The organism is Roseibium sp. 10G30-5 (genome assembly GCF_055809635.1).
Map to the genome: position 1 here is coordinate 111945 of NZ_JBVVUH010000001.1, position 115343 is coordinate 227287.

General features: G+C 57.6%; 95 protein-coding genes and 27 pseudogenes (2 of these 122 cut by a window edge). 70 read left to right on the top strand and 52 right to left on the bottom strand.

Annotated elements, in window-relative coordinates; all coding sequences use genetic code 11:
• From AC0L7U_RS19470 to AC0L7U_RS19495, 6 genes are all read right to left on the bottom strand, one after another.
• A protein-coding gene (locus AC0L7U_RS19470) for an HPP family protein (protein WP_473696138.1) crosses the window boundary here: on the bottom strand, positions 1–472 show its 5' portion. It extends 677 nt beyond the left edge of the window; the window shows 472 of its 1149 coding nt (coding positions 1–472); its start codon is at positions 470–472; its stop codon lies off the left edge, out of view.
• Positions 473–587: 115 nt separating this feature from the next.
• Positions 588–797 carry a hypothetical protein gene (locus AC0L7U_RS19475; RefSeq protein ID WP_473696513.1) on the bottom strand — a complete coding sequence of 70 codons (210 nt, stop codon included), beginning with the start codon at positions 795–797 and terminating at the stop codon, positions 588–590.
• Positions 749–1015, bottom strand: coding sequence for a transposase (locus AC0L7U_RS19480; protein ID WP_473696140.1), 267 nt, complete (start codon positions 1013–1015; stop codon positions 749–751). Before AC0L7U_RS19480 ends, AC0L7U_RS19475 begins: the two co-directional genes overlap by 49 nt.
• Before the next feature lie 314 nt (positions 1016–1329).
• A complete protein-coding gene (locus tag AC0L7U_RS19485; RefSeq protein ID WP_473696142.1) occupies positions 1330–1950 on the bottom strand; it encodes an NADPH-dependent F420 reductase in 621 nt (206 codons plus the stop codon).
• A 42-nt stretch (positions 1951–1992) separates the two neighbouring features.
• On the bottom strand, positions 1993–2934 hold the full coding sequence (locus AC0L7U_RS19490; protein WP_473696144.1) for an SDR family oxidoreductase: 942 nt from the start codon (positions 2932–2934) through the stop codon (positions 1993–1995).
• A gap of 39 nt (positions 2935–2973) precedes the next feature.
• Positions 2974–3609, bottom strand: a complete 636-nt coding sequence (locus AC0L7U_RS19495) for an NADPH-dependent F420 reductase (RefSeq protein WP_473696146.1) — start codon at positions 3607–3609, stop codon at positions 2974–2976.
• Positions 3610–3673: 64 nt separating this feature from the next.
• Here AC0L7U_RS19495 and AC0L7U_RS19500 point away from each other — a divergent pair, with 64 nt between their 5' ends.
• Positions 3674–4297, top strand: a complete 624-nt coding sequence (locus tag AC0L7U_RS19500; RefSeq protein ID WP_473696148.1) for a TetR/AcrR family transcriptional regulator — start codon at positions 3674–3676, stop codon at positions 4295–4297.
• 25 nt (positions 4298–4322) lie between these two features.
• Here the strand turns inward: AC0L7U_RS19500 and AC0L7U_RS19505 are convergent, their stop codons facing one another.
• The 5 genes and pseudogenes from AC0L7U_RS19505 to AC0L7U_RS19525 all read right to left on the bottom strand — a co-directional run bounded on the left by AC0L7U_RS19505 (position 4323) and on the right by AC0L7U_RS19525 (position 7563).
• A complete protein-coding gene (locus AC0L7U_RS19505; protein ID WP_473696150.1) occupies positions 4323–4892 on the bottom strand; it encodes an NADPH-dependent F420 reductase in 570 nt (189 codons plus the stop codon).
• Between the two features lie 97 nt (positions 4893–4989).
• Positions 4990–5622 (bottom strand): class I SAM-dependent methyltransferase, encoded by a 633-nt coding sequence (locus tag AC0L7U_RS19510; RefSeq protein ID WP_473696152.1) that lies wholly within the window; start codon positions 5620–5622, stop codon positions 4990–4992.
• A gap of 39 nt (positions 5623–5661) precedes the next feature.
• A pseudogene (locus AC0L7U_RS19515) lies at positions 5662–6079 on the bottom strand (nuclear transport factor 2 family protein).
• A 102-nt stretch (positions 6080–6181) separates the two neighbouring features.
• The gene (locus AC0L7U_RS19520; protein ID WP_473696154.1) at positions 6182–6916 is read right to left on the bottom strand and encodes an SDR family NAD(P)-dependent oxidoreductase; all 735 of its coding nucleotides are present in this window, start codon (positions 6914–6916) and stop codon (positions 6182–6184) included.
• Positions 6917–7004: 88 nt separating this feature from the next.
• Positions 7005–7563: pseudogene (locus tag AC0L7U_RS19525) on the bottom strand (NADPH-dependent F420 reductase).
• A gap of 206 nt (positions 7564–7769) precedes the next feature.
• On the opposite strand from AC0L7U_RS19525, the pseudogene AC0L7U_RS19530 reads away from it, so the two are divergent.
• Positions 7770–8668, top strand: a pseudogene (locus tag AC0L7U_RS19530) (LysR family transcriptional regulator).
• A 72-nt stretch (positions 8669–8740) separates the two neighbouring features.
• Positions 8741–8851, top strand: a pseudogene (locus AC0L7U_RS19535) (helix-turn-helix domain-containing protein); the annotation flags it as partial.
• A 70-nt stretch (positions 8852–8921) separates the two neighbouring features.
• Here AC0L7U_RS19535 and AC0L7U_RS19540 read toward each other — a convergent pair.
• Both AC0L7U_RS19540 and AC0L7U_RS19545 read right to left on the bottom strand, forming a co-directional pair.
• A complete protein-coding gene (locus tag AC0L7U_RS19540; RefSeq protein ID WP_473696515.1) occupies positions 8922–10031 on the bottom strand; it encodes an aminotransferase-like domain-containing protein in 1110 nt (369 codons plus the stop codon).
• Positions 10032–10034: 3 nt separating this feature from the next.
• A pseudogene (locus AC0L7U_RS19545) lies at positions 10035–10199 on the bottom strand (GntR family transcriptional regulator); the annotation flags it as partial.
• Positions 10200–10357: 158 nt separating this feature from the next.
• Between AC0L7U_RS19545 and AC0L7U_RS19550 the strand changes: the two are divergent.
• From AC0L7U_RS19550 to AC0L7U_RS19570, 5 genes are all read left to right on the top strand, one after another.
• Positions 10358–11245, top strand: a complete 888-nt coding sequence (locus AC0L7U_RS19550) for a PhzF family phenazine biosynthesis protein (protein ID WP_473696156.1) — start codon at positions 10358–10360, stop codon at positions 11243–11245.
• A 5-nt stretch (positions 11246–11250) separates the two neighbouring features.
• Positions 11251–11559, top strand: coding sequence for a LysE family translocator (locus tag AC0L7U_RS19555; protein WP_473696158.1), 309 nt, complete (start codon positions 11251–11253; stop codon positions 11557–11559).
• Positions 11546–11887 (top strand): LysE family translocator, encoded by a 342-nt coding sequence (locus tag AC0L7U_RS19560; RefSeq protein WP_473696160.1) that lies wholly within the window; start codon positions 11546–11548, stop codon positions 11885–11887. The genes AC0L7U_RS19555 and AC0L7U_RS19560 overlap by 14 nt, the downstream gene beginning before the upstream one ends.
• Positions 11888–12260: 373 nt before the next feature.
• Entirely contained in the window at positions 12261–12695 is a 435-nt protein-coding gene (locus tag AC0L7U_RS19565) for a recombinase family protein (RefSeq protein WP_473696162.1), read from the top strand.
• Positions 12613–12864, top strand: a complete 252-nt coding sequence (locus AC0L7U_RS19570) for a helix-turn-helix domain-containing protein (RefSeq protein WP_473696164.1) — start codon at positions 12613–12615, stop codon at positions 12862–12864. The genes AC0L7U_RS19565 and AC0L7U_RS19570 overlap by 83 nt, the downstream gene beginning before the upstream one ends.
• Here the strand turns inward: AC0L7U_RS19570 and AC0L7U_RS19575 are convergent, their stop codons facing one another.
• Complete coding sequence (locus tag AC0L7U_RS19575; RefSeq protein WP_473696166.1) at positions 12865–13050, bottom strand: integrase core domain-containing protein; 186 nt, start codon at positions 13048–13050, stop codon at positions 12865–12867.
• Positions 13051–13092: 42 nt separating this feature from the next.
• Positions 13093–13805, bottom strand: a pseudogene (locus AC0L7U_RS19580) (IS6 family transposase).
• A 329-nt stretch (positions 13806–14134) separates the two neighbouring features.
• Here AC0L7U_RS19580 and AC0L7U_RS19585 point away from each other — a divergent pair.
• A complete protein-coding gene (locus AC0L7U_RS19585) occupies positions 14135–14371 on the top strand; it encodes a hypothetical protein (protein ID WP_473696168.1) in 237 nt (78 codons plus the stop codon).
• Positions 14372–14460: 89 nt separating this feature from the next.
• Complete coding sequence (locus AC0L7U_RS19590) at positions 14461–14757, top strand: type II toxin-antitoxin system RelE/ParE family toxin (RefSeq protein ID WP_473696170.1); 297 nt, start codon at positions 14461–14463, stop codon at positions 14755–14757.
• A gap of 254 nt (positions 14758–15011) precedes the next feature.
• Here the strand turns inward: AC0L7U_RS19590 and AC0L7U_RS19595 are convergent.
• A pseudogene (locus tag AC0L7U_RS19595) lies at positions 15012–15191 on the bottom strand (IS6 family transposase); the annotation flags it as partial.
• Between the two features lie 192 nt (positions 15192–15383).
• Positions 15384–16416: pseudogene (locus tag AC0L7U_RS19600) on the bottom strand (SDR family oxidoreductase).
• Positions 16417–16475: 59 nt separating this feature from the next.
• Here AC0L7U_RS19600 and AC0L7U_RS19605 point away from each other — a divergent pair.
• Complete coding sequence (locus AC0L7U_RS19605) at positions 16476–16838, top strand: MerR family transcriptional regulator (RefSeq protein ID WP_473696172.1); 363 nt, start codon at positions 16476–16478, stop codon at positions 16836–16838.
• A 249-nt stretch (positions 16839–17087) separates the two neighbouring features.
• Here the strand turns inward: AC0L7U_RS19605 and AC0L7U_RS19610 are convergent.
• Positions 17088–17801: pseudogene (locus tag AC0L7U_RS19610) on the bottom strand (IS6 family transposase).
• Between the two features lie 108 nt (positions 17802–17909).
• Entirely contained in the window at positions 17910–19448 is a 1539-nt protein-coding gene (locus AC0L7U_RS19615; protein WP_473696174.1) for an FAD-dependent monooxygenase, read from the bottom strand.
• Positions 19449–19835: 387 nt separating this feature from the next.
• On the opposite strand from AC0L7U_RS19615, the gene AC0L7U_RS19620 reads away from it, so the two are divergent.
• From AC0L7U_RS19620 to AC0L7U_RS19630, 3 genes are all read left to right on the top strand, one after another.
• Positions 19836–19967, top strand: coding sequence for a division plane positioning ATPase MipZ (locus AC0L7U_RS19620; RefSeq protein ID WP_473696176.1), 132 nt, complete (start codon positions 19836–19838; stop codon positions 19965–19967).
• A gap of 110 nt (positions 19968–20077) precedes the next feature.
• Entirely contained in the window at positions 20078–20509 is a 432-nt protein-coding gene (locus AC0L7U_RS19625; protein WP_473696178.1) for a P-loop NTPase family protein, read from the top strand.
• Positions 20502–20783: a hypothetical protein gene (locus AC0L7U_RS19630; RefSeq protein WP_473696180.1), complete on the top strand. Its 282-nt coding sequence runs from the start codon at positions 20502–20504 to the stop codon at positions 20781–20783. The genes AC0L7U_RS19625 and AC0L7U_RS19630 overlap by 8 nt, the downstream gene beginning before the upstream one ends.
• A 206-nt stretch (positions 20784–20989) precedes the next feature.
• Here AC0L7U_RS19630 and AC0L7U_RS19635 read toward each other — a convergent pair.
• Both AC0L7U_RS19635 and AC0L7U_RS19640 read right to left on the bottom strand, forming a co-directional pair.
• Positions 20990–22118, bottom strand: a pseudogene (locus AC0L7U_RS19635) (DUF4172 domain-containing protein).
• A gap of 103 nt (positions 22119–22221) precedes the next feature.
• Positions 22222–22663 (bottom strand): annotated as a pseudogene (locus AC0L7U_RS19640) (IS6 family transposase); the annotation flags it as partial.
• Positions 22664–22706: 43 nt separating this feature from the next.
• On the opposite strand from AC0L7U_RS19640, the pseudogene AC0L7U_RS19645 reads away from it, so the two are divergent.
• Positions 22707–28645 (top strand): annotated as a pseudogene (locus AC0L7U_RS19645) (DUF3320 domain-containing protein).
• Between the two features lie 318 nt (positions 28646–28963).
• On the opposite strand, the gene AC0L7U_RS19650 reads toward AC0L7U_RS19645, so the two are convergent.
• Both AC0L7U_RS19650 and AC0L7U_RS19655 read right to left on the bottom strand, forming a co-directional pair.
• Positions 28964–29263 (bottom strand): SbtR family transcriptional regulator, encoded by a 300-nt coding sequence (locus AC0L7U_RS19650; protein WP_473696182.1) that lies wholly within the window; start codon positions 29261–29263, stop codon positions 28964–28966.
• 165 nt (positions 29264–29428) lie between these two features.
• Positions 29429–29497: pseudogene (locus AC0L7U_RS19655) on the bottom strand (TetR/AcrR family transcriptional regulator); the annotation flags it as partial.
• A gap of 188 nt (positions 29498–29685) precedes the next feature.
• Between AC0L7U_RS19655 and AC0L7U_RS19660 the strand changes: the two are divergent.
• Positions 29686–30739: pseudogene (locus AC0L7U_RS19660) on the top strand (aldo/keto reductase).
• A gap of 539 nt (positions 30740–31278) precedes the next feature.
• Here AC0L7U_RS19660 and AC0L7U_RS19665 read toward each other — a convergent pair.
• Complete coding sequence (locus AC0L7U_RS19665) at positions 31279–32196, bottom strand: AraC family transcriptional regulator (RefSeq protein WP_473696184.1); 918 nt, start codon at positions 32194–32196, stop codon at positions 31279–31281.
• Positions 32197–32423: 227 nt separating this feature from the next.
• Here AC0L7U_RS19665 and AC0L7U_RS19670 point away from each other — a divergent pair, with 227 nt between their 5' ends.
• Genes AC0L7U_RS19670 through AC0L7U_RS19685 form a run of 4 tightly spaced genes read left to right on the top strand, consistent with a single transcriptional unit; the run spans position 32424 to position 34447 of the window.
• Positions 32424–32711: a hypothetical protein gene (locus tag AC0L7U_RS19670; RefSeq protein ID WP_473696186.1), complete on the top strand. Its 288-nt coding sequence runs from the start codon at positions 32424–32426 to the stop codon at positions 32709–32711.
• Positions 32708–33220 carry a hypothetical protein gene (locus AC0L7U_RS19675; RefSeq protein ID WP_473696188.1) on the top strand — a complete coding sequence of 171 codons (513 nt, stop codon included), beginning with the start codon at positions 32708–32710 and terminating at the stop codon, positions 33218–33220. The genes AC0L7U_RS19670 and AC0L7U_RS19675 overlap by 4 nt, the downstream gene beginning before the upstream one ends.
• A complete protein-coding gene (locus tag AC0L7U_RS19680; RefSeq protein WP_473696190.1) occupies positions 33217–34179 on the top strand; it encodes an SDR family NAD(P)-dependent oxidoreductase in 963 nt (320 codons plus the stop codon). The genes AC0L7U_RS19675 and AC0L7U_RS19680 overlap by 4 nt, the downstream gene beginning before the upstream one ends.
• Positions 34180–34201: 22 nt before the next feature.
• Positions 34202–34447: a hypothetical protein gene (locus AC0L7U_RS19685; RefSeq protein ID WP_473696192.1), complete on the top strand. Its 246-nt coding sequence runs from the start codon at positions 34202–34204 to the stop codon at positions 34445–34447.
• 207 nt (positions 34448–34654) lie between these two features.
• On the opposite strand, the gene AC0L7U_RS19690 is transcribed toward AC0L7U_RS19685, so the two are convergent.
• Together AC0L7U_RS19690 and AC0L7U_RS19695 are read right to left on the bottom strand one after the other, a co-directional pair.
• The gene (locus AC0L7U_RS19690) at positions 34655–35152 is read right to left on the bottom strand and encodes a transposase (protein ID WP_473696517.1); all 498 of its coding nucleotides are present in this window, start codon (positions 35150–35152) and stop codon (positions 34655–34657) included.
• Positions 35129–35532, bottom strand: a pseudogene (locus tag AC0L7U_RS19695) (IS5 family transposase); the annotation flags it as partial. The gene AC0L7U_RS19690 and the pseudogene AC0L7U_RS19695, both read right to left, overlap by 24 nt.
• A 396-nt stretch (positions 35533–35928) precedes the next feature.
• Between AC0L7U_RS19695 and AC0L7U_RS19700 the strand changes: the two are divergent.
• The 11 genes and pseudogenes from AC0L7U_RS19700 to AC0L7U_RS19750 all read left to right on the top strand — a co-directional run bounded on the left by AC0L7U_RS19700 (position 35929) and on the right by AC0L7U_RS19750 (position 47185).
• Complete coding sequence (locus AC0L7U_RS19700) at positions 35929–36687, top strand: SDR family oxidoreductase (RefSeq protein ID WP_473696194.1); 759 nt, start codon at positions 35929–35931, stop codon at positions 36685–36687.
• Between the two features lie 467 nt (positions 36688–37154).
• Positions 37155–38842, top strand: a pseudogene (locus tag AC0L7U_RS19705) (AMP-binding protein).
• Positions 38839–40026, top strand: a pseudogene (locus tag AC0L7U_RS19710) (acetyl-CoA C-acyltransferase). The pseudogenes AC0L7U_RS19705 and AC0L7U_RS19710 overlap by 4 nt, the downstream one beginning before the upstream one ends.
• A 220-nt stretch (positions 40027–40246) precedes the next feature.
• Entirely contained in the window at positions 40247–40948 is a 702-nt protein-coding gene (locus AC0L7U_RS19715) for a TetR/AcrR family transcriptional regulator (RefSeq protein ID WP_473696196.1), read from the top strand.
• Between the two features lie 137 nt (positions 40949–41085).
• Positions 41086–41984 (top strand): annotated as a pseudogene (locus tag AC0L7U_RS19720) (SDR family NAD(P)-dependent oxidoreductase).
• Between the two features lie 141 nt (positions 41985–42125).
• Entirely contained in the window at positions 42126–43376 is a 1251-nt protein-coding gene (locus tag AC0L7U_RS19725) for a branched-chain amino acid ABC transporter substrate-binding protein (protein WP_473696198.1), read from the top strand.
• A 152-nt stretch (positions 43377–43528) separates the two neighbouring features.
• On the top strand, positions 43529–44431 hold the full coding sequence (locus AC0L7U_RS19730) for a branched-chain amino acid ABC transporter permease (RefSeq protein WP_473696519.1): 903 nt from the start codon (positions 43529–43531) through the stop codon (positions 44429–44431).
• Positions 44428–45072 (top strand): branched-chain amino acid ABC transporter permease, encoded by a 645-nt coding sequence (locus AC0L7U_RS19735; RefSeq protein ID WP_473696200.1) that lies wholly within the window; start codon positions 44428–44430, stop codon positions 45070–45072. Before AC0L7U_RS19730 ends, AC0L7U_RS19735 begins: the two co-directional genes overlap by 4 nt.
• Positions 45020–45724: a branched-chain amino acid ABC transporter permease gene (locus AC0L7U_RS19740; protein WP_473696202.1), complete on the top strand. Its 705-nt coding sequence runs from the start codon at positions 45020–45022 to the stop codon at positions 45722–45724. Before AC0L7U_RS19735 ends, AC0L7U_RS19740 begins: the two co-directional genes overlap by 53 nt.
• Entirely contained in the window at positions 45721–46488 is a 768-nt protein-coding gene (locus tag AC0L7U_RS19745) for an ABC transporter ATP-binding protein (protein ID WP_473696204.1), read from the top strand. The genes AC0L7U_RS19740 and AC0L7U_RS19745 overlap by 4 nt, the downstream gene beginning before the upstream one ends.
• 1 nt (position 46489) lies before the next feature.
• Entirely contained in the window at positions 46490–47185 is a 696-nt protein-coding gene (locus AC0L7U_RS19750; RefSeq protein ID WP_473696206.1) for an ABC transporter ATP-binding protein, read from the top strand.
• Positions 47186–47695: 510 nt separating this feature from the next.
• Here AC0L7U_RS19750 and AC0L7U_RS19755 read toward each other — a convergent pair.
• The 8 genes from AC0L7U_RS19755 to AC0L7U_RS19790 all read right to left on the bottom strand — a co-directional run bounded on the left by AC0L7U_RS19755 (position 47696) and on the right by AC0L7U_RS19790 (position 54634).
• Positions 47696–47872: a hypothetical protein gene (locus AC0L7U_RS19755; protein WP_473696207.1), complete on the bottom strand. Its 177-nt coding sequence runs from the start codon at positions 47870–47872 to the stop codon at positions 47696–47698.
• Positions 47873–48197: 325 nt separating this feature from the next.
• Positions 48198–49019 (bottom strand): TolB family protein, encoded by an 822-nt coding sequence (locus AC0L7U_RS19760; protein WP_473696209.1) that lies wholly within the window; start codon positions 49017–49019, stop codon positions 48198–48200.
• A gap of 36 nt (positions 49020–49055) precedes the next feature.
• Entirely contained in the window at positions 49056–49811 is a 756-nt protein-coding gene (locus tag AC0L7U_RS19765) for a sugar phosphate isomerase/epimerase family protein (protein WP_473696211.1), read from the bottom strand.
• Between the two features lie 52 nt (positions 49812–49863).
• Positions 49864–50343 carry a VOC family protein gene (locus AC0L7U_RS19770; protein ID WP_473696213.1) on the bottom strand — a complete coding sequence of 160 codons (480 nt, stop codon included), beginning with the start codon at positions 50341–50343 and terminating at the stop codon, positions 49864–49866.
• A 67-nt stretch (positions 50344–50410) separates the two neighbouring features.
• Positions 50411–51661: an ABC transporter substrate-binding protein gene (locus tag AC0L7U_RS19775; RefSeq protein WP_473696215.1), complete on the bottom strand. Its 1251-nt coding sequence runs from the start codon at positions 51659–51661 to the stop codon at positions 50411–50413.
• A gap of 19 nt (positions 51662–51680) precedes the next feature.
• A complete protein-coding gene (locus AC0L7U_RS19780; RefSeq protein WP_473696217.1) occupies positions 51681–52793 on the bottom strand; it encodes an ABC transporter ATP-binding protein in 1113 nt (370 codons plus the stop codon).
• A 9-nt stretch (positions 52794–52802) separates the two neighbouring features.
• Entirely contained in the window at positions 52803–53735 is a 933-nt protein-coding gene (locus AC0L7U_RS19785; protein ID WP_473696219.1) for a carbohydrate ABC transporter permease, read from the bottom strand.
• On the bottom strand, positions 53732–54634 hold the full coding sequence (locus tag AC0L7U_RS19790) for a carbohydrate ABC transporter permease (protein WP_473696221.1): 903 nt from the start codon (positions 54632–54634) through the stop codon (positions 53732–53734). The genes AC0L7U_RS19785 and AC0L7U_RS19790 overlap by 4 nt, the downstream gene beginning before the upstream one ends.
• Before the next feature lie 123 nt (positions 54635–54757).
• Between AC0L7U_RS19790 and AC0L7U_RS19795 the strand changes: the two genes are divergently transcribed.
• The 3 genes from AC0L7U_RS19795 (at position 54758) to AC0L7U_RS19805 (ending at position 57264) form a co-directional block, all read left to right on the top strand.
• On the top strand, positions 54758–55630 hold the full coding sequence (locus tag AC0L7U_RS19795) for an aldo/keto reductase (protein ID WP_473696223.1): 873 nt from the start codon (positions 54758–54760) through the stop codon (positions 55628–55630).
• A gap of 124 nt (positions 55631–55754) precedes the next feature.
• A complete protein-coding gene (locus AC0L7U_RS19800; RefSeq protein ID WP_473696225.1) occupies positions 55755–56186 on the top strand; it encodes a VOC family protein in 432 nt (143 codons plus the stop codon).
• A 43-nt stretch (positions 56187–56229) separates the two neighbouring features.
• Positions 56230–57264 (top strand): LacI family DNA-binding transcriptional regulator, encoded by a 1035-nt coding sequence (locus tag AC0L7U_RS19805; protein WP_473696227.1) that lies wholly within the window; start codon positions 56230–56232, stop codon positions 57262–57264.
• A gap of 232 nt (positions 57265–57496) precedes the next feature.
• Here the strand turns inward: AC0L7U_RS19805 and AC0L7U_RS19810 are convergent, their stop codons facing one another.
• Entirely contained in the window at positions 57497–58435 is a 939-nt protein-coding gene (locus AC0L7U_RS19810; protein WP_473696229.1) for an AraC family transcriptional regulator, read from the bottom strand.
• 91 nt (positions 58436–58526) lie between these two features.
• Here AC0L7U_RS19810 and AC0L7U_RS19815 point away from each other — a divergent pair, with 91 nt between their 5' ends.
• Positions 58527–59546 carry an SDR family NAD(P)-dependent oxidoreductase gene (locus AC0L7U_RS19815; protein WP_473696231.1) on the top strand — a complete coding sequence of 340 codons (1020 nt, stop codon included), beginning with the start codon at positions 58527–58529 and terminating at the stop codon, positions 59544–59546.
• 169 nt (positions 59547–59715) lie between these two features.
• Here the strand turns inward: AC0L7U_RS19815 and AC0L7U_RS19820 are convergent, their stop codons facing one another.
• The 5 genes from AC0L7U_RS19820 to AC0L7U_RS19840 form a co-directional block, all read right to left on the bottom strand.
• On the bottom strand, positions 59716–60231 hold the full coding sequence (locus AC0L7U_RS19820) for a MarR family winged helix-turn-helix transcriptional regulator (RefSeq protein WP_473696233.1): 516 nt from the start codon (positions 60229–60231) through the stop codon (positions 59716–59718).
• Positions 60192–60623, bottom strand: a complete 432-nt coding sequence (locus AC0L7U_RS19825) for an EamA family transporter (RefSeq protein WP_473696235.1) — start codon at positions 60621–60623, stop codon at positions 60192–60194. Before AC0L7U_RS19825 ends, AC0L7U_RS19820 begins: the two co-directional genes overlap by 40 nt.
• The gene (locus AC0L7U_RS19830; RefSeq protein ID WP_473696236.1) at positions 60550–61092 is read right to left on the bottom strand and encodes a DMT family transporter; all 543 of its coding nucleotides are present in this window, start codon (positions 61090–61092) and stop codon (positions 60550–60552) included. Before AC0L7U_RS19830 ends, AC0L7U_RS19825 begins: the two co-directional genes overlap by 74 nt.
• A 126-nt stretch (positions 61093–61218) precedes the next feature.
• Positions 61219–61680 (bottom strand): substrate-binding domain-containing protein, encoded by a 462-nt coding sequence (locus AC0L7U_RS19835; RefSeq protein WP_473696238.1) that lies wholly within the window; start codon positions 61678–61680, stop codon positions 61219–61221.
• Positions 61593–62234, bottom strand: coding sequence for a LacI family DNA-binding transcriptional regulator (locus tag AC0L7U_RS19840; protein ID WP_473696240.1), 642 nt, complete (start codon positions 62232–62234; stop codon positions 61593–61595). Before AC0L7U_RS19840 ends, AC0L7U_RS19835 begins: the two co-directional genes overlap by 88 nt.
• A gap of 241 nt (positions 62235–62475) precedes the next feature.
• Between AC0L7U_RS19840 and AC0L7U_RS19845 the strand changes: the two genes are divergently transcribed.
• From AC0L7U_RS19845 to AC0L7U_RS19865, 5 genes are all read left to right on the top strand, one after another.
• Positions 62476–63381 carry an ABC transporter substrate-binding protein gene (locus AC0L7U_RS19845; protein ID WP_473696242.1) on the top strand — a complete coding sequence of 302 codons (906 nt, stop codon included), beginning with the start codon at positions 62476–62478 and terminating at the stop codon, positions 63379–63381.
• Between the two features lie 12 nt (positions 63382–63393).
• Positions 63394–63792, top strand: coding sequence for a hypothetical protein (locus AC0L7U_RS19850; protein ID WP_473696244.1), 399 nt, complete (start codon positions 63394–63396; stop codon positions 63790–63792).
• Between the two features lie 98 nt (positions 63793–63890).
• Positions 63891–64430 (top strand): carbohydrate ABC transporter permease, encoded by a 540-nt coding sequence (locus AC0L7U_RS19855; RefSeq protein ID WP_473696246.1) that lies wholly within the window; start codon positions 63891–63893, stop codon positions 64428–64430.
• A gap of 1 nt (position 64431) precedes the next feature.
• The gene (locus AC0L7U_RS19860) at positions 64432–64758 is read left to right on the top strand and encodes a carbohydrate ABC transporter permease (protein WP_473696248.1); all 327 of its coding nucleotides are present in this window, start codon (positions 64432–64434) and stop codon (positions 64756–64758) included.
• Between the two features lie 95 nt (positions 64759–64853).
• Positions 64854–65576: a carbohydrate ABC transporter permease gene (locus AC0L7U_RS19865; protein WP_473696250.1), complete on the top strand. Its 723-nt coding sequence runs from the start codon at positions 64854–64856 to the stop codon at positions 65574–65576.
• A 198-nt stretch (positions 65577–65774) separates the two neighbouring features.
• Here AC0L7U_RS19865 and AC0L7U_RS19870 read toward each other — a convergent pair whose 3' ends face one another.
• Positions 65775–66251 (bottom strand): hypothetical protein, encoded by a 477-nt coding sequence (locus AC0L7U_RS19870; protein ID WP_473696252.1) that lies wholly within the window; start codon positions 66249–66251, stop codon positions 65775–65777.
• A gap of 59 nt (positions 66252–66310) precedes the next feature.
• On the opposite strand from AC0L7U_RS19870, the gene AC0L7U_RS19875 reads away from it, so the two are divergent.
• On the top strand, positions 66311–68767 hold the full coding sequence (locus tag AC0L7U_RS19875) for an alpha-mannosidase (RefSeq protein WP_473696254.1): 2457 nt from the start codon (positions 66311–66313) through the stop codon (positions 68765–68767).
• Positions 68760–69815: an ABC transporter ATP-binding protein gene (locus tag AC0L7U_RS19880; protein WP_473696256.1), complete on the top strand. Its 1056-nt coding sequence runs from the start codon at positions 68760–68762 to the stop codon at positions 69813–69815. The genes AC0L7U_RS19875 and AC0L7U_RS19880 overlap by 8 nt, the downstream gene beginning before the upstream one ends.
• A gap of 27 nt (positions 69816–69842) precedes the next feature.
• On the opposite strand, the gene AC0L7U_RS19885 is transcribed toward AC0L7U_RS19880, so the two are convergent.
• Positions 69843–70607, bottom strand: coding sequence for a Crp/Fnr family transcriptional regulator (locus tag AC0L7U_RS19885; protein ID WP_473696258.1), 765 nt, complete (start codon positions 70605–70607; stop codon positions 69843–69845).
• A gap of 230 nt (positions 70608–70837) precedes the next feature.
• On the opposite strand from AC0L7U_RS19885, the gene AC0L7U_RS19890 reads away from it, so the two are divergent.
• The 5 genes and pseudogenes from AC0L7U_RS19890 to AC0L7U_RS19910 all read left to right on the top strand — a co-directional run bounded on the left by AC0L7U_RS19890 (position 70838) and on the right by AC0L7U_RS19910 (position 78545).
• Positions 70838–72493, top strand: coding sequence for a PHA/PHB synthase family protein (locus tag AC0L7U_RS19890; protein ID WP_473696260.1), 1656 nt, complete (start codon positions 70838–70840; stop codon positions 72491–72493).
• A gap of 79 nt (positions 72494–72572) precedes the next feature.
• A pseudogene (gene fabI / locus AC0L7U_RS19895) lies at positions 72573–73338 on the top strand (enoyl-ACP reductase FabI).
• A gap of 21 nt (positions 73339–73359) precedes the next feature.
• Positions 73360–74751 carry a bifunctional enoyl-CoA hydratase/phosphate acetyltransferase gene (locus tag AC0L7U_RS19900; RefSeq protein WP_473696262.1) on the top strand — a complete coding sequence of 464 codons (1392 nt, stop codon included), beginning with the start codon at positions 73360–73362 and terminating at the stop codon, positions 74749–74751.
• 23 nt (positions 74752–74774) lie between these two features.
• A complete protein-coding gene (locus tag AC0L7U_RS19905) occupies positions 74775–75965 on the top strand; it encodes an acetate/propionate family kinase (protein WP_473696264.1) in 1191 nt (396 codons plus the stop codon).
• An 11-nt stretch (positions 75966–75976) separates the two neighbouring features.
• Positions 75977–78545, top strand: a pseudogene (locus AC0L7U_RS19910) (plasma-membrane proton-efflux P-type ATPase).
• Here AC0L7U_RS19910 and AC0L7U_RS19915 read toward each other — a convergent pair.
• A pseudogene (locus AC0L7U_RS19915) lies at positions 78533–78856 on the bottom strand (DDE-type integrase/transposase/recombinase); the annotation flags it as partial. The pseudogenes AC0L7U_RS19910 and AC0L7U_RS19915 sit on opposite strands and share 13 nt — an antisense overlap.
• Positions 78857–79004: 148 nt before the next feature.
• Between AC0L7U_RS19915 and AC0L7U_RS19920 the strand changes: the two are divergent.
• Positions 79005–79270, top strand: a pseudogene (locus AC0L7U_RS19920) (aldehyde dehydrogenase family protein); the annotation flags it as partial.
• A gap of 194 nt (positions 79271–79464) precedes the next feature.
• A complete protein-coding gene (locus AC0L7U_RS19925; RefSeq protein WP_473696266.1) occupies positions 79465–81339 on the top strand; it encodes a glycoside hydrolase family 15 protein in 1875 nt (624 codons plus the stop codon).
• A gap of 34 nt (positions 81340–81373) precedes the next feature.
• Here the strand turns inward: AC0L7U_RS19925 and AC0L7U_RS19930 are convergent, their stop codons facing one another.
• Entirely contained in the window at positions 81374–82372 is a 999-nt protein-coding gene (locus AC0L7U_RS19930) for an SDR family oxidoreductase (RefSeq protein ID WP_473696268.1), read from the bottom strand.
• A gap of 197 nt (positions 82373–82569) precedes the next feature.
• On the opposite strand from AC0L7U_RS19930, the gene AC0L7U_RS19935 reads away from it, so the two are divergent.
• Complete coding sequence (locus tag AC0L7U_RS19935) at positions 82570–83943, top strand: NAD-dependent succinate-semialdehyde dehydrogenase (protein WP_473696270.1); 1374 nt, start codon at positions 82570–82572, stop codon at positions 83941–83943.
• A gap of 44 nt (positions 83944–83987) precedes the next feature.
• Here the strand turns inward: AC0L7U_RS19935 and AC0L7U_RS19940 are convergent, their stop codons facing one another.
• Entirely contained in the window at positions 83988–85007 is a 1020-nt protein-coding gene (locus AC0L7U_RS19940; protein WP_473696272.1) for an AraC family transcriptional regulator, read from the bottom strand.
• 93 nt (positions 85008–85100) lie between these two features.
• Here AC0L7U_RS19940 and AC0L7U_RS19945 point away from each other — a divergent pair, with 93 nt between their 5' ends.
• Positions 85101–86303: an MFS transporter gene (locus tag AC0L7U_RS19945; RefSeq protein ID WP_473696275.1), complete on the top strand. Its 1203-nt coding sequence runs from the start codon at positions 85101–85103 to the stop codon at positions 86301–86303.
• A gap of 100 nt (positions 86304–86403) precedes the next feature.
• On the opposite strand, the gene AC0L7U_RS19950 is transcribed toward AC0L7U_RS19945, so the two are convergent.
• Together AC0L7U_RS19950 and AC0L7U_RS19955 are read right to left on the bottom strand one after the other, a co-directional pair.
• Positions 86404–87180, bottom strand: coding sequence for an undecaprenyl-diphosphate phosphatase (locus AC0L7U_RS19950; protein WP_473696277.1), 777 nt, complete (start codon positions 87178–87180; stop codon positions 86404–86406).
• Positions 87181–87189: 9 nt separating this feature from the next.
• Positions 87190–87816, bottom strand: a complete 627-nt coding sequence (locus AC0L7U_RS19955; RefSeq protein ID WP_473696279.1) for a DedA family protein — start codon at positions 87814–87816, stop codon at positions 87190–87192.
• A 385-nt stretch (positions 87817–88201) separates the two neighbouring features.
• Between AC0L7U_RS19955 and AC0L7U_RS19960 the strand changes: the two genes are divergently transcribed.
• Positions 88202–88885 (top strand): phosphatase PAP2 family protein, encoded by a 684-nt coding sequence (locus tag AC0L7U_RS19960; protein ID WP_473696521.1) that lies wholly within the window; start codon positions 88202–88204, stop codon positions 88883–88885.
• Positions 88886–89099: 214 nt separating this feature from the next.
• On the opposite strand, the gene AC0L7U_RS19965 is transcribed toward AC0L7U_RS19960, so the two are convergent.
• The 3 genes and pseudogenes from AC0L7U_RS19965 to AC0L7U_RS19975 all read right to left on the bottom strand — a co-directional run bounded on the left by AC0L7U_RS19965 (position 89100) and on the right by AC0L7U_RS19975 (position 92258).
• Entirely contained in the window at positions 89100–90443 is a 1344-nt protein-coding gene (locus AC0L7U_RS19965; protein ID WP_473696281.1) for a sensor histidine kinase, read from the bottom strand.
• Positions 90430–91113 (bottom strand): annotated as a pseudogene (locus AC0L7U_RS19970) (winged helix-turn-helix domain-containing protein). Before AC0L7U_RS19970 ends, AC0L7U_RS19965 begins: the two are co-directional and overlap by 14 nt.
• Positions 91114–91375: 262 nt before the next feature.
• Positions 91376–92258, bottom strand: a pseudogene (locus AC0L7U_RS19975) (MurR/RpiR family transcriptional regulator).
• Positions 92259–92526: 268 nt separating this feature from the next.
• Between AC0L7U_RS19975 and AC0L7U_RS19980 the strand changes: the two are divergent.
• From AC0L7U_RS19980 to AC0L7U_RS20005, 6 genes and pseudogenes are all read left to right on the top strand, one after another.
• Positions 92527–93568: pseudogene (locus AC0L7U_RS19980) on the top strand (glycoside hydrolase family 3 N-terminal domain-containing protein).
• A gap of 87 nt (positions 93569–93655) precedes the next feature.
• Positions 93656–95321, top strand: a pseudogene (locus AC0L7U_RS19985) (ABC transporter substrate-binding protein).
• Positions 95322–95372: 51 nt separating this feature from the next.
• On the top strand, positions 95373–96350 hold the full coding sequence (locus tag AC0L7U_RS19990) for an ABC transporter permease (RefSeq protein WP_473696283.1): 978 nt from the start codon (positions 95373–95375) through the stop codon (positions 96348–96350).
• A pseudogene (locus AC0L7U_RS19995) lies at positions 96350–97240 on the top strand (ABC transporter permease). Before AC0L7U_RS19990 ends, AC0L7U_RS19995 begins: the two are co-directional and overlap by 1 nt.
• Positions 97237–98031 carry an ABC transporter ATP-binding protein gene (locus tag AC0L7U_RS20000; RefSeq protein ID WP_473696285.1) on the top strand — a complete coding sequence of 265 codons (795 nt, stop codon included), beginning with the start codon at positions 97237–97239 and terminating at the stop codon, positions 98029–98031. The pseudogene AC0L7U_RS19995 and the gene AC0L7U_RS20000 overlap by 4 nt, the downstream one beginning before the upstream one ends.
• Positions 98028–98846 carry an ABC transporter ATP-binding protein gene (locus AC0L7U_RS20005; protein ID WP_473696287.1) on the top strand — a complete coding sequence of 273 codons (819 nt, stop codon included), beginning with the start codon at positions 98028–98030 and terminating at the stop codon, positions 98844–98846. The genes AC0L7U_RS20000 and AC0L7U_RS20005 overlap by 4 nt, the downstream gene beginning before the upstream one ends.
• Before the next feature lie 98 nt (positions 98847–98944).
• Here the strand turns inward: AC0L7U_RS20005 and AC0L7U_RS20010 are convergent, their stop codons facing one another.
• Entirely contained in the window at positions 98945–99787 is an 843-nt protein-coding gene (locus AC0L7U_RS20010; protein WP_473696523.1) for an AraC family ligand binding domain-containing protein, read from the bottom strand.
• A gap of 207 nt (positions 99788–99994) precedes the next feature.
• Between AC0L7U_RS20010 and melA (AC0L7U_RS20015) the strand changes: the two genes are divergently transcribed.
• The 6 genes from melA (AC0L7U_RS20015) (at position 99995) to melA (AC0L7U_RS20040) (ending at position 108963) form a co-directional block, all read left to right on the top strand.
• Positions 99995–101455, top strand: a complete 1461-nt coding sequence (melA, locus tag AC0L7U_RS20015) for an alpha-galactosidase (protein WP_473696289.1) — start codon at positions 99995–99997, stop codon at positions 101453–101455.
• A gap of 111 nt (positions 101456–101566) precedes the next feature.
• Positions 101567–103651 (top strand): ABC transporter substrate-binding protein, encoded by a 2085-nt coding sequence (locus AC0L7U_RS20020; protein ID WP_473696525.1) that lies wholly within the window; start codon positions 101567–101569, stop codon positions 103649–103651.
• Positions 103652–103788: 137 nt separating this feature from the next.
• The gene (locus tag AC0L7U_RS20025) at positions 103789–104796 is read left to right on the top strand and encodes an ABC transporter permease (RefSeq protein WP_473696291.1); all 1008 of its coding nucleotides are present in this window, start codon (positions 103789–103791) and stop codon (positions 104794–104796) included.
• The gene (locus tag AC0L7U_RS20030; protein ID WP_473696293.1) at positions 104796–105917 is read left to right on the top strand and encodes an ABC transporter permease; all 1122 of its coding nucleotides are present in this window, start codon (positions 104796–104798) and stop codon (positions 105915–105917) included. The genes AC0L7U_RS20025 and AC0L7U_RS20030 overlap by 1 nt, the downstream gene beginning before the upstream one ends.
• Positions 105918–105929: 12 nt before the next feature.
• Positions 105930–107591 (top strand): ABC transporter ATP-binding protein, encoded by a 1662-nt coding sequence (locus AC0L7U_RS20035; protein WP_473696295.1) that lies wholly within the window; start codon positions 105930–105932, stop codon positions 107589–107591.
• 16 nt (positions 107592–107607) lie between these two features.
• Entirely contained in the window at positions 107608–108963 is a 1356-nt protein-coding gene (gene melA / locus AC0L7U_RS20040; RefSeq protein WP_473696297.1) for an alpha-galactosidase, read from the top strand.
• 92 nt (positions 108964–109055) lie between these two features.
• On the opposite strand, the gene grxB is transcribed toward melA (AC0L7U_RS20040), so the two are convergent.
• Positions 109056–109706 (bottom strand): glutaredoxin 2, encoded by a 651-nt coding sequence (gene grxB, locus AC0L7U_RS20045; RefSeq protein WP_473696299.1) that lies wholly within the window; start codon positions 109704–109706, stop codon positions 109056–109058.
• A 381-nt stretch (positions 109707–110087) separates the two neighbouring features.
• On the opposite strand from grxB, the gene AC0L7U_RS20050 reads away from it, so the two are divergent.
• From AC0L7U_RS20050 to AC0L7U_RS20075, 6 genes are all read left to right on the top strand, one after another.
• A complete protein-coding gene (locus AC0L7U_RS20050; RefSeq protein ID WP_473696301.1) occupies positions 110088–111611 on the top strand; it encodes an ABC transporter substrate-binding protein in 1524 nt (507 codons plus the stop codon).
• Between the two features lie 114 nt (positions 111612–111725).
• Positions 111726–112364, top strand: coding sequence for a glycoside hydrolase family 1 protein (locus tag AC0L7U_RS20055; protein WP_473696303.1), 639 nt, complete (start codon positions 111726–111728; stop codon positions 112362–112364).
• A complete protein-coding gene (locus tag AC0L7U_RS20060) occupies positions 112285–113055 on the top strand; it encodes a family 1 glycosylhydrolase (RefSeq protein WP_473696305.1) in 771 nt (256 codons plus the stop codon). The genes AC0L7U_RS20055 and AC0L7U_RS20060 overlap by 80 nt, the downstream gene beginning before the upstream one ends.
• 82 nt (positions 113056–113137) lie before the next feature.
• Positions 113138–114079 (top strand): ABC transporter permease, encoded by a 942-nt coding sequence (locus AC0L7U_RS20065; protein ID WP_473696307.1) that lies wholly within the window; start codon positions 113138–113140, stop codon positions 114077–114079.
• A complete protein-coding gene (locus AC0L7U_RS20070) occupies positions 114079–114951 on the top strand; it encodes an ABC transporter permease (RefSeq protein ID WP_473696309.1) in 873 nt (290 codons plus the stop codon). The genes AC0L7U_RS20065 and AC0L7U_RS20070 overlap by 1 nt, the downstream gene beginning before the upstream one ends.
• Positions 114952–114955: 4 nt before the next feature.
• Positions 114956–115343 carry the 5' portion of an amidohydrolase/deacetylase family metallohydrolase gene (locus AC0L7U_RS20075; RefSeq protein WP_473696311.1) on the top strand. 821 nt of this gene lie beyond the right edge of the window, so 388 of the gene's 1209 nt are visible here — the first part of the coding sequence; it begins with the start codon at positions 114956–114958; the stop codon falls past the right edge of the window.

Consider the following 115343-nt stretch of genomic DNA (forward strand, 5'->3'; position numbering starts at 1 on the left):
CCAAAATTACAAGAGCTGCTGTTCCTGCTGCAATTGGGGTGAGAGCAAACCAGAAGCCAAGATGCGTGACGGCGTCGGGTGACATGGCTGCAGTCATAGCGACCGCACCCGCAGGAGGATGGACCGCCCGACATAGAATGGTCGCGGTAATAGCGAGTCCCACTGCCAGAGCAATCCGCAAGGTTGGATCGGAAACAGTCAGACAGACGGCGACGCCGACAATCGCCGCAACCGTGTTTCCGACAATCGCCGACCATGGCTGTGCAAGCGGGCTGTTGGGAACGGCAAACAGCAATACTGACGACGCCCCGAAAGGCGCAACGAGGTAGAGACCCAGCTCCATGTCAACCCGGGGCGAGAGAAGAAAAATCCCGGTCAGCCCGAGGCCAATCAATGCCCCCAACCCTGCGCGAAACGCTTCAATGCCCGAGACGCGAGCAACGGCGGGACCTAATGACTTCAGAATATGCAAGCTCGAACCTATCCGTTCTAGAAAAGAATTGTTGGCGCTGCCTGCATACTAAGCGCTGGTGCAAGAGAGCCTACTGACTTGATTACCGACATCGACGCATCAAATTCGGCTTGAGCTAGGCTGTATCCATACCGAAATCGCTTGGAGCAAGCGCGACATCAGCAATAGAATATCGGCCGAGCGTTTCGATGAATGCCTTTCGCGCGGCGATTAACGGTGGGATCAGTTTGCAGCTTTCGGTAATCGTGCCGCGGTTTCCGGTACGCATGCATTCCACTAAGTCGAAATCCGTTTCCATATGTTGAATAACGTCACCGACAGCAATTTCGGAGGCCCCACGGGCAAGATATAGACCCCCTCCCCCATCAGTTTCGCGATACTGCGCATCATGCCTTGAGTTTGACGCAAAGGCTGATCGTAAACAACGCGCAGGGTCAGACACATGGTAATGGCAAGGTCCAAATATTTCGGCTGGCCACCTCGAGATGTCCGGCGCGGTACTGACCATTGGGTGAGTGCTTCATCGTTTATCCAGACCGTCAAATCACCACGTCGGCGAAGGCTTTCATTATACGCTGGTCAATTCGTCACCTTGAATTTCTGCTTGGGGATCTTGTGCCGGCGGTCTTCATTGTGTTTATGCGGCATCAAAATTATCCTGCGGTCAGAAGCCGCCACCTGATATCAGATCAGTTGTGATCCACGCAACAACGTCCGGCATCGCCGTCTCCGCGTCCGATGGCGGCCAGGAAGTCCTTCACCAACTTTACGTTCTTCTCTGCGCTCATCTCGATCTCTCCATCTGCCTGATGCGACCGGACCGTCGCCGGTCCGGCCGAGCTCTACGGCCTCTGGGGTCAGCCCAATTCGACGTTCATGGCGATGTCCCAGGCTCCGGCGCCGTTCTTCGCGAGGCCGATCATCATCAGGCCGACGGCTTCGAGCGTCGCGGCCATCCTGAGGCCGCCCACGTCGAAGGCCCGCAGATCGAGGCTCTCGAGGAGCGTCTTGACCTTGTCCTTGGCTCCGGCGTCGTCTCCGGAAAAGAACGTATCCAGCCGTCCGCCCTTGGCAAGCACATGGCCGAAGATGGTGTTGAACGCTTTCACCATCTGCGCATCGGCAGGCAGGCCCTTGGCTGTCTCCTCGGCGCCCGAGCTGCCCGGGGACGTGACGAGGCCCGACATGTCCGGCGCAACCGGGTTGGTGAGGTCGACGACCACCTTGCCAGACAGCGCTGTGCCGAGGTCGGCAACTGCCGGAGCCGCACCGGCGTAAGGGACGGCGAGGATCACGATGTCCCCGTCGGGCGCCTCACCGTAGGTGCCCGTCTTGGCGCCAGAGCCAAGCTTGCTTGCCAGTGCCGTGGCCTTGGCTGGATCGCGGGCGATGAGTTCGACGGTGTGACCGGCACTGGCGACCCGGCCGGCGACGGCCCCGGCCATTGTGCCGGCGCCGATGATGCTGATGGTGCTCATGATGTTCTCCATGCTTAGGAAGGTTTGCAATACCTCGGCGGATCAGGCCGCCGGGAAGTAGTGACCGTTGTCCATGTCCTCGATCACGCCCGGCTGGGTCGGCTTCCAGCCGAGGCGCTCGCGGGTGATGCTGTTTGAAGTGGGCAGATCCAGGGTCACCAGATTGGTCAGGAAGCCGTAGTAGCTGAGGATCATGAGCTCATCCTTCGGAATGCTCACGACAGGCATATTGAGGCGGCTACCGATACCCTCGGCGATCTCGCGGAACGGGACTCCTTCGTCGCCGATCGCATGCCATGTGCTGCCGGCCTCGCCTTTTTCCAGCGCCAACCGGAACAGGTGCGCTACGTCGCGGGCATGGACGGCGGGCCAGCGGTTCTGTCCATCACCAGGGTAGCCGACAACGCCCTTCTCCTTGGCCAGCCCGATCAGCAACGCGAGAAAGTTCGCGTCATCCGTCGGGCTGTGCATGATCGTCGGAATCCGCACAACCGACGATCGCACGCCGTGCTCGGAAAGCCCAATGGCGGTGGTCTCGACGATGTTACGAACCCTCAAGGTGCCCGAGTACGCCTTGCCGCCGGGAAGCGCCGGATCGTCCTCGGTGGTTGGCCGGCCGAGTCCTTCCCAGGTTGGCGAGCCGATACTGGCCGACACGACGAGCGGCTTTCCCGAGCCGGCAAGCGCATCTCCGTACGCTTCCATGATCTTCGTCTCGGCTTCGGCGACAGCGTCGAGGCCTCCGGTGGGCAGCAGGTCCTGCCGGTGCGCGACGTGGATGACGCCATCCGCGGCCGCCGCTGCCTCCTTCAGACCCGGGAGATCCTCGAGATCGCCGCGGCGCACCGCGGCGCCAAGCCGCGCCGCCTGATCGGCAGCCTTGTCGGACCTCGCGAGCGCTGTGACCTGGTGGCCGGCTTCGATAAGGTCGGTGATGATGTAGGGGCCGGAATGGCCGGTCCCACCAGTGACGAACACATGCATTGTATTGCTCCTTTGCGATGTGAGGGGACGGGCTGAGGGTCAGCCCTGATTTCGGATGCCAAGGGCGAAGCTGCCGTGACCGATCGAATGGGTGACGAGCCCCAGCACCAGCATGCAGGCATGCTCCAGCGTCCTCGCCATGGACAGCTGGCCAGCGTCGAGGGGGCGAAGGCCGAGGCTCTCTACAAGGTCCGAGACGCGTGACTTTGCCTCAATGTCGTCGCCCGCGAGGAAGGTGTCGAGCCGCTCCGCCCGGTCGGGTGCCGCCGCCAGGACGCTGGCGTTCAGCGTGTTGAAGGCCTTGACGATCGGGGCGCTCTGCGGTGCCAACCTTGCGATCTTCTCGGCCCCGGAAGTGCCGGCGGACACCAGGAAGCCCGAGAAGTCGTCCTTGATTGGATTGGTGATATCGACGAGCAGTTTGCCCGACAGGGTCTCGCCGTAGTGACGCACGACGTCGAGCACGGCGGTGTAGGGAACGGCGAGGACCACGATTGCTCCCATCGGCTCGCTGCCGAACAGCCCCACGACCGTGGTGCCGCCGAGTTCCTTCGCGAGGGTCTCCGCCTTTGCCGGATCGCGGCCCGTGATTTCCACCTCATGTCCGGCTTGAACGGCTAGCTTGCCGATAGACGCGGCCATCCTTCCGGTCCCGATGATGCTGACAGTCGTCATTAGAAATACCTCTCGTGCGTTGTGTCCGGGCATAACCCTTGCGAAGGCCCACCATGTGATCCATATGTGGGTCAGTGATCGACAAATATGGATCAGTGATCCGATTATCAAGGGGCCGCAATGCGAGCTGACGCAAAAAAATTACGAGCGCATCCTGGCTGTGTCACACGAGGTGGTCGCAGAGCATGGATCGGACGCTTCGATGCGCGACATTGCCCGGAGGGCAGAGGTAGGGTTGGCAACGCTCCTGCGGCATTTTCCGACACGGGAGGCGCTGTTCGAAGCCTTGTTGCGCCTAAGCACGGACGAGCTGATCAAGAAGGCGAGCGTGTTCGAGTCAGCCAGTGCGCCCGATGAGGCCTTGCTGTCCTGGTTCCGCGAGGCGGTGTCCTTCACGCACATCTATGCCGGCGTCTGTGATCTCCTCGCCAGCGCCCATGCAGATCCGGAATCGGCGCTTTATGCTTCCAGCATGGCACTGCGATCGGCTGGTGAGCGCCTCTTGAGACGTGCGCAGTCCGAGGGAACGGTGCGGTCCGACATAAACGGAGAGCACCTCTTTGCCCTGATGGCTTCGCTCGGCTGGCTGTTCGAGCAACCGGCGTTCGCGACGCTATCGGACCGTCTGTTCGACATCGTCGGGGATGGGATGTTCGCCGAACCTGCGACGGGCGATTCGCAGGGCTGAACGGCCCGCACGTCACCCGCTCCGTTCAGCGAACGATCCTTCGACCGACCTGCAATTCGATCGCGCTCAGGGGACCGCCAAGTTGCTGTAACGCGCCGCCCGCCGCGAGCGTGCCGAGGTCCACCGGCACCATCCCGATCTCCTCGAAGAGACGCGCGACAAACGCCTTTGCCTCTGCACGATCACCCGAGAGAAACATCGCCGCCCTGGGCTTGTCGGCTGAGAAGTCCTGTATCCAATTCATAGGCATGTGGCTGATTGCCTTGACCACGCGTGCGCCCGGCGCCAGGCCGGCGACGATTTCGCTGGAGGATTGACCACCCAGCGCGGCAACCGACCGTCGAACACCAGCACCGCTGATGTCAGGGTTGACGCCCTGGCGGGCATTGGTCCCGTCGACAAGAACGCGCCCGGTCCAGTCGATGCCCGAAAGCGCCTCCGGCACGTCGACCCAGTCGCAGGCCAGAATGGTGAGGTCGCACGCCGCGGCTTCCGGTTCACGGCAACTGGAAAGCAACGGTCGATGACCCGCGCCGATGAAGTGCTGCGACATGGTCGTGGCCATGCGCCCCGCGCGGATGAATCCGATGTCCATTTCTGCTTCCCTCATAGGATCGCACTTCTGCATTTCGCTCCACCCGCGGCGGCGCCTTCAGGCGCCCGGAGCGCGGCGAAACGCAAAGCGCAATTGCTCAGCGCTTCTCGAAACGGTAGACGAAGCGGTCGGTTGTTCCCTTAATCGACGGGTCGAAGACCTTGCTGGTGTGCGGATCGTCCCTGTTCGTGAGCAGGTCGCTCCGGGCCTGTAATACGAAACCCGCCCCCTCCACCTCGGCGCGAACGAAGCCCGGCTCGATCCGGTGCAAGGATTGGGCGACGCCATTCCCGGCGCCCGCCGTGGCGGCATGATCAATCACGATGAAGCTGCCGCCTGGCTTCAGCAGATCGTGGACGGAGCGATTGAACGCGGCCGCCGTGGCCCCCCTTGAACGCATCAAGTCGGTGTGGAGATCATGGTAGAATAGGTGCAGCCAGACCGCGTCCGCCGGCTCGGTCACCTCGGCCAGCGCGACGAGATCGGAGGATGTGGCTACGATATTGTCGCGACCCTCCTTCTCGGTCAGCGCACCGATGACTCCAACCGGATCGTGCTTGAAATGCGCGACCTCGGCCGGAACGAAGCTGAAGACCCGACCCTGCGGTCCGACCACATCAGACAACCTGTGCGTCCAGTCACCCGCGCCCGGATAAACATCGATGACCGTCATGCCCGCTTCGACACGGGAAAAGCGGACCAGTTCATTGATCGTTGAGTTGTCGTACACGATTGGTCTCCTTGGAAAAGCGAACTGCTTGATGAACGCTCAGCTGTGCCTAGGGCGATCGGGTTGCGCGGCGAGGGCCAAGGCTTGCGTGTCGACATACTCGCGGATGCGGGCGATCTTGCCGTCCCGGATGGTGATGGCGAAAACCCAGTGATCCTTGAAGGGCTTGTCTGTGGCTTTGACCGTGCCCTCGGCATAGCCCGCAACCATGACCCGGTCCGCCTGCGATACGAACTCCCGAGGTTCGGAGACCGTCATCTCCATGGTGGCGGCTTCGGTGTCCAGGAGCCGCTCCAGTCCTTCGTGGCCTTGGTGGATGCCAGCCAGCGGCCAGTCGTGGCCTGAGTATGGTCCATTCGATGTCCTGGGTGACCACGGCCAGCATACCCGGCCTGTCGTCACCAAACGCCGCCGCGAAGAAGCTCTTTACGATCTCAATGTTTTCTTCGTTCCTCATCGGAATTCTCCAACGCTGTATGTTTCCCCCGGCCGCCTGACATCGCCGGAAGCGTAAAGGTCCGACCCTCCCGAAACTCCCGAGAGCGCCGGACCCGCTGCTTCAGAGCTGGGCAAGGCCACCATCCACGGCCAATTCGCTGGCGGTCATGAAACTGCTGTCCGGCGAGGCCAGAAAGGCCGCCGCCGCACCAATCTCGGCCGGATCGGCCATGCGCTGGAGCGGGGTCATGGAGGCAAAGACCTTCTGGCCCTCTTCGCCGAGCGACGCCTTCGCCAGCTCCGTCGCGGTCGCTCCGGGCGATAGCACGTTCACTCGGATACCGGTGCCCTTCAGATCCTCGGCCCAAGTCCGCGCCAGGTTGCGCACCGCGGCCTTGCTGGCGCTGTAGGCGGTCATCCCCGGCGCGCCGGTCGTGCCGGCGCTCGAACCGGTCAGGATGATCGACCCGCCCTTGCCCATGAGCGGCAATGCCTTCTGGACGGTGAAGATCGTCCCCTTCACATTGGTGTCGAAGGTTTCGTCCAGATGTGCCGCGGTGATCTGTCCGAGCGGCATCTGGCTTCCAGCCCCGGCGTTGGCCAACACGATGTCGAGCGTGCCCCGCTCGTCCTTGACCGCCGCGTACAGACGCTCGAGATCGGATTCGCTGGACACCGATCCCGCGACGCCGCGGGCGTTCGACCCGAGCTCTGCCACGGCCGCATCGAGCGCGTCCTGCCGGCGGCCGAAGATGAAGACGAATGCGCCTTCCTCGACAAAGCGTTTTGCGGCAGCGAGCCCGATTCCGCTTGCGCCGCCGGTGACGACGGCGGTCTTTCCAGTCAGTCTGGTCATGTCATGTTCCTTTTGAACTTCAGTATGCTTGGGAGGTGGATCATGCCTTCTCGTCGAAGCGGACGAGATCCTGGAAAATCAGCCTGCCCTAGGTGTCGCCCTCGCCATGGACAAGACGCCCACCCTCCGAGAGCTTGCCGAGCTGGACGGGCGCGAAGCCCAATTCCTTGGCCAGTCCGGCGATCTCGTCCGCCGCGGCGTCGTCGTCGCTCGAGAGGAAAACCACCCGGCGGCCGCCATGAACGGCGGGATCGCTGGCCAGTTTCGACGCGCCGAGGTGATTGAACCCCTTGATCACGCGCCCCCCGGAAGGCATGGGCGACGATCTGCGCGGAAGGCTCGCCGTCCAGCGCCTCCGGCGAAACGCCATAGGCGTTCGTCACGTCGATGATCGTCTTGCCGGTCCAGCGACGGCAACGCCCTGGCGACCGCTGCATGGTCCTGAAGCGTACGGCGAGAAAGAGGGTGTCGGCCTTCACCGCTTCCGCCAAGGTCACCGCCGTTACATCCGGACCAATAGCGGCGGCCTCTGACGCAAAGCTTTCCGGGGCGCGGGTAGTGGCCACTGATACCTGGTGGCCGCTCCGGGCGAAGGCCTTGGCCAGCGCCTTTCCGATACTCCCGAAGCCGATAATTGTGTGTGACATCTCTGATTTCCTTCAGCTTTGACGGTCGGCGCTCAGCGGATTGTTCGCAGAGCATACGGTACCGTCGGTTCGTCTGGGCTTAGGTAGGAGACCGAAGCGGGCGGCGGCAGTGAGAGGACGCGCAGAAGGGTGGTGCAGAATAGCACCGGACAACTCTATAAAACGCTGCTATATGCACCAGCATCACGAAGAAGACGAGGGCAGCTATGCATACATCCGAAATCGACTGGGATGACGTGCGCTACTTCCTTGCGGTGGCACGGTATGGATCGGTCCGCGCTGCCGCGGACAACCTCGGCGTCAATCACACGACAGTCATGCGGCGCATCGCGCAACTGGAGTCTCGCCTCGGCGCGAAGCTGTTCGAGCGGCTCCCCTCGGGATACCAGCCGACAGAAGCCGGCGAGCAGGTACAGGAATTCGCCGAACAGATGGAAGCGTCGTCGCAGTCGCTGGTCAGCCGCATCTTCGGCCGGGACGACGCGGTGCGTGGTCCGCTTCGGGTCACGATGGCGCCGACCATCGCCACACACCTTCTGATGCCGGACTTCGCGGTCTTCGCGGCGCAGCACCCGGAAATCGGGCTCGAGATCCTGTCGTCGCAAGGCAAGGTCAATCTGACCAATCGCGAGGCGGATGTCGCTGTCAGGGTGGTTTTGGACCGGGATCCCTCCCACAGAACCTTCACGGCGTGAAAGGCCCCGACCTGTCCCTTGGGCTGTACCTGTCCCGAGATCTGCTATCTGCGTGGGAAACCGGCGAGGTGGACCTGCTCAGGTGGATCACCCGTACCGGAGAAGGGATACCGGACTGGGCCGGCGACCGGGTAGCCTTTGCCGATGTCTCCCTGCGCATCTCCGAGGAAGCCGCGCAGATCGAGGCACTGCGTCTCGGCATGGGCGTGTCAATGCTTCCCTGTTTCGTCGGCGATGCGGAGCCGACCCTTTCGCGCCTTCCTGGCGCAGGGCTCGGATCTCATGGCTCACTCTGGCTTCTCACCCAGGGTGAAACCCGGAAGACTCGACGTGTTCGTCTGTTTACGGAGTTCATGACGGCGAGGCTGCGTGCTTATGCGACCGCGCTCGGTGGATATTCACGAGATTGAAAAAATGAATGCAGACCGGCAGTTCTGTATCGCGGGTTTGAGGTTGCACTTTGTTTTGTGGATAGGTGGGGGCGCATGTATGACACGGGCGACTACTCCATCAGCGATCTGGCAGAACTGTTCGACGTCTCGCGACCAACTGTCTATCGCGTTCTACAACGGACGCCGAGCCCCGAAGTATAAATCGAAATTCGAGAGCTGCTCTTCGTCACACTCTACATAAGCTTCCGCAATGCGGGACTTTGCGGAAATTCTAAGTCCCCGGCTTCGTCTTTTCGGTCTCGATCAATCCCCGCAGTGCGGAAAGCGCGGTTTCCAACTCCAGTCGCGTGACGCTTCCAAGGCACAGCCGCAGGCCCGCTACCGCCTCGGATGCAACCGTCGTCGTGGAGGGATCGGTCAGCTGGATACCCATTTTCTGCGCAGCCCTATGCACACGGCACGCGTCGTCACCAGCGAGCGGCAGCCATACCTGATAAGCCGTGGCTACCGGGGGCGTGACGTGTCCGGACAAAAGGCGAGTGGCCGCATCTACACGCCAGCGCGCTTCCTCGCGGATGCCTTTCAGGATCACGTCCACCGTACCGTCACAAAGCCATTGGTCGAGGATGGCACATCCAAGCGGCGAGACGGTGACAGAGCTGTCCCGGAGGTTCGATCTGGTAATCTCATAGCGTCCTGCGGGCACCACAAGCCCACCCGTTCGCAGCGACGGGTTGAGCGTCTTCGACAGGCTATTGATGTAGATCGTGCGCTCGGGGGCGAGGGTCGCAAGCGGAGGAAGAGACGCATCCAGAGAATACACGTCATCCTCAATGATCCATGCACCACACTTGCGGCAAACCTCGGCAATGTCCTGTCGCCGCCCACGGCTCATGGTCGCGGTCGTCGGGTTCTGTATGGTCGGCGTGACATAGACGATGGCATCCGGGGCGTTCGAGAGAGCCGTCTCCAAACCGTCCGGGGTCATTCCCTCCGCGTCCATGCTTATGCCGATCAAGTCACGGTTCATCTGGCGCGCCAAGGCAATCATGCCCGGATAGGTCTGAGCCTCCGAGAAGACAGGCTGTTCCGGTCGGAATGCTGTTAGTGCGACTTGCAGGGCGTGATGCGCGCCATTGGTGATCAGCACCCTGGCGGGGTCGGCGTCGATACCCATCTGACCAAACCAGCGTGATAACAGTTCGCGGTGCTCCAGGTGCCCGCCAACGGGCGGGTAGTCATTGAAGAAGCCTGCATCGACCCGGCGCGCGAGACCCGACAGGGTTTTCGACATGATGCGGTCGGTCGTCACACCGGGCGGGACATTGCGGGAAAGGTCGATCACGGGGCCGGTCTTGGCCTCGGAAAGGGCGACAAACATACCCCGACCGTGAACTCCTCGAACAAGTCCGCGGGCTTCCAGTGAGGCATAGGCCTTGGTCACCGTGCCAATGCCGACCTGCAGCCGCCAGGCGAGGTCTCGATGTGCAGGAAGTCGATCCCCTGCCTTTAGTGCTCCGGCGTGAATATCCTCGGCCAACGCCTCGGCAAGACGCTCCGCAGAGGAGTGTTTGCTTGAGGAAAGGCGCGGAACCTAGGGAGACTGTTGACGCATTGGCGTGCTCGAAAAGTGTATCGTGACACTTCAATGATATCGCATTAGTGTCACGTATGCTATGGCGTTTCCGAACCACAGGAGATCTCGCCATGACACCGAATTTCGTGCAGATTGATGCTTTCGCCAACCGTCCACTTTTCGGGAACCCCGCTGCGGTGGTCTTCGACGCTGATGATATCCCGGGCGAAGTGATGCAGAAGATCGCCCGCGAGATGAACCTGTCCGAGACGGTATTCGTCCTGAAGCCAACAACCGAAGCCGCTGATTACCGCGTGAGGATCTTCACGCCGATGAATGAAATGCCCTTCGCTGGGCACCCGACCGTCGCCACCGCGCACGCCATGCTGGAGCGGCACCCGGACCTCGTGCGGCAAGGCGTGCTGCAGCAGGAATGCGGGATCGGCATCGTCCCGGTTGAAGTTTTGTCGGTCCACGAAGGGCTGCTGCTGCGGATGACGCAGGCTCCGGCAAGGTTCCGTGACACCTCTCTGACACGAGAAACCGTCTCGAAGATGCTGGGTTGCGCCGAGGCTGACGTGTGCCTAACGCCTGCGCAGGTGGTCTCTACGGGCGTTCCGTGGCTCGTCGCTCAGGTTCGAGGGCTTGGCGTAATCTCCGGCCTAACTCCGGATCAGGGCCTGATAGCGCGCGAGTGTCACGCGCTCCGGGCGGCGGGCCTTACGGTATTCGCGGAATTGGAAAGCGGGCCGCAGCGCATTCGGGTGCGGACCTTTGCGCCGGGCGAAGGCGTGGCCGAAGATCCCGTATGTGGTTCCGGCAACGGGTCCGTCGCCGCCTATATTGCACGTCATGTAGACGCTGACGCTCCTAAAGGGGGATATCAGGCCGAGCAGGGCATCGAGATCGGACGCGATGGCATCGTCCATGCGTCCTGGGCACGCGATAGCGAGACAATCACCGTGAAGATCGGTGGCGCGGCGGCAACTTCCGCACGCGGGCAACTGGTTTTGGAATAAGCAAAATGATGATCGATCCAAACACCTTCTATCTGTTCCTCATTACAGCCACTGTCCTCGTCCTGACGCCGGGGCCTGACACGGTGCTGATCCTTTCGAGAACGATTGCCACCGGCACCCGGGCTGGCCTCTTCACGCTGATCGGGACACAGGCGGGAAATGTCATCCAAGCCCTTCTGGCGGGTCTTGGCGTATCGAGCCTCGTGCTGCTCTTCCCGATGGCGTTCGATGTTCTGAAGTATCTTGGCGCAGCGTATCTGGTCTATCTGGCCGTTTCAGTCCTGGCGCGCTCCTGCGAAATTGAGTCTCAATGAGCATCTGGCGGCTCGCCGTGACAGCTCTGCCCGATATTTCACACAGGGACTGACGAACAACCTCGTCAATCCGAAGATGATCCCGTTCTTCATCGCCCTTTTCCCACAGTTTGTCCGTCCCGAAAACGGATCGGTCGCACTTCAGAGCCTGATCCTGGGACTGACCCTCGGTCTCATGGCCATCCTCTGGATCAGCGTTCTGGTGTTGCTGGTCGCGCGCTTCCGCGCTGCTGTGGTGTCGAACGACACCATCCTCAAGGTCGCATACCGGCTGGCCGCGGTGACATTCTTCGGGCTGGCTTGTCGTCTTGTGGTGCAATCGAAGTAAACGCCCCCGTTTCCCGCGAACCGATCTTTTCCCATCGGACGTTCGCTGCGCCAACCATGAGTGTCCGAGGTCTTAGCTGCGGCGCCGCATAACTTTCCGCGGTATGGCGGCAGCTGTTCCCCTGCGTGCGCGTGCAGCGAGAAACTGGCGCTTCCGCTAAGGGCTCAAACCGGACATTCGCCGCGTGAAGCGCAAATGTTCGCTACGCTGGCTCCAGCACGAGTCTATGCCACTTAGCCCTGAAGAAAATGAGCCAAATATCGCGAAAGGTCACACAAAAAGCCAATCCTTTCAAAGGGACAAATACGCAATTTTCGAGACTGTCCAATAAATCTGCGTTAAAAATATATATTGGACATTTCGGAGCAAATTGATGCGGTTAGGATATGCGCGCGTCTCAACGGGTGATCAGAACTCAGCGCTACAGCTAGAAGTCTTGCGCGCGGCGGGGTGTGATCGTATTTTTGAAGATCTCGGCGTAAGAGGGAATGCCGTTGTTAAGCCGAGCCTCATGCGACTATTGGAGCACTCGCGACCCGGTGACACTCTAGTTGTGTGGCGGCTGGACAGGCTTTCGCGGAGCCTTTCGGATCTGCTGACCCTTATGCAAGCGCTTGAGCAGTCGCAGGTGCAGTTTGTCTCGCTTACTGAAAATCTGGAAACCGAGACGCCTACCGGGAAATTGCTTTTCCATATCGTCGGAGCTTTTGCTCAGTTCGAGCGCAATGTTATTCAGCAACGTACCCAGGAAGGTCTTGCGGCCGCTCGCAGTTCGGGCAAGCAGCCTGGGTCGCCCTCCCCGGCTTGATGATGACGCGTGGAACACCATCAAGAAGGCTTTAGACAGTGGCATGTCTATTGTGGACACAGCCAAGCTGTCCGGTTTCAGCCGTCAGACCATTCACACGCGATTGCGTGAGGAGCGAGGAGAGCTTAACGAGGAGGAGCCGCCTCATGAAACTTGCTGTGGTTTCTGATCAGGTTGTTCGGTTGAGGGACTGAAGTGGCGTTTTGCCGTTGATGCCCATGTGTTGTCGTTTTGTGTTGTACCAGTCAAGCCATCTGGGCAGGTCGGCCTCGCGCGTCAGGGATGATCTGAAGGGAATGGCGTAGGCCCATTCGCGCAGCATCGTTTGAATGAAGTGCTCGGCCGGTATTGCCAACTTGTTTTGTTCAATCAGCAGGGTGCCCTTGTTGGACGGATTTCAGGCGTTCATGTCGCCGGTGTAGTTCTGCGATAATCCGAATGCATCTGCCCTTGCGTGGCGGTATGAGGCTGCTGACAATTGGTACCGGCGCGGTCGGAAGATCGTGTTTATCTGATCGTGGGCTGACAGAACCCGTTGAGCTTGCCGGGGTGACTTGAACCTGCCCATGATCTTCTCTCGCTTCCGCATCGGGCAGTGGGAATTCTCAATCCTGTTGTTCAGCCCCTTATGAGCGCGATGATCGGCATCGGGTGGAAGGGCCTGAACCGGCTTGGTGTAGCTGCGCAGTTTGTCGGTTACCACGACCCTGGGCTCGCCGAATTGCGTGACCAGCGCGCCAAAGAAACAGCCTGGCCACCTTTGCATTGCGGTGTGATTGAGCCGGGATATCGAGCACATCTCCATCGCTGTCAATCGCCCGCCAGAGCCAGTATTTCACACCGCCAATGACAATCACCGCCTCATCAAGGTGCCATTTGCTGTTTGGCCTTGGCCGATCCCGGCGAATGCAGCGAGCAAAATGCCGGCCAAACCGGTTCACCCATTTGCGGATCGTTTCCCGGCTGACATCAATACCCCGCTCCGTCAGGAGATCTTCAACATCCGCCGTAATCAACGCAAACCGATGATAGGCCCAAACCGCATAGGAAATGATCAACCATGGGAAAACGGAAGTCCTTAAGGCGCGGGAAATCGAGACGCTGAAACATCTCAACGACCTACCAAGCCCAAACCGGAGCAACAAGTTGGCAATGCCCTCTCAACACTTAAATCGCAAACTCGCCATTTGCGGAAATTTCCTATCGGCTTTTGAAAAGTGACGTGTTGCGAGCGACGAGGAAAAATGCGAATATCTAATAAATCTGCATGTCCCATTAGATAAAAAGGTAATTTATGTGATGAGCCGAGCCCTAGATACGATCGACGGAAAGGCCGTCAAAAATCTCGCCAGTGCACATGCGCTGAATGGTGCTGTCGTGTTTGGGCAGTCAAGGCGGTTTTGCAGTCCTCGTCAAGTATGGGGCAAATGAGCGGGCTGTTGCAGCACAGCGATCGCAGCGTATGCGAGATCTGGCGGAATCTCAATACTGCCGCCGCCTATATCCGGGACGAGCTTGGAATTGCCCGGTTTGAAATCGATATGACAGAGCATGATCCCGAGGCAGTGGAACGGAAGCGGCCGGATACGGCAGAACGCCAACGCCAGCTTCACGAGGCCGGCGAACATGACAGCCTGGTTTCGGGAGCAGGTCCAAATGGCTCTCGACGGGATTGAAAACGGGTCTAACGCTGCAATTTCCGAGGAAGATTGGAACAGCCGCGTCAGGGCAAAGCGTGCCGAACTCGAAGGGCGCGTTCTGAAAAATGGTCACTAAACGTTTGCGTCTGGTCAGGCGCGAGTCCTATGCTCGCGATCTGGACCGGATTGTTGAGCATATAGCCAAGGAGAATCCGGTCGCTGCCCTCAGGATGTGGGATGAGACCGAAGATCAGATTGAGCGATTGCAGCAATTTCCTCTTTCCGGTCGCGTTGGTCGCATTGCGGAAACCAGGGAATTAGTCGTGACCGGGACGCCGTTCATCGTTGTTTACACGGTTGGCGATCATGTTGACCTCATCCGCGTGCTTCATGGTGCGCAGAAGTGGCCGAGCGATGATTAGATTCCTGATTTTCGCATCAGCTCGTCGAGCGCTTCGCCATATGACATCCCGGTCTCATTGCAGTATTGTTTAAGGCGGTTGATGACTTCTATTGGAGCTCTGACGAATGCCTTGGTCTAGCGGTTCGCTGGATTTACGGACACGTTTGCAGGCCGTTGATCGGTATGCGCAGGCATTCAGCGCCGGTGCCAAACAGCTCGATCAGGGCTTACCTCTTCTTGAGGGCCATAAGCATCAATTGCAGGAGGCCGGCCAAACCGGTTCACCCATTTGCGGATCGTTTCCCGGCTGACACCAATACCCCGCTCCGTCAGGAGATCTTCAACATCCGCCGTACTCAACGCAAACCGATGATAGGCCCAAACCGCATAGGAAATGATCAACCTGGGAAAACGGAAGCCCTTAAGGCGCGGGAAATCGAGACGCTGAAACATCTCAACGACCTACCAAGCCCAAACCGGAGCAACAAGTTGGCAATACCGCCGCGACCGATGCCAAGCAGTAGGCAGGCCTCAGTCTGCTTCGAGTCAGGGCCAGCCTTCCGGATAATAGCTGTGAATGGCCGCTTTCACGCAAAAGTCGCCCATAGGCTGGACCGAAGCGCACGATCAGCAAGCGCCTGCGACCTACCGCGCATTTAAGAGACCATGTTGTGCCAAGCTTTGCGCGGTGGCGACGATCGCGTCTGCTGGCGAGCGTGGTACCCAGCTGAGCAGGCGCTCAGCCTTGGCGGCGGTCGCGTTTTTGCGCTTACCAAGTTCGGGCAACAGGGCGCGGACTTCGGAATCGAACAGCGACACCGTTCGGAGCAGCCAGTTGGGCAGTTGGCGTGTCTGGACTGCGTGGGCGGTGCTGCCTAGGCGGTCCTTCAGCGTGTACGCCATGTCGATGGCCTGTAGGAATTCCCCCGCCGTCGCGAGAAAGCGTTCTCCTTTGGCTGCCGGGTGCGTCATAGCCCGGATGTGGAGATCGGCAACGTCACGCACGTCGACGACGCCGAACCAGAGGTCCGGACAGCCCGGCACCCTGCCTTCGATCACTCGCTTCACCATGTGGATAGATGTCGAGATGTCCCGCCCCAGCACCGGGCCCAGGATTCCCACGGGCGCGACCACTGAGAGTTCCATCGTGCCGCCCTCGCGGTGAATGAAATCTGCAGGCGGCGCGTTCCGCGAGCGTCTTCGACACTTGATAGGGCTGCAGGGTGGGATCGTTTGGATCGGTCCAATCCGCTTCATCGAAGGTCCCCGTGCGCCCCTTGCCGTAGCCGATCGCGGCGAAGGACGAGGTGAGCACCACCCGCCGCACGCCGGCATCACGTGCCGCACGCAGCACACGGAGCGATCCATCACGGGCCGGCCGGATCAGCAAATCTGGGTCTTTGGGCACCTTGCTCGGAAACGGCGAGGCGACATGGAGCACATAGTCGCAGTCGGAGACAGCTTCGTCCCAGCCCGCATCGGCCAACAGGTCGGCGACGGTGAAGGTCAGCCGCCCAATGGCCCCGCCTGCACCGCCCTCGCGTACCGTGGCGTTCACCTGCCCCGTCCGATCCAGATTGCGGAGCGTCGTGCGAACCTCATGTCCGGCCGCGAGCAGCTGGACTATGCAGTGCGTGGCGAGAAATCCCGTACCACCTGTCACCAATATGCGTGCCATATCATCTCCTTGTCTGACTGGAGATGGGAGTCTAAACTTTCAACCATAGTTGAAGGTCAATGGTGTTTTTCATGAAGATAGGTGATGTCGCGAAACGATCGGGGGTGTCTGCGTCGCGCATCCGCTTCTATGAACGCAACGGGCTGATTCCTGTGGCGAGCCGAAGGGGGAACGGATATCGCGATTACTCTCAAGCCATTCTTAAGACGCTATTCTTCATAGATCAGGCGCAAAGCCTCGGCTTCACGCTGGACGAGATCCGGGCTGGACTAGTTGAGGGAGGCGGGGGACTTCCGGCAAGGGAGACGGTGCTGCTAGCGTTAGGTGAGAAGCTGGCCGCGTTAGACAGCCATATCTCCGAGGCTACGCGCCGCCGCGAGCGAATTCTACTCCTGATCGAGAAATACGAAAGCGACCGGTAGGCGGGCTTGCGCACGCGACAGTTCGCCGGCGGGGCCGACTCGCTCTTTCAGTAACATCGCCTAGCCGAAAACTATTGGACTATGAAAGTGGTCCCAGCTTCGTGAACATGGTCCGCAACGTGCTAGGAGCACCGTCAGATCTCTGGTCTCCAGCAGCACATTCCTCCCAACACCTGCTCGACCGCTTGCATTCCGGGTATTGCCAACTTGTTTTGTTCAATCAGCAGGGTGCCCCTTGTTGGACGGATTTCAGGCGTTCATGTCGCCGGTGTAGTTCTGCGATAATCCGAATGCATCTGCCCTTGCGTGGCGGTATGAGGCTGCTGACAATTGGTACCGGCGCGGTCGGAAGATCGTGTTTATCTGATCGTGGGCTGACAGAACCCGTTGAGCTTGCCGGGGTGACTTGAACCTGCCCATGATCTTCTCTCGCTTCCGCATCGGGCAGTGGGAATTCTCAATCCTGTTGTTCAGCCCCTTATGAGCGCGATGATCGGCATCGGGTGCAAGGGCCTGAACCGGCTTGGTGTAGCTGCGCAGTTTGTCGGTTACCACGACCCTGGGCTCGCCGAATTGCGTGACCAGCGCGCCAAAGAAACAGCCTGGCCACCTTTGCATTGCGGTGTGATTGAGCCAGGATATCGAGCACATCTCCATCGCCGTCAATCGCCCGCCAGAGCCAGTATTTCACACCGCCAATGACAATCACCGCCTCATCAAGGTGCCATTTGCTGTTTGGCCTTGGCCGATCCCGGCGAATGCAGCGAGCAAAATGCCGGCCAAACCGGTTCACCCATTTGCGGATCGTTTCCCGGCTGACATCAATACCCCGCTCCGCCAGTGGAGATCTTCAACATCCGCCGTACTCAACGCAAACCGATGATAGGCCCAAACCGCATAGGAAATGATCAACCTGGGAAAACGGAAGCCCTTAAGGCGCGGGAAATCGAGACGCTGAAACATCTCAACGACCTACCAAGCCCAAACCGGGCAACAAGTTGGCAATACCTTTGGGACGAACAAATGGCTGAAGTCTGCTGTTGGGCCTAAAGCGAACATGCGTCCAAGGCTTCAAATCTCGCCGAACCAACGCGACACGGCTTGCCCAAATTCCTCATAGCTCGGGACAGCATCGCTAACCCAAGCGACGAACCCGTCTGGTCGCACGAGCACCGCAGACAAGCCCAATCGGTCCGTCACATCACTTGCGATATATTTGATCCGGCTATTGAACAGACCTGGATACTGAGAAGGCGGGGAGCCGATTTTGAAGTCTAGCAACACGCCCTTGCCATATCTGAGATGCTCGCCAAGCCTCGTTCCATCGGCAAGCTCGAAGTCGGGAGCGCTGCTCCCAACCAGTGGATGGGTGACGCCGAGATCATACCGAAGGCGCATACCCCAGACGCGTTCCGCAAAATAGGTCGCGCCGTCTGTCGTCTCGACAAGATCACGAAAAATGGTTTCCAGCGCACGCGAGCTTCGGCTTGGCCGCATGATCGCCACCTGCGCACGCGACCAGTCGAGAACCTGTGCTCCGACCGGATGCCTCTCGTCCGAGTAGCTGTCAAGTAAGCCGACAGGTGCGTCTCCACGTATGGTGGCGGCAAGTTTCCAGCCCAAATTCATGGCATCACCAAGACCAAGATTGAGCCCCTGGCCGCCCAACGGGGAATGGGTGTGAGCGGCATCACCTGCGAGCAATACGCGCCCGTTGCGGTACGCCACCGCCTGAAAAGCGCGGTCCGTCCATGTGGTAGCCAGCGGCAGGGCCGTCAATGTGACCTCGGTGCCGGAGACACGGCGTAAAACCGTTTGGACGTGTTCAAGGGTGATTGGCCGTGTTCGATGAAAAGCGCCGCCGTCGAAGTCGACCATCGCTATGGTTCCGGGTTTTTGGTAAGTGTACATGCCCGTTGGCGTGTAGTGACGACCGGGGGCAAGCTGATCCGGATCAACCATCTCGACCTGCACGGAGTAGCCGGTGAACTCGGGATCAGTGCCAACGAAATTGAAGGCACCGAGCTTCCGAACGACGCTGCGACCGCCATCGCATCCAACAAGCCATCTTCCGTGTACGATCTCGTCGTCAGCGCGGATGCTCACGCCTTCTTCCGATTGTTCGAAGTCATTGACACCGAGGCCGCGCCTGATTTCCACGCCCATCGCCGTCGCACGGGCGGCCAGGACGGATTCGACATGCTCTATGGTCGTCGCCAGGTTTGTGCCAGCAGGGCCCGGAAGCCGATAGGGCCACTTCTTCATATCAATCTTGTCGTGGAAAAATTGGATACCCGCAAAATGGCCGCCGGGACGACGTGTCTGCTGCATCCAATGAGCCGCGGATGAGTTCTCACCACCCGATTGCTCGTTCGCGCGTTGCGGCGCTGTGATCTCGTCGAGCATGCCGCGACGATAGAAGGCTTCGATGGTCGGGGCGGAAAGTCCGCGCATGCCGAACGGAAGCTTTTTCAGAGGCGAATGTGGGTCATTAGCCTGTTCTAGCACCAGAACCGACAGACCAGCGAGACGCAGCTCGCATGCCAGAAACAGGCCAACAGGTCCCGCTCCAGCAATCACTACATCGTAATTCGATTGAGTATTGTCCATAAACCACTCCTATTTGATCGTTCGACCGGAGGGTTTGTCGTTTCGAGCACCACACGGACGAACATTGGGGCGCTTGATAGCGCCCGATGCTCGTCGTGGGACTCATGCTTTACGCAAGGACAGAGCTTTCGTTTCCGAAAGGATTTGGGCTAGACCACACCAAATCTGCCTTTTCCGACCAAGTTATTATAGCCGCAATGGAGACGGACTGCAATAAAAGACATACTTGTCTCTCAATGTCGTATTGGCAGTTTTCGGAATGCCAATCGACCTTGGTCAATGTGCGAGGAAAACACCGCTTACGATATTTAATAGTATCTGTTACCTGATACATGTTGACGTAATACCAGATTTTTACTGGGTATTTTCTGGTTGGGAGACAACGATATGGGTGTGCTGGTTTTAGGCAATCCCAAGGGTGGCGTAGGAAAGAGCACTACGGCGCTTGTCCTGGCGACCGGATACGCACCCAAGGGGCAAGCGGTTGCGTGCTGGACTGTGATCCAAGCCGTCCCATAGGATCGTGGGCGGAGCGGCGGGGAAAGCCGTCTGGAATGATGATTGAATCCGACATAACTGAATCCAATGTCATTGCCACAATCAGAGCTGCAGACTAGGCACATGACATTGTGATTGTGGATCTGGAAGGCACTGCGTCGAAACTGGTATCTCGCGCAATCAGTCGCGCAAACCTCGTGTTGGTGCCTTTGCAGGCCTCCCCGCTTGATAGCGATCAGGCTATCCGTGCCCTTGAGCTGGTGCGCGAAGAAGAAACGCTTGAGCGCTCGATCCCTTCGGCGCTTGTGAGGACGCGAACCAGTTCGGCTATCGCAACGAAGATCTCCCGGAAGATCCGGGAAGGCGTTTCATCTGCGGGGTTACGTATCCTCGACACCGAATTGAACGAGAGGCAGGCCTACAAGTCCATGTTCTCGGAAAACGCTACGCTCGACGAGCTGGACGCACGAGAAGTCAACGGGATTGAAGGTGCTAAGGACAACGCGGAGGCATTGGTTGTCGAACTCTATGATGTTTTGCAGGAGGTAATGGGCAATGAGTAAGGCATTTGATTTTAAATCCGTGAACATGAAGGCCGCCTCCCCTGATGTTGCAGCCGAAGCAGATGAAATGCGGAAGGTTGACGAGGCCTCTGCCAAATTGGGATTCGTGAGCCGGGAAGCAGGGGCAGTGCTAGGTATCACCCGTAGAACTTGGAAGAAGCCCCCAAGGACTCGCTCTATCTTCGCGGCGATGCCAATAAGCTTGGTGCTTTCCGGGCATTCGCAGACAGATGAAAATCTGACCTTTGTCGATGCCGTGGACAAATTTTTGTAGTTCTACAAAGAACACGAGGAGTGACATTAAGGATCTATCAGATAGATAGCTGATAGCTTTCAGATATTTTATAAATATATTTTACGAGCGCACGAGCGGTTAGATACGAAAAGACACCAAGAGTTGGTCGCTCTGCCTCCGGGTCCAAATCATCACGTAAGAAAACGAGACGGCAGGGAAACCAATCTGCCTCACTTCTATGCAAATCATTGTAGTTGGTTCGACGCCCGTGGATTCAGGTTCAACCAATATCTCGTATGGCGTCGATCTCCAGTTCGGTTGAGCGCACCTTTCTCGACTAGATCCTGCAGATCGCGGGTTGCGGTTGCCCGTGAAGTTCCGGTGACCTTGAGATAGTTGTCGGCGCTGAGGCCGCCTTTGGATCCCACAGGGCCTTCCCGAAACATTCGAGCGATGGCCTTGGCCGTGGCGTTCGTTCAAGTGATCTCTGTGACGATCGTAGAAGTGTGCCTTGTTGATGAAGAAGCCGACGCGGTCGAGTGTTGTCTGTTGGGCCTTCAAGACAACTTCCGCGAACCAGACGAGCCAATCGGTCACGTCGAGCGTTTTTTGATGCTTCTCGAGCTGGTCGTAGTATGTCTTACGCTCCTTCTCGATTGTGAATGCGAGCGAGATGAGGGTCGGCTGGCCAATGTTCTGCGCCAGCGACTTTTCAGCGAGGGCGCGACCCAAGCGGCCGTTGCCGTCTTCGAATGGGTGGAGGCTCTCGAAATAGAGGTGGCTTAGCCCTGCGCGCGTCAGCGCTGGAAGCGGCTCTGCTCCCTCGGGCCCGGTCTTGTTGAACCAATTCGCGTATCGCTCCATCTCCGGCATGACCCGCTCTGAAGGCGGCGCTTCGAAATGGATCGTCGGCCGGTCAAGGCGGCCGGAAACGATTTGCATCACCTCGGCGTGTTGTCGGTAGGCCCCGATGGTTTCCAACCGACTGTCATGGGACAGTAGCATCCGATGCCAGCGGGACAGTATCTCATGGGTCAGCGGCTCTGCAAAACTGGAATAGACGTCGACCATCATTTCCGCGATGCCCTGTTCGTGCGGTTTGGCAGGGTAGCTGTCCGGATCGAGGCCCAGATGGCGGCGCAGCGAAGACTGCACGCTGAGCCGATCGAGGATTTCACCCTCGATGGCGCTCGTTTGCATCGCTTCCTCACTGAGCAGTTCGATGCGGAGTTGCTCGCGCTCCGGCTGGCTGACATGATGGACCGCGCCGAGGATTTCTCCGGACGACAGCAGAAACGTCTGCTCAAACGGCTCCAGAGCGGAGGCGTCATACCGGAAGTCCGGCCAATCGGGCAGCGTCCAGTTCCAAGCCATGAGTTATAGATACCCTTCCTATAACTCATATATAGACCATTTTTGAGGCATAGAAGTCAACTCTATCGCTCAAAGGACCTGCGGGATGGGGTGACCCACAAACCGGCGGGAGGCCTTGCTTCTTCAGCAGTCTGATCAACAATCGCTTGGCAGCCTTGGTGTCGCGACGCACCTGCACGATCTCGTAGAGAACATATCCGTCCTGGTCGACGGCTCGCCAGAACCAGTGCTTTCGACCGCTGATCGTCACTACCACCTCGTCCAGATGCCAGATATCCGTTCGCGACGGCGTCTTTTTGCGCAATTGCTTTGCGTATGCCGCGCCGAATTTGCGGCACCGGCGCCGGGTCGTTTCGTAGGACACGATAACGCCGCGCTCTCGGAACATCTCTTCCACCAGCCGTAGACTTAATGGAAACCGGAAATACAGCCACACGGCATGGGCGATGATCTGCGGTGGGAAACGGTGATTCTTATAGCTGATGGTCGGTACGCTCATCACGTGCGATTATCCAGCAACAGTTAAGCCACGGACAACGTGACAGCTCCTGCTATGGAAGTTTGACTCTATGGCGACGTGCAGGAATGATGTGTATTCATGCATCGGGGGCGCAAAAGTTGGAAGAAATCTCTTTTAATACTTCAACTGAAGAAATTCGAAATCCTATTGAGGTCGAACTCGACGTTGTATCGCGGGTCAATTTTTCATCATCCCAAAATGGGGTCTCCATTCTCAAGCGGCTTGTCCTCAGGAACTTGAGCGAGCTCCCCCTTGAGGATGTGAAGGTTTCACTCGAATGTCATCCCGCGCTCATCCGCCCGAAAACATGGCCTGTTGACCGAATTGCTGCGGGTAGCGAGCAAGCGCTGTCACACCTGGACACGCCGCTTGACAATGCCATGCTTGCCGGCCTGAACGAGGCCGAAATTGGCGAGTTGTGTCTCAAGGTGGAAGCTGGCGGTGCGATCCTTCATGAAGAGACACACCGGATCGAGATGCTCGCCCGTGACGAATGGGGCGGCATTGGCGAAATGGCCCGTCTGCTTGCGGCCTACGTTTCTCCGAATGAACCCGTTGTGGCGGCGGTTCTCAAAGATGCGGCAAAGCTTCTTGAAGCGACAGGTCAGAACGGCGCCATCGACGGATATCAGTCCAACAGCCCGGCGCGGACATGGATGCTGGCCGGCGCGATCTGGTCGGCGCTCACCAGCCTTGGCCTGACCTATGCCGTGCCGCCGGCGTCCTTCGAAGTGCGAGGACAGAAGATCCGGGATCCTGCGCGCATACGCGCCGAAGGGCTCGGCACGTGCCTTGACCTTTCCCTGCTTGCCGCCGCCTGCTTCGAAGCGGCGGGGCTCAACCCGGTGGTACTGTTTTCCGAGGGGCATCGCCTAGGTCGGCGTCTGGCTGACCGACCGCGATTTCGGAACGATCTCCGAGCCTGACGTCATGACGGTGCGCAAGGCCGCCGACGCGCGCGAGTTTGTCATGCTGGAATCCACCCTTTTGACGAAGAGGCCGACAGTTGGTTTCGAAGAAGCAGCCGCAGCGGGGCGGGAACGCACGGCCGAGCGTAACGAGTACGCATTCCAGCTTGCCGTCGACATCAGACGCGCCCGCGCAGCGCGGATCAGGCCGCTTGCAAGCCATCGTGCCGACGATACTATTCAGAGCGCAGACATCCCTGCGAGCCCGGCCGCTCTGCCCAAACCGCTCGATTTTGCTCTGCTGCCAGATGATATGGTCGAAGAGGAGCCGAAGACTGCAGCGGACAGGATTTCGCGCTGGCAGCGCAAACTGCTGGACCTTTCGCTCCGCAATCGACTGTTGAACTTCAAGGATACAAAACAGACGCTGCCGTTCCTGTGCCCTGATGTATCCACACTCGAGGATCAGCTGGCCGACGGCAAGAAATTCAGGACCCTGCCGCTCAAGGACGAAGATCCTCTCGGGAACAGGGATCTTCTGATTTCCGATGAACAGCAAATGCTGGCCGAGGTCGCACGGGACGCTTTTGCCAAGGGGCAGATTGCCGTGCCCCTGACGGGTAAGGAGGCCAATAACAGACTGCTTGAGCTCTACCGTCGCGCAAACAGCGATCTTCAGGAAGGCGGAACCAATACGCTTTTTCTGGCCGCCGGATTCCTGCGCTGGAAGAAAACCGAGGGTGATACCCGCAGTTATCGCGCGCCTTTGGTCCTCATTCCCGTCAAACTGACAAGGCGCTCGGCACAGTCCGATTTCGTTATCGAACATCACGAAGATGATGTTCGTTTCAATTTCACGCTGCTTGAATTTCTGAAGCGGGACTTCGCCCTTTCCATTCCCGAACTTGAGGGTGATCTCCCTCATGATGAGAGCGGTTACGATCTGCCGAGAATTTTCGAGACCATGCGACGCAAGGTCAGAGATGTCGCCGGCTTCGAAGTTGTCGAGGATGTAGCGCTCTCGACCTTTTCCTTCGCCAAGTTCCTGATGTGGAAAGACCTCGTCGACAGGACCGACAGTCTGCGCGAAAGTGCGCTGGTCAAGCACCTTGTCGACAGCCCGGCGGAGCCGTTCTTGCCTGAAGGCACCGAGGGCCTTCCTGTCGCTGCCGACGTCGATCGCCGCATTCAGCCAAAGGATCTGTTCACGCCGCTTCCCGCCGACTCCTCGCAGCTCGCCGCCGTCCTCGCCGCCCAGGAGGGACATGATTTCGTCCTGATCGGCCCTCCGGGTACGGGCAAAAGTCAGACAATCGCCAACATCATCTCGCAGTGCCTTGCAATCGGCAAGACGGTGCTTTTCGTGGCCGAAAAATCAGCGGCGCTTGATGTCGTTTACAGGCGACTGGCGGCCAACGGCCTCGGCGACGCTGTTCTCGAACTTCATTCCAACAAGGCGGACCGCAAGTCCGTTCTCGACCAGATCAGCCGCAGCTGGGAGCGCATCTCCGATGCTTCGCCCGGCGAATGGATCAAGGTGACGGAAGACTTGGTCCTCACGCGAGAGGGCCTGAATGCGTATGTGAAGGCTTTGCATCTTGAGGGTACGCAAGGGTTCAGCGTGTTTCAGGCTATCGGAAGGGCCGCAGCCGGAGACGCCGGATTTTCGCTTGGTTTCGATAACAAAGACGCTCATGATGCGGAAAGCTATGCCTACCTGAAGCGTCTGTCTGAGACACTGGGTCGGCGCCACGAGATTGTGCGCGAAAGGCCGGCGCTCAATCTCGTCCGCGTCGATGATTGGTCGTTCACCTTGGCAAGCGGAGCTTCTCGCGAGAGCGGCATCGCTGAAGGCTCTGTCCGTGCAATTGATGGAGGCTGCAGAACATCTCGCTGCTGCGGCCGGCTTTTCCCGTGACGAGGCGCTTTCCACCAGGGCGGGTTGAGAAACTCGTGGCTTTGACCGATATCCCTGCGCATGGCGAGGATGTTTCCTGGGCGCTTTCGCGTGATCCCGGCAAACTGGCCTCTGACATTGCGCAGCTGACCAAACTGTTGCGCGGCTACCAAGACGCAACCGCACAGCTTGCCGCCAGTTACCCGATGGAACGGCCAAAATCGATCCCGCTTGAAAAGCTCGACGCCGACTGGCGCCTTGCCCAGACGAAAATCTGGCCGTTCTCGGTGTTTGCCAAATCATCGGTTCGCAAGCTTCTGCAGACCTATGCGACGGCGGGGGCAGTCAACCCGGCGAGCGATATCAGGGCGCTGAGCGAGGCGCACGAAAGCCGTGCCGAGATCGACGCCAGCGCGCTGAAGGATTGGCCGCTCTTCGCGGGAACCAAGACCGATGGCGATCACCTTGCCCGTTGGCTCGCGGAAGCGACAGCGATGCGCAACATGCTGGACCCGTTCACGTCGGAGGTTGCTGATGCTGCCGTTTGGACCAATGCGACGCAGGCACTGGCGGCCCGTAGCCGTGACGATCTGAGAGACAGGATCACGACCTTCCGCCAGCATTACGACCGCTGGAATGAGGAGGCCACCGCCTTTGCAGCGCTGACCGGTTCGGAGCCGAAGGCAACGCCCCTGAAGGAACTCGGCGCGAGCCTGCAGACGATCCTCGACAACAAGGACTTTCTTGCCGACTGGGTGCAGTGGGTTGAAGTCCGCGAACAGGCCCGGACATTCGGGCTCGACAATCTGGTGGCCGCCCTTGAAACCGGTTCGCTGACCATGCCCGCTGCCGATGCCTTTGAAACGGCTTATGCCGCGTGGTGGCTGCCACTGGCGATGGATGCTGAAATATGTCTGCGCCGGTTCACGCATTGGTCTCACGAAGACAGGATCAAGCAGTTTCGCGCACTCGACAGCCGCGCTGCGGAGATTGCCGCTAGTCAGGTCCTGCATCGCATCCGGCATGGTCTGCCCGCGCGTGACGGCGTTCCAAAGCGATCGGAACTTGGAACGCTGCGCCATCAGCTCTCGCTGCAGCGCCCGAGTATGCCGATCCGCACGCTGATCTCGGAAATGCCGGGAACCTTCACGAAGCTCGCCCCTTGCGTACTGATGTCGCCCCTTTCCGTTGCCCAATACCTGCCGGCCGGTCAGTCCGCTTTTGATGTTGTGATCTTTGACGAAGCCTCGCAGATTACCACTTGGGACGCGATCGGCGCGATCGCACGTGGAAAACAGGCGATCATCGTCGGCGATCCGAAGCAATTGCCGCCCACAAACTTCTTTGGCCGCAGCGACGATTCCGAAGAAGATGTGCCCGAGATCGAGCGCGATCTCCCCTCCATCCTGGATGAGGTCGAAGCCGCGGGCATTCCGACACAGCAGCTCGACTGGCATTATCGCAGCCGGGATGAATCGCTCATCGCCTTTTCGAACTGGCATTATTACGGCGGCAGGCTGGTGACCTTTCCCTCGCCGGAAACCCAGTCGATGGCTGTCCAGCTTCATCGTGTTGACGGCGTCTACGCCCGCGGCAAGGGGCGCACCAACGAAACCGAGGCACGCGCCATCGTCAAGATGGCCGTCGCACGGATGAATGAATGGCTACAGCTTCCCGAAGACGAACGCCAAACGCTCGGCGTCATCACCTTCAATGGCGAACAGCAAAGTCTGATCCTCGACCTTCTCGATGCGGAGCGCCGCGACAATCCGGACCTCGAATGGTTCTTTGAAGATGCCCGTGAAGAGCCGGTAATCGTGAAGAATCTTGAAAACATTCAGGGTGATGAACGCGATGTTATGCTGTTTTCGATTACCTTCGGCCACGACGCTGCCGGCAAACTCTCCATGGCTTTCGGTGCGCTGAACGGGGATGGCGGTGAAAGACGATTGAATGTGGCCGTGACCCGAGCGAGGCGCGAGCTCCATATATTCGCGTCGATCTCCGCGGATGAAATCGACCTGACACGAACGAAGGCGATTGGGGTCAAGCACCTCAAGGCTTTCCTCGATTTCGCCGCACGCGGGACCGTGGCTTTGCCGGCGCAAGACGAAGGTTCGGTCGGCCCGGTCGAAAGTCAGTTCGAGGCTGCCGTGAAGACTGCTCTTCAGCAAAGAGGCTGGGAGGTTCGCTCACAGATCGGGGTTTCCGGATTCCGCATTGATCTCGGCATTGTCCACCCAGACCACGCCGGTGCCTATCTGGCGGGGCTCGAATGCGATGGCGCCACCTACCACCGCTCAGCAACCGCAAGAGACAGAGACAAGGTACGGCAGGCTGTTCTTGAGGGACTTGGCTGGACCATTCTGAGGATATGGTCGACGGATTGGTTCAGAAACAGGCAGGCCGTCGTCGACCGCATTCATCTTGCGCTCGTGGAGCGTCTGGAGGCAGACCGGGAAGAGCGAAGCGCAGCAGCGGCCAGGCGAGGAAGCCGAAGAGCAGGTCTCCGGAAATGATGGAACGGTACCCGAACCAGAGGAGACCCTTTCCGCTACGGAAGCATCCGAGCAAGATACAGACGAACCGGGCGCGCCGGTCGTCGAGGCAGAAATCATTCCGCTCCGGCCGCCCCGCGAGGAGCAATCCGACGAGACCGAGTGGCAGAATCGTCTGGTCGCGCGCGCAGCACCCGGTAATGCGTCCCATAAATTCGAGCAGGAGCAAGATCAGACTCCCGATGCCGAAGCATTCTATGACAGATCCTATGATCCTATCCTGAAAAGCCTCATTGCAAGGATCGTCGAGAAAGAAGGTCCGTTGCCGGTAGCCCTGCTGGGACGACGGATCTCGGCTGTGCATGGCTGGCAGAGAACAGGCCGCCGCATCGCCGAGCGCGTTCGGGAATGTCTCGGCGATTGTGATATCCATTCGGAAAACGGGGTTGAGTTCGTCTGGAAGAAGGACAGTTATCGCGAACGCGTCGCCTACAGAGCAGAGCCTGGATCGTAGTATCAGGGAAATATCGCGCACAGAGATCGCAAGTCTTTATGGCGTCCACGCGCAAGAGGTTGACAATAGCGACGATCCGGTGCTCGAGTTGGCCCGCCGTGCGGGCATAACCCGCCTTTCAGCTGATGCCCGGGATTATTTGGCCGGATGCATCATTTGGCTGAAGCAAGATGGTGTCGCTTCTGATTAATGGCAGGAAATGTTTCGGATCGGCAGCCTTGTTCGCAACTATCCGCCTTGAATGCCGCTTTCAGCAGCGAACGTGCCAAGGAACCGGGGACCGCTCCAGTCAATTCAGCACCGGCTGCTTTTCCAGCACCTCCGCGCGTGTCAGCATGCGGTTGATCGAGCGCAGGTTCAAGGGCTGCCGTCGCATTTGGTGCTGCTCATCGAGCAACCATGGACCATAATGTCAATCGGCAATGGGCTCATCGGTTCTGATCAGTTGCGCTTGGTATTACGCCCTAATTGGGTGCATTTATCTTGAGCGGCGGAGCCTTGCTCCGTGTCACCCGCCGCTTCTGCCCTTGCGGGCCGGTGGCGCCGCCAGCAAGGTCTCGGCGATAATGCCTGCCAACCGGTCGGCGCGTGGCTCAAACGCAGACTGATCGCCGATCCAGCCTGCCGCGCCGATAAGGGCGAAGAGGTCTTCCCCATCGACGTCTGCGCGCGCAAGGTCCGCCTGTTGAGCGCGCTCCAAGAGGCGCGCACCTGCCTGTCTCAGGGTCTTGCAATCCTCGTGCAAGGCAGAGCTCGGATCAGCGAGAGCCGCTGCCATCAGATCCACGACACCGTTGAAAACGCTCACAAATATAGTGGCTTCAATGAACCAGTCTGTCAAAGCTCGGTCCGGCGCATGGGTGCGCGACAGCACCTCTGAGCGCGCGATAAGATCGCATAGCGCCTGATGCAGAAGGGCCTCCAGAAGTGTCTCTCGGGTCGGGAAATGGCGATAGAGTGTTCCCAGGCCGACCCCAGACCGCCGCGCAATATCACGCAGCGAGGCATCGACCCCACGTTCAGTTATGACCTCACGTGCGATGGCGAGGAGGCTGTCGAAATTTTTTTCGCATCAGCACGCATACCAGATCCCTATCTCTTGGCATTGACAAACGGAGCAGTGCTCCCATTATTAAATGGAGCGCTGTCCCGTTTGTAATATCCGGGCTGCGGATTGGAAAGGTTGCGCGGTTCTGACCGGCTGCGCGTCCCGCGAAGATGGAGATTGAAATGCGATTGAAACTCTTTGGCACTCACACAGGTCTCAGGGTCTCGGAACTGGTGCTCGGCACATCGAACTTCGGCACCCGCTGGGGGCATGGGGCCGAACTGCCCGAGGCCCGCCGCATGCTTGATGCTTACGCCGATGCTGGCGGCAACTTCCTCGACAGTGCGAACGGATACCAGAGCGGCGAGTCAGAGGAATTCTTAGGACAAATGCTGAAGGGGCGCCGAGACAGGTTCGTTCTGGGTACGAAATTCGCCGTCGCCACGGACGAGACCGCGAGTGTGTTGACCACGGGCAACAGTCGGCAGGCGATGGTTGCCTCGGTCGAGGCGAGCCTGAAGCGGCTCGGGACCGATCGGATCGACCTCTATTGAGTGCATGTCGCGGATGGCGTGACCCCGGTAGACGAGATCATGCGCGGCTTCGATGATCTCGTGCGGCAGGGCAAGATCCTTTATGCAGGGCTTTCGGATTTCCCGGTACTGGCGGGTGTCGCGGGCGGCGACACTGGCTGAACTGCGCGGCAGCGTTCCGGTGGCAGGGCTTCAGCTGGAACACAGCCTCGTGGCACGTAGTGCCGAGGCAGAATTGATTGCGGCAGGACAGGCCCTCGGCCTTGGGATTACCGCGTTTTCGCCTCTGGGCGGTGGTGTGTTGACGGGCAAGTATCGCAAACCGCTGACAGAAACTGGACGAGAAGAGGGACTGGGTGGCGCCGCCTTCCACCCCGAGAATTCCGCGCAGCGTACGGCCATTCTGGATACAGTGTTCGAGGTCGCCGCCGAGCACGAGGTCACGCTGGGTGAGGTGGCTATCGCCTGGGTCGCGGCCAAGGGGGTGTTCCCGATCATCGGGCCACGCAGCATGGCGCAGATGGCGGAGAACCTTGCCGCGACCGGCCTGCGGCTGACAGACGACCAGATCACGCGCCTCGACCGCGTTAGCGCGATCCCAAGCGTGTTTCCCTACACCGTGCTGGACGATCCTCGGATCAGCGCGCTGATCACCGCAGGGGAGGATACCCGGATCGACCTACCAGCCATGCCCGTGGCCTGATCGCCGCATCCTGCAGGGGCCGTGACGGCCCTGCTCTCCCCGCCAAAACTACAGAAAGACCTGATATGATTACGCTTTATTATTATCGTGACGCCTGCTCAAGGCTGGCGACACGGGCGTGACAAAAGTCGCCTTTGCCGTGGGCTACAACAGCCCGTCACAGTTCAGCCGCGAGTACAAGGCGTTTTTCAGATGGGCCCCGGCGACTGACCTGCAGCCAAATCGGATGCCAGGAATGCGAGGCGGCGGGTATCTGACGGTGTGTGAGGACGGCGTTGATGAAAACGAACAGTTCGCGGCTGCTTGATGCCATGGCCTTATTTTCACTAACTCGGTCGCGCAATCGCCTGCCATGATGCACGGCACATAATCGGCCGCTTCTGCAATGCCGCGGCGCAGATGTCGAAGAGGCCGAGCGTCCGGTAGGGGCCCGAAATGAAGGGAGGCGACGAGACCATTCCTTCGATCAGGCTCAGGCTCAGGACCAGGCGAAGGCGTCATGGATGATGCTTACCAGCGACGAGGGTCAGAGGCTGCCGTTACTCGACACCACCGATGGCTCTCTTATTCGTGCTGTAGCGGCCAGGCGGCACGCCCATTTGGCGGGAAAATGCGATGCTGAACGCGCTGGCCGAGCCATACCCGACACGGGTGGCAATCTGGCTCATGTTCAGCCCGGTTTCGCTGATGAGGCGTTTCGCCAGGGCCATCCTCCACGCTTGAAGATATTCCATCGGCGGCATCCCCACGGTGCGGTTGAAGCGGCCAAAGAAGGCCGAGCGGGAGAGTGATGCCTGATCGGCCATTTCCGCCACGGTCCATGAGTGTTCCGGGCAAGCATGAACAGCGCGCAAGGCGCTCGCGAGACGATCATCAGCGAGCCCCCGCGCCAAACCCGGCGCGGATGCGGCTTCGCCGGAACTTCGCAAAGCCTCAATCAGCAGAACCTCAAGCAAGCGTTCGAGAATGAGCGATCGTGCCGGTCGACCGGCACGCGCTTCATCTCCAACAAGCTCAACAAGCGTCTTAAGTCGTGCCTCATCTCGCGCGAAAATGACCTGCGGCAGGAGAGAAACCAGTAGGCTTGCAGCCGATGAGCCAAAGTGGCAATGGCCGATCTGCATCCGCAAGTCGGGCGTCCCATCCCCACAACCAACGCGAAAATGGCCTGCTGCAATTTCCGTCGGCACAATGGCCGTTCCCGGTTTCGGCGCGTCGAAGCTTTCGGTGATGAGGTCGCGCATGGCCGGAACGAGAACGAAATCGCCTGCCTGAAGGTCCAGTGGAGGCTGGTGATCAATCGCCATGCGGCAACGGCCTTCCAGAACGGCGCAGTAGAACGGATCGCCCGTGCCCGGGCGATGGATTCTCCATGAACCGGCGCCCTCGACGAGTTTTGAAAAACGCGTGGATGGCTTGAGGAGCGTGACAATCTCTGTCAGGGGGTCTGCGGTCATTTCAGGACTATCTCTAACAAAAATGATACTTATTATGATTTATAATACAGCCCCCTTGCCTATCTTCAAACAAGCATTCTTGGTTGAAGAGCTCCGATATCCACAATCCCTATGACCGGCCGGTTTCCGGTCGCTGGTGGTGCGCGGCGGCGGCGATGTGTGGCCATGGATGTCAGACGCAAACTTGACATGCCCGATATAGGCACCTCATCGCAGAAGGATTTGCCATGCCCGACTTCACCTATGAATGTACAATCGACGGCCAGCTCTGTTCGGTCGGAATGCTGGATATGATCGGCTACTACCGCGACATCCATATTCTGCACGAACTGATGCGCGGGGGTGTCGTGATCAACAGTGAAGAGCGCTCGCTGTCTCACGACGAGATCAACCTTCTGAATGCCAAGCAAGCACGGGAGCTGGGCGCGGCGGCCAAGACATCCTGGGTCTCGACGGGTTCCGAGAGCGGTTCGGGGCCGGGCTGGAGGCGTCAGCCCGGCGGTGGAAGGAGATGAACACCCGCTCCGAAGGTCGCCCGCTTCAAACCTGTATCGCAGATATCGTGATCGGCGGAATTTCCTTTGATGAACTGGTGGCAAACATGAAGTCGATGGCGCCGTTTCTCGACAATTACCCGATGTCGAACCCCGATCACTTCTACATTCACAAAGACGGCGAGACGATGAAAGGCATCGAAATTTTCGGCATGTTCGGCGGTCCATCCGAGTTGTGGCTGACGCCGGTGGAAGATCTCTCGGTGCCGATCGAAAGGGATGAAAGCTATCCCTTTGCCTTCGGGGGCGTGGCACGGTTGCCCGATGGCACCGATATCAACGCGCCCGCCTTCATTCAGCTCAAGCCATTGGAAAACGGTGTGGCGATGAAGTCCGGCTGCTGCCTGCCCGCCGCCGCGCCCGCCGAGATGGTCGAGGGGCACAAAATACACCTGGCGCTCGAGTTCCTCGGGTTCTCCAGAATGATCATCGCCGCGCGCGCCACCTCTGGAAAGGAAGCTATACTATGACAACCGTTCTGATCACTGGAGGACATGGCGGCATCGGCTTGGGATGCAGCAGGCATCTCGCCGAACACTACCGCACGAACCTGGTTCTGGCGGGGCGCAGCCTTGACCGCATCTCCCCGGTGGCGCGGGATCTGGCGCAGACTTTTGGCATCATCGCTACGCCACTCGTGCTGGACACCTCGTCGCTGGCCTCGGTCCGGGCCGCTGCTGCGAGATGCCGAGAAATGATCGCCAAGGGCGAGATAGAGCCGCTTAACGCCATTCTATGCAATGCAGGTGCGCGGTTCGAGCAAGTAAACTACACCGATGACGGCTATGAAGAGACCTTCGCGACGAACCACCTCGGGCATTTCCTGCTGATAGAGCTGCTGATCGATCAGTTGCTCGACCAGGGCCGCGTCGTTTTCACGACCAGTGGCACCCATGACCCCGAGACGATGGACGGCAAGCTTCTGGGTGTCGCCGAACCGGATGCGACGATACTGGCCAATATCGGCAAGGACGGGCAGAAGCCGCTTTCGGCAAGCAAGCGCTATGCCACCTCCAAGCTGTGCAACATCCTGACCACATACGAGCTGGACCGGCGGCTGAGGTGCTCGGGCAGCACGATCAGCGCGATCGCTTTTGATCCGGGAAGCACAGTTGGCAGCGGTTTCCTGCGCGGATTGCCGAAGCCGGTTCAATGGCTCAGCCGGACGGGCTTTGCCAATTGGCTGCAAAGGCGCATGGGGATCACGATGGGCAGCATCGAATTTTCCGGCGCATCGCTCGCCAGGCTTTCGGTAGATCCTTCTTATGCTGATGCCTCAGGCAAATATTTCCAGTCCAATGATGGCAAATTGATAGAGAGACGCTCGTCGAAGCTGTCTTACGACGAAGGCCGTGCTCACAAGCTTTGGGAAGACACGCTCCGTCTTGTCGATTTGCCGAAGGGCGAGCAGCCTGCCATCTTGCGGTGACAATGACCGCGCGGAGGAATTCTTGCTTGGAACCGGCCCTTCAAATTCGGCGACCATGCGACAGCACGAGTTTCACCTGGCCCTCAAATACACATCGCGACCGGACGAGGTCGTGCATGGCGCCTTCGCCATTGCGGCCGGAGCGAGGCTGGAAAGGGAAGGCATGCTCACAGCGTCGATTTGCGACAAGGCCAAGGCGATTTATTGGAAGACGGCGCTTGAGAAAGACCGAAGGCGAGCGGAAGACATAAATCGAGATTTCGGATAGGCGACGGACAGCGGCGAAGCGCCACACTGCGGACCTTCGCCGCTGTCAGTATGCTGCGTAAGGAATGAACGACCGGTTGAGTGACACCGAGCCGTAGCGGCGCGCCCTGAGATCAAGGTCCGGTTTGGGCTTATCCCGTTGAAAAACGCGGCCCGGTAGCTGCTGTGGGTTTCTCCCGAAATTGAGCGCGCGTTGTCCCGCTTCTCTTCAGCAGGCGATTTGTGGTGGCGGCAGGAGCTTTGCGAGCTTCCTGAAGTTCTGGGCGGTGGCTGCGAGGTGGAATTCGTCGCGCCCGCCGAGAGGGCCTCGCAATCGAAGACGGATCAACCCCAGGGTCCGCTTCAGATGGGCGAACAGCATCTCAACCTTCTTCCTCAGTTTGCAGACATCGCAGTCGGCCTTGCTGGTCCGGTAGCGCAGCGTCCCATGCTCGTCCGGCCTCTGCTCTCTGGCCGTCGTGAAGGCCCGACGGTTCTGTTTCAACTCCTTGCCGCCCGGACAGGTGTAAGTGTCCTGTTCGGCATCATAGGTAAAGTCGGTGCGTTCGAATGTTCCATCCCGGCGCGCCGACTTGTCAAACACCGGGATATGAGGCGTGATCCCGCGCTGGCGATCCAGCCAGTCCAGCATCTCGCCCGTGCCGTAGGCAGTGTCGGCGATCAGGCGTTCTGGTTGTAGGGCGAAGGTATCGCTCAGGGCGTGGATTTTTGTTCCCGGACCACCACGAGCTCGGCCCAGGGCATGGGCTTGAGCCCCCCTTTGCCACCATGGGCGACCCGATGCGCCCGAACGGCGGTGCTGTCGATCATCACCTCGAGCACAGGGCCGCCAGTTTGGGACAATGTGTCGAAGATCCCTGTCCAGACACCTTTCTCAGACCAGCGAACGAAGCGATTGTAGAGAGTTTTCCGCGGTCCGTAGACTTCTGGTGCATCAATCCACCGACCGCCCGACTTCAGAACATGAATGATGCCGCTGATCACCCGCCGGTCATCGACACGGGCCTTGCCGCGTGTGTCGGTCGGCAACAGAGGCTGCAACTTCGAAAACTGCTCATCGCTGAGCCAGAAAAACCCACCTGACATCGTCAAACGCCTGTTCAGGAGCTTGAATCAGACTTCAACCGATTTGCATAGCCATTTTATGGGTCTGGAGCCTAACTTGGTGACAACAAATATTGTAACTGGGATGTGCTTTCTGCAAGATCCCCTGCTCGGGCGTTGACAGGCATCGTGTCAGGCAATAGCAATACGGGTGCAGCGATTATATGCGTCTGCCGTAGGCGTTACCGTCATCCAACGCGTCCTGAATCGAGAGGGTCCCAGCAGGGAAAACTCGGACAGAAGGCGCGGATTGTTGACCTCCCAAGTCTTTCGCAAAACAGTGCTGACATTGGTCGGATGACCGGATGTAGGGACGTGCGTGAGACATGGCCCGGTTGCCGTAGCCTTTTCCTGAAATATTTCGGAAAGGTTCCGACCATGAAAATGACTGACAACATCATTCTGATTACCGGTGGCACTAGTGGCATTGGACGTGCACTGGCCGAGGCCTTTCATGATCTCGGCAATCAGGTCATCATCACGGGGCGACGACAGGCGCAGTTGACCGAGATCACGGCGGCAAGACCGGGTATCACCACGCTGCAACTTGACCTGAATGATGCAGCGACCGTTGACGCAGCGTCTGACGAAATCAAGGCCCGGTTTCCACAGTTGAACATGCTGATTGCCAACGCTGGCATCTCCTGCACAGAGGATATGAGCACCGGTGGCTGGAGATCGTTGGATGCGGAGATGGTGGTTCAAACGAACATCATCGGCGTCTTGCGCACAGTTGCAGCTTTTTTGCCAGTGCTGAAACAACAGCCTCATGCAACGCTGATGGCCACGAGTTCAGCGTTGGCCTTTCTGCCCCGTGCGGATTTCCCGGCTTATTGTGCCAGCAAGGCCTTTCTGCATTCGTGGTTGATTTCCTTGCGCCATCAGCTTCGGAACGAGAACATCGAGGTGCTGGAGCTTTCGCCGCCCTATGTTCAGACCAAGCTTACCGGTGAAGCGCAGGAAACGGACGAACGGGCCATGCCTCTTGACGCTTACGTCTCTCAGGTTCTGGCTCTGCTCGAGAGTGGTGATTACCCGCGTGGCGAAGTCTTGCTTGAGCGTGACTTGCCGCGCCGTTGGGCCGAGCGGGATGGAACGTTCGACAGCATCTTTGCGATGATGAACCCTGTCGGCTGATGAGGCGTACCAGCCCGGGTAGGGTTTGCCCCCCGGGCTGGGTTTCTCATCTGTTTCGTCATGACATTGCGGGATGGCCGTCATCAGACGGGTCGTTATTGCAGCGGATGCGGCGCGATTCCATTAGGGTGCGTGGACGTTTTCAATGACGTGTCCAGCGAAGGCGTCTAATCGTCACTGAGCCTGTTTGCAGCTGGAAACATCGATTACCTCCCACTCTCATGACATTAATCGTGTGCTCTCTAAGTTATTCACACACTTGAGAGTGAATGTTGACTTGGCGTGTAATATGGATGAAAGGTAGCAGCCGCGGCGAGGAGGAGATGCCGCGAGCAAAGACGCATCAAATGCGCGGGAGGAAATATCATGCAGGCACTTTGGCATCAGGCCCCCCTTATCGCGGATGGCCGCCCGCACTCTTGTGCATGGCCGGGCTCATCCTGGACCTCAGAAAATGAGACAGAACGATGATCAATGGCACGATGCAGCCCTTTGCACTGACCCTGAACCGGTTTATTGATCATGCCGAGCGATGGCATTCCGAGACCGAGATTGTTACAGCACTGGCGGATGGCTCCACCGACCGCGCCGGTTACGCCGCAATTCATGCGCGGGCCAAGCGTATTTCTGCTCTGCTTGTCTCGAAAGGTGTGACACAGGGACACCACGTGGCAACGCTGAGCGCTGGAACAGTCGTCAGCATGTCGAAGCGTGGTATGCCATCATGGGGATGGGGGCATCTTGTCATACGCTGAACCCACGCCTGACGGCCGATGACCTTTCGGAAATGCTGAAGCAGTCTAACGCGCGCGTTCTGTTCGTGAGCGCCGATCTTATGCCGCTGGCCCGGGATCTTGTGATGCTGGACAATGCTCTCGTCCAGGTTTTCATTATTGATCATGACGTTCTGGGCGAGGACGCGCATCTGAGAGGCAACGTCTCTGGCGCCAAGCCTGTCAGCATTGCTGTGTTGGGCGATGCGCTACTTCCCTCAACCCCGGATGTGGCACTAGGGTGCGTTTGATGAGACCTTGCCCTCCGGCCTGTGCTTCACTTCCGGTACAACCGGTGCGCCAAAGGGTGTTACCTATACACATCGATCCAGTTTTTTGCATGCTCTGCGCTTGTTGCAGGCCGACATGATCGGCCTCACGGCAAGCGACAGTTTGCTTGCTGTCGTTCCGATGTTTCATGCCAATGCCTATGGGGCCTTCCATTCGCAGCACCTGCTGTCGGGGCGAAGCTGGTTCTGCCGGGGCGCAAAGCTGATGGCGCAAGCCTTGCCGCCTTGATTCAGCAGGAGAGTGTTACTATTGCCGTTGGCGTTCCGACACTCTGGCTCGGACTTCTGGAGCATCTGGAAGCGACCGGCGGCGATGTTCCCACTCTGAAGCGCATTCTGGTTGGCGGTGCGCCCTTCCCGCCGGCTCTCGTCAAACGTATCGAAGAGCGTCTCGGCGTCACTATTCAGACAAGCTGGGGGATGACCGAGCTGTCTCCGACAGGTACGATGGCGCCCGCAAATGAGCCAACTCATGGCGCGACCCTCTCGGGACGCCCGGCGATCGGCATGGATTTGTTGCTGACACAGGCTGACGGCACCCCGTTGCCCGAACAGCGCAATGTCGAAGGGTACTTGAAGGTTCGCGGAGCTTCGGTTCTTGAAAGCTATTTCGGTCAGGAAACCTCGGCAACGGATGCTAATGGCTGGTTCGATACCGGCGATCTGGCGCGTCTCGATGCCAAAGGCAATCTGACCATTACAGGGCGAGCCAAGGACCTGATCAAGTCTGGCGGCGAATGGATCAACCCAGCAGAGATTGAAACCATTGTTGGTGCCCTGCCCGCTGTGTCCTATGCCGCGGTTATTGCCCGGCCCGATGATAAATGGGGGGAGCGCCCGGTTCTTGTGGTGGAACTGCGACAGGGACATAGCATCAGCGATGCAGATCTGTTGCAGCCTTTGCGGGGGCGTGTGGCCAACTGGTGGATCCCGAACACCGTGATCCGTGTGGACAGCATGCCGAGAGCGGCGACGGGCAAGATCGACAAGATCCGGTTGCGGATTGACCATGGCAAACCGAGTGCAGTTACAACGCAAAGAAAACAATCCCCGCAGCCGCAGATGGCCCGTACAGTGGAGGACGCCAAATGAGAGAAGCAGTCATCGTCAGCACGGCCCGCACTGGGATCGGTAAAGCCTATCGCGGTAGTCTGAATGCCACAAAGTCTCCCACATTGACCGGCCATGTCCTGCGTCATGCGGTCGAGCGTGCCGGGGTTGCGCCGGATGAAATCGACGACGTCGTGCTTGGAACAGTTCTGGCGGCGGGAACTGCCGGGGGAAATCTTGCCCGAAATGCGGTGCTGGCGGCGGGTTTGCCACAAACTGTGGCCGCCCAGACCATGGATCGGCAATGCGCCTCGGGTCTCATGGCGATCGCGACCGCGGCAAAACAGATCATTGTTGATGGCATGGACGTGACCCTGGCCGGAGGTCAGGAGAACATCTCCGCCGTGCAGGATCAGTATTTTGCACTGGACGGGTCAGAGCGCCGACCCAACCGTTATTGCCAAGGTTCCGCATGCCTATATGCCCATGCTGCAAACTGCGGAATGTGTTGCCAGAACCTATGATATCTCGCGTGAAGCACAGGATGAATACGCCTTGTCCTCACAAGTGCGCACCGTCGCCGCGCAGCAGGCCGGTCGCTTTGATGACGAAATCATCCCATTTTCGACGAAGATGCTGGTGACGGACAAGGCGACCGGGCAGATGTCCGAACGCCAGATAACCTTGGAAAGAGATGAAGGCAATCGCCCCCAGACGACGTTGGAAGGTTTGTCCTCGCTTCGCCCTGTGCTGGAAGGGGGAGCATCACTGCGGGCAATGCCAGTCAATTGTCGGATGGTGCTTCAGCCTGCGTGCTGATGGAAGCTGGTCTTGCTGAGCGTCGTGGACTTGATCCGCTTGGCACTTATCGCGGTATGGCAGTTGCAGGGTGTGCCCCTGAGGAAATGGGGGTTGGTCCAATCTACGCCGTGCCCAAGCTGCTCAAGCAGCACGGCCTGAGCGTTGATGACATTGGCCTGTGGGAGCTCAACGAGGCCTTTGCCGTTCAAGCTTTGTATTGCCGCGACTATCTTGGCATCAACCCGGAGATTTACAATGTGGACGGCGGTGGTATTTCCATTGGCCACCCCTATGGCATGACCGGTGCCCGTCTCGTTGGTCATGCCCTGATCGAGGGCAAACGTCGCGGTGTGCGCTATGTGGTCGTGACGATGTGTGTTGGGGGCGGCATGGGGGCGGCCGGTTTGTTCGAAGTCAACATCTGAGCTGGATGCAGGGCGTTGCAAAAAACTCACCCAAGCGTGAGTGAACATTGACGCATCCGTGCGGCTGCGACATTAATGCGGATCCAAAGGATAGGTGGCAACAAGTACACCTGAAAGCCCGTATCCAAGCGCGCTATCCGGGATTGGTATTGCCAGAAGAAGGAACAGGCGGACAGCTTGTCCGGTCTCTTCTGGCCGAGCAGCACAGAAAGGTCTTCGCGTGGCTTCGACGTCCAAAGCATCGCCTAAAAAATCGACCAAGGCCGAACGACGGGCCGACACTATCGAGCAGATTCTGGACACCGCAGAATATCTTTTTTCCCGCCACGGTCTGCATGGTGTGACCCTGAAGGATGTCGCCAAGAGCATCGGCGTGCATCACACGTTGATCAATTATTACTTCGATGACAAGACGAAGCTTTTCGATGCGGTCTTCGCTCGTCGCGCCGTCGTGACAAGCGAGCGCCGGATGAGGACGCTCGATGAGTATGAGGCCAAAGTCGGCGACAAGCCTACCGTGGAGGGGGCGTTGCGGGCCTTTCTCGACACGGATCTCGATCTTTATATCGAAGGTGGTGATGGCTGGAAGAACTATGCTGCCTTGGGTGCCCAGGTTGCCAATACCCCTGAATGGGGCGCTGAGTTGATGGACGAATATTTCGATCCTGTCGTGCTGCGGTTGATCGACCTCTTGAAGCGGTCTTTGCCTGGATCGACCGCAGAAGACATCTTCTGGAGCTATCACTTTGTCACCGGTGCATTGATGCTGACGTTGGCGCGCACCGGACGCATCGACAAGCTCTCAGGCGGTCTTTGTAAGTCAGATGACTTTCTCGCCGTGAAGGAGCGTATGGCAACCTTCATGACTGCCGGGTTCCTTGCGGTCTGTGGCCAAGGCAAGACAGACGCAGGCGACGCCTAGTCCCAGCTTTTCGAAACAGTGACGTTTGCTGTGGTTTGGCGGCCACAAACGGCCGTTCAACGAAAATAATTGCTTGCGTAATATTCGTTAATTCACTAGTGAGTGAATAAAGTAATTCGAGGAGGAGGAACTCGACGATGGAGTTGCACAATCGCATTGCGATCGTCACCGGAGCGGGTGCAGGACTGGGTCGATGCCACGCTTTGGAGCTGGCCCAGCCTGGGGGCTCGCGTTGTCGTTAACGACATGAGTGAAGACACCGCACAAAGCGTTGCGGAAGAAATCATTGCTCAGGGTGGTGAAGCCATTGCCTTTGCGGCCTCTGTGACCGACGAAGACAAGGTCGCAGAAATGGTCGAGACAACGATGCAAGCCTGGGGCCGTATTGATATTCTCGTCAATAATGCCGGGATCTTGCGCGACAAGAGCTTTGCCAAGATGGACCTCGCCGACTTTCGCCTCGTGCTCGATGTCCACCTCATGGGGGCGGCGATTTGCACCAAGGCTGTCTGGGACATCATGCGCCAGCAGACATATGGTCGCATTGTCATGACCACCTCGTCTTCCGGCCTTTATGGCAACTTCGGTCAGGCCAATTACGGCGCAGCCAAAATGGCGCTGGTCGGGCTTATGCAGACCTTGGCGATCGAAGGTGAAAAATACAATATCCGCGTCAATTCCCTGGCGCCGACGGCCGCCACACAGATGACGGATGGCCTTCTGTCGTCTGATGCTCTTGAGCGCCTGTCGCCGCAGCTCGTCAGCAAGGCGCTTCTGGCGCTCACCGGCGAAGCCGCTCCGACCCGCGCCATTCTGTGTGCAGGCGCTGGGCACTTCGCGCGTGCCAACGTGACACTGACCGAGGGCATACAGATCGGAAACGACGATCAGGCTGCCGAGAATGTCGTCGCGCACTGGAGCAAAGTCAGCGATCGCGCCGGTGAAATCGTCCCTGATTACGGCTTTACCACAGGCAGAGCGCGAGCTTGCGGCGGCTGGTGCAAACGACAATCTGACGCTGTTCGCTGAAGGCTGATCGCCGATCAGTGCACCGGAAAACACCGCCGTAAAGTCATTCATTTCTCACGGGAGAGAGAAATGAAGCGGAGGGTGTCATCGGGCAGGCAAGCCTGCCCGCAAGAAGTGGGAACCCACTTCCAACTTGTGGAGGAGAACAATGAAAAATCTATTTGCTCCGACGGCCCTCGCATTGGCCGTCATCGCCGGGGCTGCCCTGCCCGCACAAGCCGCAGGCACTCTCAAGATCGGATATGTTGATCCCCTGTCCGGTGGCGCTGCAAGCGTTGGCCAGATCGGCCTCAACCAGCTTGAATTCATCGCGGACACCGTGAACGCCAAGGGGGGTGTCAATGGCGAACAGGTGAAGGTCATCGGCTTCGACAATCAGGTCAATGCTCACAACAGCCTTGTTCAGGTGCAGAAGGCAATCGATGAAGGTGTTCGCATCATCATCCAGGGCAACGGTTCGTCTGCGGGTCTCGCGATCGAAACCTTTCTGGCCAAATACAACCGCCGCAACCCGGACAAGCATATTGTCTATCTGAATTATGGTGCCATCGATCCGGTCATGACCAACGACAAGTGCAGCTATTGGCACTTCTCGTTTGATGCCAATGTCAACGTCAAGATGGCTGCTTTGACGAACTTCATCAAACAGCAGAAAGACGTCAAGAAGGTCTATCTGATTGATCAGGACTACTCGTTTGGTCATTCGGTCGCAGACGCTGCCGTCAAGATGCTCAAGGAAAAGCGCCCTGACATCAAGGTTGTCGGCAACGAGTTCCATCCGCTCGTCAAGATTACCGATTTTGCCCCCTATATTGCCAAGATCAAGGCGTCAGGCGCGGACACGGTGATTACCGGGAACTGGGGTCAGGACTTTGCGCTGCTGATCAAGGCTGCCGGTCAGGCGGGCCTCAAGGTCAAGTGGTACACATACTACGCAGGCGCTGCCGGTGGCCCGACTGCCATCAAACAGGCAGACATGGCCGATCAGGTCTTTCAGATCAACGGCGGGATTTCAAACCTGAATTACGCCCCCGCGCAAAAGACCATTGATGCCTATACCACGCGGTATAAGGATGCGCCGGTTGTTTTCCCGCGTATTTTCAACACGGCTGGCATGTTGTTCAAGGCGATCAATGAAGCCAAGTCGGATGATCCGGCAGACTTCATCCCGAAACTGGAAGGCATGAAATACAACACCTTCTCCAGTGGCGGTGATGCCTTCATGCGCAAAACAGACCATCAGTTGTTCCAGCCACTTTACATCTCGACCTTCGGACCTTTGGACAAGACCCAGAAGTTTGACGAAGAAAACACCGGTTGGGGTTGGAAGAAGGTTGCTGAGGTTGCTGCAAAAAGCACCGTTATCCCGACCACTTGCGAGATGAAACGTCCTCATTGACGCCATCCGCCAATTCCCTCGGACAGAGCGATTGATCGCCCTGTCCGGGGTTCCCGGTCCTGACCATCTCTCGTGATGATGCTTTTAGGTGAGGTAACTCGATCGTGCTCGAGATCCTTTTTGTTTCAACTGTAAACGGCACCTTGTACGGCATGCTGCTGTTTTTGATGGCGAGCGGTCTGACCGTCATCTTCAGCATGATGGGCGTATTGAGCCTGGCCCATGCCAGCTTTTATATGCTCGGTGCATTCTTCGGCTTTGAAATCAGCCGCCATCTCGGGTTTTGGCCCGCCCTCGTGATTGCGCCGTTGCTGGTCGCAGGCATTGGAATGGTGGTGGAGCGTTACGGCTTGCGGCGTGTTCATCGGTATGGCCATGTAGCAGAGCTGTTGTTCACCTTCGGATTGACATTCGTCATTCAGGAAGGCGTCGAGATGATCTGGGGCAAATTGCCGGTCGATTACCGGGTGCCCTCCTCGCTGGACTTCACAGCCTTCACGATGTTCTCGACCAATTATCCGGCGTTCAAATTGTTTGAGCTGCTGATTTCCGTTCTGATCTTCGCAGGTCTGTTGCTTGTCATTCGCCGCACACGTATCGGCTTGATTGTTCAGGCGGCGCTGACGCATCCCGAGATGGTCTCGATGCTGGGCCACAATGTCGATCGCATCTTCATGCTGGTCTTCGGGGTCGGGGTTGCTCTCGCCGCCGTCGCAGGCGTGATCGCCGGTCCGGCTCTGGTGACCCAATCAAACATGGCCGGGCTGCTGGGCCCTATTCTGTTCGTCGTCGTTGTCGTCGGGGGACTTGGCTCTCTTGGCGGTGCTTTCGCCGCCTCTCTGCTGATCGGACTGGTGCAGACATTTGCCGTGGCATTCAACGTTTCGTTGGCCGATATTTTCGGACCATTGGGATCGTCCGTGCCTCTGGTCATTTATCTCAGGGATGTGTGGACTGTGACGATCGCACAAATCGCACCAATCCTTCCGTATCTGTTGCTTGTACTGATCCTGATTTTCAAGCCACGTGGTCTGATGGGAATGCGTGAAACATGACACATTCTGAATTGACTCTGACCAGATCGCGCGCCTCAGCCACTATGGGCGCCTCGCTTGCCAAGTCTGGTCTCTGGCTTGTTGCTGCCATTGTGCTTGCAGTGTTGCCACAGATTTTCACCTCGGGACTGGCTTTGTCGACGCTTTGCATCATGGGCACGATGATCATCTTCGCTTTGTCCTACAACATGCTGCTCGGCCAGACGGGGCTTCTGTCCTTCGGCCATGCGGTTTTTTATGGGCTTGGTGGTTTTCTGACGGCGCACATCATGAACACAGTGGCGGGGGGAGACTTTCCGCTGCCACTGATGGTGTTCCCCATTATCGGAGGACTTACAGGACTGGTGTTCGGCGTCGTGATCGGCGCCATCGTCACACGTCGCTCCGGAACAGCTTTCGCCATGATTACACTGGGCGTGGGCGAGCTGGCGGCCTCCAGCGCGTTGATCTTGCGCCATTTCTTTGGTGGCGAAGAGGGCGTCAGCGTTGATCGCACGGACCTGATGCAGGTCTTCGGCCTGAGCTTCGGACCACAGATCCAGGTTTACTACCTGATCGCAGTCCTGGTGCCTGATCTCGGCATTTGCCATGTATGCTCTGACTCGAACGCCCTTTGGCCGCATGTGCAATGCTGTGCGTGACAACCCGGTACGTGTCCGTTTCATCGGGTATAACACCACAATGGTGCGCTTCATTGCCTTCAGTCTGTCTGGATTGTTTGCCGGGATTGCAGGGGGATTGGCCGCCATCAACTTTGAGATCATGGATGCATCCCAAATGGGAGCAACGCTCTCCGGATCGGTCATTCTGATGACTTATATCGGTGGCACCAGCAGCTTTGCAGGTCCGATACTCGGCGCTGTTCTGGTGACCTACCTGCAGTTGACGCTAAGTGACATCACCGACGTCTGGCAGCTCTATTTTGGCTTGATGTTCATTGGCATCGTGATGTTCGCCCCCAACGGCATTGCGGGTCTTCTGGCGGCACAAAAACCCCTTATCAAGGCGAACAAACTGCACCGTATGCTGCCGCCATACGTTTATCTTGGCGCGGCTGGCCTCCTTCCGCTCGCAGGCTTGAGCATGATCATCGAGATGACGTACCAGCTCTCCGTAAAGCAGGCAGACGGTCCGGCCATGGCACTGATCTACATTCCATTCATGGCCAATACGCTCCTTCCGTGGCTGATCGCGGTTGTTCTGCTCGTCGGTGGGCTTGCCGTGTTGCGCCATGCCTCAAGAGTGGCGCAGAGCCTGTATGATGCGGCTCTTGCCGAAGGGAAAACCACATGACCCCGACATCCGGTCGAGAACCCGCGCTGAAAATCTCCGGTCTGCAGAAAGCGTTTGGTCGCATCCGCATCATCCAGGGTGTCGGCCTGGCCATTCCGGTGGGTGAGCGCCATGCCGTGATTGGCCCCAACGGAGCGGGAAAGTCGACGTTCTTTCACTTGATCAGCGGCCATTATCACCCGACTGCCGGATCCATTTGTCTCAATGGCGAAGAAATCGGTGGCATGTCGCCGGAAAAGATCAACCGGCGCGGCCTGTCACGCAGTTTACAGGTCACCAATATTTTTCCGCATCTCAGCGTGTGGGAAAATGTGCGCTGTGCGACACTTTGGTCAATGGGATATGGCTACAGTTTCTGGCGCAATATCGAGCGATTGGCGGATGTCCGGGCCAAAACGGAAGAAATTCTGTCGCAGATCAATTTGCTGGACCGTTGGCATACGCCAGCCGGAGAACTGGCCTATGCCGAACAGCGTGCACTTGAGATCGGGTTGGCGATCGCTGGCAACGCCGATGTGCTGCTACTGGATGAGCCGATGGCCGGCATGAGCCACGCAGAGACCGAGCATATGGTGCAGCTTATTCGCAAAGTCAGTGAAGGACGTACATTGCTGATGATCGAGCACGATATGAACGTCATCTTCGGGTTGGCAGACCGTATTTCCGTTCTCGTGTACGGCGAGCTGATCGCTTCCGATACACCAGAACGCATCAAGGCAAATGCCGCCGTGCAGGAAGCCTATCTCGGCACGGAGGTGGCATGAAATGCTGAGTGTTCAGGACCTGCATGCCTATTACGGCAAGAGCCATATTCTGCAAGGCGTCAACCTTACTGTTGGCAGCAACGAGATTGTCAGCATTCTGGGGCGTAATGGCGTCGGGCGCTCGACAACGTTGAAGGCCATCATGGGCAATCCTGCGCCCACAGGGGTCATCACGTTCAAAGGCCAGTATCTTTCTGGCAAAGCACCGCATCAGATCGCCCACAGCGGTTTGGGGTATGTGCCGGAAGAACGTGCGATCTTTCCAACCTTGAGCGTGGAACAGAACCTGTTGCTCGGGGTCAAATCCAGCCAGACGGGTGCGCGCTGGAGCCTTGACGACACCTGGAAAATGTTCCCGCAACTGAAGGATCGGGCAGATGCGCCCGGCGGAGCCTTGTCTGGAGGCGAGCAGCAGATGCTGACGATCTGCCGCACGTTGATGGGCAATCCCGATCTGATCATGATTGATGAGCCGACCGAAGGACTTGCACCACAAATGGTTGAACGGATCGGGGAGCTTTTGACGGAAATTGCCAGTCGTGGCATTTCAATCCTGCTGGTTGAACAGCGTTTGATCATCGCCACCCGGATCTCTCATCGCCTTTATGTCATGGGGCATGGACGGATGGTGTTCGAGGGCACTCCTGAAGACCTCAAGCACAATGAGGCAATCCGCCGGGAGTGGCTCGAAATCTGACGCCGTTTGACTTTCGACTGGCGGCTCACCCTTTGGATTGGATCGCGCGATCATGCTTTTGAATTTGTTTGTGCCAGCACTGCATTGGCAAGCGGGTGAAGACGGGCGGGTGTTGTCTCGCCGTCATTGGTTTGTTTCGATCAACTTTCATTGCGCGCGCGAACAGACCTATGAGTAGTCCCTGTTGGCCTCGATAGATCAACAGTGCGGCGAGACCATGCGCTGTGGCACCATCCTGCCACTCAAAAGGTTGAAGCCTGAGGCCTTTAAATCAGGGATTTTCAGGTTTACGCCCAAACGCTTGGATAGTTTGCCACTCAAGACGTGCGGATCCGTATTGGTGAATTCCACAGGCTGAACGTCGCCTGTTGTATAGAGAGAGAAATTCCGCGCAGCCTCTTGTGTAAGAGCGGTAATGCCGGGTCTTGTTTGATCGGGGATCAATCGCGAGAGCCCCTGCCCGCCAATAACTCCTGCGATAAAAATAAGAGACGCGGCCACCAACTGGGGCTAGCGTAGCGATGGTTTCGCTCGTGGTGTTCGTTCCAGAAGTCCTGTCACACTCAGGTCGACGGGCACAGTTTCCCGCATGATAGGTGCAAGAGCCTCGCGCAATGCGTTCGCTTGGGTATCATAGGCGGCAAGACGTTCGACGACATCAGGATTATAGGCCAGATAGTCTTCCACCTCATTGTGGCGCTCGAACGTGAGAGCCCCATCAAGATAGCCATGAAGATCTTCATCTGTAATCGGTCATCTTGTCATTTTACTCTCCGCAAGGTCGGTCTCGTCCCCAAGACACGCTGATCTCTTGACGCTAGGAGGTGTCCCCATAAAAGTGTTTTGTTGAATCAGATCTAAATTTCTATCGGGCTGGCGATGTCGCTTCTCTATGCGGCTTTGACAGGGTGTGTAGCCGGATACGCCCTATTCCCTTGAGCGTCGGCCCGCATCGACAGATGTCCTGTTGGGAAATCTGTCGATGGCATTGGTTTGATGCAGATCTGAACCGTTATCTGGCGTAACGACAGAACGCGAACTTGCGACCATCCGGAGCCCAACAGGGCACGTTGATTGTCCCTTGTCCGCCAAAGAGGGGCAAGAGAATCTCAGGCACACCCCCTTCAGCAGGGATCAGGCGTAATTCGACATTCTTGTCGCGGGGATGGCCGGTGACGCCGTGCTCGTAAGACACATAAAGAATGTGCCGCCCGTCGGGTGAAGGATGCGGAAACCAATTGACCCTGTCGTCATTTGTCATTTGCTCGGCGCCTGTCCCATCCGGATGGATCCGCCACAGGCTCACCTGATCGTTCACCTGACCATTGAACCAGATCCATTTCCCGTCCGGCGTAAAATCCGGCCCGTCACAATGATCGAACTCCCGTGTGATCTGCACTTCCTCGCCACCACCCACCGGGATCGTGTAAACCTGATATGTGCCGATGCGGTTGGCAACGAACGAGAGCCTGGACCCATCTGGTGACCACCCATGCCAATAAGACGGCACACCCTTTGTGATGCGTTGTGGCGTGCCGCCGCTGATCGGCAATGTGTAGATCGAACTCGCCCCTTCTTCGGTCGAGTCGCTGATGGCCAGCATTGATCCGTCCGGCGAAATGCCATGGTCGTTGTTGATGTCTGTGGCGAACCCGGCCTCGATCTGTTCGAGAGCAGGATTTTCCAGATCGACCCGGTACAAATGCCCGTTGCCATTGATGATCAGCGCCTTGCCGTCCGGCGTCCAATTTGGCGCCTCTACGAGATCATCGGTTGTCAGGACATTTTGAACGGATCGTGTTTCAAGATCATAAAGTGCGACTTCTGTACGCATTCATGTCTCCATCAAATGAGAAAAGGAGAGAATTTTTCATAGTCCAAGACTGTGAATGTATCGGATCGACCGCTGTGCGAAGTCCTGCCAGTCTGAGGGGTTGTCATGCTCGGCGACGATGTGTGCGGCCTGTGTTCTGGCGAACAACGGGACCAGGGATGGCCAATCAATGATGCCATCCCCCGTTGCCGCCCAACCATCCTCCTCCTGTGTGCCAAGGGAAGCTGTGTCCTTCATCTGGATCAAAGCGATCCTGTCGGCATATTTTTTCAATTCTTCTGCGGGATCTGTTCCGGCCCGAACAATCCAGCCGCAATCTATCTCGAAAAGCACAGCCTCATCTGCGCCCAGGATATGGTCAATCGGGCGAGATCCATCCGGCAAGGGCTGGTACTCAAAGTCATGATTGTGCCAGACGACTTTCAATCCGTGGCTTGCTGCCCGACGAGCGCCGATGGCGAGTTGGTCTCCGATTTCCTTCCAGAAATCGGCGGTGTTCTGGCGTTGCTCCTCTGGTACAAAAGGTGGAATGAGGTATGTCGCCCACAGGGTTTGGGCAATCTCGATATAACGATCTGGTTCTGAAACGAGCCCGGCAAGCGGCATGTGAAAGCCGTGACAAGCAAGACCTGCTGCATCCAGGTGACGCCGAAACGCGGCAGCATCCGCTTCATAGGCCGGAGGCCAAGGCTCTATTGCGTCATAGCCCATGCCCCGCAGGACCGGCAGTTGTGCCTCTAATGGCGGAAAATTGCGGGATGAATAAAGTTGATAGGAAATCTGGTAGGTCACGAAAGCCTCCTTTGGCCTTCAAGCCACACGCACCAAGCCGGGGGCCCCGATCTCAGGCTTGCGGCTCCTTGTCGTTGTCAAATTCAAGCAGTTCGATCATCACGCCCAGATCCGGAACGGTGTCGTAATAGGCGTAGCGTCCCTGCCCGCCATCGAACTCGCCCCGCTGGAGCAAGCTGTGCCCCTGTTCTTCAAGAAACGCATTTCGCTTTGTCAGATTGCGGGTCTTGAACGCGATGTGATGGCATCCGGGGCCTTTGTCTTCCAACAGATCGCGCCAGGCGCTTTTCTCCGGTCCAGGTTGTAGGAATTCCACGTCAATATTGCCGAATTCAAACATTATGATCCTGCAGCCGACATCGGCAGGCTTGCCATGATAAAGGGCCTGAGCTTCCTTCGGATCTGCGGCTTTGCCTTCCTTTGGAATGGCTTTGCCGGTGAGGTCAGAGAACCATTTCGCTGATTTTTCAACATCGTGTGTCACAAAGCAGATTTGGAAAACGCGATCTTCGTCAAGCAGTCTCGTATCCATGGGACAGAACTTTCGGTTTGGGAAAAGAAGTGGCCCGGCTTGCCGGGCCGTAGATTTTGCACAGCGCTCAATCAAGGATCGTGTCGTAATTTTCATGGATCTGCTGAATAGCCTCGTCGACGCTCATGTCCGGATTGCTCCAGAAGTCAAAGGCGACATTCCACAAGGAATCCTGCCAATCCGGGTCGGACATTGAGTGTGGGTTTTGCACTTGGCGATTTGGTTCTTGCAGAAACTTCAGGGCTTTTTGGGTGCAGACATCAAGTTTGCTGGTGTCGACGTCATTGCGTACCGGTGTTGAACCCTTGTAGGCCGCGAACTGGGTATTCACGATCGGATCCACAAGCGTTTCGGCAAAGGTGACTTCTGCATCATCCTTGGCTTTGGGTTGCCCTCCAAGAGCTCCCCAAGAGTCGACTGACACTGACGTCGCCTTTGCTCCAGGGATCAATGTGCAGCCAAAATCCTGCCCCGGAACCTTGCCAGCGGCAAGCCATTCGCCTTTCATCCAATCGCCATGGATCTGCATCAAAGCCTTGCCGGTGATGACCAGATTGGTCGTCATGTTCCAATCACGGTTGATCGATCCCGGATCGGCAGCCTTCTGGAACTTGCGCAGCCAAGTGAAAGCATCCCGCATCACGGGATTATCTATGGCATCCCGCGCAGGCTTGGGTCCGTAGATGGAATTGAAATAATCCACACCCCCCAATGACGCGACGAGGGAATGCAGCAAATAGCCGATCTGCCAACTCTGCGCCCCTAATGCCAAGGGGATATAACCGGTCGCCTTGACCTTCTTGAAATCGGCATACATGTCATCCAGAGACTTCCAGCTCTCTGGATCGACGCCTGCTTTTTGGGCGACGGCCTTGTTGTAATAAATCGTGCCATCAAGCTGTACCCCCAACGGGATTTTCAGCATTTTACCGTCGATTGTTACCACCTGCTTGACGATCGGCAGGAAATGCGCGGCGGCACCATCCTGACTGAAGACCTTCGTCAGGTCGCGGGACAATCCCATCTTCGTCAGATCGCGGTAAACGGCTGGATTGTTCTCGGAAAAAATGTTCGGAGGATTGCCCCCGGCGACCATATTCAACAGAGTGACGTTGGACCCCGTGTCGTGGGGGATAGTGATGTCCTTCCACTCAATGCCTTTTTTGGCCACAGCATCCTTGAGAACGTTCAGTGCTTTTACTTCTGCCGGAGACGACCAGTCTTGATAAATGACGAGCTGTGTCGCCGATGCAACCGTTGTGAGTGAGGCGGTCGCGAGTGCGGCTGCCGTCATATATTTCAAAGTCTTAAACATCATTTCCTCCCTGACGTATAAGTTAAATGCGCCGTTCTGTTTGAACGTCGAACAGGGCGACCTTTCCTCCCGGATAGCCCAGCTCGATGACTTGTCCCATGACCAACCGCGCTGCCAGGTCCGGCTCGATACGCACCTGCAAAAGGGTGGGGCCATAGGTTGCGGAAAGAAGTGCATCCGGTCCATGTCGTTCGACATGACGGACCTGTACGCTGAAGCGGCAAGCCTCTCGTGAGGGCTGTCCCGTATCGACAGGCTCGGCAGGATCCAGCAGACGAAAATGTTCGGGGCGCAAACCGGCAATCATGGCTTCCCCCTCCCCCGGTTCGCGGATGAATGCGTAGTCCGTGAGATCAAGTGTGGCACCGTCGGGTAATCGTGCTCTTCGATTGCCCGTGTACGTTGCCTCGATCAGGTTCATCGCGGGCGAGCCGATAAATCCGGCCACAAACAAATTGGCCGGAGACTCATAAACCTCGTCCGGAGTGCCAAATTGCTGGATTTCACCGCCATCCATGACCGCAATCTTCGTGGCCATCGTCATGGCCTCGATCTGGTCATGAGTCACATAGACGATCGTCGGACGAAGTTCTGCATGCAGCTTCATGATCTCCAGACGCATTTCCGTCCGCAATTTGGCATCCAGATTGGACAAAGGTTCATCAAACAGCAGCACATCGGCGTGTTTCACCAGCGCTCGCCCGATCGCGACACGTTGCCTCTGGCCGCCCGACAGTTCTGATGGCTTGCGCTCCATCAAGGGACCAAGTTGCAGCATATCCGCGGCCCACTTGATCCGCTGGTCTATTTCCGCATTCGACAGCTTCTTGGAGACAAGGCCAAATCTGAGGTTGCCACGCACTGTCTTGGTTGGATAAAGCGCATAGGACTGGAAGACCATGGCCAGCCCCCGATCCTTTGGTTCCAGATCGGTTACATCCCGACCGCCGATGCGGATCTCGCCTCCGGTGACATCAGATAAACCCGCCAGCAGGTTCAAGAGAGTGGTCTTGCCGCAGCCTGACGGCCCGAGCAGCACCAGAAAATCTCCGTCTTCGATTGCAAGTTGTAGATCGTCCAGAACAGTCACGGCACCGTACTTCTTGACGAGATGTGCGAATGAAACGCTGGGCATGGCTCCCCCTTACCCTTTGATCGCGCCGGCAGAGATGCCTTGGACAAAGAACTTGCCCAACACGAAATAAATGAAGAGCGGTGGGATCGCAGTCTGGATCGCAGCCGCCATGTTGGCGTTGTAGGATACGGTTCCCGTGGTGACCGTTACCAGATTGGCAAGGTTCACCGTCATCGGCGTAGCCCCCAGGCCGCCGAAGGTCACGCCGATGAGGTAATCATTCCAGACATTTGTGATCTGCATGATCAGGACGACAATCATGATGTTGCCGGACATCGGGAGAATGATCTCTGCAAAGATGCGCCAGAATGATCCGCTGTCCATCACCGCAGCCTTGATCAAGTCTTGTGGTATGTCCTTGTAATAATTTCGGAAGATCAACGTCAGAACGGGCAGGCCCATGATGGTGTGAATGAAGGCCACCGCCCATAAGGAGCCGTAGATCCCCATGTTCACCGTGATGGCGATCAGCGGATACATGATGATTTGAAACGGCACGAAGGCGCATAGGAACAGCACGAACAGAAACGTTCCCGCCCAACGCACATTCCACAAGGCCAGTGCGTAACCCGTCACCGCAGACAGGGTAATTGAGGCAATCAGCGAAGGAATGAGGATCTTGACCGAGTTCATGAACCCGACCTTCAAACCGTTGCACGTGATGCCGGAACAGGCATGGTTCCAAGCATAATCCCAGGCGTCGCAAGGTCCAGTGATGTGGTAGAGCGAAGATCGCCCCTGGCGAATTTCTGCCATCGACTTGAACGACGTCACGATCAATACATAAAGCGGAACACAAAAGAAGAGTGCGATCATTGTCAGGAAAGTCAGGACAGCAATCGAACTGCCTTTGAGCTTCTTTTCTGGGCGTGGGAGCGCGATGTCTGAGACCGCGCCCTTGCCTTGCTGCTTCTTGAAAACACTGCGTGCTGCGATAGTCATGCGGCCTGCCTCTTCTTTTGTGCCGAGCGCTGTTGCCAAATGGTCAACAGGACAAGCGGGAGAAACACCACAACAGTAATGACGAGCATCATTACGGCCGCCGCCGAGGCATAGCCGATGTTGCTTTTTGCTGAGAGCGCATTGATGGTGAAATAGGCTGGCAGCCAGGTCGACTGGCCCGGGCCGCCATTGGTCATGGCAACGATGATGTCGTAAGCCTTGATGACGCCAAGAGACAGCAAGATGGCGCAGGTCAGAAACGTGTTCTTCATCATCGGGATGATGAGCTCCAGATAGACCCGCCAAAGGCTGGCCCCGTCGAGACGAGCGGCGCTCCAGATTTCTGTATTGATTGCTTTCAACCCGGCCAGCATCAAAGCCATGTAAAAGCCCGCGCTTTGCCAGATGGAGGCGAGAATAATTGCGTACATGGCGGTATCCGGCTTGGCGAGCCAGTTAATCGACACTCCGGTCAAGCCGATGCCATGCAGAAAATTTTCCAGACCAAGCTGAGGGTTAAGGATCCACCGCCAGACGACACCGGTGACGATGAGCGAGATGGCTAGCGGGTAAAGAAAGACGGTTCGGAAGAAATCCTCTCCTTTACGCTCTCGCTCGATCATGGCAGCCAGAACAAAGCCGAAGGCGATGGCCAGCGTGCTGCCAAGCGCCAGGAAAACCAGATTATGAAGCGACACGCTCCACGCATTGTCGTGAAACAGACGGATGTATTGGCGAAACGGTCGATCCCAATCGATCGTGTACTCCGGCAGCCGGCGGCTCCGGGTAAAGGAAAGATAGATCGTCCAGCAAATCGATCCAGCAAAGGCGACAGTTGCGATGGCCACAGCTGGCAATAACGCAAGCTGTGGCGTCAGCCTGCCCCAACGGATGTTCATGGTTTCCTCCCCTCGACGCTATGCAAGTCGGATCCTCCTCCCCACTTGCACAGGTCTAATATTAACGATAATACTGTAAGTGAAAGTTCAATCTGTCAAGACGCGTTGCTGCACAATTATGTTGTGCAGCGCGACGAAAAATCGGAAAAATCCATAAAGTGGGAGGTAAATATTATGGAAAATCAAGGATTTGTGGAGATTATCCCGAAGCTGGGATTTGGTACATATGGCCGACTGGGAGAGGATGGCACTGCTTGTATCGCTCAAGCCATAGACATCGGCTATCGCCACATAGATACCGCTCAATCTTATGGCAGCGAGCCCATGGTCGGGAAAGCTGTCCATGTTTCCGGCATTAAGAGAGAAGAAATCTTCCTGACAACGAAGATTGATACACCCAATTTTGCCGAGGGAAAATTAGGGCCATCCTTACGCAAGAGTTGTGACGCATTAGGGGTGGATACAGTTGATTTAACGCTTATTCATTGGCCATCACCGAATGAGGAGATTCCACTGCCGGTGTATCTTGAGCAAATTGCGAAGGCACAAGAAGACGGTCTGACCCGATTGATTGGCGTTTCGAACTTCACCATTGCTTTGATTGAGCAGGCAGAGAAAATCCTTGGCCCGAACCGTATTGCAACCAATCAGATCGAATTGAATCCTCTTTTTCAGAATCAAAAAATCGCTGATTTCTGCAAGAAAAGGGGTATTCTGGTGACCTGCTATCAGCCTGTCGCCCAAGGGCGGTTGCAAGATAATCCGATCCTGTCTCCTCTTGCTGAACGGTATGGAGCGACCACAGAACAGATCGCGTTGGCATGGGAGCTTGCCATGGGCTACGCGGCAATTCCCACCTCGTCACGCAACGAGCGGATCGTAAGCAATTTCGCTGCCGGCGATCTGGTCCTTGATGCCGAAGATATGGCGGCTATCGCAACCACTCAGCAAGAGGCGCGGGCGATCAACCCCGACTGGGGCCCTCGATGGGACTGACCCAGCAATCTCGGTCGAGGGCAGCCATACGGCTTTGTCCTTGAAAACGATTTGGTATTAACGTTACAACAAATGCACATTACACGGTGAAATCTCGATTTCGCCGCACAGAAAGGACTCTTTCATGCAAGGCATTACGGCCATCGGGCACATCGCTCTCAAGGTTAAAAATCTTGAGGCCTCACTGGATTTCTATCGCGACAGATTGCAGTTCGAAGAAATGCATCGTTTGAAAAATGACGCGGGCCAAACATGGTTGGTCTATCTGCGCCTGAACGACCTGCAATTTCTTGAGCTGTTTCCGGGCGCCGACAATGACAGGGCACCGGGCCCCGATGCAAATGGTGTCAATCACCTTTGCTTCACCATTGATGATATGGATTCAACAGTTGCGCGCATCGAGGCAAGTGGTATCTCCCTGACATCAAAAGTCAGTCTGGGACAAGATGGCAACCGTGGATGTTGGATTGAAGACCCGGATGGCAACCGCATCGAGTTGATGGAAATGGCACCGGATTGCCTCCAGTACAAGGCTATTCAATCGCTGAAAGTCTGACTTCTGCCAACTCAAGACGTGTGCTGACGAAAGGATAACGAAGATGGGAAAGACCGGGGCACGGTTGAAAGACATTGCGGAGCGCACCGGCTTTTCCGTCAACACCGTTTCGCTTGCCCTGCGCGATAGCCCGCGGATCCCAGCGGATACGCGGGCGACCATCAAACAGGCTGCCGACGACCTGAGTTATCTGCCGAATTATGTCGCGAAATCGCTCGTCAGCCGGCAGACTTTCTCGATTGGCCTCATTCTGACCGACCTGCAAAACCCCATCCTCACTCACGTCGCGCAAAACATTGAAACTGGCCTCGCTGACCGGGGTTACACCACCTTGTTTGCCACCTCCAACAATACGCTGGAGGAAGAAAAGCGAATGATCGAGACATTCCGAAGCCGTCGGGCTGATGGCATCCTGATCTTTCCCAGTAACCATTCTGACCTGGCACACATCCAAAGTCTGCGGGCGAAGAACTACCCCGTTGTCATGTTGGTGGGCGATCGGGAGATGAAGATAGATTCCATCGCCATTGATGAGCAGGCTGGCGCCTACCAAGCCGTGATGCATCTGATTAACAATGGTCATCGCCAGATTGCCTTGCTGGATTCCGCTCTAGGTCTGGGTAACACGGAAAAGCGCGACGGCTATCTTCAGGCCCATATCGATGCGGATCTGCCTGTGAACAACAGCCTGATGATTGATCCCAAGGGGCATTCTGTCGAATATGGCTATTGGGCCATGGATCGGCTGCTCGGTCAGGGGCACCAGCCTACGGCCTTGTTTGCCACGACAGATTCCATTGCGATCGGCGCACTGCGCTATTGCAGCAAGACCGGTCTCGTGGTGCCCGATGACATGTCCATTGTCGGCTTTGACAATATCGAATTCGCGGAATTTGCCGTCACCCCCATTTCTTCAGTAGATTATAACGTCAAGCGAATTTCTGATTTGGCTGTTGAGCGGATCATTGATCTGGTCAACACGCATGGCGATCTGCCAGAACCGCGTGTGCAATACGTCACCCCAGATCTTGTTGTCCGCGAAAGCTCAAGCCGGCGCCGCAAACCCCCGGCGGACTGAGGTGCGGCACCGTCCTGTGCGGGTATGGGACGTACAACCTTGAGGCGACGGACGGCCCGTCCGCTCCTCTAGGGGAACCTTCATCCAGGGGCTTGAGCGGCTGGGGTTTTCGGATCCGCTGAAGATAGACCTCCCTTGTTTGGACGGCCGTTCTTAGGGACTACAGGGGCGTCATGGAGCATTTCTGCTCTGGGGCTGCTGCAGGCTTGTCGTTCTCCTGGCCGGATGTTGCTTACTCGGTGGTCCCCGGTTGGGGCAGGTGTTCGCTCATCCGGACACGATAGCGTTTTGGCGACACCTGCATCATTCGCTTGAAGGCAACCGAGAAGGCGGCTTCAGAACCGTAGCCGACACGCTGGGCGATCTCTGCTATGGAATGGTCTTGCCGTCTCAGATAGCCTGCCGCGCTCCGTAAGCGCAACTCGCTCAGATATCCCATTGGCGTCAGGCCAGAGACCTCGCGAAAGCGCACGGCAAAGGCGGTGCGTGACATGGCGCAGGCTTCGCACAGGGTGTGCAGCGTCCGGGGCTTTTCCGGAAACTGGTGCATTAGTCGCAGGGCCGGAGCCAGACGCTTGTCGCCTGCCAGTTTCAGCCAGCCGGAGCTGATTTCCTTCTTGCGGGACAGATATCCGCGCAAGATTTGCAGAAAGATCAGGCTCACGAGGTTGTCGCTGGCGGCATCTGCGCCGGGTGTCTTCTCATGCGTCTCTCGCATCAGTTCGGCAATCAGCCAAGGCAACTGGCCTGCCTCCTGCCCGCTCAGATGCAACTGATTGGGGAGGCTGTCCAGCAACAGGCGCCCCGTCTCCGCGTCCACATCCAGGTGGCAGCTCAGAAACAGGAAGTCGTTCCCCTCGTTCAGATGGTGCATCCCCTTGTGTGAGCTGCTGAAGGCCTTTGACGTCGGTAGGGGCGGGACGGAAAGATCCGATGCCAGCGTAAAGGCAACGCGTTCCTTCAGCAGATAGGCATCTCCCGCCTGAAGGGTATAGGGCTCGATACGGCCATCCATGGCGACATGGCATTGCCCACGCGCCACGGCAAAGAACTTGATGCGTTCCGGCGGTGGAAACCGCAGCGCCCAAGCTCCGCCAGCTTCAAAGCCACCGGAGAGCGCTGACTTCGCCTGAGCCAGTGCCAAAAGGTTGGAAAGCGGATCACTCGACATTTTGAACTTTCGCTAAAAAATGAGAACGATCAGACGTTCAGTGTTCAGAGCATAGTGCCTATCTGCTAGCTATCAAACACGGGAGATTTTCATGACCGCACTTCAAACACCTCTTTCCTCCGGTTTCGGCCCGACCACCACCAGCGCAGATGTTATGCGCGGCACGTCGCTTCAGGGTCGTGTGGCAATTGTCACGGGTGGCTATTCCGGCCTTGGCATGGAAACCGTGCGGGCGCTCTCGCTGGCTGGAGCACGCGTTCTGGTTCCGGCCCGCGATGTCGACCGCGCGCGCAGCAATCTGGCCGTCGCCGGGGTTGCCTGCGAGGTCTGGCCAATGGATCTGAGTGATCCGGACAGCATTGATACCTTCGCTGCAAGGTTCGTGGAACAGGGACTGCCGCTGGATCTTCTGGTCAATAGTGCTGGGATCATGGCTTTGCCGGAGCTGACGCATGACGCGGCTGGCAATGAGTTGCAGTTCTCGGTCAACCATCTCGGACACTTTCGCCTGACGGCTCGACTTTGGCCCGCGTTGAAGCGCTCGGGCAATGCACGCGTCGTGTCCGTGTCCTCGCTCGGGCACCGCTTCTCGCCCGTCCGCTTCGATGACATGAGCTTTACTCATACCGAATATGACCCCTGGGTTGCCTACGGCCAATCAAAGACCGCCAATGTGCTCTTTGCCCTGGCGCTGGATGCGAGAGCAAAAGTCCACGGTGTCCGTGCCTTCTCGCTTCATCCTGGTGGCATTGTTGATACGGGGCTGGGCAAGCATCTCGATCCGGCTCTCCTGAAGTCATTTGGGGCCGTGGACGCCGATGGCCGACCGGTGGTTGATCCGTCTCGTGATTTGAAATCCGTACCTCAGGGGGCCGCAACTCAGATCTGGTGTGCGGTGTCTGACCAACTTGATGGCAAGGGTGGTGTTTTCTGTCATGACTGCGACATTGGTCAGGTCCTGCCGGACGATGATACGATCTCGATGCAGATGGAAGACAGATTGACCCGGACGAATGGCGTTATGGCCTACGCCATTGATCCGGACAACGCCGACCGCCTGTGGTCCATCAGCGAAGACCTCACTGGAATACGTTTTGAATTGGAAGAGTAATTGCAGAAGATGAAACCCGAAGCGTTTGGGAGCGCAGTCTCCAAGGCGCTGGAGGTAAACCTAACCCGGACTGGTGTCGGTGCCTCGGTTGCCTGACGCGGTCGGTGAGGTCGAACACAGCTGTTCGGGCATCGCTGCCTTGTGCTTCTGAAAGGAGAAGACGCAGTTCTTATTTCTGAAAGAACTGCGTCTTCCCCTCTGATGGGGGCTCAGGCCGTCTGGAAGGGTGTCCCTGCTGCACAGCTTTTTCGGCAATCGCTGTGGCGTGGCGTAGCTGATCCAGAAATTCTGGCCATTGCGGGCCATACTCCTCTATGAACTGTTCTTGAACGCTTCCCCATAACACCGCAGCCTGAGTGCGCAGGTCATGTCCTTTTGCTGTCAAACTCAGGAGGTGTTCGCGGCCTTTTCCGGGCGTGGTGACGAGAAGGCCGCGCTTTTCGAGAACAGCAAGGGCTCGATAAAGCGCGGTTCGCTCCAATGACAGCATGTTTGCAAGCTGCATTGTCGGGATCTCCTTGCATTTCGCAATATTGTTCAACATCGCGTACTGCATGGCATTCAAGTCAAGTGGAGCAAGGGCTTTGTCATAGAGGCGTCCAGTTGCTCGGGCTGCCATCTTCAGGTTGGTGCAGGCGCATTGGATCATTTCGATTTCATCCAGACGTGGGTTTTCGGTTGGCAAAATGAGACTCCAATCAGGATGAGCAGGGTGCCGAGTACATCACGCATATCCAGCTGTTCGCCCAGAAATATCGTGCCGAGCGCGAGCGCGATGGCAGGTGGGATATAATAGACCGACCCAGCCTGCAGGGCACCGACGCTGGCGATCAAATTATAATAGATCACGAAGCCCACGCCCGTGCCGAGCACGCCAAGTCCCAGGATCAGTCCTGTCAGGGCTAAAGGATCCCCTGCAAGAGCTGACAGCGAGGTGGGGTGCGAGATTGGCAGGATCAGCAGAAGCGCACAGATCATCTGGTACAGGGCCAGCTTGGTTGGTTCAAGCCCGAGCGGTTGCACGAAGCGTCGCGCATAAATCAGTGCCGCAGCATAACATAATGACCCACCCAGCATTGCCAAGGACGCCAATCCAGGGCAAATGGCTGTTTGATGCTATGCCGTCGATAGGAGACAAAAGCAGCACACCGACCATGCCAAAGGCAAGTGCGATGACCATGCGCCTTGTTGGTTTTTCGGACGGCAAGACCAAGGCGACGAGTATGGCCGTGATGCAAGGCACGGCCCCGGCAATGGCTCCCGCAATGCCAGAAGGAAGGTGATCCGTGCCGATGATGAAAAGGATATACGGTCCAAGATTGGCAAGGCAGGCCATTGCAAGGAAATGATGTACCGATCGCAGATCGCTCAAGACCAGTTGTCGTTTCCAGAGAGCGAGGACTGCCACAGGCACTACCCCGAAGGCGATGCGCCACATCGCAAGATCCAGAGCGTGAATATGGGCTAGTGCCAACTTCATGAAAAGGAAGTTGGTGCCCCAGATGCCCCCCAACGCGAGAATGAGGAGAAGGCTGCGATTTGTCATATGATGTATATGCATCATAATTCATTCAAATCAAAGCTTTTGTTGCTCAGACGTATGTGAGGGGGGCGCCGGCTTTGCCGCGATCTTGTGGCAGCACAGCTGATGCACGCCACGCCGGCGCGGTATTCAAATACGCTCGTCTGGGTCCAGTCGTCTTGGTTTGACCAGGGTTTGAAGGTCTTCGATGGGCTGTCCGGCGAAGCGGCCCATCAGCAGGCGGGCCAGTTCGCGGCCGGAGTCATAGATTCCTTCATAAAGGCCGACGGCACTTGGAAACAGTGCGGAGAGAAGCTCTGATGTCTGTTTGGAGACCAGATGTACGTCTCTGCCAAGAACAACACCGGCGTCGCGCAAACCTGTTGCGATGCTGATGGCCACCAGTTCGCTCTCACATAAGATCCCTTCGGGCAGACGCCCTTCCCGTTTCAGTCGCAGTCCGAGATCCCGGATGTTGCGGACATGGTCGCCGCCCTGCTCGGGGTCATCATAGATCTCACCGCTCATGCCGCGGATCTGGATGCCTCGTTCGAATTTTCGGTGAATGTTGAGGCTGTTATAGGTCTCCTGATGCGACAGCACGGTGAACACACGGCGGACGCCGAATCCGGCCAGAATATCCAGCGCCATTTCGACGAAGAGCTGAGAATCGAAGTCGTGATAAGGGTGGGGGAGAAAAGTTCGGTCCTGCCGTGGGTAACGAAGGGAAAGTCCATCTCAAGCAGCATTTTGGCACGCTGATCCTGCGGCTCGGTATGAGTCAGGATCAGGCCGTCGACCAGTCCGCCGTCCGCCAGTTGGCGAATGGTGCGCAACGTGTCGGCGCGTTCAAACTCCGGATAGACATTCAGGGCCATGCCGTGTTTGCGGGCCACATCGCTGGCACCGTGAATGAGCTGTCGCGAGAACCAGACTGAATCTTCGCGCCCATCCAGGATGATGCCGATGGTATTGGAGCGCCCCGTCCGCAGGCGTACCCCTGCCCTGTCGGGCTCATAGCCAACCTCATGGGCAACCTGCATGACCTTGCTACGGGTTTCCGCCTTCAGATTGGCTCCACCACGCAGGGCGAGTGAGACGGTGGAAAGGCTGAGTCCCGTTCGATCCGCGATTGTCTGCAATGTGGGACGCGGCTTCTTCGCCATCGCGTGATTTCTCCAGATAAGTAAAATAAATGCAACGTTGCATTTCGTCCAATACGCGAAAAGCGAACGCCTGAAAACACTTACACAGACAGATATATGGCTTTCTACGTCCTGCAATTGTGATCCTAACACGAATTGCAAAATTGCAACGTTGCAAAACTCTAAAAACGATGGTTCCTTAAGTTGGACGGCTCATTGGGAGATACCGAAAGGTGGAGCCGATCACGGGAGGAAACCAAAAATGAAAGTCCTTTTGAAAAGTGCCCTGCTGGGAACCTTGTGCCTGACTGCGGGCCCTGCCTTTGCGGATGTCTCAATCATGTATTCGCAAGGCTATGCCGCGTTGATCAAACCGGGCATTGCCAAATATGAGAAGGAAACCGGAGAGAAGGTCGAGGCCACCGAGTTGCCTAATGGCGGGTATGACAAGCGCGCCGCAGTTGATCTGGCGGCGGGAACCGCCTCGGATGTTGTCTCCGTTGACAGCTACATGGTGTCAGCCATGGCGTCTGCGGGATATCTGGAACAACTTGACCAGCCCATGGCGTCTTGGGATCAGTTCAAATTCTACGTCCCTGCCCTGTTAGGCATCAACTCTTATCAGGATAAGCTTTACGCCATCCCGACCGATACCGACGTGCGAATGCTCTGGTACGACAAGTCCGTGTTCAAGGATGCCGGTATCAAGATGCCTTGGCAGCCTAAATCCTGGGATGACATCCTCAAGACCGCTGTCACCATCAAGAAAAAGACTGGCATTGACTACGCTTTTCTGCTGCCTGCGGGGGCCAAGCAGGGAGAGGCCGCGACCATGCAGGGTGTCTACATGGCGCTCCTGGGCGCGGATAGGCCCGACGGCGATCGCAATCGTCTGCGGGATCGCAAGGCGGGCAAGTGGATCGGGGCAAGCCCGGCGCTCAAGCGTGTGGCAGAGCTTTATCACGAGGTTTACGTCGAAAAGAACCTGACTGAACCGTCGATCAATTACGCCACCGATCTGAACACTGCTTACAGCGAGGCCTTCAAGAAACATCAAATCGGCATTCTGGCCAGTGGGTCATGGAAGTGGGCCTGTCTGTATGACTGCGGACAGAAAAATATTCCATCTCCTGAAGAGCGTCGCAAGGAATTGGGCTGGACCCCCTAGCCGGGGTCCGGGGTGGAAGGGGCGCCGAAGCATACGGATATTTCCGGCGGCTGGTCGCTGGCGATCAACGCCAAATCCAAAAACAAGGAGGCCGCAGTCAAGCTGTTGCAAACGATCCTTGACGTGTCGAACACGCAGCCCTGGATCGTCAACAGCGGCCTGATTGCGCCGCGCACGGATATTGCCAATTCAGACGCCTACAAGGCCGATGCCTTCCTGAGTGCAGCAAGCAAACTGACAGCCTACACCACAGGGCGTGATACCTATCCGGGCTATCAGTTTGTTTCCTCGCAGATCCAGCAGCTTACCGGCTCCATCCTCGATGGAGAAGGGGTCGAGGATGCTCTGGCGGAATATCACGATGCGCTGGTCGACCAGTTCGGCGAAGACAAGGTGGAAACCCTCAAGTAACGGCGCCCCGCCCTGTTTGCAGGTGAGCTTTTGCTCACCTGCCCCTTGTGTCGGAAATCATCATGAAACTCAGTTCTCAAAACTGGGCCAGTCCCTGATTGTCTGGCTCTTTGCCCGTCCTGTTGCTGGCGGCGCTCCCTGCCCTGATCTTTGTCGGTATCTTGCTTTACTTCGCCTTGTGGGCCGTTGTGTTCAGCTTCACCAATCTTGGTCTTTACGGGGTGAATGCCGAGCACTGGCACTTTGTGGGCCTGCAAAACTACGAGCGTCTGATCCATCGACGCGGGTTTCTGCAAAGCCTGATGACGACCCTGAACTTTACTTTTTTCTCGGCTATCATCGGCCAGAGTATCCTGGGGTTCATTCTGGCCACTGTGCTGCGCAACTTTCGCGGCACGCTGCGCGGTGCGCTTGAAGCGTCCGTCATGCTGGGATGGTTGTTGCCGGATATCGTGGCCGCGTTCCTGTGGTCTGCTACGGCAGGCAAGTCGGGGCTGGTCAACCAATTCCTGGTTATTCCTTTCGGCTATGCGCCGATCAACTTCCTCAACAACTACGCACTGCCGGTGGTCATCATTGCCAACGTATGGAAGGGCACGGCACTGGTCTTACCTGCTTTACTCCGCAGCCCTCGATAATGTGCCGCATGAGGTGGTTGAGGCCGCCAAGGTAGACGGCGCAGGCACATGGGTGCGCACACGCCGCGTGGTGCTGCCGATCATCCGGCCACACATCGGCACCAATCTGCTCTTCATCACCATTTGGACCTTCACCTATTTTCCGTTGATTTACGCGCTGACCGGCGGTGGACCGGGGCATCAGACCGAAGTGCTGTCGATCTTTCTTTATCATCAGAGTTTCAGCATTGGGCAACTGGGTTATGGCAGTGCCATTTCTGTCGCCATGCTGGTGATTGTCGGTGTTTTGTCGCTGCTTTATGTGCGCTTGTTGAAGGAGCCAAAGTAATGGCTGTCACCAACCGTCCTTCCAACACGTTGGCTTTGGCACTCACCTTTCTGGCGATCATCTGGATCAGTCCCTTTGCCTGCAGCTGATTACCAATGCGGTGGACACTCAGGGCCAGTGGCCAGCTCATGTGGCCGCGCTCGCTTGGGGTTGCCAATTTCGTTCATGTGCTTTCGGGCGATTCTCTGCTTCAGTTCTGGAATTCTGTCTATATTTCAGTCGGTGCGGCCACCCTCACGCTGCTGGTCGGGGCGGGCTCGGCCTATGGGCTGTCGCGGGTGCGTCTGCCCGGCCGAAATGCCTTCCTGTGGTCGCTGGTGCTGCTGCGCATGCTGCCGCCAACAGGCATTCTGGTGCCGATCTATTTTTCGGCGGAAAAAGTTGGCCTGCTGAACAACACCGGCATCATCGTGGCGTTAACGGTGCTCAACCTGCCCTTCGCCATGCTGCTTTTGAAGAATTTCTTCGATACCGTTCCCGTGGAACTGGAAGAAGCCGCTCATGTGGAAGGCGCATCTCTGCCTGTCATTTTGCGGCGCATCGTGTTGCCCATGTCCCGGGCAGGCATGGCTGTGGTGTGGTTCTTCACCTTCACCAACGCCTGGAACGAGTTTCTTTTTCCGCTGCTGTTCTCGCGCACCCAGTCGTCGTTTCCCATGTCCATGGGGCTCTACTCGGCCTTTGGTCAGCATGGCGCGATCGACTTCGGCTATCTCGCAGCGTTCTCACTCATTTATGCGGCTCCTGCCGTGGCTGTCTATTTTCTCCTGCGCCGGCATATGAACACCGGTTTCGCAGGGGTTGGCGTAAAAGGATAACGATATGAACCCCCTGAAATCCAAGCTCAACCTGACTGTCGATGACGTGAAGCAGGAAGCCAAACTGCAACGCCTGTTGAAGGACCTGAAAACTAAAATTCTGCAATCGGTGCCTTGGTGAAATTCAGTGGCACATCTGCGAAGATGAAATGGAGGCCCCACAAGCACTTGCCGCAAGCTGGAAAGGGTGGCCTGCCTTTACACAGCGCTCGGTCTGGTCAAAGAAACAGGGCCATACCTTGGTTTGCGGCGGAAATTGTCGTACCGGAAGAGGCAAAGGGGCAGACTTTTCTGCTGCGGTTTTCGTCGCAGTGGCGAGAGCGTCCCGGCACCACTGATCCGCAGTGTCTGGCCTATATCGATGGCCAGATCGCGCAGGCGATCGATGGCAATCACACCGAAGTGGTGCTGATGCGCAAGGCGAAGCCGGGCCAGAAATTCACCCTTCTGGTGGATGCCTTCACGTTTTTCGACCGTCCGCTTGCGGGCTTCGGAGTGGAGTATCTGGTGCGCAATGAGGTCGTTGAAGGCCTCTATCATGATCTGCAAACCCCGGTTGATGTTGCCTGCCGCCTGGCGCAAAACGATCCGCGCCGTCACCAGATCCTCAACCGGGTCGACAAAGCCTTGCGGGCGCTTGACCGGCGTGGCGAGGGACTGACCGATGGATTGCAAAAAGCCTGTCCGCTGCGCGGAAGATCGCTGATGAAATCTATGCGCTGCAAGATACGGAAGTGCAGCCGACGATTACGGCCTTCGGTCATACGCATATCGACATTGCGTGGCTGTGGCGCATCGCCCATACGCGCGAGAAAGGCGGGCGCAGTTTTGCCACGGCTTTGACCAACATGAAGGAATTTCCGCAGTTCATCTTCATGTACAATCAGGCAGTGCTCTATCACTTCCTGAAACAGGATTATCCCGAGCTGTGGGAGGAGATCAAGAAGGCGGTCAAGTCTGGCCAGCTTGAGATTGAAGGCGCCATGTGGGTGGAGCCGGATGCCAACATCGTGTCGGGTGAAAGCATGGTCCGCCAGATCATGATGGGCCGCAAGTTCCACCAGACCGAGTTCGGTGTCACGCCGACCTGTGTCTGGCTGCCGGATACTTTCGGTTATTCCGCCAATATGCCGCAAATCCTCGACAAATCCGGTCTCGACTATTTCCTGACCTCCAAGCTGTCCTGGAATGACACCAACAAGCATCCGTTTGATACGTTCTTCTGGCGTGGCATTGATGGCACCGATACCAAAGCGCACCTATTGACCGCGCAGGCCTATGATAGCGAGGAGATTTACACCACCTACAACTCGGATCTTTCGGTCAGTGAGGTGATGGGGGCGTGGAAACGCTACGAGCCAAAGGCGGTGCATGACGAACTGGTCGTTTGCTATGGTCATGGTGATGGCGGCGGTGGACCGACCCGCGACATGATCGCACGCGGTACGCGGCTGGAGCGTGGCATTCCTGGTGCTCCAAAGTTGAAGCTGGAAGGTCTGAAGCCGTTTCTGACCCGGTTGGGCAAGAAGATGGAGGCTGAAGCCGAGCGGTTCCCGCGTTGGCATGGCGAGCTTTATCTGGAACTGCACCGTGGCACGCTGACGACAATCGGCGAAACCAAACGCAACAACCGCATGGCCGAGCGCGCCATGCGTGAATTCGAGTTTCTGGCAGCGCTGGCCAGCGAAACGGCCGGTGCAACCTATCCGGCTGACGATCTCGATCGGCTTTGGAAAATTGTGCTGGTCAACCAGTTCCACGACATTCTGCCCGGCACCTCCATCATGGAAGTGTACGAAGATGCCCGTCAGGACTATGGCGCGCTGTTTGCTGAACTTCACAGCGCCAATGGCCCTTTGCGCGCGGCGGAAACCAGTTTGCGCGGAGCGGAGACAGGCGCTCGTGTCTATAATTTCACCAGCCAATCGCGTGAGGGTGATCTGGTGATCCTGCCTGAAGGCACGGGCGATACCGTCGCTTCAGCCGGTATCAGCGAACCGGTCCAGGTCATGCATCAGGCCGATGGGACCACCACTCTTGCCGCTCCTGTGCATGGCCTTGAGGCGCAGGGTTGGACGGGGCTTTCCAGTGTCGGGCCTTCCTCGGCTGCGGCTGGCTCCTTGTCGGTATCACAATCGCATCTGGAAAATTCTAAGGTCGCTGTAGCCTTTGATGCCAAAGGGGAGATCACGTCCGTTTTCGACAAGCTCCGCCAGCGCGAACTGATTGCGACGGGCGAAACGGCCAACCGACTCATTGCCTATGAAGACAAGTCGATCAACTGGGATGCCTGGGATGTTGATGCCTACTTCGAGGAGCAATTCTGGCCATTAAGCGCGGCAAAGGCTGACATCTCGGTGGTGGAGACCGGACCGCATCGGGCGGCAATCCGCATCGAACGGGCCTATCAGGGATCACAGGTGGTGCAAATCGTGTCGCTTGAGAAGAACGCCGATTGCGTGGAATTTGACACGTTCATCGATTGGCACGAGCATCACACGGTATTGAAGGCACTGTTCCCGTTTGATCTCAATGTCTCTGACATCCGGTCTGAGATCCAGTTTGGGCACGTCACCCGTGCCACGCATCGCAACACAAGTTGGGACAAAGCCCGGTTTGAGGCCTCCATGCATCGCTGGGTGGATATGTCCGAACCGGACTTCGGCGCAACGCTTTTGAACGACTGCAAGTACGGCTATGACGCCCACGAGCAGACTGTGCGTCTGACATTGTTGCGCAGCTCGGTTTCACCTAATCCGAACGCTGATCAAGGTCCCCATCACATGCGCTATGCGCTGATGGTGCATGAGGGCCTACGTGACTTCGAAGTGGTGCATCATGCCGCAGAACGCTTCAATAATCCATTGCGTCTCACGGGCACGATCTCGGAACAGGCCTGCGACAGTTTCAGCCTTGCCGGGATCGATGCACCAAATGTGACAATCGAAACCGTGAAGCGGGCGGAGAGCGGTGACGGCCTGATCCTGCGTTTGTTCGAGCACGCCAACCGACGCGCGCAGGGCACCGTGCGGTTCGGATTGCCGGTCAGTCGGGTGCGCAAGGTCAACCTGATGGAAGAAGAGGCAAGCAAACCGCTGTATATCGACGACAACTCGGTAGTGCTGGATTTCCGTCCCTTCGAGATTGTGACACTGCATGTCGACTTGACCAAGGGAGGTCGCAATGGCTGATCTGCATCTGGATGATGTTCGCAAATCTTTTGGCGCCCTTGAGGTCATCAAGGGCGTCAACCTCGATATCAAGCATGGCGAGTTCATCGTTTTCGTTGGCCCGTCAGGTTGCGGAAAATCAACGTTGTTGCGCATGATTGCAGGACTGGAAAATGTCACCTCCGGCACGGTGTCCATTGGTGGCAAGGTGATGAACAATACGCCTGCGCCCAAGCGAGGTATTGCCATGGTGTTTCAGTCCTATGCGCTTTATCCGCATATGTCGGTGCGCGAGAATATGTCCTTTGGATTGGAACTCTCCGGTACACCCAAAGCCACGGTTGCTCAGAAGGTTGCCGCAGCAGCGGAGATCCTGCAATTGGAGCCGTATCTTGAAAGGTCTCCCAAGGCTCTGTCAGGCGGGCAAAGACAGCGTGTCGCCATTGGCCGAGCCATCGTACGCGAGCCCGAGGTCTTCCTGTTCGACGAGCCACTGTCAAATCTGGATGCGGCCTTGCGTGGTCAGACCCGCGTCGAAATTGCCCGTCTTCATGCCCGGCTTGGAACGACCATGGTTTATGTGACGCATGACCAGACGGAAGCCATGACGCTTGCCGATCGGATTGTGGTGTTGAACGGTGGCGAGGTGGCTCAGGTGGGCACACCATTGGAGCTGTACCGGGCACCCGCAAATGCTTTCGTTGCTGGCTTCATCGGCGGGCAGACGATGAACTTTCTTCCTTCCGAACTCGCAAGTCTGGCCCTCTCCAACAGGACCGAAATCCTGCCTGACAGGACACAGACAATAGGCATCCGTCCGGAAAATTTGATTCAGGCAAAATCGGGAGAAACGGGACTTGAGGGTGTTATTGATGTCATTGAGGAATTTGGAGAATTTGCACTCTACCACATCCAGTTGGATGCTGCTCCCGGTGACCAGAATGCCCTGACTTATAAAAGCGTTCGCTCTGACGTTGGCACACAGGGAGAACGAATTTGTCTGCGTGCTGATCCGATGAGCCTGCATGCGTTTGATGCGGAGGGTTTGTCGTTGCTGCATCCGGTATAACGAATGGGCAGCGAGCGCGGCATTCATTCACGCTTTGAGATTGCGGACTTCGGCGGTGTTTGATGACCAGGTGCCGACGGCAGCGTCGAAGGCGGCGCGGTCTGCGAGGATGACTTCGCGGGGGTGGGGGAGTTCCAGCAGCCCCTCCTCCGCCAACCGGTGAAACATGCGGCTGACGGTTTCGACCGAAAGTCCGATGAAATTGGCAATGTCTTGTCGACCCATTGGCAAATGCAAACGATCGCCGTCAATCTGCGATGGTGGCATTTCCTCCAGCATCAGCGACAGAAACAAGAGCAGGCGCACACGCGCCGTTTCGCTGGCCAACAGAATTGTGTGGCGTTGTTCTTCGCGCAGTTCATGGCACAGCTTGCAAAGGATGTGCAGTTCCAGCGCAGCATCACTGCGCAGCAACGCTTCCAATCGCGACAGCGGCAACTGGTACACCTGAACGGTTTGCACCGCATCGGCCGAATTGACGAAATGCCCCAGTTCGGCGAGGCCCAGAAGGTCTTCTGCGAAATGGAACGCCGTGATGGTCTCGTGGCCGTCCCGAGACACTCTCGATGTCTTCAGCACACCGGAGGCGATGGCGTAAATGGCCGTGGCGGATTGCCCCTCGCGAAACAGCGTTGCGCCGCGTTCAAGGGTCATCAACGTGCCGATCTCGGCCAGTCGACGTCGTTCGTCGACACTCAGAATTTGCAGGGCGCGATCATAGGGCGCCTGCCCGAATGGCAAGGCGCGGATGGCAAGCTCTGGTGCGGCGGCAGGCTTTCGCGGGCGTGACATCATAACATTCCAATTTTGGCTGGAAACCACAGGCGGGAATTGGCCACACCCTAAGCGCTGCTGTCGCTTGTCACAACGGTCTTGCGGAGGTGTGCAATCTGGAATTGGATGCACTGCAAGAAAACAACCTAAACTGCGGCACTTTGATCCATGTCAATTTTCCTTGGTCAGCAGTAGATTAAGGTCAGGTCGAGACAAGTGCCGCATTGCGGCAGGAAAGGACCTTTCCCATGGAAGATACACTTACAGACGCTTATGATCGCTGGCTGCATGCCCGCGAGGCGGAAGGCACGATGGGTCTTTCCCCTGCCTCTGGCATTGCGGCTTTCTTTGACTGGGCCGTTCATTTGGCCAACGCCCCCGCACATCGCATGGACGTGTGGAGCAATGCCCTGCGTGAGGCGTCAGATCTGGCCTCGCATCTGGCACTGACCGTCGATGCGGCGGAACCGCAGCCTTACATCAAACCCAAGCCGGGGGACCGCCGATTTTCTGCTCCTGAATGGAGTGCCTTGCCGTTTTCGGCCTTTGCCCAGTCTTTCCTGCTGGCCGAGAAAACGCTGGCCGCCTCGACCCGCAATGTGCGCGGTGCCAGCAAACATCATCTGGAGATGGTGGATTTCGCCGGCAGGCAGATCATGGACATGTTTTCTCCGTCCAATTTTCCGCTGACCAACCCAGAGGTTCTGGGCGAATGGCAACGCACGGGCGGCATGAATTTCATGCAAGGCATCCAGAACGCCTTTGAGGACTGGCAACGCACGATCGCGCATCTGCCTCCCGTCGGTGCTGATCAGTTTCCAGTTGGCGAGGCGGTCGCGGTTTCTCCCGGCAAGGTCATCTTGCGCAATCGGCTGATGGAACTGATCCAGTATGAGCCGACGACCGAAGAAGTTTACCGCGAGCCGATCCTGATCACGCCAGCCTGGATCATGAAGTATTATATTCTCGATCTTTCACCGGAAAATTCTCTGGTCAAATTCCTCGTCGATCGGGGTCATACGGTGTTCATGATCTCCTGGAAAAATCCCGGTGAAGGGGATCGGGATCTCGGCTTGCAGGATTATCTCGAGGACGGACCACTTACGGCCATGCGGGCCATCCGCAAGATATTACCTGATCGGCAAATTCACGGCGTTGGCTATTGTCTGGGGGGCACCTTGATGTCGCTCGCCGCCGCTCTTCTGGGTCGTGAAAAACAGGATTGGCTTGCATCCTTGACGCTTTTGGCAGCGCAAACCGATTTCACGGAAGCCGGTGAGATCATGCTGTTCATTGATCCGGCGCAGGTGGCATTCCTCGAAGATCTGATGTGGGACCGGGGATTACTGGAAGCAGGTCAGATGTCTGGCGCGTTTCAGATGTTGCGCAGCAGCGACCTGATCTGGTCCCGGATGGTGCGCGATTACCTGATGGGCCACCGCCGACCGATGAATGATCTGATGGCCTGGAATGCCGATGCGACGCGCCTGCCCTATCAGATGCATTCAGATTATCTCAACAAGCTGTTTTTGGAAAATGCCCTGGCGGAAGGGCACTATGAAATTGACGGACGTCCGATTGTCTTGACGGACATTCGCACCCCGCTTTTTGCGGTCGGAGCAGAGCATGATCACGTCGCTCCCTGGCGCTCGGTGTATAAAATCGGGCTGATGTCTGCCTCGGAAATGACGTTCCTGCTGACGACGGGCGGTCACAACGCAGGCATCATAAGTGAACCGGGACATTCCCATCGCAGCTATCGCATGTCGACAAAGGCGGCCGAGGATATGTGGCAAGGGCCGGACGACTGGCAGGCGGACACCGCGTCGGTCAATGGCTCGCAGTGGTTTGCCTTGGCAGGAGTGGCTGGCTACGCGATCTGGTGCGAAAGAAGCCCCGCCTGAAATGGGATCGGTCGAAGGCAGTCTTGCCCCCTTGTGTGATGCGCCCGGCACCTACGTCTTGCAAAAATAGGAGATCTTGATGCGTTCTCTGGAAGGAAAGGTCGGGATTGTTCTCGGCGTCGCCAATGACAAGTCCATTGCCTGTAGGGATGTGCACGCGCCTTCCACGATCTGGGGGCGGAGCTTGCCATCACCTATCAGTCTGACAAGGCGGAGGGCTATGTGCGTCCGCTTGCCGACGAGCTTGCAGCCCCGATCATCCTGCCCTGCAATGTGGAGGTTCCCGGCGCACTCGAAGCGGTGTTTGAAGCCGTGCGGCGTAAATGGGGGCGACTGGATTTCGCGCTGCATTCCATAGCCTTTGCCCCGAAAGACGATCTGCATGGCCGGGTGACGGATTGTTCGGCCTCTGGGTTTGGGCTGGCGATGGATGTTTCTGTTCACTCGTTCATCCGCATGGCGAAACTGGCTGAACCACTGATGACAGACGGCGGCAGCCTGATGTGCATGACGTACTATGGCGCCGAGCGGGTTGTGGAGCATTACAATCTGATGGGCCCGGTCAAGGCCGCATTGGAGGCCGTGACAAGGTCTCTGGCGGTGGAGCTGGGCCCGAAAGGCATTCGCGTCAATGCGCTGTCGCCGGGCCCGCTGGCCACGCGGGCGGCCTCTGGTATCGACCACTTTGACGAGTTGATGCAACGCGCTGCCGCCCGCGCGCCCGAACACATGCTTGTCGGCATTGAAGATGTGGGTGCGATGGCGGGCTTCCTGCCTCCGATGCTGCCCACGCGGTGACAGGCGAAATAATCCACGTTGATGGCGGTTATCACGTCGCCGACTGACTCAGCACAGAGATCCAGATCATGCAGCAAGCAGCTTCGTCTTTTATTGAAAACCGGACTTTTGACAGCATTGCCATTGGGGACAGTGCAGAACTCGTTCGTACACTCGAACAGCGCGACATTGATCTGTTCGCCAGTATGTCAGGCGATGTCAATCCGGCGCACACCGATCCGGAATTTGCCAAGACCGATATGTTTCATCGGGTGATAGGCCATGGGATGTGGGGCGCAACGCTGATTTCCACGGTTCTTGGAACCGAATTGCCGGGCCCTGGAACGATCTATCTGGATCAGAGCCTGCGCTTTCTCGCGCCCGTGGGTCTGGGGGATACGGTCACGGTCAGCGTGACGGCACAGGAGAAGGACGCCAAGCATCACCGTATCACCTTCGCCTGCGCCTGTATCAACCAGAAGGGCGAAACCGTCATTGATGGGACCGCTTTGGTGATTGCTCCCAGCGACAAGATCCGTCGCCCGCGGGTTGTCTTGCCGGATGTTGTGATTGAGCATCCGGGGGCGAAGTTTCAGGCGATCATTGCAAAGGCTGTCGAAACGCCGCCATTACTGACCGCTGTGGTTCACCCGGTGGAAAGCAATGCCCTGCAAGGCGCAGTTGACGCGGCCCGGGCGGGATTGATCGAGCCGGTGCTGATTGGGCCGGAAGACAAAATCCGCGCTGCAGCCGAGGTGGCCGGGCTGGACATTTCGCCCTATCGCCTCATTGCGACCGAACATTCGCACGCCGCCGCCGCCCACGCCGCCGCCTTGGCGCGTGACAAGGACGTGCTCGCTCTGATGAAGGGCAGTTTGCACACGGACGAGTTTCTTCATCCCATCATGGATCCTGCCAACAACCTGCGTACTGAACGCAAGTTGAGCCACGTCTTTGTGCTGGATGTGCCGCGCTATGAACAACTGCTTTTCATCACCGATGCGGCTATCAACATTGCGCCGGATCTGATGACCAAGCGGGATATTGTTCAAAACGTCATCGATATGGCGTTGGCCTTGGGCGTCGAGACCCCCCGCGTCGCCCTGCTGGGGGCTGTTGAAACGGTCAATGCCCGGATGCCATCGACCCTCGATGCTGCTGCCCTGTGCAAGATGGCAGATCGCGGCCAGATCGCGGGTGGCATCGTCGATGGTCCGTTGGCGTTCGACACGGCGGTGTCTCCTGCCGCTGCCGCCACGAAGCGTCTGGTTTCAGCGGTGGCAGGACGGGCCGATATTCTTGTCGCGCCGGATCTTGATGCAGGCAACATGATTGCCAAGCAACTCGAGTATCTGGCGGGCGCCCGCATTGCCGGGGTCGTGCAGGGCGCGCGGGTGCCGATTATCCTGACAAGTCGGGCAGATGATGCACAAAATCGTCTGGCCTCCTGCGCCGCGGCGGTACTGATTGCCCGGTCCTAGGCCGAAGCAGCGGATCGCGTCGCATGACCTCCGCAGTCCTTACACTCAATGCCGGGTCGTCGAGCCTGAAGTTCGGGATCTTTGCCCTTGAAGCCGAAGGACCGGTTCCGGTTGCAGAAGGGCTTGCGGAAAAAGTTGGTGAGGCGCGCCGCCTGACGATCCACGAAACTGGACGCGATGCGCCCTTCTTTCACACCCTGCCCGCTGGCGTGGAAGACGAACGGGTCTTGCACCTGGTGCTGCGCTGGATTGGAGACCATGAGGCCGGGTTGACGACCGTGGCTGCCGGACACCGCATCGTGCACGGCGGCGCGCAGTTTACCGGTCCGGTACGGGTGGATGCTGACATCCTGACAGCGCTGGAAGCGCTGACACCGCTTGCCCCGTTGCATCAGCCTTTCAATCTGGCACCCATCCGCGCCTTGGCGAAAGCATCGCCGGGTCTACCTCAGATTGCCTGTTTTGACACGGCGTTTCACACAACGAATGCGCCAGAAGTCAGCCATTTCGCTCTCCCGCGTGAGCTGACGGCGGCCGGCATACGGCGCTACGGATTCCATGGCATCTCTTACGAATATATCACCTCCTGTCTGCCGGAGTACCTTGACGACAAGGCGATGGGGCGCGTGGTGATGGCTCATCTTGGCAATGGTGCCAGCATGTGCGGCATTCATCAGGGGCGCTCTGTCGCCTCGACCATGGGGTTCACGGCCCTGGACGGATTGCCCATGGGTACGCGTAGCGGGGCCCTCGATCCCGGGGTGCTGCTCTATTTGCTGACCGAAAAGGGCATGAACGCCGATGCGCTGACAGACCTGTTGTATCGCAAGTCTGGTCTGCTCGGCGTGTCCGGAATCTCGAATGACATGCGGCAGCTTCTGGCAAGCCCGGAAGCTGGTGCCCGCGAGGCGGTTGCGCTTTTCACGCACCGTGTCCTGCGTGAGCTGGGGTCACTGGCCGCAGCGCTTGGCGGTCTCGATGCGCTTGTGTTTACCGGCGGCATCGGCGAACACGCGGCGCCGATCCGGGCAGCGGTCTGTGAGGCGGCAAGCTGGCTTGGCATTACTCTGGATCGGCGTGCCAACACCCGGGGTAAAGCCTGTATCAGCACGGTGGACAGTGCCGTCACCGTTTTGGCCCTGCCTACGAATGAAGACCTGATGATTGCCCGCCATTGCGCGCGGATCGTTGGGCATGGCGCTGTTCAACCTTGAAAGACATCCCCATGACGACAGGATCTTTCGGCCCTCGTGCCGTTCAAAGCCTTGACAGCAAGGAGGTTGAAACCCTTGCCGCTGAAGAGGTTTTCAACCGTCTTGCCACCACATCAGACGGCTTGACCACAGCCGAGGCCGCGTCCCGGCGACAGTCCTTGGGCCCCAACAGCCTGATGGAGCAAAAACAAAGTCTGGTGCTGACGTTTCTGGGCTATTTCTGGGGGCCGATCCCCTGGATGATCGAAGTGGCGGCGGTTCTGTCGGCGTTGGTTCGGCATTGGCCTGACTTTCTGATCATCCTGGCGCTTCTGGTTTTCAATGCCTGCGTCGGCTTCTGGCAGGAGTACAAGGCCTCCAACGCGCTTGATGCGCTCAAAGGTCAACTGGCGTTGCGCGCCCGGGTACGCCGCGATGGTACGTGGCAGCAGGTGGATGCCGCTGATCTGGTGCTAGGCGATATCATCCGCATTCGCGCTGGCGATGTGATCCCGGCGGACGCCAAGCTGACCGACGGTGATTATCTTGCCATCGACCAGTCGGCCTTGACCGGCGAAAGCCTTCCCGTCGACAAGAAGGCCAACGACATGGCCTATTCCGGTGCGATTGTCCGACAAGGCGAAATGCAGGCTCTTGTCAGCGCAACGGGTAGCAAGACCTTGCTTGGAAAGACGGCACAACTTGTTCAAACCGCAGGTGCGCCGTCGCATTTTCAAAAGGCCGTTCTGGCCATCGGCAACTATCTGATTGTCCTTAGTCTGTTTTTGGTCGCCGTCTTGATTTGCGTTGAACTTTACCGCGGAACGGCGGTGCTGGAGGTCGTGCAATTCGCGCTTATCTTGACGGTCGCTTCCATCCCGGTTGCCATGCCCGCAGTGCTCTCGGTCACAATGGCTGCGGGTGCGCTGAAGCTCTCGCGTCAAAAGGCCATCGTCTCCCGCCTTCAAGCCATTGAGGAAATGGCGGGCATTGATATCCTGTGTTCCGACAAGACGGGCACATTGACGCAAAACCGGCTGACATTGGGTGAGCCGGTGTTGTTTGCCAGCGACAGCGCACAGGATGTTATTCTGGCCGCGGCTCTCGCGTCACGCGCTGAAAATGGCGACGCTATTGATGCCGCCGTCATCGCCGGATTGAGTGACCCGGCTATAACCGATGCCTGAGCGGCAGACCGGGTTCTTGCCCTTCGATCCCGTCGGCAAGCGGACAGAGGCCACGGTCACGTCGCCGGAGGGGCAGTCGGTTCAGGTCACCAAGGGAGCACCGCAGGTCATTCTTGCCTTGGCCCCCTTGGCGGCGGAAGATGCGCAGCGAGCGGCCGAAACCGTTGCCAAGCTGGCTGAAAAAGGTAATCGTGCTCTGGGTGTTGCGCGCAAACAGGCGGGTGAAGCGTGGCAGTTCCTCGGCATTCTGCCGATGTTTGATCCACCACGCGAGGATTCCGCGCGCACGATTTCCGAAGCCGGAGATCATGGCATCTCGGTCAAGCTCGTCACGGGTGACAATGCCGCTATCGGGCGTGAGATTGCCGATACGCTGGGGCTCGGCCGCAATATTATTCCCGCGAGTGATGTCTTCGGTGCGGACGGCAAGTCGGTTGTCGCCGACAGCGCCGAGCGGATTGCGGCAGCGGGCGGATTTGCCGAAGTGTTTCCCGAGCACAAATACGCCATCGTCAAAAGCTTGCAGGCGCATGGACATCTGGTGGGCATGACGGGGGATGGTGTCAACGATGCACCGGCCTTGAAGCAGGCTGATGTCGGTATCGCCGTGAGTGGTGCCACCGATGCCGCCCGCTCCGCCGCAGACCTCATTTTGACCCAGTCCGGTCTCTCGACCATCATCAAGGCCGTAGAGGAAGCACGGCGCATCTTCGAGCGCATGAACTCCTATGCGATTTATCGCATCAACGAGACCATCCGCATCATGATTTTCGTGGTGCTGGCCATGATCATTTATGGATTCTACCCGATCACGGCGATCATGATTATCCTGCTCGCCTTCTTCAACGACATTCCGATCATGACGATTGCCTATGACAAGACATGGCTTGATCCGAAACCGGTGCGCTGGAACATGCACCGGGTGCTTTCTGTCTCTACCGTGATGGGCGTCACGGGCACAATCGGCAGTTTCCTCATGCTGTGGCTGGCGATGGACTGGCTGAAACTGCCTGTCGACAAGATCCAGACCTATATTTTCCTGAAGATGGCGGTATCGGGTCATTTGGCGCTGTTCAGCGCCCGGTCCCGGAGTTGGTACATCACGCGGCCCTGGCCTGCGCCCTCGATGATCTGGGCTGCCGTTGGCACCAAGGTGCTGGCGACGTTGCTGTGTCTGTGGCCCCTCGGCTTGATGGCACCGCTGAGCTGGTTCGATGTCGGTATCATCTGGGCTTATTCTCTGATCTGGGCGTTTGTGACCGATGCAACGAAGATTGCTGTCTATCGCTTTCTGGCTAAGGCCTTGAACTCATCCAACCCCAAAAGACCCGGTGTTGTTCTGTTGCAAAAATTGTTTTCGGCTGACGATGCCTGGTCACCTCGGCCCTTAGCGGTCTTCGCCTCGGTGTTCTGATTAAGCAGCGCCACTACCTCAGCGAGAGCGCTCGGTCCAATCCCGAAAGCACGTTCGATGATGCGGGCCTCTCCGCGAATGTCACCGGTCGAGTTGAAGATCGCGGCCTGACCCTTGCGTAACGCCCGCATCACCTCGAAGCCCTTGATGGTCGCATAGGCCGTTTTCACCGTCTTGAAACCTCGGACTGGCTTGATCAGCAGTTGCTTGAGCTTGCCATGATCGGCCTTGGCGACGTTGTTCAGGTATTTGATTTGCCGGTGCACAGGCTCTTTCGGACACTTGCCTTCGGCCTTCAACTCCGAGATCGCGGTAACTCACCCCGTAGCGGCAATGCCAATGCACTGCCCACAAAATCACCTCACCCTGAAAATGGCACCACTTGAAATCGTGATCAAAAATCTCGCCTAGAAGTATCCGCCCTCAATCAAGCAGCGACGAAATTTTTGCAACAGAGCCGCCGAGAGCGCCGAACATGCGATCGACCTTACCAATACCAGTGATTTCGGCTTCAGTGGCAATCTCTGGACGTCTGACATTGTCCGTGCTCACCGATTTGCGCAGCAAATGGAGACCGGTGGCGTCTTTATCAATGGCTATAGTGTTTCGAACCCACGCATCCCAGTGGGGGCGTAAAAAAGAGTGGCTACGGGCGTGAACTCTCGCATTTCGGCCTGCGTGAATTCACGAATGCCCAGACCGTATGGGCCCGGACGCTTGGCTGATTGCCCCTCCCCTTCTTCCCGGCAGGCGGATTTAAAGCCGCCTGCCGTTGAGCATTTGAGTGGTCACGGCAACAGCCCGGCAATGCCTTCTTGTGTTCTCGGGGGCCGGCGTGTGGGGATCGGGAACTTGTAACTGGCGCAGGTCGTTGAAGAGGAAGGATAAACAAGCTGCGGCATTGCCGTGAGACCTTAAAGTGAGTGCGCTCGTGACCAAGCAAGACACGTCTTCCGACACCCTTCAAACCGGGCAAGGGCTTTACGAAGGACGAGCGGGATACGTGCCGATTGCGGATTATGCGATCATCGGCGACACGCGCACGGTCGCCCTCGTTGCACGCGATGGAGCGATTGACTGGTTTTGCGGGCCGGATTTTGACGGCGACCCCTTGTTTGCCCGGATGCTGGACCAGTTTCGGGGCGGGCATTTTTTCGCAGGTCCGGCGACAGCGGCCCAGACATCCAAGCGTCGTTACGATGCGGATGGTCCCATTCTCACCACAACTCATTGCACGGCAGATGCGGAAATTGACGTCACCGATTTTATGGTTCTGCCCGACAGTTTGGAACAGGTTGCGAGTTTCGGGCGCACCATCGTGCGGCTGATGGAGGGCAAACGCGGCAAGATGCCCGTTGCGGTTCGGATGAACCCCCGGGTTGATTATGGCGCGCACCTGCCGGATCTGGAACAGGGCTGCAACGGGCAATGGCGGTTTGCGCATGATGGCGACATTGTCGTCATTGACGGCGATATCAAGCTTGAGAAAACCCGCAATGGCCTGCTGGAAGGCGAGATCACACTGGCCGAAGGCGAGCGACGATATGTTCTGCTCACCATCACGCAGGGTGGCGCGGGTTATCTGGAAAACGCAGAGGCTGTGTGGAAGGCGCTGCCCGCAACCCGCGCCTGCTGGCGTGACCGCAAGCGGGAGCGGACCTATGATGGTCCCTTTGCCACACAGATGCACACCAGCTTGATGGCGCTGTCGTTGCTGGTTCATGCCCCCAGTGGTGCGGTGGTTGCCGCCCCCACAATGTCTCTGCCCGAGGTCATCGGCGGTGTGCGAAACTTCGATTATCGCTACTGTTGGCTGCGCGATTCCTATTTTGTCCTCAATGCTTTCCTTGATCAGGGAATGACTACCGAAGCTGAAGCTTTCTTCCGGTGGCTGATGGCTGCCAGCCGATCGTCTGCCCCCTATCTGGAGACCGTGTACACGTTGAATCCAGGCCGGGCGTTGGATTTGCAGACCCTTGTTACGCTGGAAGGCTATCATCGGTCCGCTCCGGTGCAATGCGGCAATGCGGCAGCAGAGCAATTGCAGCTTGATGCTTATGGCTCCATGCTGTTGACGGCGCGCTGCTATGTCGCGAAGCAAGGCAAGCTGCATCCCGGAGAAGCTGTCCGTATGGCGCAGTTCGGCGATGTGGTGATGGAGCAATGGACCCTGCCCGACAATGGCATTTGGGAAATGCCGAACCCACGGCGCCATCACACCTATTCCAAGGCGATGTGCTGGGCAGCTCTCGACAGCCTGATTGCATTGCATGAGATGGGCGCTGTCGAGGTGGATGTCGACAAGCTGACACGGGAGCGGGATCGCATCCATGACCTTGTCATGGCACGGGCGTGGAATGAAACCATCGGCGCGATCACCGGCGCACTGGATGAAGACTGGCTTGATGCCAGTGTGCTGTTGCTGCCGCGTATCGGCTTCCTCGCAGCAGATGATCCAAGAATGGTCGCGACCTATGAACGGATCCGGGCGCGTCTTGGTCATGGCGCATATCTGCGCCGCTATGCAGATGGTGTCGACGGATTGCCCGGCTGTGATGGCACATTCAACGTCTGTGGATTTTGGGCGGCTGATTATCTGGCGCGGGCCGGGCGGCTTGATGAGGCTGAAACCCAGATTGAGGCCATGCTTTGCGCCGTGAATGATCTGGGGCTGATGTCCGAGGAATATGATGCGGAAACCGGCGAGCAACTGGGGAATTTTCCGCAAGGCCTGTCGCACGCCGGGATGATTGCCGCGATTTCCGCGCTGGCAGAGGCCCGAAAGCAGGAGTGAATGTTCAGCCCCGCTTTCGGCCAAGAAGCACTATTTAGCGTCGCCGTGTGCCTGCAAAGACCGCGATTGCCGCTGTGGCCGCCAGCCCCAGGGTGAGGCCCGCCACCAACAGGGATCCACCGTTTCGGCTGATTTGCATGGCTGTTGAGGTGTCCTGTGCCTCATCGCCAAATCGCCCTTCGGCGCCCCAGTCGCCATCCACTGTGTCGAACAGATTGTCGGCGCGCTCCGGATCCTCCAACTCATCGGTCTGCTGGCCGGAGTAACCGGTCCGGGCCATGACGAAATCACCGGCTTCCGGGCTTAGTTTTTGCGACAGGATTGCCTTCACTGCCGGGAAGCCCAGCCAGTATTCGCGTTTTGGATGAAACGCTGCGTAATGAATGCTGTCTGCAATCAGCTCTGGTGTGTACACCGGCGCGACCGGACGTTGGCGATATTTCATCTTGTTACGCGCCCAGTCGAATTGCGGTGTGTTGACGGCTGGCAGATGGCAGACGGTCAATGCCACGCAGGAGTTGTCGTGCATCAGTTCGGTGCGCAAGGAATCGCTGAAGCCGACAATGGCAGACTTGGCGGCACAATAAGCCGATTGCAGCGGCACCGCGCGATACGCCAGTGCCGATCCGGTCTGGACGATGGTGCCCCAGCCCTGTCGGTTGAAGCGTTTCAAGGCCGACAATGTGCCGTTGACGGTGCCCAGATACGTCACCTCTGTCACCCGGCGATATTCCTCCGCAGTCATTTGCGAAACGGGGGACAGCACGGTTGCCATGGCGACATTGATCCAGATGTCGATGGGACCGAAGGCTTTTTCCGCTTTCGCTGCGGCGCGTTCAACGGCTTCGGCATCTGCCACGTCGAGCGGCGCGATAAGCGCTTCGCCACCTGCCTGCCGGATTTCTTGCGCGGCTGTTTCAAGCCGTTTTTTGTTGCGGGCAATCAGGGTCACGCAATTGCCTGGTGCTGCGAAGCGTTGCGCGACAGCCCGTCCAACCCCCGCAGAGGCTCCGGTGATCACGACATTGGTCATGGCCTTCTTCCTTTTTGATGCATCTGTCAGGAAACGCCTGAGGAGCGGGAAAGTTCGGACGGCCATGCAGGCAGGGGCACCGGGCTTTTGAACTGCAGCTTTTGAAAAAGAACCGACCAGTTTTGGTGCATCGCAGGAACGATTGGGCAAGCCATCTGTTAGTCCATGACAATAACAACAGGCCCCAGGAGACAGTCATGACAAGCCAGATCCAAACGATCAATCCGGCAACAGAAGACGTGCTCTCATCCTACGATCTGATGAGCAAAGAGACGGCAGAAAAGGCCGTTGAAGCCTGCCATGCGGCGTTCACCCAGTGGAAGCTGGTTTCGCTTGAAGACCGTGCCGCAAAGATCAAGGCCGTCGGTCAGGCTCTGCGCGACAACAAGGAAGAACTGGCCACCCTGATGACGCAGGAAGTTGGCAAGTTGATCAGCGACAGCCGCGACGAAGTGGACCTATGTGCTGCGATTTGCGATTTCACCGCTGACGCTGGCCCGAAGGAACTGGCCGACGAGGAACGCGATATTCCCGGCGGCACCGGCGTGATTACTTATTCGCCGGTTGGGGTGATTTACGGCATTCAGCCATGGAATTTCCCATCATATCAGGTCATGCGATACACCATTGCCAACCTGATGGCCGGCAATGGTATTTTGCTGAAACATGCGGCCAATTGCACGGGGAGCGGGTTGTTCCTGCGCGATCTGATGGAAAAAGCAGGCCTGCCCAAGAACCTGTTCACCGTTCTGGTCATTGATCATGATCAGTCCAACGAAATCATCGCCCACAAGCTGGTGCGTGGTGTAACGCTGACTGGCAGTGATGGCGCTGGCCGTGTCGTGGCGCAGGAAGCCGCCAAGCACTTGAAGAAAACGGTGCTCGAACTGGGATCGAACGATGCCTATGTGGTGCTTGATGATGCCGACCTTGATGTGGCCGTGGAGAGTTGTGCGGCCGGTCGTATTTATAACAATGGCCAGACCTGCGTGAACGCCAAGCGTTTCATCGTCACGGAGGCAAACTATGATGCCTTTGTGGAACGATTTACCGAGCGGATGAAGTCCTTCGAGATGGGCGACCCGACCGATGAAAAAACCGGCCTTGGCCCGATGTCTGGTGACAAGCTGCGCGACAAGCTCGCCGTGCAGGTGAACGACAGCATTAAGAAAGGCGCACGGGCACTCTGCGGCGGTGAAGTGCCGGATCGCAAAGGCGCGTTCTATCCGGCGACAGTTCTTGTGGATGTGGCTCCCGGCCAGCCCGCTTATGATGATGAATTGTTTGGTCCGGTCGCATCCGTGATCAAGGCTAGGGACGATGAAGACGCAATGCGGATTGCCAACGATAGTCGCTATGGTCTTGGTGGCGGGATCTTCTCAAAGGACACAGCCAAGGCCCGCGAATTGGCGTCGAAGCATTTTGACACCGGCATGGTCTGCATCAATACCTACAATGTCGCGATCCCCAACATGCCCTTTGGTGGCGTCAAGGATTCCGGTTACGGCAGTGAGCATGGTGGCTTCGGCATGAAGGAATTCGTCAACGCGAAGTCCCTCTATATCGGCTGATTGCCATCTGTCCTTGGCGCGCCATCACGCGCCAAGGCAGTTCTCTAGACACGCTTGGGCTTCGACTGACCAAACAGCCAGCCGAACCCTTTTTTAAAGGGGGCAGTACCGATGGTCCGGCGTTCCTCGCCGGGTGTGCGACCGACAACACGCTTGAAGGCGCGGCTGAAGGCGGCGCGTGATCCATATCCAAGAGTGTTGGCGGTCTGGTCAATGGTCCAGCCCTTGTCGACGATCCATTCTCGTGCAAGGCGCATGCGGATCTGGGTAACATACTCCATTGGGGCCACGCCCAATTCGGCGCGGAACTGTGCGGTGAAGACGGAGCGCGACGCGCCCATCTCGTCGGCCAGCAGATGGATGCTCCAGTCCCGACTTGGATCGCGGTGAATGGCGGCGAGCACACGGCCAAGACGCGGATCTCGAAGTGGCAGGACCCAGCCATGGTTTTCGGCCACCCGTTGCTCCACCCACCCTCGGATCAGGCTGGCTGCAATGACATCGGCCATGCGTGAGAGAATACCGGCCGAGCCAACCCGCTGAAGCTCCGCTTCTCGGGCCATGGCTTCGAGAATATGCAGCATCTCGGGTTGCTGTGACAGCACGCTTCTGGCTAGAATGGCTGGGGGCATTGTTTCCAGGATCGCCTGCATACTGCCAAGGTCGAGACGCATACGGCCTCGGAAAATCACGACTTCTGGTTCCGGACAATCTTCATCGCAGCGTTTGATGCAATCAAACGAAGTGCAGATGGTGTGCCGATCAATCGACACCAAAGGTTGTATTTGCACGTTGGTATGAGAGAGCAGACTGTGAGCACCGAGGCGGGGCAACAGAGCGGCGCCACCTGCGTGAACTTCAATCGGCTCGCCATCCGGCAAGACAAGCAGCAGAGTTCCTCGTGCAACAAAGTAGAAATGTGCGCAGTTGCCCTCGTCCCCGACAGCCAGTCCAAAGGGCGGGGTGAGTTCAATCCGTTGATAGTTCACGCCGGACAGGCGCATTCCCATCAACAGCTCGTTGACCCATTGCACTGCAGCATTTTCGGACTTTTGATCAACCATTAAAGTCTTTCAGTGATAGAATGAACGGCTCTGCCAACATAGGTCTCCTGCAAGTGGTTTTCCAGACAGGAAACAGATGCGGAGCGATTATCCATGGAACTACAAAATCTGACCGGGTCGGAAGACGCGGCAACACAGGCGACGCAGGAAACGCATTGGCCTGCCGTTTGGGCGTTGGCGCTCGGGGTCTTCAGTCTTGTCACGGCAGAGTTTCTGCCCGCCAGTCTGTTGACGCCCATTGCTGGTGATCTGCACATCGCGGAAGGTCTTGCTGGCCAGACGGTCACGATCACTGCCGTTGCAGCCCTGCTGGCTGGTTTGCTGGTGGCCCCCCTCAGCAAGGGGCTGGATCGTCGCGTGGTCATGCTGGGTCTGATGGCTCTGATGCTGGTTGCCAATCTGGCTGTGGCTCTTGCCGGATCCTTCGTGCTTTTGCTGATTGGCCGGTTTTTGCTCGGCGTTGCGCTTGGCGCATTCTGGTCTCTGGCGCCTGCCACGGCCATGCGACTGGTTCACCCGGAGAATGTGCCGCGTGCCCTCTCCCTGATTTTCAGCGGTGTTCCGATTGCGACAATCGCGGCCACCGGATTGGGCAGTTTTCTTGAGGGGTTTATTGGCTGGCGGTCGGTGTTTCTGCTGGCGGCGGGACTGTCGCTTGCGACCTTGCTGTTCCAGCTGAAAACATTGCCGTGCATGTCGCCTGAGAAAGCAGTGCCCCTGCGCGCGGTCTGGGATGTCTTGCGCCGACCGGGCATTTTTGCGGGCATTGCGGCCATCATGCTGGCCTTCACCGGTCACTTCGCCATGTTCACTTACATGCGGCCCTATCTCGAAACGATTGCCAATCTGCCGCTTGATCAGATTTCATTGGTGCTGCTGATCTTTGGGATTGCCAATCTGCTTGGCACGTTTGCGGCTGGGGCGATGCTGGCCCGCAGCCTGCAAATGACCTTGCTGCTGATGCCGATGTTGATGGCGGTGTCCGGGTTGATCCTGGTGTTTGACGGTGGCCAATCCTTTTGGGTGGAAATGGCAGCCATCGCCCTGTGGGGCTTTGCCTTCGGGGGTGTGCCCGTTGGCTGGACGACATGGATCACGCTGGTTCTGGCTGACGATGCCGAGGCCGGTGGCGCTCTTTTCGGTTCCTCGGTCCAGTTTGCCATTGCCATTGGGGCTGTTGCTGGCGGAGCAATTCTTGAAGCCTTCGGTGTGACGGGTGCCTTCGCGGCAGGGGCTATTGCCCTGCTGGGGACCGCCCTTCTGATTGCCACTCTGGTACGGGTCCATAGAGCCTGAGGATCCGATGAGCCATTGAAAAGTGGAATGAAAAACGGCGCAGCCAACCCCAAGAGGTCGGCTGCGCCGTTTTCAGATCAATCAGGCGACGATGCACGGTTCAAAGCAGGGTGAGCAGCGCCACGCCGAAGATGATCCGGTAGATTGCAAAGACTGTAAAACGGTGCGTGCGGATATAGCCAAGCAGCCATTTTACAGCAATGAAGGCTGTGATGGTGGAGATGATTAAAGCAATGCCCAGTGCGCTCCAGTTCTCATGCACAGCACCGGATTTCATCGTGTCATACAGCTCATAGGCGCTGGCGGCATACATCGTTGGAATACCGACGAGGAATGAAAACTCGGTCGCCGCAGCGCGGTTGCCGGTGCCTGCCAGCATGGCGGCGAAAATGGTGGCCGCCGAGCGGGAGGTTCCCGGAAAAATCCCCGCAACAATCTGCGCCAGGCCAACGACGATGGCGACCGTCCAGGTAATCTTCGTGCGTTCGGACCCCTCTTCCGCCAGTCGCTCGGCCCCAATCATCCAGAAACCGCCGATGATGAGCGCCCAGGCGATGGGAGTGATGGTTTCCGGTAATTTGAAGCCAAGCTTCTTGGCCACCAGCCCGAGAACCGCGGTGATGCAGAAGGCCACGAACAGCTTGGCAATGTAGTCGCGGTTTTCGGGGTCACGCCAGCCAAGCAACAGCGACATGATCCGGTTCCAGTAGATAATCGTCACGGCCAGAATCGCCCCGGCCTGAATGACGATGTTGAAGGTGTCAGAACGTTGCCCGAGCCATTGCTCTGCAATGATCAGATGGCCCGTGCTTGAGACCGGCAAGAACTCGGTTACACCTTCGATAACGCCCAGAATGGCGGCATTCAGATAGTCCATTTCAGTTTCCTAATGATCTTTTCGAGAGTTTCGAAGGTGGCGGATCACATAATAGAGGATCGCCAGAACAAGCGCTGCGGCGACCACAAGATGGAGAGAGTGCATCAGACTGTGCAACCAAGGCGTTTTCTGCCAGGCCTTGCCGAGTTTGAAACCGGCGTAGGCCAGCGCGAAGCACCAGGGCCACGAGCCGATGAAGGAATAGAGCTGAAATTTCCAGAACGGCATCTTGGACAGACCCGCTGGCAGCGATATGAAGCTCCTGACGATGGGCAGAAGTCTGGCGATGAAGACTGCTGAATTGCCGTATCTTGCAAAGAAACGATCAACCCTGTCGAGATCGCTTTGCGACAGCAGGATATATCGTCCCCACTTTTGAACGAAGCCGCGTCCTCCATAAGCGCCAACCGCATAGGCTGCCGTTGAGCCGACGTTGCAGCCGATCGCGCCAACCGTGGAAACCGCGAGCAAGCCGAGATCGCCTTGTGAGGCGAGATAGCCACCAAACGGCATAACGATTTCAGACGGCACCGGCAGGCAGGCCGATTCAAGTGCCATCAACAGCCCGATGGCCCAATAGCCCGCGTGGTCGATGGTGGTCATGATGATCGAGGAAAATTCTGCGGCAACCGACATGGCGGTGTGCTCCCAACAGTGAGATTGGTGTCTTGTTGGGAATCGCGATGGGAGCCCCGGCCTTTGAGCCGCAAAATCACATATGGCTGCGGGTTTCAGCAAGATTTCTTATCATACAATTCGGTAAGCCGGACGCACGCAGCACAGAAAATCGATGCCGCGCCGCGCGATTGCGCGGACTGCCTTGGAAACGCAAGGAGATCGGCTTTGATAAGATCCGCGAAAAATGGCGCAGATCGTAACGTCAGACGCTGAATAGCGGGCAAAACGCCCGGTCTTACGAAACGGTAAGATTACGGCAAGGTGAGGCCAAGAATGGAGGTGCACAACCCTGAAACGCAATTTGTCGGCAACAGGCCGAGGTTCGTTTCCGGAGATAGACTTGATGCATCGGCCCGTTGGTTCAGACCGTTCCTTTTCCTCTCGTGCATGGCCCAGGGTTCGAGCGAACCTCGCGCGAAACGGCCTTGCCTATGCAGTGCTGGGAGTTGCGGGTCTGACTGTGGTTTTCTGGGTGTTTCCTGACCTTGATCTTACGACCAGCCGGTTGTTCTACCGCCCGGCGGTGGGGTTCTATCTCCGTCATAACACTGCGCTTCAGGCTTTGCGTCAACTCGGTATTGTGCTGACGTGGGCCTATGGACTTGTGGCTATCGGGCTTGTTGTGGGTGGGCTGGTCTGGCGCGCCCTGCGCCCTGTTTTGCTACCACGTGGTTTGTTTCTTCTGGGCGTCATGGCGCTGGGACCAGGGCTGCTGATCAATCTGGTGCTCAAAAACAATTGGGGGCGTGCGCGACCGCGCAACCTGCTTGAGTTTGGTGGTGATCTGCCATTTTCGAAGGTCTGGGATATCGTTCCTTATTGCAAGTCGAACTGTTCCTTCGTGTCCGGCGAGGCCGGGGCGGCCTTTGCCTTGCTGGCTGTGCTTTTCGTCGTGCCGCAGCGTTTCCGCTTGGCACTTGGTCTGCCGATGTTTGTGGTTGTGCTGCTGGTGTCGCTTGATCGCGTTCTGTTCGGCGGGCATTTCCTCAGCGACACATTGCTGTCCTGGCCCTGGTGCTGGTGGTAATGCTTGCGCTGGAGCGTCCGTTCTCGCGGTTTATGGAGGCACGCGCTTCATCTAGTGCTTCGGTGGAAAGCTGGAGCAAGGTCATGCGTTTTCTTCAAGCCCCTGCCCTGCGGTCAAAAACGGACATTCGCAGCGAGGACATCTGAACTCTCAGACGGTTGCGTCTGGCTTTCTTTTCACAGGTCGTCCAATCGAGGGTGCCGCATCGGCACGCTCAAAACCACTCGCGTTCCAGGATGGTTATCTTCAAGATGTACAGAAAAGCCGTGCAGGTCGGCCACGGCGCGAACCAGGCTCGAGGCCCAGACCATTGCCAGGCTGTGGTGCGGCTTCGGTCGAGACGGTAAAGACGACGGAAAACCTTTTCGCGCTCCAGTTCGGGGATGCCGCGTCCAGTGTCACTGACAGTCGCCACCGCGCCATCGTTCGTGAGATCAAGGGACATGGTGATTTCGGCACCTTTCGGGCAATGGTTGATGGCGTTCTCGACAAGATTTACAAAGAGCTGCGTCAGCAATTCTCGATCTCCGGACACTGGCACGGGGCCATCCGGATCGGGTGCGAAGGTCAGCGTTTGTGCGTTGTCTTCGGCAACCCCCAGATAGATCTCCGCCACATTGCGCATCAAGTCGTTGAGGTCCAGCGTGCGAAAGCGCGTGCGGCGGGCGCCGCTTTCGATCTGGGCAATCCGCAGCAGGGCTTCAAATGTTGCATTGATCTTGTCGCTCTCATGCAGGGCTTCTTCCAGTCGCTCCATCAGCCCGCGCCCGTCGTCTGCCCGGGCGTAGACTTCTTCCAGCACAAGCCGCAGCCGGTTCAAGGGCGTCTTCAGGTCGTGGGCGATGTCTGTGCTCACCTGATGCATGTTTTCGACCAGGGCCGACAGGCGATCCAGCGCCGCGTTGATCTGACTGGAGACGACATCAATGTCATCGCCGGTGCCAACCAGCTTGATACGTTTGTCGAGCCGACCGTTGGAGACTTCGGCCATGGTGAAGGCAATGAGATCAAGGCGGGCCTGGGCGCGGCGTGATAGAAAAACGCCGGTGGCCAAGGCTGCCAGCACAGCGAGCGCGGTTGCCCAGCCGAAGTTGATCAGCAGAATTTGGGCCAGCTCTTCAGTCTCGGAATAGTTCTGCCCCACCAGAAGCCGGCGACCGGCCACGGTGCCGGAGACGATGCGGAACTGATCGTCGCCAGAAAGACCAAGCGTTCCGGCCGCGGTGCTGAAGATCCCTGCCTTTTGAGGGACTTTGGCGATGTTCCCGGCGAGTTGCTTGCCGTTTTCGGTGCCTAGATAGAACACCCATTCTTTCTTTCGTCGAAGGCGTGAGAAATTGTCGACTGTCTCTCGCAGGTCGTCAAACTCCCCGTCCGAGTAGCTGGCAGCAACAATCGAATAGGTCTCCTGCACCGACTGGTCGAGCGAGGAATAAAGCTCGGAGCGCAAAGCCATGAACGTCGCGACCGAGACGATGAGCGAGGACAGCACGAAACAGATGCCATAGGTCACCGCAAGCCGCACCGGCGTGCTGCGCAAAATCCTAGCGCGGCGCATGGAGACTGTATCCGGTGTTACGGATGGTGTGCAGCAGCGGTGTGTCGAAGGGCTTGTCGATCTTGGTTCGCAGGCGGCTGATATGGGTCTCGACGACGCTTGTCTGCGGGTCGAAGTGGAAGTCCCAGACCTTTTCCAGCAACATTGTGCGAGTCAGGACCCGGCCTTCACCGCGCATCAGGACTTCCAGCAAGGTGAATTCGCGGGGTTGTAATTCGATCACCTTAGCCCGCGCGCTTCACGATGCGTTTGACGATGTCCATTTCCAGATCGGCAGCGCGCAAAATGGTTCGCTGGTCCTGGACTGGTGGGCGGCGGGCAAGCGCGTTGATCCGCGCGACCAGTTCTGAGAAGGCGAAGGGTTTGACGAGATAATCATCGGCTCCGGCCTCCAATCCCTCGACTCGGTCATCGACGCCGCCAATGGCAGTGAGAAACAGCATCGGCGTGCGCACTTTTGCACCGCGCGCCGCGCGTACCAGCGACAGTCCATCCAATTCCGGCAACATGCGGTCAACGATCAGAAGATCGTAGGTGTCCGATGACCCGGTCGCCTGCACCAGACCACTGCGTCCGTCGCGCACCACATCGCAGACGTGACCAACCTCGCTCAAGCCTTGGCGATGAAATCAGCCGTTCTTTCATCGTCTTCAATGACGAGTATTCGCATGAATGCGTCTCTTTCCCCAGATGCGACAGGGCGCCCAAATCCACTGCCGCCCTCAAAGGTCACACCCTATGTGACAATCATTGCCGCAATCTTCCGGCAACTTTACATATTCGTAAGATTGCGGAAATGTTTGCGAGCGGGAAAAGATATAATGGCCCTTGCCTTGCCAGAACGCAGACGTGAGGTCGTATCGATTTTCCGCCGTCTCGGGCATCTCACTGGCCCTTCTTCTCATGAAGCTTATAAGGTGCTTCGTCGGGCCTCAATCCCCGATGGGAAGTTTCGGGTCGTTGATCTTGAGAACATTAAGATTTTGCTTGATCCGACGGAGCGTTTCAAGGCTTCCCGGTCCAATGGCTTCTGCGGTGGCCATGGATAGCATATCGACAAGCGCCAACATTGCAAACCGCGATGAAGAGGGGCGATACAGGCCACCATCTTCCTGCACGGAAAACGGGATCGTGAGATCCGAGCCGTGGGCGAGGTCCGATCCGGCTGCGGTGACAGAAATCACCCGCCCGCCGTATTGCTGAATGATCCAGGCCGCATCTTTCTGGCTTGCCACCGCTCCGGAGATGGAGAAGACGATCATAACGGTTTTTGGTGTGGCCGCTGCCGCCATCATACGTTGCAGTTCACCGTCCACCTGAGCGCTGCTCTTGAGGCCCAGAGCGAAACAGTCGGTTTTGCAGTTCCACCGCAGCCATTGAGGATGTGCCCCCTGATCCGAAGGCCAGCACGGAGTCGGCTCCGGCAAGCAAAGCCCCTGCCTGCTTCAGGATGTCCGGATCGACCATCGTCTTGAGGCGGCGCAAGGTTTCCACGGCACCGTCGCAGACATTGTCAATCAACCAGACGCCGCTGTCTTCCCCACTGGAATCCGAAGGCGCCAGATAGGCGCCGCCAACAACAACAGCTTGTGCAAGCAGCAATTTGAATGCGCGCACACCGTCGCAGCCGAGTGTGCGGCAGAAGCGGGTAACCGTCGGCTCGCTGACACTTGCGCGTTCAGCCAACTCGGCAATGGGCATATGCGTGGCCGCTTCCGGGTCGGCAAGCACCAGCGCCGCGATCCGTCTGTCAGAGCGACTGCCCGTCTCGGCATGCTCCCGAATGCGGGCAATGATGTCGACGATGACGCTCATGTTCATTCTCCTGGATCGGTCCCAAAAAGACCTGCGAGCTTCAGATAGACGTCAGGTTGTGAAAAATCTAGGCAGTTGCACAAATGTAGGTAAGTTACATAAAATATATGTCAATCTGCTTGACGATTGGAAAAAAATGTAACTAACCTACATGAAATTGCCAATGTCGATGGCCTAAACCACCGATGTGACAGGCTGTTGACATGGTGTTTGCCAGCAAATCACTGGGTCTGGTGAAAATGTAATTTTGCAAAGGAAATTGATCTTGATGCAATCCGATCCTTCCGCGTCCGCCCCTCTTGCGCTGATGCTTGGTGTTCAGCGCCCGGTTCTATCCGAGACGGAACTCGCCTTCTTCCGTGAGGCCAATCCGTATGGCCTGTTTCTTGGTCGGCGCAACATGCATACGCCAGACCAGACCCGAACGTTGATCGCGGGCTTTCGAGAGGCCGTTGGGCGTCCTGATGCTCCTGTCTTCACTGATCAGGAAGGTGGCCGAATTTCGCATCTGGATTCTGGAGCCTGGCCAATCTTTCGCTCTTTTGCTGATTTTGGTGCGCTGGCCGCGAAAGCAGGCGACGATGTGGCGTTGCAGGCGATGCAGTTTTCGACGTTGGCCATGGGCTACATGATGCGTGATCTGGGCATCGACAGCGGGTGTTCACCCGTGTTGGATCTGGCCATGGCGGGGGCAGATCCGGTGATCGGCAGTCGCGCTTTTTCCAGCGATCCCAAACTGGTTGCCGAATTTGGGCGCGTGGTCTGCGACGCCTTTCTGGAAGTTGGTATTCTGCCCGTGGTCAAACATATCCCCGGTCATGGTCGGGCGGCGGCGGACAGTCACAAGACCCGCCCGGTGGTCGAAACGTCGGCCGACGAACTCATTGCGACGGATTTCTTGCCGTTTGCAGCGCTGAAGAATGCGCCTTGGGCCATGGTCTCGCATGTTGTTTATGCAGCCTATGACGCGGAGCGTCCGGCTTCCGTCTCCCCGACGATCATTGAAGATGTCATCCGTCGGCAACTCGGTGTGACCGGTGTGCTCGTCTCGGATTGCGTGTTCATGGATCTCGCTGGAAGGGCCCGTCCATGAGCGGGTGACGCAGGTTCTGGATGGCGGTTGTGACATTGCCCTGCATTGCCATGGGGAACTGGCTGAAATGGAGCGCGCTGCTGCTGCCGCCCGCCCTCTCAGTGAGGCGGCTTTGGCACGGTGTGCTGCGGCAGATGCTCTGCGCGGCACCGCAACGGCCGATGTTTCAGGTCTTCACCGCGAGGTTGAGGCCATGTTTCGCGTGGCCGGTCTCTGATCGTGCTAGGACAGGCCCCGTCGAATGACGCGGGTCAAGACGATATGACGTCGACGTAGGGTCGGCGCAAACTGGAGAAGTGACGTTATGTTGGGAAAAACGATCCTGCCTCTTGCCGTCTCGCTCCTCGCCCTCGCGGGTCCGCTCGCGACGTCTGCGGCGGCGGAGAATGTGCTGACAGTCAACATTGAAGACTCCACTGCATGGGTGAAAAACTTCAACCCCTTCATGGTGGGGTCGGCGCGTGAAAGCACGCTGGACTTCATTTATGAGCCGTTGGTGATCATCAACAAGTATGAAGCTGACAAGGTCTATTATCGTCTGGCGACGAGCTTCAAACGCTCTGACGATTTGAAGACAGTGACCTTTGACCTGCGTCCCGACGCGGACTGGTCCGATGGCAAGCCTTTGACGTCGGCTGATGTCGTTTATACCTACAATCTTTTGAAGAAAAACCCGGCGCTGGATTCCACCGGCATCTGGACGAAACTGGCCAGTGTGACAGCCGATGGCGCGCACAAGGTTGTCTTCACGATGAAGAAGCCGAGTTCACTGGCCTTGGCCGAGTTGAACGACGTGCCGATTGTTCCCGAGCATATCTGGAAGGATGTGAAGGATCCGGTCACCTTCGCCAACCCCAAGCCTGTCGGCTCGGGACCCATGACGGAGATCACCCGCTTCACGGCACAAACCTATGACCAGTGCCGCAATCCGCATTATTGGGATGCATCCAGTCTGAAGGTCGATTGCATGCGGTTTCCGCAGCTTGCCAGCAATGATGCAATGCTGACGGCTCTTGCTTCCGGTAATCTGGATTGGGGGGCGGCCTTCATTCCTGACATCGACAAGACTTTTGTTGCCAAGGACCCTGAGCATTTTCATTATTGGTTCCCGGCCGGAACGCTCGTCGGCTTCACCTTCAATCTGGAAGATAAGGATCCGGGCAACCGGGAGGCCTTTGACGACGTGAAATTCCGTCGCGCTGTGTCAATGACATTTGATCGTCAGGCGATGATCAATGTTGCGGCCTACGGTTATCCGACCCCCAACAATGATGCCAGCGGCATTGGCGCGTCGTTCCCGTCGTGGACCGACAAGGCTGTTGTTGCCAAGCACAAGCCGGAAATGACCTATGATCTGAAGGCTGCCAAAGCCGCGCTGGCAGCGGCAGGCTACAAGGATACCAATGGCGACGGGTTCGTGGAAACGCCGTCCGGCAAGAAGATCCATGTTGACGTGATTGTTCCCAACGGCTGGACCGATTGGGACGGCACCGTGCAGATTGCTGTTGAAGGCATGCGTGCGGCCGGTGTGGATGCCAAGATGTCGACGCCGGAAAGCACAGTTTGGCAGAAGCAGATCACCGATGGCAATTTCGACCTGGCGATCAACTCCTGGCACAGCCGGGCAACGCCCTACTATACCTATGCCGAAGCCTTCAGTCAGGACTCGATTGGCAAGACCCGCTTCAACGGGGCGCGCTACCGGGACCCGGAAGTGACCAAGTTGCTCGCGGCATATGTTGAAACCGCAGACAGTGCCAGAGCAGCACGAGATCATCAAGACGTTGCAGGCCCGCATTGCGGACGCCTTGCCGATCATTCCGGTGTTCAACAACCCGATCTGGTATAACTATTCGACCCGCCATTACACCGGCTGGGCTTCGAAGGATCATGCGTGGATCGATCCGTCGTCCTACTCGACACACTATCGCATCCTGCAACTTCTTGCGCTTCGTCCTGTCGCGCAGTGATCGAGCGGCCGCCGGTGCCTTGTCATCGGCGGTTCCCACCTGGAGTGATCCATGATCTTCGTTCTTCGCCGGCTCGGCTATTACTTCCTTGCCTTTCTTGTCGCGGCCACGATCAACTTCCTGATCCCGCGGATGATGCCGGGTGATCCGGTGTCGGTCATGTTCGCACAGAATGCCGACCGCCTGTCGCCAAATGCCGTTGCCGCGCTGCGTCACACCTTCGGCTATGTTGATGGGCCTTTGTGGCTGCAATATCTTGCTTATCTGAAAAGTATTGCCACGGGTAATCTCGGGCTTTCGATCAAGTTCTATCCAACACCGGTCAGTGATGTTCTAGGTCGTGCTCTCGTCTGGACACTTGTTCTGGTCGGCAGCTCCACTCTTATTTCGTTTTGCCTGGGATCCTTTTTGGGCGCGCGTGCTGCATGGCGTCGCAACGGCACCTATGATGGCATTGTCACCACCACCGGCGTGATCGCCAATGCCTTTCCCGCTGTCGTGCTGGCACTGGTCATCCTGTTTGTTTTCGGTATTACGCTTGGCTGGTTTCCGACCGGCTATGCCTATGATCCGGCATTGGACCCGGGGTTTACCTGGCGCTTCACCGGGTCCGTGATTTCGCATGCGGCCATGCCCGTCATGTCATTGTCGATTGTTCTGACCGGCGCTTTTCTGATGAATATGCGCAACAATATGATCAATCTGATCGGTGAGGACTATCTGGTCATGGCGACTGCCAAGGGCCTGCCGGATCGTCAGGTCATGCTGCGATACGGATTGCGCAATGCCTTGTTGCCCACCGTGACAAACCTCGCCATCACCATTGCACAGGTGTTCGCAGGATCGTTGGTAACGGAGGTGATCTTCAACTACCCGGGCGTTGGCAACACGTTGTATGTCGCCATTCTCGCGCGGGATTATCCGCTTATTCAGGGGCAACTGCTGGTCATGACTTTCGCCATGCTCGCAGCCAACTTTCTGGCCGATGTAAGCTACCTTCTGATTGATCCAAGGCTTCGGAGACGCTGATGAAGAATTTTCTCACCATCCTCCTGGGCAACCGCAAGGCCGTTGTCGGTCTGGTGATCGTGGTGGCGATGGGTGTGCTTGCCATTCTGGCCCCCTGGATTGCACCATATGATCCTGTGCGCCGTCTGGCCCGACCGCATCAGGTGCCAAGTCTTGATCATCTCATTGGCACCACCCGCATGGGGCAGGATATTTTGAGCCAACTCCTGTGGGGCAGCCGAACCTCTTTGATCGTCGGCTTTTCCGCCGGGTTGCTGATCACCTTTATCGGCACCACTTTGGGATTGATCGCGGGATATTTTCGCGGGTGGGTGGATACCGTCATCAACACGCTGACCAATGTTGTTCTGGTCATACCCAATCTGCCGCTGCTGCTGGTTCTGTCGGCCTTTCTGGGGCAGGTCGGCCCGGCAATCATCATTGTCATCATTGCCGCAACGGCCTGGGGGTGGGGCGCACGGGTGACGCGGGCGCAAACGTTGACGATCCGCGAAAAAGATTTCATCCGGATTGCCGAGATTGGTGCAGAGCCGACCTGGCGCATTCTGCTGGCAGAGATCCTTCCGAACCTCGTTTCGATCGTCAGCGTCAATCTGATCGGGTCGATCACCTTCGCCGTCATGACGGAGGCAACGCTGGAATTCCTCGGTCTGGGAGATCCGCAGACCATTTCCTAGGGTGTGATGTTGCACAATGCGCAGAGCACGGCTGCCTTGCAGGTTGGTGCATGGTGGGAAGTTGCTGCCCCTTCTGCCGCCCTTGTTCTGCTTGGGGCAGGCTTGTCACTGATCAATTTCGCCATTGATGAAGTCTCAAACCCGCGTTTGCGGGCCGGTCTGGTGCATCGCCGCTGGCTTGCCCGGGTCAAAGCCATGGGGGCCTCGCGATGAGCCCGCTTCTGTCCATCAAGGACCTGACGATAGATTATGTCGGTGCGACCCATGATACGCGTGCCGTGGATGGCGTGAGCTTTGATATTGCGGAGGGAGAGATCTTTGGTCTCGCCGGTGAATCCGGGTGTGGCAAAAGCACGATTGCTTATGCCATCTGCCAATTGCTCAAGCCGCCTGCGATTGCCACGGGGACAGCCATCCTGTTTCAGGGGCGCGATTTGTTGCGGGCTACCCCGACGGATATCACGGAGACGCGCTGGCAACAGATTTCCATGGTGTTTCAAAGCGCCATGAATGCGCTAAACCCGGTCATCACCATCGAAGCGCAATTTCAGGATGTGCTGAAACGCTCAGGCTTGTCGAAGGCCGCGGCGCGGGCGCGGGCCGAGGAGTTGATGGAACTGGTGGACATTCCGGCAGCACGCCTGTCAGATTACCCGCACCAGTTTTCCGGCGGTATGCGCCAGCGCATCGTCATCGCCATCGCTCTCGCGTTGAACCCGCGACTTGTCATCATGGATGAGCCGACAACGGCTCTTGATGTGATCGTGCAGCATGAAATCATGGAAAAAATCTCCGAGCTGCAACGGCGTTTCGGATTCTCGATCCTCTTCATTACGCATGATCTTGGCTTGATGGCTGAATACAGTGATCGAATGGCTGTCATGCTGAAAGGCCAACTCGTGGAAGAAGGGCCTGCACAGCAACTCTATCGCACACCGCAGCACGACTACACCAAACTGCTCTGGTCCGCCTTTCCTCGTCTTCCAAGGAGCCTTCCTGCATGACTTCCGAAGCTCTCTTGTCGCTGACCAATGTCAGTAAGACCTATGGTCATGGTGCTGGTATGGTCACGGCCTTGTCGAGTGTCTCATTGCAATTGGTGCCCGGGCGTGCTCTGGCGCTTGTCGGAGCATCTGGCAGTGGCAAGACCACTTGTGCCCGCATGCTGACGGGGCTGGAAGCCCCGGATTCCGGCGCAGTCACATTCAAGGGAACTCCACGTCCGGCGCGTCCGACACCTGCCGAAAGGCGCGGTTTTGCCCGCACTGTGCAAATCGTCTTTCAAGATCCTTTTGCCGTTCTCAATCCGGCGCACACCATTCGTCATCATATCGCCCGCCCTATCCTGCGTTATCACGGACGCCAGTCTCGTGCGGCGCTTGAGGACCGGCTGATTGAGGTGCTGGCAGAGGTGGGCCTCGGGCCGGAGTATCTTGGCCGTCACCCGCATCAGTTATCCGGCGGTCAGCGCCAGCGTGTGAATATTGCCCGCGCCCTGACCGCGCAACCCGAAGTGCTGATTGCCGATGAACCGACTTCGATGCTTGATGTGTCCCTGCGGTTGGAGGTTCTGGGTATCTTCCAGCGCATGAAGAAGGATCACGGTGTGGCGCTTTTGTACATCACGCATGATCTGGCGACCGCTCATGCGATTGCTGACGATATTTGCGTCATGCAGAGCGGCGAGATTGTCGAACGCGGGCTTGCCCGCGATGTAATCACCAACCCGCAACATGCATACACCCAGCGTCTTCTCGCCTCTGTTCCGGATCCTGACAAGCCACGCAGTCGGTCAGACACTCTGGCCGCATCAGTGTGATCTGGCGTTGAGATGACACAGTATTCCACCTGTGCCGCGCCGGGATCGGGCACAGGTCTGGAGGTGCGCTGCGATTGCTTGGTGTTTACCCAATGACGTTACGTCGGTCCCGGAGCATACATGCCGTTGGTTCTGAACTCTGTCGGGCTGACGCCGTAGGTTTTGCGGAAGACCTTGGAGAAATAGTTGTTCTCCTGCATGCCGCAATGCGTCGCGATTTCCTTCACGGTCAGATCCCGGTTGGCGATCAACAGACGAGCAGCACGGCGCATGCGCTGTTGTTGGACATATTCTGCCGGTGGCATGCCCGTCATCGAGGCAAAGCTGCGGGAAAAATGCGCCCGGCTCAGCCCGGCGACCGCTGCCAGCGTTTCCACATACAGATCGGCTGCCAGATTGGCCGAGATGTATTGCAGGGTGCGGGTGATCGAATTCTGCTCCTTCAGCACCCGATCCGACGGCCCGAAAACATCATCATGCAAATGCATGGCGGCCTCATAGGCAATCGCTGATGCGGTGCCAGGGGTTTGGGCTTTGCCCTGCATCAGTCGCAAGGTACAGTCGGCCAGAGCGTCAATCGTCTTGGACTTGAGCTTCATCACCGGTCCATGCGCATTGAGGACAAGCTCGTGGATGCGCAGGGCTTCGATGCCGTTCATCGAGATCCAGAAATACTCCCAGCGATCGCCCTTCTCCAGCCAATAGCGGTGGTTGTGCGGCATGATCACGAGAAGGGTCTCGCCTGCGTGAAGTTTCGTATGTCGGTTTTCGTAGCGTAGCGTTCCGCGTCCGCTGATTGTGTGTTGCAGAACAGTGAAAGGCGTGTTGCCCCGCAAACGCCCATCCCACGAGTACTCGGTGTCTTCGCGGATTTCATACCCGGCGCTTGTCGGCATTGTGTGCAGGCGCACCCGCGACCGCAGAACGGAAAGCGACTTCATACCAGGGCCGTAGTCAATCAGGTCAGACAGCACAAAATTACCCTCAAAAGCATAATGCTGCTCTTTTCTTCTTCTCGAAACTTGGCATAGTCAAGCCTCAGGGAGAGGTTTTTCGGGCCAGTAGCGTTGTTTGACTCAATCTGCCGTAAGTGTCGGTTGAGATCGAAAAGATGTAACTGCCCCGCTAATTAGAGGAGGAGAAGCGCAATGAGCTTCAAAATTGCGATCATCGGTGCCGGCAGTGTCGAATTCACGCGGAAACTGTTTTCAGATATTCTGTCTGTGGCCGAATTCCAGGAGGTGGAATTCGCGTTGACGGATATTTCAGCGCATAATCTTTCCCTGATTGAACGTGTTTTGACCACGATCAAGGAGGCGAATGGCCTCAAGGTGAAAATTTCAGCCACAACGGACCGGCGCGAGGCTCTGAAAGATGCGCGCTACATTGTGTCTTGTGTGCGTGTCGGAGGCCTGGAGGCCTATGCCGATGATATTCGTATCCCGTTGAAATACGGGATTGATCAATGCGTCGGCGACACAATTTGCGCGGGCGGGATCATGTATGGTCAGCGCAATATTCCGGTCATTCTGGATTTCTGCAAAGACATTCGCGAGGTGGCCGAGCCTGGGGCGCGGTTCCTCAACTACGCCAATCCGATGGCAATGAACACATGGGCCGCGATTGAATACGGCAAGGTGGAGACCATCGGCCTGTGTCACGGGGTGCAGCATGGTGGTGAGCAGATCGCCGAAGTGCTGGGCGTGGCCCATGAGGATCTGGATTTCATCTGCTCGGGCATCAATCACCAGACGTGGTTTGTCGATGTGCGCGTAAAGGGACGCAAGATCGGCAAGGAGGAACTGATTGCGGCGTTTGAACGGCATCCGGTTTTCAGTCAGCAGGAAAAGGTCCGCATCGATGTGCTCAAGCGTTTCGGTGTCTATTCGACCGAGAGCAATGGCCATCTTTCGGAATATCTGCCCTGGTACAGGAAGCGCCCGGAAGAGATCAATCGCTGGATCGACATGTCCGACTGGATTCATGGTGAGACTGGTGGCTATCTGCGCTTTACGGCAGAGAACCGCAACTGGTTCGAGACTGAATTTCCAAGCGTTCTGGAAAAGGCCAAGCGGCCGTTCGGCAATCGGCAACGCTCGAATGAGCATGCCAGCTACATTCTGGAAGCGCTGGAAACGGGCCGGGTCTACCGCGGCCATTTCAACCAGAAGAACACTGGCGTGATCACCAATCTGCCCGAGGATGCGATCATCGAGTCACCAGGGTTTGTTGATCGCTTCGGCATCAACATGGTGGCAGGAGTGACATTGCCGGAAGCGGCAGCGGCAACATGCATGGCGTCGATTAACGTACAGCGCATGTCGGTACACGCAGCCGTCAGCGGTGACGTGGATCTACTCAAGCAGGCCGTTCTGCATGATCCGCTTGTCGGGGCCATCTGTTCGCCGGAGGAGGTCTGGCAGATGGTCGATGAAATGCTGGTGGCTCAGGCTGAGTGGTTGCCGCAGTTTGCGCATGCCATTCCCGCTGCTCAAGAGCGCATGAAACACGCGACAGTGAAAACCCGCGACTGGACCGGATCATCGCGTCGCGAGGTCCGTTCAATCGAGGAACTGCGCCTTGAGCGTAACGAACGCAAGGCAAGCTAAATGAAAGTGAGGCTGACGGCTGCCGGGAGGGTGGCCGTCAGACCGTGTCTGTTGGAGGCAGGCATGTGAAGGACTGACGGTGGGTTGGATGCCGTCAACATGGGAGGAAATCTGATGAATAAGCGATACGGTCTGGTGACCGCAGCGTTGCTGCTGGGCACTGCTGCGGCAAGTTGGCAGGCGCAGGCCTCGGAGCTGACGGTCGTGCCTGCGCCGCCGAATTTTCCGGCGCAGACAAAGGCGGAGTATGTCGATGGCACAGACATTCTCACGTACAAGGCTTTGCCGAAGTATCATGAGCCGGCCTGGGTGACGAAAGACTTCGTCGATACGGGCAAATTGCCCCCTTTGAAGGATCGCCTGCCTAAGGAGCCGATGGTCTATAAGACCGGTAACATGCCAGATGGCGTGGGGGTTTACGGCGGTACTTTGCGTCATGTGATTGGTGGACGTCCGGAAGGCTGGAACTACAGCGCCGGACAGAACCAGAGCTGGGGCGGCATTGATATTGCCATGTATGAATGCCTGACCCGCACGGGCCCATTGTTTCAGATCAAGGCGGACGATCTGAAACCTCTTCCCAACCTTGCCAAAAGCTGGGAATGGTCGAAGGATGGTCACACGCTGACGATGCATCTGATCGAGGGGGCCAAGTGGTCGGATGGCGTGCCCTTCACGTCGGATGACGTGATGTTCTATTGGACCAACAACGTTCTTGATCCGAATGTCACGCCCCTCAACGGAGCCACGCGAGGAACCTTTGGTGAAGGAACAACGCTGAAGGCGATCGATAAATACACCATTCAGTGGACGTTCAAGGCCGCTTTTCCGAAACAGTTTCTCTATTCGATGGCCTATGGCACCTTCTGCCCCGGTCCTGCCCATATGCTGAAACCTCAGCATCCGAAATTTTCCAAGAACACCTACGAGCAATACAAAAACGCTTTTCCGCCGAGCTACATGAATTTCCCGGTCATGGGGGCATGGGTGCCGGTTGAATACCGCTCGGATGACATTGTCGTTCTGCGGCGCAATCCATATTACTGGAAGGTCGATGAGAAGGGCGATCAACTGCCCTATATCGACGAGGTTCATTATAAGCTGTCGACCTGGCTGGATCGCGATATTCAGGCCGTCGCCGGGTCGGGCGATCTGTCGAACCTTGAACAGCCGGAAAATTTTGTCCAGTCGCTACGGCGCGCGGCACAGCCGGATGCCCCGGCCCGTCTGGTCTTCGGCCCTCGGTTGACGGGCTATAATCTGGATCTGAATTTCTCCGCTAACGGCTGGGGCGATCCCGATCCGCGTGAGGAAGCTATCCGGAACCTGAACCGCGACTTGCACTTTCGCAAGGCGGTGACAATGGGGTTGAACCGCAAGAAGCTGGGCGAAGCCCTGGTCAAAGGGCCTTTCATGGCGACTTATCCGGGCGGCATCCTGTCAGGTTCCAATTTCTATGATCGCCAATCGACGATGTATTATCCCTTCGATGTTGAAGGAGCCAAGGCGGAGTTGGCGAAAGCGGGTCTGAAAGATACGGACGGCGACGGCATCGTCAATTTCCCGAAAGACACGCTTGGCGGTCAGGATCTCGAAATCTCGTTGCTCGTCAACAATACCTACAGCACGGACAAGAACCTGGCTGAGGGCGTTATCGCACAGATGGCCAAGATCGGTTTGCGTGTTGTTTTGAACTCGCAGGATGGCAAGAGTCGGGATGCGGCGAATTATGCAGGCCGCTTTGACTGGATGATTGTGCGGGCCACGCCGGAATTGGCGTCTGTGGTGCAAAACACCACGCAGCTTGCGCCGACCGGGCCGCGCACCAGCGTTTTTCACCGGGCCAACAGCAAGGGCGAAATGGATCTGATGCCGTTTGAGACGAAGCTCGTCGACATCGTGCAGAAGTTTATTGCGGAAAATGATCCGGAAGTGCGCACTGATCTGATGAAGCAATATCAGAAGATCTACACCACCAACATCAACACGGTGGGGCTGGTCGAATATCCGGGGGCGCTGATTATCAACAAGCGTTTCGCCAACGTACCGAAGGGCACGCCGATCTTCATGTTCAACTGGGCGGAAGGCGCCATCATGCGCGAACGCATGTATGTGCCGGCCGACAAGCAGGGTGGTTATCAGATCTTCAAGGACACGCTTCCGGGCAAACCCGGTGGCGCTGGTCCCATCCGCTAACACACGGACCCTCCCAGACACCTCCCTGCCCGCTTCGGTGGACAGGGAGGTGATCCCCTCAAAACAGGGGCGCACCGCTCATCCAGGCCCCGTGCCAGGATGACGATTGCGCGGATCCTTGTTGCAGGAGAACATGAATGTTCAGGTTTCTCATCATCCGCATTCTGTCGGCGCTTCCGGTGTTGTTCATCCTGAGTGTCGTGACATTTGCGATTATTCAGGCCCCGCCGGGGGATTACAGTGATCATATTCGATCGCAGCTCATCAATCAGGGTGGCGCGTCCTTTGAGCAGGCGGATGCTCAGGCGAAAGCCTATTCCAAAGAACATGGTCTCGATAAACCGATGCCGGTGCAGTATCTCAACTGGATCGTCGGTATTGTCACCCGTGGCGACTTTGGCCAAAGCCTCTATTATAACAAGCCCGTTGGTGATGTTGTGGCGGAGCGGTTACCGCGCACGCTGATGTTGGCCCTGACCTGCCATATCTTTGCGTCCGTTTTGGGGATTACTTTTGGTATTCTTGCTGCCACGCGCCAATACAGCTGGGTTGATACGGTGCTGTCGGCGGTCTCTTTTCTAGGTATGACGGTGCCGCGCTTTCTGATGGCGCTGATTATGGTCTATGTGCTCGTCTTTCACTTCAATGTGAGTGAGATCAGCAGCTTCTTTTCGCCTCGTTATGGCGGCGCGCCCTGGTCGTGGGGCAAGTTTGTCGATCTTTTGAGCCATGTCTGGCCGGTGATCGCCATCGCCACCTTCGGCGGGCTGGCCTACAACATGCGCGTCATGCGCGGCAATCTGCTTGATACGCTGAACGCCAATTATGTCGAGACGGCCCGCGCCAAGGGCCTGCGCGAAAGTGCCGTCGTCTTGCGTCACGCCGTTCCAAATGCCCTGCACCCGCTGGTGATGTATCAGGGCGTTGTCCTGCCCTACATGCTGACCGGCGAAATCGAAGTGGCCATCATCTTTGCCCTGCCGACAGTCGGTCCAGCGATCGTCGGGTCAATGTATGTCGGCGATGTCTATGTGACGGCAACCTTCATGCTGGTGCTCTCCGCCACGCTGCTCGTCGGCAACATCATTGCGGATATGCTGCTGGCAGCCCTTGATCCGCGGGTCAGTCTTGGAGGGGCACACTGATGCAAACACCTTCTGAAACCACATTGGAAAACGCTGTCGCCGTAGTGCCCGAGCGCAACGAGAGTTATGCCGCTTTGGTCTGGCGGCGCCTGAAGCACTCGTTCACCGGAATGCTGGGTCTCGTCCTGGTGCTGTTCTTGCTGTTCATGGCGATCTTTGCCGGGTTTCTGTCGCCCGTCGACCCTAATCTGACCGACAGCGCCTACATGCCGCCGGACAGTATCTCGATCCATAACAAGGGCGGTGTGCTGGTTTCGCCGCGCATCTATCCGCTGGTCGATGGCAGCGAACTTGACCCGATCACGTTCCAGCCGATGTCTGCTCCGGATTACGATAATCCGCGCAGACTTGGATTTTTCGTCAGCGGGGCGACGTATCGTCTGTTTGGTCTGATCCCACTGAAGACGCATTTCTTCGGTGATATCGGCGGTAAGCCTGTGCATTTTCTGGGAACCGACAAGTTCGGGCGAGATGTTCTCTCGCGTGCAATCTACGGCTCCCGCATTTCCTTGATGATTGCGCTGACCGTGGTCTTTATCGTGACCGTGGTGGGAACGACGATCGGCATGGTTTCGGGGTATTTCGGCGGGGCCGTCGATGCGTGGCTGCAACGGTTTGTCGAGTTGGTGCTGGCCTTTCCGCAGATCCCGCTTTATCTGGCGCTGGCATCGCTGATCCCGGTGACGGCGCCCTCCAACGTTTTCCTCGGGTTCGTGATTATCGTCATGTCGGCGCTGGGCTGGGCGCAGATGTCGCGCGAAGTGCGCGGCAAGACGTTGGCTCTTGCACGTATAGAATACGTCAAGGCGGCGATGGCAATCGGCGCAAGTGACCGGCGCATCATCTTTCAGCACATCTTTCCCAATGTGATGAGCCACGTGATTGTGGCTGTCACCTTGGCAATTCCTACAGTTGTGTTGCTGGAATCCTTTTTGGGTTTTCTCGGGTTTGCGGTGAAGCCACCGCTGATTTCCTGGGGGCTGATGTTGCAGGACACTGCCAATTATTCGGTCATTGGTTCCTATCCGTGGATCCTGACGCCGGTTGGCTTTGTGCTGGTGACTGTCTTCGCCTTCAACGCGCTCGGTGACGGGTTGCGCGATGCCATTGATCCCTATTGAGCCGGAGACGACATGATGATGGAAGATCTCATTCCAAAGGTCCGGTTCGACGCCGGACAGAAAACAGGCGAGCCGATCATACAGGTGCGCAATGCCGGGGTGCGCTTCAAGACAGAGCATGGCGAGGTGGAGGCCGTTCGCAGTGTCTCGCTGGATCTCTACCGCGGTGAAACCATTGCGGTTGTCGGGGAATCCGGCTCCGGAAAATCGGTCACTGCCCGCACTATCATGGGCCTGCTGTCGAAACGCGCGACGATCAACCCGAAAGCGCAGGTGTTTTTTGATGGGGAAGATATTCTCAAGTATTCGAAGGAGAAACGGCGGTCCCTGCGCGGTGCGCGCATCGCCATGATCTTTCAGGAACCCATGAGTTCGCTGAACCCGATCTACACGGTTGGCAGTCAGATCGTGGAGGCCTTGCGAACCCATCAAAAAATCAGCAAGTCCGCCGCCAGAAGCCGCGCCATAGACCTCTTGCGCGAGGTTCAGATCCCGCAGCCGGAACTCCGAGTTGGCCAGTATCCGCATGAGATGTCAGGTGGTCAGCGTCAACGCGTGATGATTGCCATGGCGCTGGCGAACAATCCGGAAGTGCTGATTGCCGATGAGCCAACGACGGCGCTTGACGTCACGGTTCAGGCGCAAATTCTCAATCTCTTGCGGGATTTGCAGAAAAAGCACGGCATGGCGGTGATTCTGATCACCCATGACCTGACCGTAGTGCGTCGGTTTTCCGACTACGTTTATGTCATGCAGACGGGAGAACTGAAGGAGCACAACACCACAGAGGCTCTGTTTGCCAACCCGCGTCATCGCTACACTCGCCATTTGTTGGGGTCGGAACCGACGGGCGTTGCCAAGCCGCTGGAGGCGACGGAGCCGGTTATCCTCGAAGGGCGCAACGTCAAGGTCGCTTTCACGTTGGGCGGCGGTGGGTTCTTCCGCAAGACCCGCCACGAACTGATCGCGGTGAATGAACTGTCGCTGTCTCTGCGACGGCGTGAAACCCTTGGGCTTGTAGGTGAATCGGGATCGGGCAAGACGACCTTCGGCCAGGCTTTGACGCGACTGATCCACAATGACAGTGGTCAGATTTTTTTCGATGGCAAGCCCATTCACGACAGCACCCGCGACCAGATGCGTCCCTTGCGCTCACGGATGCAGATCGTCTTTCAGGATCCCTTCTCTTCCCTCAACCCGCGCATGACGATTGGTCAGATCATTGGAGAGGGTCTGATCGTCAACAACATTGGCTCAGGCCGTGCCGACCGACAGGACCGGGTACGCGATGCGCTTTTGGCCTCTGGCCTGCCCGACACCATCATGGGGCGCTTTCCGCATGAGTTCTCCGGTGGCCAGCGTCAGCGCATCGCGATCGCGCGTGCCATCGCACTGGAGCCGGAGTTCGTGCTGCTCGATGAGCCAACCTCAGCGCTGGATCTCTCGGTTCAAGCGCAGATCATTGATCTTCTGCGCAAGCTGCAAGACGAACGGGGTCTGAGCTACCTGTTCATTTCGCATGATCTCAAGGTTGTCCGGGCGCTGTGTCACCGGGTGATCATCATGCAGCATGGCCAGATCATGGAGCAGGGCAATGTCGACGATGTCCTGACCAATCCTCAAACCGACTATACGAAACGACTGGTTCGCGCGGCCTTTGACGTTGCCGCTTGAGCCCTTGGAGAATTGCATGTCTAAAAATCCGAAAATTACCTTCATCGGTGCCGGATCGACGGTCTTCATGAAGAACATCATCGGCGATGTGTTGCAACGCCCGGCCCTGTCCGGGGCAACCATTGCCTTGATGGATATCAATGCTGACCGTCTTGCGGAAAGCGAAATTGTCGCCAGCAAATTAGCCCGAACTCTGGGGACCAAAGCGGTTATCGAGACCTATTCTGATCAGCGCAAGGCGTTGGAGGGGGCAAACTTCGTTGTCGTCGCTTTCCAGATTGGCGGCTATGAGCCTTGCACCGTGACGGACTTTGATATTCCGAAGAAATATGGTCTGCGCCAGACCATTGCCGATACGCTTGGCGTTGGCGGTATCATGCGTGGCCTGCGCACGGTGCCGCATCTTTGGAAGATCTGCGAAGACATGATGCAGGTCTGCCCGGATGCCATCATGCTGCAATATGTGAACCCGATGGCGATCAACACCTGGGCGATTGCCGAGAAGTTTCCCAAGATCAAGCAGGTTGGTTTGTGTCATTCGGTGCAAGGCACTGCGTCGGAACTGGCGCGCGATCTTGAGATCCCCGTGGATGAAATCCGGTACCGTGCGGCAGGCATCAATCACATGGCGTTCTATCTGAAGTTTGAGCATCGACAGGCGGACGGCAGCTACAGGGATCTTTATCCCGATCTGTTGCAAGGCTACCGGGATGGGCGTTTTCCCAAGCCCAGCGACTGGAACCCGCGGTGCCCCAACAAGGTGCGTTACGAGATGCTGACGAGGCTCGGGTATTTTGTCACTGAAAGCTCTGAGCATTTTGCCGAGTACACGCCGTATTTCATCAAGGAAGGCCGCGAGGATCTGATCGAGACATTCGGCATTCCGCTTGATGAGTATCCCAAGCGCTGTGTCGAACAGGTGGCCCGCTGGAACAGTCAGGCCAAGCTGTTTCGGGAGGCGGAAACCATAGAGGTGACGCAAAGCCGCGAGTACGCGTCGTCGATCATGAATTCGGTCTGGACCGGCGAGCCGTCCGTCATCTACGGCAATCTGCGCAACAACGGCTGCATCACCTCATTGCCGGATGCCTGTGCGGCGGAAGTGCCCTGTCTGGTGGATGACAACGGGCTTCAGCCAACGCATATCGGCGCTCTACCACCGCAGTTGACGGCATTGATCCGGACCAACATCAACGTGCAGGAACTGACGGTTGCTGCCATGATGAGTGAAAATCGCGAACATGTCTTTCATGCCGCGATGATGGATCCACACACGGCTGCGGAACTGGATCTGGATCAGATCTGGTCACTGACACATGATCTGATCAAAGCGCATGGGGAGTGGTTGCCGGAGTGGGTTCGGCACGCTTGAGTCAAGCAAGGTTTTGGCACCCGCCGAGGCGTCGCGCGTTGAACAGCGCGGCGCTTCAGGTCGGTGTTTCTCAAAGGTGAAAGCAGGCAGGGTTATTCAGCAGCAGTCTGTTTTTCGCGCAGGTCACTGACGAGCGGTACGCCGGAGCGTTCAGACATGCGGCGTGTATAGACCTCAACCTTGTGTGGCATGGTCAGCCCCGGCACGAGTGTCAGGCTGCGCAGTGTTGGAAACAACAGGATGTCGTCGATGCACCCGGTTTCCGGATCGGGCAGAATGGGCACGAGATCTTGCAGCCCCTGTTCCATTTGCGCCAGAGCTTCGTCGGTCTGGCCGATCATCTGCTGAAAATTGCCGTGGCTGGCTTCTTTCCGACGCTTGAAATAAGCACACGCGCTGTCCGTCTGGAATTCCGGAAAGACAGGATCCGGCGTGCGCGGCGTCACCAGAGTCCGCACCGTCGGTTCCCATGTTTTCTGCCAGTCGAGGATTGCCTGTGTCGGCGTTCCCGCAAACAGTGGCTCGCCCTTCAAAGCATCGACCTTGTGAACGATGTCGAGGCTCTCGCCCATGAAGCCGTCAGGGCCTTCGAGGATCGGCAGCATCTTGACCCCGATCATCTTGATTGGCGTGTCCTCATCGTCATTGGCCAGCGGCACCAGCTCAAAGGGAATGCCTTTCAGACCGAAGGGCATACGGGCGCGTGTGCAATAGGGGCAATGGTCGTAGACATAAAGCTTCATGATGCGGGATCCCTTCTGTTTTGCGACAGCTTTGACCAGCCGGCGTTTCAATTCAAGCTTTGTGGCGCTTTGGTCCGGCTGCAAATTTGATCAGGAAACGGTGCATGACCGCCTGAAATTGCCTTCGCTGGTGCAACGGGGCAATGACCTGCAAGTTGCGCCTGATCGCCTGAAAAACAAAGCAAAGCGCGCAAAGATTGGCTGGAACCCGGCTGCCCATCGATGCTGTGCGCTGCATGATGAAAATTTGCACTGCACAATAGAGCGGCACTCTGACGTGATTATATTCCCTTGCCCAACTTGACAGGAGATCGAAAACGAGGCTTGAATATCATAATAACGATTTAGCTTCCATAATTAAAGAACTATGAGGGGATCCAGATGCTAAAGAAAATCCTGTTGGCGGCGACCGTTCTGACGCTTCCGATGGCACCGATTGCAGCCTTCGCAAGCGGCACCATCAACGTGGCGACAATCGGCGAACCACCCACGCTTGACCCGATGGCCTCGACGGCTGATGTGGTTGGCATGACCACGCAGCATATCTTCGAAACACTGTTTACCTATGATTCCAAATGGAAGGTCATTCCGCTTCTGGCGAAGACCATGCCGAAAATCTCCGACGACGGAAAGGTTTATGATATTACGCTGCGCGCCGACGTGCCGTTTCATGATGAAAGCATCATGGATTCCAGCGATGTTGTGGCCTGTCTGAAGCGCTGGATAAGCATTGCCTCGCGCGGCAAGCAGGCTGCGCCTTACATCGACAGCGTTGAAGCAACCGGCAAGGACAGTGTGCGCATCACGTTGAAGAAGCCATATGCGCCGCTGCTGTCGCTGTTGGCCTTCAACAATTCGGCCGCCGTTATCATGCCGAAGAAAGACCTGGCCGATCCGCTGACCAAGTTCATCGGCACGGGTCCCTATATGCTCAAGGATCACAAGGCCGACCAGTATATCCAGCTTGTCCGTTTCAAGGATTATGCCGAGCGCAAGGGGCCGGCCAATGGCTTTGGCGGGGATCGCAAGGCTATTCTGGACGAAATCCGCTTTGTGCCGGTGTCTGACCCGAACACACGTATGGAAGGCGTGTTGTCCGGTCAGTTCGATTTTGCCGAATCCCTGCCGACCGAAAGCTATAGCCGTCTGGAAAAGGCAGAGAAGGCCACTCCGGTGGTTCTTAAGCCCTACGGCGCTCCGGTTTTCGTCATGAACACCAAGATGGGCATGATGAAAGACAAGGCCATGCGCCATGTCATTCAGGAAGCCTTGAACCCGAAGGACATGCTGACGGCAGCGTTTGGCGACACCAAGTTCTTTGCGGTTGATGGGGCGTTGTATCCGAAGGGCTACATCTGGCACACCGAAGCCGGTGTTGAGCGCTACGGCGACGGCAACCCGCAGAAGGCGGGCGAGATGCTGAAGAAGGCTGGCTACAAGGGCCAGACCTTGCGCATCCTGACCAGCCGTCAGTATGAGTTCCATTACAAGATGGCTCAGGTTGCGGCTCAGTATCTGAAGATGGCCGGGTTCAAGGTGAAGCTCGAAGTCTATGACTGGGCAACCCTCACCCAGCGTCGCGCCGACCCCAAGCTGTGGGACATCTTCATCACCCACGGACCTTTCCCGGCTGAACCGGCCCTCAATGGCTGGATGTCCGATGATTATCCGGGTTGGTGGGACGACAAGGAAAAGCATGACGTGACGGATCCGTTCCTGGCGGAATCCGATCCGGCCAAGCGCGTCAAGCTCTTCGCCAAGGTGCAGGAAGCCTTCTACGACGACGCTCCGGTGTTCAAGGTCGGCAACTTCAACTCGCTGAGTGCCGAATCCAAGACACTTGAAAACTTCAAGCCGTCGCCATGGCCGTATTTCTGGAACGTCAGCACCAAAAACGGCAAGTAAGCCCTCGGGCTCTTCCTGCCTCCCGAGAAGATCCACCGGCGGTCGCATTCGCGACTGCCGGTGAGTTGACTGATCTTGCTTGTCAAAGAATTCATAAAAAGTACCAGGCCCGATATGACACGAGCTTTCCCGACCGACTTCCTCTGGGGCGTTGCTGCCTCTGCCTTCCAGATTGAGGGGGCGACCGAAACCGATGGGCGCGGCTTGAGCGTCTGGGACGTCTATGCCCGCACGCAAGGGCGGACGACCAATGGCGACACCGCTGACATTGCCTGCGACCATTATCATCGCTATCCCGAAGACATCGCACTGATGAGCAAGCTCGGGGTCAAGGCCTATCGGCTGTCGACTGCATGGCCGCGGATCTTTCCCGAGGGCAAGGGTCAGGTCAATCAGAGGGGCCTCGACTTCTATGATCGAGTGATCGATCTTCTGCTGCATGAAGGCATTACGCCCTGGATCTGCCTGCATCACTGGGACATGCCTGTGGCCGTGGAAGAGGCTGGCGGCTGGCGCTCACGCGAAACCGCCAAGGTCTTCGGCGATTATGCGGCCACCGTTATTCGTCACTTCGGCGACCGGGTGAAGCAGTTCGCACCGATCAATGAACCCAATGTCATCCCGTGGGTGGCCTATAATCTGGGCCGTCATGCGCCCGGCAAGCAGGACTATGATGCCTGCCTTCAGGCGATCCACAATCTCAACCTGGCTGCATGGCAAATCGGTCAGCGCCGTGCGGGCCGAAGCCCCTGATGCTGAAATCGGCAACATCGTCTCGATGGGGCCAATCCGTCCGCACTATGACGATGAAGCGCACCGCGACGCGGTGGATCTGGCTGATTGCATCTGGCGGCGCGTCACTGTCGATCCGCTATGGCTTGGCACCTATCCGGATCTGATTGCCGACAAGATGGAGCCGCTCATCCAAGCCGGCGACATGGAAGAGATCAGTCAGAAAAACGATTTCTTCGGCCTCAATCATTACAACCCGATCTATGTGGCCCCGCATCCGGGCGCGACATGGGGCGTGGCCGAAACCACCCCTCCGACCGGTGTTGGCCCCCTCACCGATGTCAACTGGCAGGTCGATCCGTCAGCCTTCATGGAGCAGATCCGCGACACCGCCGAACGCTACGACAATCCGGTGATCTATATTACCGAGAACGGCTCCTCGTTCCCCGATGCGCTTGGCCCGGATCGCAAGGTCATCGACAACGATCGCATCTCCTATTTCGATAGCTATCTCAATGTCGTGCTCGATGCGATTGAGGAAGGCCACGACATCCGCGGGTATTTCGCCTGGTCGCTGATGGACAACTTCGAGTGGGGACGCGGCTTTTCCAAGCGTTTCGGGCTTGTCTACATCGACTATCCGACGCTGCAACGCATCCCGAAGCAGTCGTATCACTGGCTGAGTGGCGTCATCGCCAAGAACGCCGTTTGAGAGGAGGCAGTATGCTGATCAACGCATTTGACCTGCCCGTCATGACCGCGCCTGTCTGGGTGCGAACCAGGAAACCGACGCCATGATACGTTATATTCTCAAGCGGCTCTTCGGCATGGTCGTCGTGATGTTCCTTGTCGTGACCATCGTCTTCGTCATTGTTCGCATCACGCCGGGCGATCCGGCTGCCGTGATGCTGGGGCCGGATGCGACCCCGCAGGACATCGTTGATCTGCGGGCCCGATTAGGGCTCGATCAGCCGATCCTGACGCAATATGTCATTTATCTGGGGCAGATGGTGCAGGGCAATCTGGGCCGCTCGATCTTCCTTAACATCCCCGTCACGGAAGCCTTGGCGCAGCGCGCCGAGACGACCTTCTTCCTGACGCTGTTCTCGCTGGTGCTGGCCAGTGTCATCGCCCTGCCCCTGGGGATCTACGCCGCATATCGGCGCGGCTCTTTCATTGATCAAGCGTCGACCGCCATTGCCATGACTGCGGCCAGTGTGCCCAGCTTCTGGCTCGGACTGATCCTCATTCAGGTGTTCGCCGTTCACTACGGATTGTTTCCCGTGTCCGGCTACGGCGGGCCCGGCGCAGACTTCTTCGACCGCCTCCGACACCTGGTTCTGCCTGCTGTGTCGCTCGGGGTTGTCTCGTCGGCTCTCATTCTGCGCTTCACCCGCGCCGCCATGCTGGATGTGCTCAACGATGATTACATCCGCACCGCCCGCGCCAAGGGGCTGGTGGAACGCAAGGTTATCCTCAAGCACGCCTTGAAAAACGCGCTGATCCCGATCCTCACGGTGCTGGGCCTGAGTGCCGCGGTGCTGGTTGCAGGTGCGGTGGTGACGGAAACGGTGTTCGCCCTTCCCGGCGTCGGCAGTCTTGTCGTCTCTGCGGTGATGCGGCGGGATTATCCGGTTATCCAGGGAACACTGCTTGTCGTCGCGGGTCTCTACGTCCTGATCAATTTCATTATCGACATGCTTTACCTGCTGGTCGATCCGAGGGTGCGCTACTAATGACAGACATTCAGACCGCCTCACCTGCCAGCAATCCGCGTGTCCAGTTCGCCAAGCGTTTTTTCAAGCGCAAGACGGTGGCCTTCGGTTCGTTGATCCTGGTTGTCTTCACGGCGCTGGCCGTGCTGGCTCCGTGGATTGCACCCTATTCGCCTTATACCTTGTCGATTTCCGACCGTTTGATGGCTCCCAATGCGGCGCATTGGTTCGGCACAGATGAATTTGGCCGTGACGTCTTCACCCGGACGATCTTTGGCGCGCGCCTGTCGCTTCTGGTTGGCGTTTCCGTTGTCATCCTGTCGGCGCTCATCGGCGTCACTCTTGGCCTGCTCGCCGGGTTCTTCAGAGGTCTGGATGCACCGATTGCACGTCTGATCGACGCTATGATGGCCTTTCCCGATATTCTGTTGGCCATTGCGTTGGTCGCAGCGCTCGGGCCGTCACTGCCAACGGTAATCATCGCCCTGTCCATCGTTTATGCTCCGCGTCTGGCGCGTATCGTGCGCGCTTCGACGCTGGTTCTGCGCGAACTGCCGTTCGTGGAAGCGGCGCAGGCCATGGGTATCTCGACCTTCCACATCATGACGCGCCATATCCTGCGCAACCTGATCTCCCCCATCCTGGTGCAGGCGACCTTCCTCTTCGCCAACGCCATCCTGGCTGAGGCCGGCCTCTCGTTCCTCGGGGTCGGCGTCAGTCCGGAGATTGCCACTTGGGGCACGATGATTTCGGAAGGCCGCCAGTATCTCGATCAGGCTGACTGGATGACCCTCTTCCCCGGGATCGCCATTATTCTGGCCGTGTTGTCCTTGCAGATCGTCGGCGACGGACTGCGCGACATGCTCGATCCACGACTGCAGAAGGATTTGTAACAAGATGTCTGCGAAAGACACTGAAAACACTGTGCTTCTCAAGAATGTCAAACCGGTTGGCTTTGGCGCGCAAGCGCCGTCAGCGCCCATCGACATAGCGGTCGGTGCCGATGGGCGCATCGCCAGGGTTGGGTCTGATCTGCCCCACACCACCGCAACGAGAGTTGTCGACGGCAAGGGGGCGTGGATCTCCCCGGGCTGGACCGATCTTCATGTTCACGTCTGGCATGGGGGCACCGACATTTCCATCCGTCCATCCGAATGCGGCGCGGCACGCGGTGTCACGACGATGGTTGATGCCGGATCGGCTGGCGAGGCGAATTTCCATGGCTTCCGGGAATACATCATCGAGCCTGCTCGGGAGCGTGTGAAAGCGTTTCTGAACCTTGGTT

What these genes read in the sequence shown, in the direction of transcription:
- AC0L7U_RS19485 (WP_473696142.1), bottom strand. Translation starts at nt 1,950, where the DNA reads ATGAGCACCATCAGCATCATCGGCGCCGGCACAATGGCCGGGGCCGTC.
- AC0L7U_RS19490 (WP_473696144.1), bottom strand. Translation starts at nt 2,934, where the DNA reads ATGCATGTGTTCGTCACTGGTGGGACCGGCCATTCCGGCCCCTACATC.
- AC0L7U_RS19495 (WP_473696146.1), bottom strand. Translation starts at nt 3,609, where the DNA reads ATGACGACTGTCAGCATCATCGGGACCGGAAGGATGGCCGCGTCTATC.
- AC0L7U_RS19500 (WP_473696148.1), top strand. Translation starts at nt 3,674, where the DNA reads ATGTGGGTCAGTGATCGACAAATATGGATCAGTGATCCGATTATCAAG.
- AC0L7U_RS19505 (WP_473696150.1), bottom strand. Translation starts at nt 4,892, where the DNA reads ATGGACATCGGATTCATCCGCGCGGGGCGCATGGCCACGACCATGTCG.
- AC0L7U_RS19520 (WP_473696154.1), bottom strand. Translation starts at nt 6,916, where the DNA reads ATGACCAGACTGACTGGAAAGACCGCCGTCGTCACCGGCGGCGCAAGC.
- AC0L7U_RS19540 (WP_473696515.1), bottom strand. Translation starts at nt 10,031, where the DNA reads ATGTTTGTCGCCCTTTCCGAGGCCAAGACCGGCCCCGTGATCGACCTT.
- AC0L7U_RS19550 (WP_473696156.1), top strand. Translation starts at nt 10,358, where the DNA reads ATGACACCGAATTTCGTGCAGATTGATGCTTTCGCCAACCGTCCACTT.
- AC0L7U_RS19555 (WP_473696158.1), top strand. Translation starts at nt 11,251, where the DNA reads ATGATGATCGATCCAAACACCTTCTATCTGTTCCTCATTACAGCCACT.
- AC0L7U_RS19565 (WP_473696162.1), top strand. Translation starts at nt 12,261, where the DNA reads ATGCGGTTAGGATATGCGCGCGTCTCAACGGGTGATCAGAACTCAGCG.
- AC0L7U_RS19570 (WP_473696164.1), top strand. Translation starts at nt 12,613, where the DNA reads ATGTTATTCAGCAACGTACCCAGGAAGGTCTTGCGGCCGCTCGCAGTT.
- AC0L7U_RS19590 (WP_473696170.1), top strand. Translation starts at nt 14,461, where the DNA reads ATGGTCACTAAACGTTTGCGTCTGGTCAGGCGCGAGTCCTATGCTCGC.
- AC0L7U_RS19605 (WP_473696172.1), top strand. Translation starts at nt 16,476, where the DNA reads ATGGTGTTTTTCATGAAGATAGGTGATGTCGCGAAACGATCGGGGGTG.
- AC0L7U_RS19615 (WP_473696174.1), bottom strand. Translation starts at nt 19,448, where the DNA reads ATGGACAATACTCAATCGAATTACGATGTAGTGATTGCTGGAGCGGGA.
- AC0L7U_RS19620 (WP_473696176.1), top strand. Translation starts at nt 19,836, where the DNA reads ATGGGTGTGCTGGTTTTAGGCAATCCCAAGGGTGGCGTAGGAAAGAGC.
- AC0L7U_RS19630 (WP_473696180.1), top strand. Translation starts at nt 20,502, where the DNA reads ATGAGTAAGGCATTTGATTTTAAATCCGTGAACATGAAGGCCGCCTCC.
- AC0L7U_RS19665 (WP_473696184.1), bottom strand. Translation starts at nt 32,196, where the DNA reads ATGACCGCAGACCCCCTGACAGAGATTGTCACGCTCCTCAAGCCATCC.
- AC0L7U_RS19670 (WP_473696186.1), top strand. Translation starts at nt 32,424, where the DNA reads ATGCCCGACTTCACCTATGAATGTACAATCGACGGCCAGCTCTGTTCG.
- AC0L7U_RS19675 (WP_473696188.1), top strand. Translation starts at nt 32,708, where the DNA reads ATGAACACCCGCTCCGAAGGTCGCCCGCTTCAAACCTGTATCGCAGAT.
- AC0L7U_RS19680 (WP_473696190.1), top strand. Translation starts at nt 33,217, where the DNA reads ATGACAACCGTTCTGATCACTGGAGGACATGGCGGCATCGGCTTGGGA.
- AC0L7U_RS19700 (WP_473696194.1), top strand. Translation starts at nt 35,929, where the DNA reads ATGAAAATGACTGACAACATCATTCTGATTACCGGTGGCACTAGTGGC.
- AC0L7U_RS19725 (WP_473696198.1), top strand. Translation starts at nt 42,126, where the DNA reads ATGAAAAATCTATTTGCTCCGACGGCCCTCGCATTGGCCGTCATCGCC.
- AC0L7U_RS19730 (WP_473696519.1), top strand. Translation starts at nt 43,529, where the DNA reads ATGCTGCTGTTTTTGATGGCGAGCGGTCTGACCGTCATCTTCAGCATG.
- AC0L7U_RS19735 (WP_473696200.1), top strand. Translation starts at nt 44,428, where the DNA reads ATGACACATTCTGAATTGACTCTGACCAGATCGCGCGCCTCAGCCACT.
- AC0L7U_RS19740 (WP_473696202.1), top strand. Translation starts at nt 45,020, where the DNA reads ATGTATGCTCTGACTCGAACGCCCTTTGGCCGCATGTGCAATGCTGTG.
- AC0L7U_RS19745 (WP_473696204.1), top strand. Translation starts at nt 45,721, where the DNA reads ATGACCCCGACATCCGGTCGAGAACCCGCGCTGAAAATCTCCGGTCTG.
- AC0L7U_RS19750 (WP_473696206.1), top strand. Translation starts at nt 46,490, where the DNA reads ATGCTGAGTGTTCAGGACCTGCATGCCTATTACGGCAAGAGCCATATT.
- AC0L7U_RS19760 (WP_473696209.1), bottom strand. Translation starts at nt 49,019, where the DNA reads ATGCGTACAGAAGTCGCACTTTATGATCTTGAAACACGATCCGTTCAA.
- AC0L7U_RS19770 (WP_473696213.1), bottom strand. Translation starts at nt 50,343, where the DNA reads ATGGATACGAGACTGCTTGACGAAGATCGCGTTTTCCAAATCTGCTTT.
- AC0L7U_RS19775 (WP_473696215.1), bottom strand. Translation starts at nt 51,661, where the DNA reads ATGATGTTTAAGACTTTGAAATATATGACGGCAGCCGCACTCGCGACC.
- AC0L7U_RS19780 (WP_473696217.1), bottom strand. Translation starts at nt 52,793, where the DNA reads ATGCCCAGCGTTTCATTCGCACATCTCGTCAAGAAGTACGGTGCCGTG.
- AC0L7U_RS19785 (WP_473696219.1), bottom strand. Translation starts at nt 53,735, where the DNA reads ATGACTATCGCAGCACGCAGTGTTTTCAAGAAGCAGCAAGGCAAGGGC.
- AC0L7U_RS19790 (WP_473696221.1), bottom strand. Translation starts at nt 54,634, where the DNA reads ATGAACATCCGTTGGGGCAGGCTGACGCCACAGCTTGCGTTATTGCCA.
- AC0L7U_RS19800 (WP_473696225.1), top strand. Translation starts at nt 55,755, where the DNA reads ATGCAAGGCATTACGGCCATCGGGCACATCGCTCTCAAGGTTAAAAAT.
- AC0L7U_RS19805 (WP_473696227.1), top strand. Translation starts at nt 56,230, where the DNA reads ATGGGAAAGACCGGGGCACGGTTGAAAGACATTGCGGAGCGCACCGGC.
- AC0L7U_RS19810 (WP_473696229.1), bottom strand. Translation starts at nt 58,435, where the DNA reads ATGTCGAGTGATCCGCTTTCCAACCTTTTGGCACTGGCTCAGGCGAAG.
- AC0L7U_RS19815 (WP_473696231.1), top strand. Translation starts at nt 58,527, where the DNA reads ATGACCGCACTTCAAACACCTCTTTCCTCCGGTTTCGGCCCGACCACC.
- AC0L7U_RS19825 (WP_473696235.1), bottom strand. Translation starts at nt 60,623, where the DNA reads ATGCTGGGTGGGTCATTATGTTATGCTGCGGCACTGATTTATGCGCGA.
- AC0L7U_RS19830 (WP_473696236.1), bottom strand. Translation starts at nt 61,092, where the DNA reads ATGACAAATCGCAGCCTTCTCCTCATTCTCGCGTTGGGGGGCATCTGG.
- AC0L7U_RS19840 (WP_473696240.1), bottom strand. Translation starts at nt 62,234, where the DNA reads ATGGCGAAGAAGCCGCGTCCCACATTGCAGACAATCGCGGATCGAACG.
- AC0L7U_RS19845 (WP_473696242.1), top strand. Translation starts at nt 62,476, where the DNA reads ATGAAAGTCCTTTTGAAAAGTGCCCTGCTGGGAACCTTGTGCCTGACT.
- AC0L7U_RS19865 (WP_473696250.1), top strand. Translation starts at nt 64,854, where the DNA reads ATGCGGTGGACACTCAGGGCCAGTGGCCAGCTCATGTGGCCGCGCTCG.
- AC0L7U_RS19880 (WP_473696256.1), top strand. Translation starts at nt 68,760, where the DNA reads ATGGCTGATCTGCATCTGGATGATGTTCGCAAATCTTTTGGCGCCCTT.
- AC0L7U_RS19885 (WP_473696258.1), bottom strand. Translation starts at nt 70,607, where the DNA reads ATGTCACGCCCGCGAAAGCCTGCCGCCGCACCAGAGCTTGCCATCCGC.
- AC0L7U_RS19890 (WP_473696260.1), top strand. Translation starts at nt 70,838, where the DNA reads ATGGAAGATACACTTACAGACGCTTATGATCGCTGGCTGCATGCCCGC.
- AC0L7U_RS19900 (WP_473696262.1), top strand. Translation starts at nt 73,360, where the DNA reads ATGCAGCAAGCAGCTTCGTCTTTTATTGAAAACCGGACTTTTGACAGC.
- AC0L7U_RS19905 (WP_473696264.1), top strand. Translation starts at nt 74,775, where the DNA reads ATGACCTCCGCAGTCCTTACACTCAATGCCGGGTCGTCGAGCCTGAAG.
- AC0L7U_RS19930 (WP_473696268.1), bottom strand. Translation starts at nt 82,372, where the DNA reads ATGACCAATGTCGTGATCACCGGAGCCTCTGCGGGGGTTGGACGGGCT.
- AC0L7U_RS19935 (WP_473696270.1), top strand. Translation starts at nt 82,570, where the DNA reads ATGACAAGCCAGATCCAAACGATCAATCCGGCAACAGAAGACGTGCTC.
- AC0L7U_RS19940 (WP_473696272.1), bottom strand. Translation starts at nt 85,007, where the DNA reads ATGGTTGATCAAAAGTCCGAAAATGCTGCAGTGCAATGGGTCAACGAG.
- AC0L7U_RS19945 (WP_473696275.1), top strand. Translation starts at nt 85,101, where the DNA reads ATGGAACTACAAAATCTGACCGGGTCGGAAGACGCGGCAACACAGGCG.
- AC0L7U_RS19950 (WP_473696277.1), bottom strand. Translation starts at nt 87,180, where the DNA reads ATGGACTATCTGAATGCCGCCATTCTGGGCGTTATCGAAGGTGTAACC.
- AC0L7U_RS19955 (WP_473696279.1), bottom strand. Translation starts at nt 87,816, where the DNA reads ATGTCGGTTGCCGCAGAATTTTCCTCGATCATCATGACCACCATCGAC.
- AC0L7U_RS19960 (WP_473696521.1), top strand. Translation starts at nt 88,202, where the DNA reads ATGCATCGGCCCGTTGGTTCAGACCGTTCCTTTTCCTCTCGTGCATGG.
- AC0L7U_RS19965 (WP_473696281.1), bottom strand. Translation starts at nt 90,443, where the DNA reads ATGCGCCGCGCTAGGATTTTGCGCAGCACGCCGGTGCGGCTTGCGGTG.
- AC0L7U_RS19990 (WP_473696283.1), top strand. Translation starts at nt 95,373, where the DNA reads ATGATCTTCGTTCTTCGCCGGCTCGGCTATTACTTCCTTGCCTTTCTT.
- AC0L7U_RS20000 (WP_473696285.1), top strand. Translation starts at nt 97,237, where the DNA reads ATGAGCCCGCTTCTGTCCATCAAGGACCTGACGATAGATTATGTCGGT.
- AC0L7U_RS20005 (WP_473696287.1), top strand. Translation starts at nt 98,028, where the DNA reads ATGACTTCCGAAGCTCTCTTGTCGCTGACCAATGTCAGTAAGACCTAT.
- AC0L7U_RS20010 (WP_473696523.1), bottom strand. Translation starts at nt 99,787, where the DNA reads ATGAAGTCGCTTTCCGTTCTGCGGTCGCGGGTGCGCCTGCACACAATG.
- melA (WP_473696289.1), top strand. Translation starts at nt 99,995, where the DNA reads ATGAGCTTCAAAATTGCGATCATCGGTGCCGGCAGTGTCGAATTCACG.
- AC0L7U_RS20025 (WP_473696291.1), top strand. Translation starts at nt 103,789, where the DNA reads ATGTTCAGGTTTCTCATCATCCGCATTCTGTCGGCGCTTCCGGTGTTG.
- AC0L7U_RS20030 (WP_473696293.1), top strand. Translation starts at nt 104,796, where the DNA reads ATGCAAACACCTTCTGAAACCACATTGGAAAACGCTGTCGCCGTAGTG.
- AC0L7U_RS20035 (WP_473696295.1), top strand. Translation starts at nt 105,930, where the DNA reads ATGATGATGGAAGATCTCATTCCAAAGGTCCGGTTCGACGCCGGACAG.
- melA (WP_473696297.1), top strand. Translation starts at nt 107,608, where the DNA reads ATGTCTAAAAATCCGAAAATTACCTTCATCGGTGCCGGATCGACGGTC.
- grxB (WP_473696299.1), bottom strand. Translation starts at nt 109,706, where the DNA reads ATGAAGCTTTATGTCTACGACCATTGCCCCTATTGCACACGCGCCCGT.
- AC0L7U_RS20050 (WP_473696301.1), top strand. Translation starts at nt 110,088, where the DNA reads ATGCTAAAGAAAATCCTGTTGGCGGCGACCGTTCTGACGCTTCCGATG.
- AC0L7U_RS20055 (WP_473696303.1), top strand. Translation starts at nt 111,726, where the DNA reads ATGACACGAGCTTTCCCGACCGACTTCCTCTGGGGCGTTGCTGCCTCT.
- AC0L7U_RS20060 (WP_473696305.1), top strand. Translation starts at nt 112,285, where the DNA reads ATGCCTGCCTTCAGGCGATCCACAATCTCAACCTGGCTGCATGGCAAA.
- AC0L7U_RS20065 (WP_473696307.1), top strand. Translation starts at nt 113,138, where the DNA reads ATGATACGTTATATTCTCAAGCGGCTCTTCGGCATGGTCGTCGTGATG.
- AC0L7U_RS20070 (WP_473696309.1), top strand. Translation starts at nt 114,079, where the DNA reads ATGACAGACATTCAGACCGCCTCACCTGCCAGCAATCCGCGTGTCCAG.